Annotated in this window: 82 protein-coding genes and 4 pseudogenes (1 of these 86 only partly in view); 29 read left to right on the forward strand and 57 right to left on the reverse strand. The window is 64.0% G+C overall.

The genetic code is table 11. From position 1 onward, the window contains the following. From RAD15_RS21150 to RAD15_RS21165, 4 genes are all read right to left on the reverse strand, one after another. Positions 1-753, reverse strand: the 5' portion of a protein-coding gene (locus RAD15_RS21150) for an efflux RND transporter periplasmic adaptor subunit (protein ID WP_458180095.1). The gene continues 441 nt to the left of window position 1, outside the view; the window shows 753 of its 1194 coding nt (coding positions 1-753); its start codon is at positions 751-753; the stop codon falls past the left edge of the window. Position 754: 1 nt separating this feature from the next. Continuing rightward, on the reverse strand, positions 755-1456 hold the full coding sequence (locus tag RAD15_RS21155) for a TetR/AcrR family transcriptional regulator (protein ID WP_458180182.1): 702 nt from the start codon (positions 1454-1456) through the stop codon (positions 755-757). A gap of 143 nt (positions 1457-1599) precedes the next feature. Next, positions 1600-2190, reverse strand: coding sequence for a thiamine pyrophosphate-dependent enzyme (locus tag RAD15_RS21160; RefSeq protein WP_458180096.1), 591 nt, complete (start codon positions 2188-2190; stop codon positions 1600-1602). Continuing rightward, complete coding sequence (locus tag RAD15_RS21165) at positions 2187-2729, reverse strand: phosphonopyruvate decarboxylase (RefSeq protein WP_458180097.1); 543 nt, start codon at positions 2727-2729, stop codon at positions 2187-2189. The genes RAD15_RS21160 and RAD15_RS21165 overlap by 4 nt, the downstream gene beginning before the upstream one ends. A gap of 105 nt (positions 2730-2834) precedes the next feature. On the opposite strand from RAD15_RS21165, the gene RAD15_RS21170 reads away from it, so the two are divergent. The 3 genes from RAD15_RS21170 (at position 2835) to RAD15_RS21180 (ending at position 7466) form a co-directional block, all read left to right on the forward strand. Continuing rightward, a complete protein-coding gene (locus RAD15_RS21170) occupies positions 2835-4055 on the forward strand; it encodes a cytochrome P450 (RefSeq protein WP_458180098.1) in 1221 nt (406 codons plus the stop codon). A gap of 230 nt (positions 4056-4285) precedes the next feature. Continuing rightward, positions 4286-5500, forward strand: a complete 1215-nt coding sequence (gene rocD, locus RAD15_RS21175; protein ID WP_458180099.1) for an ornithine--oxo-acid transaminase — start codon at positions 4286-4288, stop codon at positions 5498-5500. Between the two features lie 589 nt (positions 5501-6089). Further along, entirely contained in the window at positions 6090-7466 is a 1377-nt protein-coding gene (locus RAD15_RS21180; protein ID WP_458180100.1) for a Spy/CpxP family protein refolding chaperone, read from the forward strand. A 164-nt stretch (positions 7467-7630) separates the two neighbouring features. Here RAD15_RS21180 and RAD15_RS21185 read toward each other — a convergent pair whose 3' ends face one another. Both RAD15_RS21185 and RAD15_RS21190 read right to left on the reverse strand, forming a co-directional pair. Beyond that, positions 7631-7831: a hypothetical protein gene (locus RAD15_RS21185; protein WP_458180101.1), complete on the reverse strand. Its 201-nt coding sequence runs from the start codon at positions 7829-7831 to the stop codon at positions 7631-7633. A 127-nt stretch (positions 7832-7958) separates the two neighbouring features. Then, complete coding sequence (locus RAD15_RS21190; protein WP_458180102.1) at positions 7959-8174, reverse strand: hypothetical protein; 216 nt, start codon at positions 8172-8174, stop codon at positions 7959-7961. Positions 8175-8401: 227 nt separating this feature from the next. On the opposite strand from RAD15_RS21190, the pseudogene rocD (RAD15_RS21195) reads away from it, so the two are divergent. Next, positions 8402-8569 (forward strand): annotated as a pseudogene (gene rocD / locus RAD15_RS21195) (ornithine--oxo-acid transaminase); the annotation flags it as partial. A 132-nt stretch (positions 8570-8701) separates the two neighbouring features. Here the strand turns inward: rocD (RAD15_RS21195) and RAD15_RS21200 are convergent. The 4 genes from RAD15_RS21200 to RAD15_RS21215 all read right to left on the reverse strand — a co-directional run bounded on the left by RAD15_RS21200 (position 8702) and on the right by RAD15_RS21215 (position 13116). Then, positions 8702-9187: an ABC transporter substrate-binding protein gene (locus tag RAD15_RS21200; RefSeq protein WP_458180103.1), complete on the reverse strand. Its 486-nt coding sequence runs from the start codon at positions 9185-9187 to the stop codon at positions 8702-8704. 1 nt (position 9188) lies between these two features. Further along, positions 9189-10256, reverse strand: coding sequence for an HAD family hydrolase (locus RAD15_RS21205; protein ID WP_458180104.1), 1068 nt, complete (start codon positions 10254-10256; stop codon positions 9189-9191). A 207-nt stretch (positions 10257-10463) separates the two neighbouring features. Further along, complete coding sequence (locus RAD15_RS21210; RefSeq protein ID WP_458180183.1) at positions 10464-12104, reverse strand: arylsulfatase; 1641 nt, start codon at positions 12102-12104, stop codon at positions 10464-10466. Positions 12105-12117: 13 nt separating this feature from the next. Continuing rightward, positions 12118-13116, reverse strand: a complete 999-nt coding sequence (locus RAD15_RS21215) for a formylglycine-generating enzyme family protein (RefSeq protein ID WP_458180105.1) — start codon at positions 13114-13116, stop codon at positions 12118-12120. Positions 13117-13516: 400 nt separating this feature from the next. Between RAD15_RS21215 and RAD15_RS21220 the strand changes: the two genes are divergently transcribed. After that, complete coding sequence (locus tag RAD15_RS21220) at positions 13517-14608, forward strand: SphA family protein (protein WP_458180106.1); 1092 nt, start codon at positions 13517-13519, stop codon at positions 14606-14608. Between the two features lie 75 nt (positions 14609-14683). Continuing rightward, a pseudogene (locus tag RAD15_RS21225) lies at positions 14684-14841 on the forward strand (transposase); the annotation flags it as partial. A 465-nt stretch (positions 14842-15306) separates the two neighbouring features. On the opposite strand, the gene RAD15_RS21230 reads toward RAD15_RS21225, so the two are convergent. From RAD15_RS21230 to RAD15_RS21270, 9 genes are all read right to left on the reverse strand, one after another. Then, positions 15307-16170 carry a sugar phosphate isomerase/epimerase family protein gene (locus tag RAD15_RS21230; protein WP_458180107.1) on the reverse strand — a complete coding sequence of 288 codons (864 nt, stop codon included), beginning with the start codon at positions 16168-16170 and terminating at the stop codon, positions 15307-15309. Beyond that, complete coding sequence (locus RAD15_RS21235) at positions 16170-17360, reverse strand: dihydrodipicolinate synthase family protein (RefSeq protein WP_458180108.1); 1191 nt, start codon at positions 17358-17360, stop codon at positions 16170-16172. Before RAD15_RS21235 ends, RAD15_RS21230 begins: the two co-directional genes overlap by 1 nt. Positions 17361-17370: 10 nt before the next feature. Next, entirely contained in the window at positions 17371-18522 is a 1152-nt protein-coding gene (locus tag RAD15_RS21240) for a Gfo/Idh/MocA family protein (protein ID WP_458180109.1), read from the reverse strand. Further along, positions 18519-19916: a hypothetical protein gene (locus RAD15_RS21245; protein WP_458180110.1), complete on the reverse strand. Its 1398-nt coding sequence runs from the start codon at positions 19914-19916 to the stop codon at positions 18519-18521. The genes RAD15_RS21240 and RAD15_RS21245 overlap by 4 nt, the downstream gene beginning before the upstream one ends. Before the next feature lie 4 nt (positions 19917-19920). Further along, positions 19921-20766: an ABC transporter ATP-binding protein gene (locus tag RAD15_RS21250; protein ID WP_458180111.1), complete on the reverse strand. Its 846-nt coding sequence runs from the start codon at positions 20764-20766 to the stop codon at positions 19921-19923. 172 nt (positions 20767-20938) lie between these two features. Continuing rightward, on the reverse strand, positions 20939-21931 hold the full coding sequence (locus tag RAD15_RS21255; protein WP_458180112.1) for an ABC transporter substrate-binding protein: 993 nt from the start codon (positions 21929-21931) through the stop codon (positions 20939-20941). Between the two features lie 51 nt (positions 21932-21982). Then, positions 21983-22792 (reverse strand): ABC transporter permease, encoded by an 810-nt coding sequence (locus RAD15_RS21260; protein ID WP_458180113.1) that lies wholly within the window; start codon positions 22790-22792, stop codon positions 21983-21985. A 269-nt stretch (positions 22793-23061) separates the two neighbouring features. After that, positions 23062-23769: a TetR family transcriptional regulator gene (locus RAD15_RS21265; protein WP_458180114.1), complete on the reverse strand. Its 708-nt coding sequence runs from the start codon at positions 23767-23769 to the stop codon at positions 23062-23064. A 203-nt stretch (positions 23770-23972) separates the two neighbouring features. Further along, the gene (locus tag RAD15_RS21270; RefSeq protein ID WP_458180115.1) at positions 23973-24821 is read right to left on the reverse strand and encodes a VOC family protein; all 849 of its coding nucleotides are present in this window, start codon (positions 24819-24821) and stop codon (positions 23973-23975) included. 208 nt (positions 24822-25029) lie between these two features. Here RAD15_RS21270 and RAD15_RS21275 point away from each other — a divergent pair, with 208 nt between their 5' ends. Then, complete coding sequence (locus RAD15_RS21275) at positions 25030-25923, forward strand: sugar kinase (protein ID WP_458180116.1); 894 nt, start codon at positions 25030-25032, stop codon at positions 25921-25923. A gap of 6 nt (positions 25924-25929) precedes the next feature. Continuing rightward, positions 25930-26844, forward strand: coding sequence for a ribokinase (locus RAD15_RS21280; RefSeq protein WP_458180117.1), 915 nt, complete (start codon positions 25930-25932; stop codon positions 26842-26844). Here the strand turns inward: RAD15_RS21280 and RAD15_RS21285 are convergent, their stop codons facing one another. Continuing rightward, a complete protein-coding gene (locus tag RAD15_RS21285; RefSeq protein ID WP_458180119.1) occupies positions 26845-28065 on the reverse strand; it encodes an NAD(P)/FAD-dependent oxidoreductase in 1221 nt (406 codons plus the stop codon). A 232-nt stretch (positions 28066-28297) separates the two neighbouring features. On the opposite strand from RAD15_RS21285, the gene RAD15_RS21290 reads away from it, so the two are divergent. Together RAD15_RS21290 and RAD15_RS21295 are read left to right on the forward strand one after the other, a co-directional pair. After that, entirely contained in the window at positions 28298-29092 is a 795-nt protein-coding gene (locus tag RAD15_RS21290; RefSeq protein WP_458180120.1) for an enoyl-CoA hydratase/isomerase family protein, read from the forward strand. Continuing rightward, entirely contained in the window at positions 29089-29697 is a 609-nt protein-coding gene (locus RAD15_RS21295; RefSeq protein ID WP_458180121.1) for a histidine phosphatase family protein, read from the forward strand. The genes RAD15_RS21290 and RAD15_RS21295 overlap by 4 nt, the downstream gene beginning before the upstream one ends. On the opposite strand, the gene RAD15_RS21300 is transcribed toward RAD15_RS21295, so the two are convergent. From RAD15_RS21300 to RAD15_RS21315, 4 genes are all read right to left on the reverse strand, one after another. Next, complete coding sequence (locus RAD15_RS21300) at positions 29657-30997, reverse strand: TRAP transporter large permease (RefSeq protein ID WP_458180122.1); 1341 nt, start codon at positions 30995-30997, stop codon at positions 29657-29659. The genes RAD15_RS21295 and RAD15_RS21300 overlap by 41 nt on opposite strands. Beyond that, a complete protein-coding gene (locus tag RAD15_RS21305) occupies positions 30994-31572 on the reverse strand; it encodes a TRAP transporter small permease (RefSeq protein ID WP_458180123.1) in 579 nt (192 codons plus the stop codon). The genes RAD15_RS21300 and RAD15_RS21305 overlap by 4 nt, the downstream gene beginning before the upstream one ends. A gap of 148 nt (positions 31573-31720) precedes the next feature. After that, entirely contained in the window at positions 31721-32716 is a 996-nt protein-coding gene (locus RAD15_RS21310) for a TRAP transporter substrate-binding protein (protein WP_458180124.1), read from the reverse strand. 56 nt (positions 32717-32772) lie between these two features. Next, on the reverse strand, positions 32773-34491 hold the full coding sequence (locus RAD15_RS21315) for an IlvD/Edd family dehydratase (RefSeq protein WP_458180125.1): 1719 nt from the start codon (positions 34489-34491) through the stop codon (positions 32773-32775). Between the two features lie 175 nt (positions 34492-34666). On the opposite strand from RAD15_RS21315, the gene RAD15_RS21320 reads away from it, so the two are divergent. Together RAD15_RS21320 and RAD15_RS21325 are read left to right on the forward strand one after the other, a co-directional pair. Further along, on the forward strand, positions 34667-35344 hold the full coding sequence (locus tag RAD15_RS21320) for a GntR family transcriptional regulator (RefSeq protein WP_458180127.1): 678 nt from the start codon (positions 34667-34669) through the stop codon (positions 35342-35344). Positions 35345-35564: 220 nt separating this feature from the next. Next, positions 35565-36506 (forward strand): hypothetical protein, encoded by a 942-nt coding sequence (locus tag RAD15_RS21325; protein ID WP_458180128.1) that lies wholly within the window; start codon positions 35565-35567, stop codon positions 36504-36506. A gap of 12 nt (positions 36507-36518) precedes the next feature. Here the strand turns inward: RAD15_RS21325 and RAD15_RS21330 are convergent, their stop codons facing one another. The 4 genes from RAD15_RS21330 to RAD15_RS21345 all read right to left on the reverse strand — a co-directional run bounded on the left by RAD15_RS21330 (position 36519) and on the right by RAD15_RS21345 (position 39331). Then, positions 36519-36944 carry a hypothetical protein gene (locus RAD15_RS21330; RefSeq protein ID WP_458180130.1) on the reverse strand — a complete coding sequence of 142 codons (426 nt, stop codon included), beginning with the start codon at positions 36942-36944 and terminating at the stop codon, positions 36519-36521. Between the two features lie 190 nt (positions 36945-37134). Further along, on the reverse strand, positions 37135-37752 hold the full coding sequence (locus RAD15_RS21335; protein ID WP_458180131.1) for a hypothetical protein: 618 nt from the start codon (positions 37750-37752) through the stop codon (positions 37135-37137). Between the two features lie 205 nt (positions 37753-37957). Then, positions 37958-38254: a hypothetical protein gene (locus tag RAD15_RS21340; protein WP_458180132.1), complete on the reverse strand. Its 297-nt coding sequence runs from the start codon at positions 38252-38254 to the stop codon at positions 37958-37960. 252 nt (positions 38255-38506) lie between these two features. Continuing rightward, positions 38507-39331 (reverse strand): NAD-dependent epimerase/dehydratase family protein, encoded by an 825-nt coding sequence (locus RAD15_RS21345; RefSeq protein WP_458180134.1) that lies wholly within the window; start codon positions 39329-39331, stop codon positions 38507-38509. Positions 39332-39422: 91 nt separating this feature from the next. Here RAD15_RS21345 and RAD15_RS21350 point away from each other — a divergent pair, with 91 nt between their 5' ends. Further along, on the forward strand, positions 39423-40391 hold the full coding sequence (locus tag RAD15_RS21350; RefSeq protein WP_458180135.1) for an SMP-30/gluconolactonase/LRE family protein: 969 nt from the start codon (positions 39423-39425) through the stop codon (positions 40389-40391). Positions 40392-40673: 282 nt separating this feature from the next. Here RAD15_RS21350 and RAD15_RS21355 read toward each other — a convergent pair whose 3' ends face one another. After that, the gene (locus RAD15_RS21355) at positions 40674-42104 is read right to left on the reverse strand and encodes an aldehyde dehydrogenase family protein (protein ID WP_458180136.1); all 1431 of its coding nucleotides are present in this window, start codon (positions 42102-42104) and stop codon (positions 40674-40676) included. A gap of 307 nt (positions 42105-42411) precedes the next feature. After that, positions 42412-44775: a transketolase gene (locus tag RAD15_RS21360; protein ID WP_458180138.1), complete on the reverse strand. Its 2364-nt coding sequence runs from the start codon at positions 44773-44775 to the stop codon at positions 42412-42414. A 134-nt stretch (positions 44776-44909) separates the two neighbouring features. Between RAD15_RS21360 and RAD15_RS21365 the strand changes: the two genes are divergently transcribed. Together RAD15_RS21365 and ppk2 are read left to right on the forward strand one after the other, a co-directional pair. Then, positions 44910-45371: an Lrp/AsnC family transcriptional regulator gene (locus RAD15_RS21365; RefSeq protein ID WP_458180139.1), complete on the forward strand. Its 462-nt coding sequence runs from the start codon at positions 44910-44912 to the stop codon at positions 45369-45371. Between the two features lie 88 nt (positions 45372-45459). Further along, entirely contained in the window at positions 45460-46374 is a 915-nt protein-coding gene (gene ppk2, locus RAD15_RS21370) for a polyphosphate kinase 2 (protein ID WP_458180141.1), read from the forward strand. Between the two features lie 156 nt (positions 46375-46530). Here the strand turns inward: ppk2 and RAD15_RS21375 are convergent, their stop codons facing one another. From RAD15_RS21375 to RAD15_RS21425, 11 genes and pseudogenes are all read right to left on the reverse strand, one after another. Continuing rightward, entirely contained in the window at positions 46531-47238 is a 708-nt protein-coding gene (locus tag RAD15_RS21375) for a zinc-binding dehydrogenase (protein WP_458180142.1), read from the reverse strand. Between the two features lie 148 nt (positions 47239-47386). Then, positions 47387-47611: pseudogene (locus RAD15_RS21380) on the reverse strand (alcohol dehydrogenase catalytic domain-containing protein); the annotation flags it as partial. A 60-nt stretch (positions 47612-47671) separates the two neighbouring features. Next, complete coding sequence (locus RAD15_RS21385; protein WP_458180184.1) at positions 47672-48613, reverse strand: DMT family transporter; 942 nt, start codon at positions 48611-48613, stop codon at positions 47672-47674. A 188-nt stretch (positions 48614-48801) separates the two neighbouring features. Further along, positions 48802-49641 carry an aldo/keto reductase gene (locus RAD15_RS21390; RefSeq protein WP_458180143.1) on the reverse strand — a complete coding sequence of 280 codons (840 nt, stop codon included), beginning with the start codon at positions 49639-49641 and terminating at the stop codon, positions 48802-48804. Positions 49642-49944: 303 nt separating this feature from the next. Then, positions 49945-52650 (reverse strand): nitrate reductase, encoded by a 2706-nt coding sequence (locus tag RAD15_RS21395; protein WP_458180144.1) that lies wholly within the window; start codon positions 52648-52650, stop codon positions 49945-49947. Position 52651: 1 nt separating this feature from the next. Continuing rightward, positions 52652-53869 carry an NAD(P)/FAD-dependent oxidoreductase gene (locus RAD15_RS21400; protein WP_458180145.1) on the reverse strand — a complete coding sequence of 406 codons (1218 nt, stop codon included), beginning with the start codon at positions 53867-53869 and terminating at the stop codon, positions 52652-52654. A 10-nt stretch (positions 53870-53879) separates the two neighbouring features. Next, positions 53880-54308 carry a globin family protein gene (locus tag RAD15_RS21405; RefSeq protein WP_458180146.1) on the reverse strand — a complete coding sequence of 143 codons (429 nt, stop codon included), beginning with the start codon at positions 54306-54308 and terminating at the stop codon, positions 53880-53882. A gap of 122 nt (positions 54309-54430) precedes the next feature. Beyond that, positions 54431-55810: an MFS transporter gene (locus tag RAD15_RS21410; protein WP_458180147.1), complete on the reverse strand. Its 1380-nt coding sequence runs from the start codon at positions 55808-55810 to the stop codon at positions 54431-54433. Between the two features lie 338 nt (positions 55811-56148). Continuing rightward, positions 56149-56943 carry an ABC transporter ATP-binding protein gene (locus RAD15_RS21415; protein ID WP_458180148.1) on the reverse strand — a complete coding sequence of 265 codons (795 nt, stop codon included), beginning with the start codon at positions 56941-56943 and terminating at the stop codon, positions 56149-56151. Between the two features lie 13 nt (positions 56944-56956). Further along, complete coding sequence (gene ntrB, locus RAD15_RS21420; RefSeq protein WP_458180149.1) at positions 56957-57853, reverse strand: nitrate ABC transporter permease; 897 nt, start codon at positions 57851-57853, stop codon at positions 56957-56959. Between the two features lie 63 nt (positions 57854-57916). Further along, positions 57917-59239, reverse strand: coding sequence for a CmpA/NrtA family ABC transporter substrate-binding protein (locus tag RAD15_RS21425; RefSeq protein ID WP_458180150.1), 1323 nt, complete (start codon positions 59237-59239; stop codon positions 57917-57919). A 681-nt stretch (positions 59240-59920) separates the two neighbouring features. On the opposite strand from RAD15_RS21425, the gene RAD15_RS21430 reads away from it, so the two are divergent. Beyond that, complete coding sequence (locus RAD15_RS21430) at positions 59921-60760, forward strand: formate/nitrite transporter family protein (protein ID WP_458180152.1); 840 nt, start codon at positions 59921-59923, stop codon at positions 60758-60760. Positions 60761-60820: 60 nt separating this feature from the next. After that, positions 60821-62557, forward strand: coding sequence for a protein kinase domain-containing protein (locus RAD15_RS21435; RefSeq protein ID WP_458180153.1), 1737 nt, complete (start codon positions 60821-60823; stop codon positions 62555-62557). A 902-nt stretch (positions 62558-63459) separates the two neighbouring features. Here RAD15_RS21435 and RAD15_RS21440 read toward each other — a convergent pair. Further along, entirely contained in the window at positions 63460-64377 is a 918-nt protein-coding gene (locus RAD15_RS21440; protein WP_458180154.1) for a dioxygenase family protein, read from the reverse strand. A 176-nt stretch (positions 64378-64553) separates the two neighbouring features. On the opposite strand from RAD15_RS21440, the gene RAD15_RS21445 reads away from it, so the two are divergent. Next, the gene (locus RAD15_RS21445; protein WP_458180155.1) at positions 64554-65828 is read left to right on the forward strand and encodes a serine hydrolase domain-containing protein; all 1275 of its coding nucleotides are present in this window, start codon (positions 64554-64556) and stop codon (positions 65826-65828) included. 52 nt (positions 65829-65880) lie between these two features. On the opposite strand, the gene RAD15_RS21450 is transcribed toward RAD15_RS21445, so the two are convergent. The 4 genes from RAD15_RS21450 to RAD15_RS21465 all read right to left on the reverse strand — a co-directional run bounded on the left by RAD15_RS21450 (position 65881) and on the right by RAD15_RS21465 (position 69388). Continuing rightward, complete coding sequence (locus RAD15_RS21450) at positions 65881-67200, reverse strand: TRAP transporter large permease (RefSeq protein WP_458180156.1); 1320 nt, start codon at positions 67198-67200, stop codon at positions 65881-65883. After that, positions 67197-67712, reverse strand: coding sequence for a TRAP transporter small permease (locus RAD15_RS21455; protein ID WP_458180157.1), 516 nt, complete (start codon positions 67710-67712; stop codon positions 67197-67199). Before RAD15_RS21455 ends, RAD15_RS21450 begins: the two co-directional genes overlap by 4 nt. 85 nt (positions 67713-67797) lie before the next feature. After that, entirely contained in the window at positions 67798-68796 is a 999-nt protein-coding gene (locus tag RAD15_RS21460; protein WP_458180158.1) for a TRAP transporter substrate-binding protein, read from the reverse strand. Positions 68797-69154: 358 nt separating this feature from the next. Beyond that, the gene (locus RAD15_RS21465; protein ID WP_458180159.1) at positions 69155-69388 is read right to left on the reverse strand and encodes a hypothetical protein; all 234 of its coding nucleotides are present in this window, start codon (positions 69386-69388) and stop codon (positions 69155-69157) included. Between the two features lie 137 nt (positions 69389-69525). Between RAD15_RS21465 and RAD15_RS21470 the strand changes: the two genes are divergently transcribed. Continuing rightward, a complete protein-coding gene (locus tag RAD15_RS21470; RefSeq protein WP_458180160.1) occupies positions 69526-69870 on the forward strand; it encodes a DUF1236 domain-containing protein in 345 nt (114 codons plus the stop codon). A gap of 334 nt (positions 69871-70204) precedes the next feature. Further along, the gene (locus tag RAD15_RS21475) at positions 70205-71662 is read left to right on the forward strand and encodes a sensor histidine kinase (protein WP_458180185.1); all 1458 of its coding nucleotides are present in this window, start codon (positions 70205-70207) and stop codon (positions 71660-71662) included. An 80-nt stretch (positions 71663-71742) separates the two neighbouring features. Here the strand turns inward: RAD15_RS21475 and RAD15_RS21480 are convergent, their stop codons facing one another. From RAD15_RS21480 to RAD15_RS21490, 3 genes are all read right to left on the reverse strand, one after another. Further along, positions 71743-72207, reverse strand: coding sequence for a DoxX family protein (locus RAD15_RS21480; RefSeq protein ID WP_458180161.1), 465 nt, complete (start codon positions 72205-72207; stop codon positions 71743-71745). Between the two features lie 79 nt (positions 72208-72286). Further along, a complete protein-coding gene (locus RAD15_RS21485; RefSeq protein WP_458180162.1) occupies positions 72287-73645 on the reverse strand; it encodes an MFS transporter in 1359 nt (452 codons plus the stop codon). Next, on the reverse strand, positions 73614-74681 hold the full coding sequence (locus RAD15_RS21490; protein ID WP_458180163.1) for an amidohydrolase family protein: 1068 nt from the start codon (positions 74679-74681) through the stop codon (positions 73614-73616). Before RAD15_RS21490 ends, RAD15_RS21485 begins: the two co-directional genes overlap by 32 nt. A 177-nt stretch (positions 74682-74858) precedes the next feature. On the opposite strand from RAD15_RS21490, the gene RAD15_RS21495 reads away from it, so the two are divergent. Together RAD15_RS21495 and RAD15_RS21500 are read left to right on the forward strand one after the other, a co-directional pair. Next, complete coding sequence (locus RAD15_RS21495) at positions 74859-75413, forward strand: MarR family winged helix-turn-helix transcriptional regulator (protein WP_458180164.1); 555 nt, start codon at positions 74859-74861, stop codon at positions 75411-75413. A gap of 19 nt (positions 75414-75432) precedes the next feature. After that, positions 75433-76650: a 3-hydroxybenzoate 6-monooxygenase gene (locus RAD15_RS21500; RefSeq protein ID WP_458180165.1), complete on the forward strand. Its 1218-nt coding sequence runs from the start codon at positions 75433-75435 to the stop codon at positions 76648-76650. 27 nt (positions 76651-76677) lie between these two features. On the opposite strand, the gene RAD15_RS21505 is transcribed toward RAD15_RS21500, so the two are convergent. Next, positions 76678-77409, reverse strand: coding sequence for a cytochrome c biogenesis CcdA family protein (locus RAD15_RS21505; protein ID WP_458180166.1), 732 nt, complete (start codon positions 77407-77409; stop codon positions 76678-76680). 206 nt (positions 77410-77615) lie between these two features. Further along, the gene (locus RAD15_RS21510; protein ID WP_458180167.1) at positions 77616-77882 is read right to left on the reverse strand and encodes a hypothetical protein; all 267 of its coding nucleotides are present in this window, start codon (positions 77880-77882) and stop codon (positions 77616-77618) included. A 483-nt stretch (positions 77883-78365) separates the two neighbouring features. Between RAD15_RS21510 and RAD15_RS21515 the strand changes: the two genes are divergently transcribed. From RAD15_RS21515 to RAD15_RS21535, 5 genes are all read left to right on the forward strand, one after another. Continuing rightward, positions 78366-79415, forward strand: coding sequence for a LysR family transcriptional regulator (locus RAD15_RS21515; RefSeq protein ID WP_458180168.1), 1050 nt, complete (start codon positions 78366-78368; stop codon positions 79413-79415). A gap of 29 nt (positions 79416-79444) precedes the next feature. After that, positions 79445-79816 carry a helix-turn-helix domain-containing protein gene (locus tag RAD15_RS21520; RefSeq protein WP_164938811.1) on the forward strand — a complete coding sequence of 124 codons (372 nt, stop codon included), beginning with the start codon at positions 79445-79447 and terminating at the stop codon, positions 79814-79816. Positions 79817-80256: 440 nt separating this feature from the next. Next, a complete protein-coding gene (locus tag RAD15_RS21525) occupies positions 80257-81609 on the forward strand; it encodes a L,D-transpeptidase family protein (RefSeq protein ID WP_458180169.1) in 1353 nt (450 codons plus the stop codon). Between the two features lie 113 nt (positions 81610-81722). After that, positions 81723-82544, forward strand: coding sequence for an enoyl-CoA hydratase (locus tag RAD15_RS21530; RefSeq protein ID WP_458180170.1), 822 nt, complete (start codon positions 81723-81725; stop codon positions 82542-82544). A 143-nt stretch (positions 82545-82687) separates the two neighbouring features. Beyond that, positions 82688-82978, forward strand: a complete 291-nt coding sequence (locus tag RAD15_RS21535; protein WP_458180171.1) for a hypothetical protein — start codon at positions 82688-82690, stop codon at positions 82976-82978. Between the two features lie 44 nt (positions 82979-83022). On the opposite strand, the gene RAD15_RS21540 is transcribed toward RAD15_RS21535, so the two are convergent. The 3 genes from RAD15_RS21540 to RAD15_RS21550 form a co-directional block, all read right to left on the reverse strand. Beyond that, positions 83023-84102: an isocitrate/isopropylmalate dehydrogenase family protein gene (locus tag RAD15_RS21540; protein WP_458180172.1), complete on the reverse strand. Its 1080-nt coding sequence runs from the start codon at positions 84100-84102 to the stop codon at positions 83023-83025. Positions 84103-84237: 135 nt separating this feature from the next. After that, positions 84238-85305 (reverse strand): alcohol dehydrogenase, encoded by a 1068-nt coding sequence (locus RAD15_RS21545; RefSeq protein WP_458180173.1) that lies wholly within the window; start codon positions 85303-85305, stop codon positions 84238-84240. 162 nt (positions 85306-85467) lie between these two features. Further along, entirely contained in the window at positions 85468-86664 is a 1197-nt protein-coding gene (locus RAD15_RS21550) for a CaiB/BaiF CoA transferase family protein (protein WP_458180174.1), read from the reverse strand. 196 nt (positions 86665-86860) lie between these two features. On the opposite strand from RAD15_RS21550, the gene glgA reads away from it, so the two are divergent. Next, complete coding sequence (gene glgA, locus RAD15_RS21555) at positions 86861-88276, forward strand: glycogen synthase GlgA (protein WP_458180175.1); 1416 nt, start codon at positions 86861-86863, stop codon at positions 88274-88276. A gap of 194 nt (positions 88277-88470) precedes the next feature. Here the strand turns inward: glgA and RAD15_RS21560 are convergent, their stop codons facing one another. Next, on the reverse strand, positions 88471-89421 hold the full coding sequence (locus tag RAD15_RS21560) for an oxygenase MpaB family protein (RefSeq protein WP_458180176.1): 951 nt from the start codon (positions 89419-89421) through the stop codon (positions 88471-88473). Positions 89422-89513: 92 nt separating this feature from the next. Further along, positions 89514-90662: a patatin-like phospholipase family protein gene (locus tag RAD15_RS21565; RefSeq protein WP_458180177.1), complete on the reverse strand. Its 1149-nt coding sequence runs from the start codon at positions 90660-90662 to the stop codon at positions 89514-89516. A 197-nt stretch (positions 90663-90859) separates the two neighbouring features. Here RAD15_RS21565 and RAD15_RS21570 point away from each other — a divergent pair, with 197 nt between their 5' ends. Then, complete coding sequence (locus RAD15_RS21570; protein WP_458180178.1) at positions 90860-91747, forward strand: LysR family transcriptional regulator; 888 nt, start codon at positions 90860-90862, stop codon at positions 91745-91747. Positions 91748-92032: 285 nt separating this feature from the next. Here the strand turns inward: RAD15_RS21570 and RAD15_RS21575 are convergent. After that, a pseudogene (locus RAD15_RS21575) lies at positions 92033-92150 on the reverse strand (IS5/IS1182 family transposase); the annotation flags it as partial.

A 92150-nucleotide genomic window follows, 5' to 3' on the forward strand; every position in this document is an offset into this window, starting at 1 on the left:
ATAGGCGTCGACCTTCAGCCGGACGGTCTGGCCGACCTTGAGGCTGCCGGAATCCTTTTCGGTCACCGTGAAGTTGGCCCACAGCTCCGACAGGTCGGTCAGCGAGACGATCGCGGTGCCGGCCGTCAGATACTGACCGACCTCGACCTTGCGGACGCCGAGATCGCCTGAGAACGGCGCACGCACCAGCTTCTGCGAGATCACCGCCTCGGTCTTGGCGATGCCGGCCAGCGCCTGGTCGTAGGCTGCCTGCGCATTGTCGACGGTCGCCTGCGGACCGAACTGGCGCGAGGCCAACTGCTTGGCGCGGTCGAGCGAGAGCTGCGCGACGGTTGCCTGCGCCTTGTAGTTGGCAAGGTCGCCCTGCTCCGGCGCGTCGAACAATTGCACCAGCGGCGTTCCAGCCTCGACGCGGGTGCCCGGCTCGAACTTGATCTCGGTGACGCGGCCGTTGACGTCGGCGCTGACGTCGACCTGATGCACGGCGACGAGGCTGCCCACTGCCGTTAGCAGGTTCGGCACAACTTCCGACTTCGCCTCGGCGGCGCTGACCGCGGTCGGCGGCGGCTTGTTGTTGGCGAAGAACTGCTTGATCATCTGGCCACGGAAAGAGTTGAACCAGACGAGACCACCGACGAGCGCGGCGAGCAGCGCACCGACGATGATGAACCAGAGCACCGGCCGGACCGGACGCTTGGGAGCCTTGTTGTCGATCGGTTCGCCCGAAATCTTGTGTTCGGCTACGATGTTCATGTCATGCACTTTCTGCAATCGCCGTCCTGCCCGCACCCGCGGCCTGATCGCGGCCCAAATGCGAAGCAATTGCGGCGTCGTTAAGTCCGATACCCCTCAGGAGAAACTCACAGAGCTGCCGCTCCAGATCGTCCGCCTTGCCGTAGGCGAGACAGGGCGTGGCCGGCAGCCTGGTCAGCGCCGCAGTCATCACCGAATGATGCGCGAACCAGAACAGGTTGAGCGGATCGCCGCCGAATGGCCGCGCGTCCCCGGCGGCCACCGCACGCTCGAGCGAGGCAACGAAGACCGCCCCAATCAGCGTCTCGATCTTGGCATATAGCAAACGGGCGAATTCGCCATCATCCAAATGGCTCGTGGCCATCAGTCGCAGGCGCTGCGCTTCTTCCTGATCCGGTCCGTCGGCGATGTGGAGGAAGTGCTGGACCATGCCGCGGATCAGCTCGACCAGGGCAGCCGTCGACGGCTCCCGCTCGAGCAGCTCGATCAGGGCCGGGTCGGCCTCGCATTCGTCGCTGAGGATTTCGGCGTAAAGCGCCGCCTTGGACGGGAAATGCTTGAACAGCAGCGCCTCGGAAATGGCAGCAGCGGCCGCCACGCTCTTCGTCGTGGTGCCGGTATAGCCATGTCGTGCAAAGCAGCGCTTTGCGGCACCGAGGATCAATTGACGCCTCAGGTCGCTCGTCATACGCAATGAGCTCATATTAGTGAGTAAGCACTCACCCACGCAAAAGTCAAGCAATATGTTGCATCGCAACCTGAAGAGGTTGTAAATTCAGTAGAAATTGGCCTCTCCCGCACGGCTCGCGTGCAGGACCTGGCGACGCGGGATTGGGCAGGCCCGGCCTAGATGGGCTGGAAGCCGAGATCGCCGCGGATCCGGTTGACGATATACGTCCCGTCCCGGCTTGGCAGAATCCGCTCCAGATTGGCGCTGTCGATCTTCACATTGACGAATCGTGGCCCCGCCGAGACGTCATCGACGGCTTTGGCGAAGGCCTCGACCTCGGCCATGGTCGAGATCGCCTTGCTATCCCCGATGCCGCAGGCCTTGGCGACGCCGACGAGGTCGGCGGCGGCCGCGGTGTGGCTGGTCTGGCCGCCGGTCTCGCCATAGGCCTCGTTGTCGAGGACGACGATCGAGAGGTTGGCTGGCTTCTGCAGGCCGATGGTGGCAAGGCTGCCCAGGCCCATCAGCATCTCGCCGTCGCCCGTGATGACCAGCACCGGCAGCTTCGGCTGCGCCAGCGCAAGCCCGAGGCCGATCATCGCCGCGCCGCCCATGCCGCCCCAGAGATAGAAATTGCGGGTGTGGTCGCCGGCCGCGCACATGTCGTTGGTGGAGGCTCCAAGGCCGCCGATCGCAACGACATCCTTGCGGTCCGCAAGCAGCGTGGACACCACCTGACGGCGGTCGAGGAGATTGGCCTTGCTCATTTGGTGAAAACCTTGGCGCCGATCAGACGCTGCGACAGAAGGACGGCGGTGGGGGTGAGCGCGTTGTAGGCTTGCGATGCAGCGGCTTCGAGCACGGCAGGAACTTCAGCTGCGCTGGAGGCGCGCAGCACCTGAACGCCGGAGAGTTCGAACACGCCCTGCGTGGTCGATCCCATCGGCACCTGCCACGGATTGAACTCGCCCCACTCGCCGCGCATGGTCACGAGCGTGAGGAACGGGAAACGCAGGATCGGGATCAGCGAGAGCATGTTGATGCAATTGCCGACGCCGCTCGACTGCATCAGCAGCACGCCGCGCTGTCCGCCGGTCCAGGCGCCGGCGAGAAGCGCCACGCCCTCCTCCTCCGTCGTCAGCGGGATGCCACGCATGGTGGAGGAGTCCAGCACGCGCTGGATCAGTTTCGAATGGCCGGCATCAGGCACGTACGGCACCTGCCGGACGTCGAAGCGTTGCAAGGTTGCGAAAATATCGTCGGGCCAAGTCGGGGCCGTGTCAGCAGCGTCAGCGCGGGCGTGCATTTTCCTGTCCGGTCGGCTAGCAAGGTCCGAAGACTGTAGACGCATGCACGCGTCGATCAGAACAACAAAAACGGCATATCGGCTTTAACCGGCGAGTATAACGGGATGAACGCAGATGCGAAGGCGCTGGCGGCCAGCTTCGACCTCGAGAAGCTGACGCCCGAGTTCTACGACAACCCCTACCCGACCTATCGTGCACTGCGGGAGAACGCGCCGGTCAAGCGCCTGCCGAACGGCACCGTGTTCCTGACCCGCTATGACGATCTCGTCACCACCTACAAGAACACGAAGTCGTTCAGCTCCGACAAGAAGCGCGAGTTCGCGCCGAAATACGGTGACACCCCGCTCTACGAGCACCACACCACGAGCCTCGTCTTCAACGATCCGCCGGCGCACACGCGCGTGCGGCGCCTGATCATGGGCGCGCTGTCGCCGCGCGCGATCGCCGGCATGGAGGGCGATCTCGTCAAGCTCATCGACGGCCTGCTCGACGCCATCGCCGCGAAAGGCAACTGCGAGCTGATCGAGGACTTCGCCGCATCCATTCCCATCGAGGTGATCGGCAATCTGCTCGACGTTCCCCATGACGAGCGCACACCGCTGCGCGACTGGTCGCTGGCGATCCTCGGGGCGCTCGAACCTGTCGTGTCGCCTGACGTGGCGACGCGCGGCAACAAGGCGGTAACGGATTTCCTCGCCTATCTCGAAACGCTGGTCGCGCGCAGGCGCGCCAAGCCCGGCAATCCCGAGCGTGACGTGCTGACGCGCCTGATCCAGGGTGAGGAGAGCGGCGAGCGGCTGACCGAGAAGGAACTGCTGCACAATTGCATCTTCTTACTCAACGCCGGCCACGAGACCACCACCAATTTGATCGGTAACGGCCTCGTGGCGCTGGACCGGAATCCGGACCAGAAGCAGCGCCTGATCGACAACCCGGACATGGTCAAGACCGCGGTGGAGGAGATGCTGCGCTACGAGAGCTCGAACCAGCTCGGCAACCGCATGACCACGGAAAAGGTCGAGCTCGGCGGCGTCATGCTCGATGCCGGCACGTCGGTGACGCTGTGCATTGGAGCGGCCAACCGCGACCCCGCGCAGTTTCCCGACCCCGAACGTTTCGACATCGCCCGCACGCCGAACCGGCACCTCGCCTTCGCCACCGGCGCGCATCAATGCGCCGGCATGGCGCTGGCGCGGCTGGAAGGCGCCATTGCAATCTCCCGCTTCCTGGCGCGCTTCCCGGACTATGCCGTCAGCGGCCAGCCGGTGCGGGGCGGACGGGTGCGGTTTCGGGGATTTTTGAGCGTGCCCTGCGCGCTTCGCTGAGGGCCAAAAAACAAAAACGGCGAAAACAACCCCATGCACAGTAGAGGCCGGGTCGACCAACGACACCCCGTGATTCCGCAGAACTATCTGACGTTTCGGGTAAATCGGGCCGCGCCACGCCATTGGCGCATGGGGGCTTCCAAGGTGGCAGACTGATGCCCAAATCAAGCTGACGACCCGCCGGTGCAGTCGATTGGCACCGCCGGCGCGCAGCAATGGAGTGACGACAGATGAGCTCGTCGGTCATTGATTTCGTCGCTACGGAAGCACGCTTTGGGGCTCATAATTACGCGCCGATCGGGGTCGTCCTGTCGCGCGGCGAAGGTGTCTGGGTCTGGGATACCGAAGGCAACCGCTATCTCGATTGCCTCTCGGCCTATTCGGCGGTCAGCCAGGGCCATTGCCACCCCAAGATCCTGGCGGCGATGATCGAACAGGCGCACAGGCTGACGCTCACCTCGCGCGCCTTCCACAACGACCAGCTCGCCTTGTTCTACGAAGAGATCGCGGCTCTGACCGGCTCCCACAAGGTGCTGCCGATGAACAGCGGCGCGGAGGCGGTCGAAAGCGCGATCAAGTCGGTGCGCAAATGGGGCTATGAGGTGAAGGGCGTGCCGGACGGCCAGGCCGAGATCATCGTCTGCGCCAACAATTTCCACGGGCGCACGCTGGGCATCGTCGGCTTTTCAACCGACCCTGACACACGCACACATTTCGGGCCGTTCGCGCCGGGCTTCAAGATCATCCCGTTCGGCGACGCCGCGTCGCTGGAGGAGGCAATCACCCCAAACACGGTCGCCTTTCTGGTCGAGCCGATCCAGGGCGAAGCCGGTGTCATCATTCCTCCAGCCGGCTATTTCACTGAGGTGCGGGAGCTCTGCACCGCCAACAACGTGATGCTGGTGCTCGACGAGATCCAGACCGGGCTCGGCCGCACCGGCAAGCTGCTCGCCGAACAGCACGAGGGAATCGAGGCGGACGTGACGCTGCTCGGCAAGGCCTTGTCCGGCGGCTTCTATCCGGTGTCGGCCGTGCTCTCGAACAACGACGTGCTCGGGACATTGAGGCCCGGCCAGCACGGTTCGACGTTTGGCGGCAATCCGCTTGCCTGCGCGGTGGCGCGCGCGGCGCTGCGCGTGCTGACCGAGGAAGGCATGATCGAGAACGCGGCCAGGCAGGGCGCGCGCTTTCTGGAAGGCTTGAAAGACATTCGTGCCAACACGATCCGCGAGGTGCGCGGACGCGGCTTGATGCTGGCGGTCGAACTGCATCCCGAGGCCGGCCGCGCTCGCCGCTACTGCGAGGCGCTTCAGGCCAAGGGCATCCTCGCCAAGGATACCCATGAGCAAACGATCCGCATCGCCCCGCCGCTGGTGATCACCAGCGACCAGGTCGACTGGGCGCTGGAGCGGCTCGCCAGCACCCTGACGCAGGATTTCTCCTGAGGCTCCCTGCGTCGGAAGATCGCAATGTCGGCCGCGGCCAACAACGAACGATTCCGCCGGCTGTGCGTTGAATGCGGTGGGCGATTACGAGCTGGGAGCGACAATCATGCTTCCGCATGGCGCTTGCCTTACGGCTGTTTTAGTTGGTGTCTCGATGCTGGCGACGAGCGTCGGCGCGCTTGCCCAAGGACCCGGCCAGGGACATGGAAGGGGCGGACCTGCCGGTCCAGCCGCAGCGCCGGCAGCACGGCCGGCAGCACCACCGGCCATGGCCCGTCCGGCGGCGCCGCCAGCCATGGCACGTCCCGCCGCCCCGGCGTTCCATCCCCCGGCCATGCCGCAGCGACCGGCCATGGCGCCGCACCCGGCGCCCCACATAGCCGCACCGCCGCCGCGTCCGGCCCCCCACTTTGCAGCACCACCGCCGCGAGCGGCCCCGCACGTGGCGACGCCGCGGCCTGAATTCCACCGGGCGCCGGCAGCGCCACAACGTCCGGCCATGGCCCCGCGGCCGACGCCGCACATCGCCGCTCCCTCGCGGCCAAGCGGACCGCCGGCCGTGAGCGCGCGGCCGTCGCGACAGGAGCAGATGGAGCAGCGCGCGCAGCAGCATCAGCAGCAGATCCAGCAGCGACAGCAAATCGTGCAGCAGCGGCAGCGCGAGATGCTCACACGCCAGAGCACGGAACGGCAGAGCCGCATCGATCGGATGCAACAGCGCGTGCAGCAATTGCAGTCGCAGAAGCCGGAAGGCGTGCGGGCGCAACGTGCACAGGAGCGGACGCTGCAGACGCAGAACCGCCTGCTCCAGCGCGAGCAGAGCATGCAGCAGCGCGATCAGGCGCGCCTGCAGCGGTTGGGCCCCGAGTCCACCACAGTTGGGCGAGCCGCCACAGCCGGCGCCACTGCCGCCGCCGTGCAGGCGGCCGAGCGCGGGCGCTTCGCGGAGCGCTTCCGCGAGCGGACCACTCCCCAAACCCAGGCGGCGCTCACCACCCGCCAGAGCGGCTGGGCTCCCCGGCAGGCCTGGCGACATCGCCATCCCGCGGTGTTCGTGGCTTGGCTTGGGCCCGTGTTCTGGCCTTACGCCTATTCCGACATTTTTGACTACACGTTCTGGTCCTATGCTTACGAGCCCGGCTATTGGGCGTACGCCTATGACGACTTCGTCGACACCGTGTTCTGGGGTGGTGACAGCCCCTATTCCGCCTATGCCAGCACCAACCCGTATGACTATCCGCAAGCCGGTGGCGGCAGCCGTGCCCGTCCGCGCGCGAGCCCGCAAACGCTACAGCAATTGTGCGGCACACCGGACAAGGGCGTCACCGCATGGCCGCTTGCCGATATCGCGAAGGCGGTACGGCCGACACCGGAGCAACGCGCACTGCTCGACGAATTGAAGACCGCGGCGGCCAACGCTGCCGGCGTGTTCAAGGACTCCTGCGCGGAGACGTATGCACTGACTCCACCTGGCCGCCTGCGCGCGATGATGAACCGCATCAACGCGACGCTGGAAGCCGTCAAGATCGTGCGGCCGGCACTGGAGAATTTTTACAACTCGCTCAGTGACGAGCAGCAGGCCAACTTCAACGCGCTCGGTCCCAATGTCGGCGAGCGCTCGCCGCAGCAGCAAGCCAGCGCCGAGAGCTGTGGCGATCCGAAATCCGGCCTGACCCAGTTGCCGATCCAAAGGATCGAGGCTGTGCTCCACCCCGCCGGCAAGCAGAAGGAGGCGCTCGACCGCCTCAGTGAAGCGACAGCCAAGGGCGTTGAAGGACTGCAGGCGGCTTGCCCGAACGATGTACCGCTGACACCGGTCGGACGGCTGGAGGCGATGCAGCACCGGCTCGAGGCGATGCTGACGGCCGCCAAGCTGGTAGAGCCTGCGTTGGACGAATTCTATGCCACGCTGAGCAGCGAGCAGAAGGCGCGCTTCAACACGCTGCAACAGGTCGCAGGGCAGTGAGGACGGCGTCGCGTTCTCTCGTTGCAATTTGCGCAGCGGTCGAACGAAGCGGGGTGACGTAATCGTCCTGCTTCAAGGCTCGACGCGACCATGTATGTCCCTGCCGCGCACTCTCTGCGAGGGTGCAGCGGCACGGAACGCAAGCGACAGCCTCGTTTCTGACATCACGAGGAAATCGTCTTCTGCCCAGCCTCATTCGTGTTCGTGATCGCGTTGCATTGCTGGAAGTGAGAAGACAACTCGAGATCAGCCAGATGATCCCAGTATTCCGCTTCTGCGAGCAGCTTCCATTTGTTCATGCTGTTGTACGCGGCCTGTTGGCGGCACAGTGAGCCCATCGCACGCAAGCGTTGCACCTTATCCACTGCGGACCTCCCTTCACGCCTGCTTGCTTGCAAGCGCATTTGTGTTGTCACAGCTTCGCAGATCAAATTGACGAGTGATAGCCCGGTGTTTGACGGTGAATTGATGATAGCGCAATCGTCCGACTTTTCAGCGAACAGCCATTTTCAGCAAACAGTCATGCCCGGCAAATTCGATCGCAAAACTCGTTTGGCCCCGACGCATTGAATTGCAGATCATCCCTGGTGGGCTCTCGCCGCAATAAAGCACGCCGATGCCTTCGGCAAAGCTCGCCAGCCTTGTCACGCCGATCACGGCAATGGCCCCGACGGTTGCACGTCGGGGCCATTCAAGATCAACAGGCATGGGTACATCCGCCGTCCCTGCTGATCGTTGATGCCACTGATTACCGCATCCGATCTGGCACAGACTGTGGCGAGGCTGCGGCATCGGGATGATGACATTCTGCCTGAAAGCTGATGGCAGTCCACCTCATCATTGGTGGTACTCCGACCAGTTCGCTGCTTCGCCAGCGTTCTGGTCCGCAATGGCTCATTCGCGGCCGATTGAGCCAGCACCAAATCCGACCAATGACCAGCCGCGCACGGCCCTACTGCGAGGCGCTCCAGGGCAAGGGCACCCTCGCCAAGGACACCCATGAGCACACGATCCGCATCGCCCCGCCACCGGTGATCACCGGCGACCAGGTCGACTGGGCGCTGGATCAGTTCGCCACGACGCTGACACAGGATTTCTCTTGACGCTGCCTGCACCCGAAGATCGCAAGGCCGGCCGCGGCCGACAACGAACCATTAATCAGGCTTGCCCAATAGCGGCGCGCTTTCGGCCCGCGTCTCGAAGTTTTTCATGTTTGTAACCCGCCAATATCGTCATCAGGCATAGTATGAAGAAAATGTAGAACATCTCACGTCCAGTCCGAACACACGCAACTGCTCCGCCGGATAGGCCGTCGCAAATCCACGCTCAAAACTCTTGCCGTAGGAATCGCGCGTGTGAACGAGACGGACTTCTGGCTCCCTCATCACGGCGCGCAGATGTTCCGCGATCGAGCGCGCCTGCACGGAGACCGGCGACAGCGCACGAAAATAATATTCACTGTTGTTAGTCAGATCGTCGGCAGCCGAGCTTCCCGTGAGTGCCGGTATCCGTGCATCCCTATATATCGGCGCCGCCGCGAGCGACGCGGAGCTGAGATAATGTCCGAGCACAGCGACGCACGGGCTGTCGGCAATCGCCTGCGCATTCGCGCGCGCCACAGCTGGATTGCTTGCGTCGTCGAACAGAACGAGCTCAATCAGCCGTCCGTTGACACCCCCCTTGGCATTCACCTCGTCGATTGCAAGCTGCGTCGCGACCACATCAACCCTTCTGGTCGAAGGCGAATATGCGCTTCCAGTCGTTCTTCATGCTGATCACAATCCAGTTTTTCCTTTTCGCTTCCACGTAAAGCGCCTGACTGAACGCGCCCACTTTAGTTTCGGGAAGCCCCTGTGCTGGCCCGTATGCGTATTCGCGTTGCGCGTCGTCGTGCAGAACCAACATCATTAGCCGCGCACCGTCACCGGCTCCGGTGTATTCAAGCATTTCCCGGTCGCCGTCCGAGTTTCCAAATGCGGCGCGAGGCCTCCGGCCGATCATCAAATGGATGCCTTCCGGTTTACCTGCATTGTCGTCATTCAAAAGTAGCTTAGGCTCTTTGGTTAGGAACGGCGTGCCGTCTTTCTGGTATCCGAACTTTGTACCTGCCGCCGTACCCACCACGTGTTCGGGCGGGATGCCGTACACACGTTCGCTATAAACTCGCACAAAATCCTGACCGCCACCGGTCACAATATACGTCTTGAAACCGTTGTTGCGCAGGTACTGCATGACTTCAAGCATTGGTTGATAGATGAGGTCGGTATAGGGTCGCTTCCAGCGTTCGTCCTTCGCGCTTGTCAGCCATTTCTTTACTTGCGCCCCGAAGTCGTCCACCGACATCCCGGTAAGCGTAGCGAAGAGGACTTTTTCAAGGTCATGCAGCGACAGCTTTGCGATTGCCTCGCGATTACCTGAGAGGATCGTCTTAAACGGCTCAACGTCTTTGAGCTTAGGGTCCTCCTCGGCCAAAGCCGGGACGCGGTCCAAACAATAGACAACTTGCGAATAAATTGGGTGTTCGACCCACAACGTCCCGTCTTGGTCGAAGGTGACGATGCGCTGTTCCGGCGGCACAAACTTTGAACTCGCTTGATCGGTAGCGGCGCGGACGAAGTCGAGTATCGCTTGCTTCGCTGGCCCTTCGTTCCACGAGCCCAACGCGCCGTCATTGGTCGGCTGGGTTTGCGCTGTCGCGGAAAGCGGAATGCCGGACAACGCCGGAAGCAACGCAAGACCCGAAATCAGAGCGCGGCGGTTGATGTCGGACGACGAACTGTCGGATTTCATGTCGACCCTCGTGGGATTGCGCAAGGCGTTCAGAATACCAGGCCGTGTACCCATAAACCGAGCGGCGTGATGCGACGAACGCAATGTCCACTTTGCCCCGCGACCAAGTTTGTGCGGCAGCGCAATATGTCGCGATCGACCAGGAGACACTTTTTTGGTGCAGCGTGGGGCGGCCTAGAGGCCGTCCCACGCTGACGATCGTTACTCTTATTTTGCCATCGCCGTCCTGGCCGCTTCAATCTTGGCTTTCACGGCATCGAGGTTGAAGCTCGCGCCCCTCTGCATTGGCGGAAACTCGATCGCGGTCATCGCCAGCTTCTCGACCTCCTGCTGGACGAACACGAAGCGCCAGAATTCATATTTGAACCAGTCGAAGTATTGTTGCGCGCCGTATTTGGTCCCGCTATCGGGCCAGCCCGTTCGCTCGAACGGATCCAGGCGAAGGTTGATCAGGTAGGGCACGTCAACCTTGGCTTTTTCGCCCAGCCAGCCCCCGGGCTGGTCGATGAAACGATACTTGTAGTCGTCGATGCGCACGGCGCCCAGCTCGCTCTCGCCGAAGTACCAGATTTCGTGTCGGTTCGACGGCCCCTTGCCGGTGATCATGTCCATCTGATTATAGCCGTCCAGATGGCACTTGTAGGTGCGGTCCCCGATTTGCTTGCCCTTCTTCAGTTCCTCGGCAATGTTCGGGTTGCCGGCAGCCGCCAGCAAGGTCGGGAACCAGTCCAGCCCGGAGATGATGCCGTTCTCGACCTTGCCGGCCGGCACCTTGCCCGGCCAGCGGATCATCGCCGGCGCGCGGAAGCCGCCTTCCATGACGGTACCTTTGCTCTGCGCGAAAGGCGTCTGTCCGCCATCCGGCCAAGTGAAGACCTCGGTGCCGTTATCAGTGGTGAAGATGACAATGGTGTTGTCATCCACGCCCATGTCCTTGAGCTTTTGCATGACCAAGCCGATATCGTCGTCGAGCTGCGCCATGCCGGCCTCATGAATCGACCAGCCGTTCTTGGAGTTGCGCATCGCCTGGTACTTCGGCGACAGATGCGTGACGATGTGCATGCGGGTTGGATTGAGCCACAAGAAGAACGGCTTGTTATCGGCCTTGGCCTTTTCAACGAAACTCAAGGCAAAGTCTCGGATTTCATCGTCCACGGTTTCCATTCGCTTGGGATAGAGCGTTCCGGCGTCCTCAATCCTCTGCTTGCCGACCTTGCCCCAGCGCGGATCCACGGTGGCATCGTCCACATTGGTCGCCCACGAATGGATCATGTTGCGCGGACCGACTTTGTTCAACAGCTCCTGCGGATAAGCGGGGTGGGCCGGGTCTTCCATCGCATCGAGGTGATACAGGTAGCCGAAGAATTCGTCGAAGCCGTGTACTGTGGGCAGAAACTCGTTTTTGTCGCCAAGGTGGTTCTTGCCGAACTGGCCGGTGGCGTAGCCCATTCCTTTCAGCGCCGTGGCAATGGTCACGGCCTCCGCCGGCAAGCCGGTGGGAGCGCCGGCCTGGCCGACTGTCGTCATGCCGGTCCGGATCGGCAGCTCGCCGGTGATGAAGTTGGCGCGGCCCGCCGTGCAACTTGCCTCGGCGTAATAATCGGTAAACAGCATGCCTTCTGCAGCGATCTTGTCGAGGTTCGGCGTCCGGCCGGCCATCATGCCACGGTGGTAGGCACCGATGTTCCAGATGCCGATGTCGTCGCCCATGATGACGACGATATTGGGGCGCTGGCCGCTCGGTGCCTGCTGCGTCTGGGCCAGTGCCTTTTCAACCGATGCGGCGGCGCCCAATGCGGACGCGGCTGCCAGGCTTGTCGTCGCGAGCAGAATATTGCGACGGCTCATGTCGCGCGCAGTGTTAGCCTTCTCGTCGCTCATCATTTACTCCCTTTCTTATGACGCATCGAAAACCAACGTGGCTCGTGGACGTATCCACCGCTTCCGCATGGCGCGCAGCCGGGCGATAGCGACGGCAGTAGTTCGGCGCGCAGAGATGCGAGCCGCCTTTGAGAACCTTGCGGGGAATTTTGATCCTGGGGAGAGACGGATCATGGCTGTCTTGCTCACGCCCGCCGCGTGCATTGTGCGGAATGCAGCACGCCTTGGCCGCATCGGGCTCATGTCTGGCGGACCACCAATCCGTGGTCCACTCCCAGACGTTACCGATCATGTCATGGAGGCCGTAGCCATTCGGCGGGAACGCCATCACCGGCGAGGTCCGCGCGTAACCATCGCTGCTGAGATTTTCGTACGGAAATGCGCCTTGCCAGGTATTCGCCATTGGCTTGTCGCCGGGCATGAGCTCGTCGCCCCAGGCGAACTCGGCTCCGTCGAGTCCGCCGCGCGCGGCAAACTCCCATTCGGCTTCGGTCGGCAAGTCCTTGCCAGCCCATGTCGCGTAGGCCTCAGCATCGCGATAGGCAATGTGGACCACGGGATGATCCTCGAGGCCGCTGATCGAACTGCGGGGGCCGTATGGCCGGCGCCAGTCGGCGCCAAATTTGAAATTCCACCATTGCGACCAGTCGCGCGAATCGACCGGACGCTTCGGTGGCGTGAAAACCAGCGAGCCTGCCTTGAGCATGTGCGGCAGCGCACCCGGATAGTCCTTTGCGTCAGGCCGCGTCTCCGCTGACGTCACGTAGCCTGTAGCGTTGACGAACTTGCGGAAATCGCGATTGGTGACCGGCGTTCGGTCCATCCAAAAGCCGCTCACCGAGACGCGATGGACGGGTGCCTCTTCGGCGTAGTGCCTGTCGGAGCCCATGCGGAACGTGCCGCCCGGAATCCAGTTCATGCCCCCATGGCTGGGCTCATCCGACAAAGGTGCGCCTGCCGCAACGCCAACGTCGTGCATGGGCTACTCGCAGCGAATGAGTTTCAAAAAATTGCGAGGGGCACTCGCAAAAATCTTTCGGCAGCTTCCTAGCGTCGATTCTGCGGGGACGAGCGCGGCTTAACATCTTAGTCAGTCAACCTGACCAATCGAACATCTAAAGCGGTCGCACGTTCGCAGCGGTACAACCTTCTTTATTGATCTAGATCAATCGAGAGAGTCGCCTCTTCCTTGTCGAGTGGCCCAGATGACTATGCAAAAAGTGCCAGGGTTGTGGCGTCATGGACACAACCTTTCAATAAGCATCCGGCTGAACTCAAGTATGCCGAATTCGCGTAGACGAACGGCGGCGTCAGCGTATTCTTTTTGAGTTTCTACCCCGCCGGAGCAATGGTGGGTCGCAAGAGTCGGGGGATCGGCGATGCGGTACTTTAAACCGGGTTTGAGACCCAGATTTTTTTCGCAGTGGCATCTGAGTGTTGGGGCGATTGCCGCTCTGCTGGTGCTGTCCACCCAGGCGGCTCGCGCCGATGAAAATGGCATCAGCTTCTGGATACCCGGGTTTTTTGGCAGCCTCGCGGCCGTGCCCCAGCAGGCGCCGGGCTGGTCGGTGACCACGGTTTATTATCACACCTCTGTTTCCGCCGGCGGCGACGTGGCGCGGTCGCGCGAAATCACGATTGGTCGCTTTCCCGCGAATCTGACAGCCAACGTCAACGCGAGCGTCAATGCGAATGTGAATCTTGGACTTGTCGCCGGGACTTACACCTTTGCAACGCCCGTACTGGGCGGTCAGGCCTCCGCCAGCCTGTTGGCGACCTACGGCTCCAACTCCACGTCGCTGGCCGGATCGCTCGTCGGGACATTGACGGGACCGGGCGGCGCCACGTTCCCCTTCTCCCGGTTTGACAGCATCGACAGCTCGCTCGTTGCATTCGGCGACCTGATCCCGCAGTTCGCGCTGCGCTGGAATGCCGGTGTCAACAATTACATGACGTACATTACCGCCGATCTTCCGGCCGGCGCTTACCAGTCGAACCGCCTGGCGAATTTGGGGATCGGGCACTGGACAATCGACGCGGGCGGCGGCTACACCTACTTCGATCCAAAGACCGGGCATGAATTTTCGACGGTGCTGGGATTCACCTACAACTTCGTCAACCCCTCGACCCAATATCAAAGCGGCGTTGACATGCACCTCGACTGGGGCGCATCGCAATTCCTGACCAAGCAGTGGCAGGTCGGCCTCGTCGGTTACCTCTATCAGCAGCTCGGCTGCGACAGTGGCTCCGGCGATCGCGTCGGCTGCTTCCGGTCGCGCGTGGCCGGCGTCGGCCCGCAGGTCGGCTACATTTTCCCGGTCGGAGACATGCAGGGATATCTGAACCTGAAGGGCTACGGCGAATTCGCCAATGAAAATCGGCCAGCAGGCTGGAACGTCTGGCTGACGTTCAATCTTCAGCCCGCGGCGCCAACGCCGCCGACATCCACAAGGCCCAGATTCACGAAATAGCAATAGCGGACGCTGCCATCGGTGCCGTGCTGAAGGATAAATCCGGCGCGGCAGTAGCAACGCAATCAGCCACTCCGCAGGCGTGATCGTCGTGTATTCGACGGCATCTTCTGGGTCTTACGATCCGGGCGCCGTGGCGCGATCTACCTGACGCCTTCGGCCCGTATACCACCTGCTACAATCGCTTCGTTCGCTGGCGACGAGCAGGTGTGTGGACCGCGATCATGAACTCGGGCCGCCCGGCAGTGGGAAGCACTAAGTCTCGATCCGTTCAGTTTTGCGGAATGGCTGTAGAGCTTCTCGCGACCTCACTCGAGGCGGCGATAGGTGTCCGGCATGTCATTGAATATGCGACCAGTCCGCCCGCTTCCACAAATTCACGAAGCGGACAAATTGCGAGAATTCGGCTCTTCGCCGCCAATTCGACTATCATCACAAGCACGGCAATGGCCCCGACTGTTGCACGTCGGGGCCATTCAAGATCAACAGGCATGGGTACATCCGCCGTCCCTGCTGATCGTTGATGCCACTGATTACCGCATCCGATCTGGCACAGACTGTGGCGAGGCTGCGGCATCGGGATGTGACATTCTGCCTGAAAGCTGATGGCAGTCCACCTCATCATTGGTGGTACCCCGACCAGATCGCTGCTGCGCCAGCACCCTCGCAAGCCCGTAGTTGCCGCATTCGTGGTAACTCTACACCACCGTCCTGTGCCGTTCGATGCAGGTGCGCAGCACCTCATCCATCGGCTTGCCCCACCAGTCGTTGGAGAATATCTCGATCTCCGAATAGCCGGCAAAGCCCTGCGCTTCGACCGCTTTGCGCACCGATTTGATGTCGATGACACCGTCGCCCATCATGCCGCGGTCGTTGAGGATGTCTTTTGTCGGCACCAGCCAGTCGCAGACATGGAACGCGAGCAGGCGGTCCTCGCCGGCGCGCGCGATCTGGCCCATCAGCTCAGGGTCCCACCAGATGTGATAGACGTCGAGCGCGACGCCGAGCATACCGCCGCGATCAGGGTCGAGCCGGTCGCAGATATCCAGCGCCTGCTTTGTGGTGTTCACACAGGCGCGGTCGGCCGCGTAGGCCGGATGCAAGGGCTCGATGGCCAGCGGCAGGCTTGCCTGTTTGGCATAGTCGAGCATCTCGGCGAGCGCGTCCTCGACCTGACCGCGTGCCGCCACGATGTCCTTCGACGCCTCGCTGCCCGGCCGCGAATATTGCGGCAGGCCGCCGACGACCAGCACGATGCAGGGCGCGCCCAGCGCCTTGGCTTCGTCGACGCAACGCCGGTTGTCGTCGCGCACTTCGGTGCGGCGCGATGCGTCCGACGTGAACATGCCGCCGCGGCAATAGCCTGAGAGATCGAGGCCGGCGTCGCGCACCGCGCGCGCGGCGCGGTCGAGACCGACGGCAGCAACTTGATCGCGCCAGGGATCGATGGCGCGGATGCCATGCCTTGCACAGGCGTCGATGATCTCGACGAGGTCACCTTGCTTGCGGGCTGTCGCCGTGTTCAGCGACAGCCAGCGATGGTCGGACGAGAAATCGCGCATCAGGATTCGATACCGTGGGTGGCGAGCACGGTCTTCATCCGCTGCGTCGCGAGTTCAGGGTTGGCGAGCAGGCCGGCCTTGTCGGCCAGACGGAACAGCTCGGCGAGATGCAGCGTGGAGCGCGTACTCTCCTGTCCCCCGACCATGGTGAAGTGGTCCTGGTGGCCGTTGAGATGGGCCATGAACACGACGCCGGTCTTGTAGAAGCGCGTCGGCGCCTTGAAGATGTGACGCGACAGCGGCACCGTCGGCCCCAGCACGTCGTGGAAGCCGGCTTCGTCGCCGGCCGCCAGCCGAGACAGCGCGTAGGACGCCGCGGGCGCGATGGCATCGAAGATGCCTAGCAGCGCGTGCGAAAAGCCTTGCTCGTCGCCGGCGATCAGCTCCGCGTAATTAAAATCGTCGCCGGTGTACATCTTGATGCGCTTGTCGAGGCGCCGGCGCATGTCGATCTCGCGCTGCTTGTCGAGCAAAGACACCTTCACGCCGTCGACCTTGGCGGCGTTGCCGTTGATGATGGCGACAGCCGTGTCCATCGCCTTGTCGAGATCTTTCGTGCCCCAATAGCCCGCCAGCGCCGGATCGAACATGTCGCCGAGCCAGTGGATGATCACGGGCTCGCGGACCTGCGACAGCACGCGGTCATAGACCTTGGCGTAATCGTCCGCGCTACGGCCGAGTTTTGCGAGCGCCCGCGACGCCATCAGGATGATGCGGCCGCCGACCTTCTCGACCGCCGAGATCTGCTCCTCATAGGCGCGGATCACGTCATCGAGGCTCTTGGCGTCCTCGACCGCAAGGTGATCGGTGCCGGCGCCCGAGAATACCAGCGCATTGCGACGCTTGGCGGCGCCGACCGAGCGCGTGATGAGCTCCAGCGAAGTCGGCCAATCCAGCCCCATGCCGCGCTGCGCGGTGTCCATGGCTTCAGCAACGCCGAGACCGAGGTCCCAGACGTGCTCGCGGAACGCGATGGTCTTGTCCCAGTCGACGGCAACCGAGAGCCAGGGATCGTTGTCCGCGAAGGGATCGACGACCGTGTGCACGGCCGAGAAGGCGATGCGGTTCAAGGGGCCTTCGAGCTTTGCTGGGAACGTTCGCGAGGCCGCGAGCCGGTAGGTCTCGATGGACCGATCGGCCTTCGGCAGCTTCAGCGACAATGACGATATCGGCTGGACGGGCTTGTTCATACGTCCCTCCTCAGGCCTTGATCGGCGCGACGTCGATCCAGCGCCGCTCCTTCCAGCTCTTCAGCGCGCATTCGGCGAGCTGCACGCCCTTGACACCTTCGAGCAGCGTGAACTTGTAGGGCGCATCCTCGTAGACGTGGCGGATGAACATCTCCCACTGCTCTTTGAAGCCGTTGTCGTAGCTGACGTTGTCAGGCAGCTTCTGCCAGTCGCCGTAGAAATCATGCAGCCGCTTCTCGTCGGGATTCCACACCGGCCGGGGCGTGGCCTGCCGCGCCTGGATCATGCAGTCCGAGAGGCCGGCGACGGCCGAGCCGAGCGTGCCGTCGACCTGGAAGGTGACGAGGTCGTCGCGATAGACGCGCGTCACCCAGGACATGTTGATATGGGCGATGGCGCCGCCCTTGAGCTGGAACGTCGCATAAGCCGAGTCGTCGGCGGTCGCCTTGTACTTCTTGCCCTGCTCGTCAAAGCGCTCGGGGATATCGGTGTTGCCGATGCAGCTCACGCTCTCGACCTCACCGAAGAGGTTGTCGAGCACGTAGCGCCAGTGACAGACCATATCCAGAATGATGCCGCCGCCGTCCTCGTCGCGGTAATTCCAGGACGGCCGCTGCGCCTCCTGCCAGCCGCCTTCGAACACCCAATAGCCGAACTCGCCGCGCACCGAGAGGATGCGGCCGAAGAAGCCGGAATCGCGCAGGAAGGCGATCTTCTTCAGGCCGGGCAGAAACAGCTTGTCCTGCACCGTGCCGTGCTTGACGCCCTTGGCGTTGGCGAGCTTCACGACCGCGAGCGCCTCTTCAAAATTCGTCGCGATCGGCTTCTCGCAATAGACGTGCTTGCCGGCATTGATGGCCTGGGTCAGCAGGCCCGGCCGCGCCTGCGTGGTCGCGGCGTCGAAGAACATGGTGTCGTTCTTGTCGGCGAGCGCGGCATCGAGGTCGGTGGTCCAGCGCGTGATGTTGTAGCGCTTGGCGAGCGCCTCGACCTTCTCGGCGCTCCGGCCGACCAGGATCGGGTCGGGCATCACGCGGTCGCCGTTCTTCAAGCGGACGCCGCCCTGCTCGCGGATCGCAACGATCGAGCGGATCAGATGCTGGTTGAGCCCCATGCGGCCGGTGACGCCGTTCATGATGAGGCCGAGGCGTTGGGTGGTCATGCGAGTTGCTCCCAGAGTGATCTTGGCTGTTCGAGCGGGCGGAGTGCCGACCAGTCCGGATGGACCGACGTCGCAAAGCCCACGCTGTGAAGCGATCCCGTCAGGAGATCGCCGTCGTGAATGGAGAGCCGGATGCCCTGCCCGGCATCGGCATAGAGATCGGAATGCGCGGCCGCGAAGGACTGTGCCTCCTCTGCGGGCGCATCGCCAAAACCATCGACATAGTGATGGCCGTTGCGTTCGGCATGAGTGACGCCGATGAAGGCGCCGAGCGCAAGATCCTGCTGCACGGCAAGGCCTGCCTGGCAGGTGAGGTCCTCGCCGGTCACGAAGAACGTCTCCGCGCCGGATGTCCATTTCGCCGCGCGGGTCGCGTTGAGAATCGATTTGTAGAGACCCTTGCAGGATTTGGACGAAATACCGCGATAGCCAAGAGGCCTCATCGCCAGAAATGCGTCGTAGGAATCATCAGCTTCGTCGATGATGAAGTCACGTGCGGCAAGCGAGCCGAGCGCGGCCTGCCGGGTGATGTCGCGCGGCATAGGCTGCTCGATATAGAGCAGCCTGGCCGCGATCGGTTGCAGCGCTTCGTCGCCATCAAGGCGATTGATCAGCGCGCGTAGGGCGGCGAGGTCGGCATATTGTTCATTGGCGTCGAGCGAGACCCGGTAGTCGCGCGCTAGCCCGCTGAGCTCCTTGCCGATGCGCGCGAGCCGCGCCGCGTCCGCTTCCGGATCGCCCGACAGCTTGAGCTTGAAGTACCGCGCGCCGGCGTTCTCGCGCGCATCGGCCACGCCGCCGTCACCCTCCACCTTGTCATCAAGACCGACCGTGTGCCGGATAGCGACGCACGGCAAGGGCGTTCGCCCCTTCAGAAACTCGGCGATGTCGGCTCCAGTCAGATCGAGCGTCATCCGCCCATCGATCCCCGCGATGTTCGCGGCCATTCCATCGAAAAAGCTTGCGCCGACCGCACGCAGCAGCGCGTCGAGGATCGCCTTGTCAATTTCCGCGGGGCCATAAGCTGCGGCGAGCGGCGGAATGTTCTCGTCCGCGCACGCTTTGACCTGGGCGCTGATGCACGAGGCATGCAGTCCAAATGCGGGACGAAAGCCGGCTTGCGCGAGATAGAGACCGCGCGCGATCTCCAGCGAGCGGCGCAGGCCATCGACTGTCTGCGCTGGCGACAGCTCCGGCCGCTTGTCGAACCATTTTGGCACCAGCAACTCGGCGCTGGCGCCGACTGCAACGCCCCTGCCCTCGACCTCGATCTCGACCCGCACGAACAGCTGCGGCGTCGCGTTGATCGTGATTGCGCCAAAGCGGAACGGCCGCGCAAAATGCACGGGACGTTCGAAGAAGGAGATGTCTCGCAGCTTCAGGCGCGGCGCCATGGCTTTAGTCCAGCGAACCTTGCGAGAAGAAATGCTTGCGGATGCGCTGCACGAGCTCCGTGAAGACAGGATCGGCCATCACGTCGAGCGAGCGCGGGCGCGGCAGCGGCACGTCGTAAATTGCGGCGACCGCGCCGGGCCGTTCGGTCATGACCAACACGCGGTCGGCGAGGAACACGGCCTCCGGAATCGAATGCGTGATCAACAGCACCGTCTTCTTCGTCTCGCGCTGGATCCGCATCAATTCCACATTCATGCGCTCGCGCGTCAACGCGTCCAGCGCGCCGAACGGCTCGTCCATCAGCATGATCTTGGGATCGTGCACCAGCGCGCGGCAGATCGAGGCGCGCTGCTGCATGCCGCCGGAGAGCTGCCAGGGCAGCTTCTTCTCGAAGCCTTCGAGCCCGACCAGTTTTAGCAGCGCCTTGGCGCGCGCAAGATATTCCTGCCGCGGCAGCCGCTTCATGTCGATCGGCAACATCACGTTGTTGAGGATGTTGCGCCACGGCAGCAGCAGCGCGTTCTGGAAGACGATGCCGACATTGCCGTGCGGCGCGATCACTTTCTCGCCCTCGACCAGGATCTCGCCCGATGTCGGCGGCAGCAGACCGGAGATCAGCTTGAGCAGCGTGGACTTGCCGCAGCCGCTTGGGCCGACCACGACGAAGAACTCGCCTTCGTTGATGTGGAAGTCGAGCGGCCGCAGCGACGGCACGTCGCCGTCGCGCGTCCGGTAGGTTTTCGACACGCCTGACAGTGTGATGCCCGACGCCTCGCCGGCAGCCCGGTCGCTCACCAGTCTCAGATGCGCGGCGGGCTGCACGTCGATCGGTTTGCTCGCAGGGTTCATCGCAGCCCTCTCCGCCCGTCGTCCCGGCGAAAGCCGGGACCCATACGCCGTGCCGGCGCGTTTGGGCACGCGGGTCGAGACCTTCCGCTACAAGCGTGGCCGGTGGTTATGGGTCCCGGCTCCTCGTGCGCAATTTGCGCACTAGGCCGGGACGACAGCGGAAATTTGTCGCTCACGAGCCGCTCTTCGGCAGGTAGTCGTTGGTGTAGAAGGCCTTCGGGTTGTCCTTGGCCTTGGCATCGAGCCCGCCATATTCGACCAGCAGATTGACGGTCTCGGTCATGTTCTGGTCGGTGACCTGGAACGGCCGCTTGCTCTTGGTCTCCGCGGTCCGGTACAGCGGGATGGTCAGCTCAAAGCCCTGCGTCAGCGTGTCGATCTTGCCGCCCTTGGGATTGGCATCGAGGATCGACTGCGCGGCCGCCTTCGGCTCCTTCTCTGCGGCTTCGACCGCCTTGGTCGTCGCCGACATGAAGCGGCGGACGAGATCGGCGTTGGCCTTCACATAGTCGGAATTGGCAATGATGCCCGAGGAGACCATGTTGATGCCGTAGTCGGCGAACTTGATCGGATAGACGTCCTTGCCGGTGGCGTCCTTGATCTTCATCGACTGGTCCATGACGTAGCCAAGCAAGAGGTCGGCCTGGCCGTTGATGACCGCGTTGAGTTTTGTTTGGCCGTCACCGGCCACGGTCTGGAAGTCGCTTTCCTTCAGGCCGGTCTTCTTCAGGAACAGCGGCCAGATCTGGGTCATGGAATCGGCCGGCGTGATCGCCACCGTCTTGCCCTTGATGTCCTCGGGCTTCTTGATGTTCTTGTCGACGAAGCCCATGGCGGACATCGGTGAGGTCTGGAGCAGCACGCCGGTCGCGACCACGGGCGCGCCCTTGATCGCGGCGCGCATCATGGTGGGCACGTCGACATAGCCGAAATCGGCGGTCTTGGCGGCGACGGCCTGCGTGGTCGCAGCCGAGCCGCGGCCTTCCTGGATCTCGAGCTCGATGCCTTCGGCGGCATAGATGCCCTTGGCCTTGCCGTAATAGAACGGCGCGTGCTCGCCATAGACGTACCAGTTGAGCATCAGCACGACCTTGTCGGCCGCCTGCGCGGGCGCAACTGCAAACGCCATCAGCGCCACGGATGCAGCCCCAATCCATCGCTTCATCGTCACTCTCCCTTGTCGTTATGTTTCGGCCGTTGGTGGCCGTTGCTTAAATTAGGTGGCGAAAATCACGTCCTCGCGCTGGCTGACATGCCAGGGAATGACCAGCTTCTCGATGCGGTCCACGATCCAGAACAGGATGACGCCGAGCAGCGCCAGGATCACCAGTGCCGCAAACATCGTCGGCAGATCGAAGGTGCCGATGGAGCGCTGCATGACGTAGCCGATGCCGGAATTGGACCCCACGAACTCGCCGACGACGGCGCCGACCACGGCGAGCGTCACGGAGACCTTGAGGCCGGAGAAGATCGCCGGCAGCGCATGCGGCAGGTTCACCGCGCAAAACACCTGGAAACGGCTGCCCTGCATGGCGCGGGCGAGATCGACCATGTCAGGGTCCACGGACTTGAAGCCCTGCACGGCCGAAACCACGACGGGAAAGAAGCCGAGCAGGAACGCCGAAATGACTTTCGGAATGATGCCGAAGCCGAACCAGACCACGAACAGCGGCGCGATCGCGATCTTCGGCACGGATTGCGAGAACACCAGCAGCGGATAGACGTAGCTCTCCACCGTCTTCGAGCCCGCGATCAGCATCGCCACGGGGATGCCGAACAGCGCCGACAGCGCGAAGCCGCAGACGGTCGCGTAGGTGGTCGGCCAGGACTGGCGCAGCAGTTCCGGCCATTCGGTGCGCAGCACCGCGACGACGTCGAGGGGCGACGGGATCTGATAGGCGGGAATCCGGAACACCCGGATGGCGAGATCCCAGGCGACGACGATGAAGACGAGGAACAAAAACGGCCGAACCCAAGCCGCATTCAGCAACTTGGAGATCGCGTTTTGTGGCTTCGGCTCGGCCAATTTTCACTCCCGGCATTCTTCTTCGTTGTGGGGAGAAATTAACCCGTTGGATAAATACTGTCCAGAGCTTTCCCTGTGACGTTTTGCGGCGGTTCCGCATTCCGCGTCATCCTGGCGAAAGCCAGGATCCATTACCCCAGGGTAAAGTTTGGCGAAGACTGGCCGTTCGGGATTGGCACCATCCCAACCGATGGATCACGCGGTATGGGTCCTGGCTCCCGTGCGCAATTGCGCACTAGGCCAGGACGACGATGAGGGAACAGCTTGCCCTAAACCGTCTGCGCCACCGCGGCACGCGACTTCGGCGCTTTCGCGATCTCGAACAGCGCGAAGGAGCGTCCCGTCAGCGCCGCCAGCACCAGGCCGACCATGTGGGCCAGCCGCTCGTCCTTGGCCTTCTTGTCCAGCAAATCGCGGCCGAAGATCACGCTGAGCGTTGCCGAGTTCGAGAGATAGAAGAAGCAGAGCCCCGCGATCGAGATGTAGAGCTGTACCGGATCGACCGCGACCTGGAAGTCGCCGCTGTCGACGCCGCGCCGCACCACGGTGCGGATCATCTCGACGAAGGGCGAGTGCATCGACTTGACCTTGGTCGAGCGCTTCAGGTGTTTTGCGCGCGCGAGGTTCTCGGTCTGCAGCAGCGACAGGAATTCGGGATTGCGCAGGAAGTAATTCCAGGTGAACTCGATCAAGCGGCGGATGGCCTCGGGCGGGTCGAGATGCTCGAGATCGAGCCCGCGCTCCTCGCTGCGGATCTTGTCATAGGCGCCTTCGAGCACCGCCAGATAAAGCTCGTCCTTGTTGCCGACGTGGTAGTAGAGCATGCGCTTGTTGGCGCCGGCCTTGGCCGCGATGCGGTCGACGCGCGCGCCGGCGAGACCATGGGCGGAAAACTCCTGCTTGGCGGCTTCGAGAATGCGCAGCCGCATCCCTTCGGGATCGCGCTGCCATTTCAGAGTTCGCTTTGCCTTCGCCAAATTGGTTGCTCGCCGGGTGGTCTCGGTCAGCGTGTAACACGCGGGCGGGCGTTTGAGAACGATCTCGTGCCCTGGACGCAACTTCGTAGGGTGGGCAAAGGCGCGTTTGCGCCGTGCCCACGTCTTCTCATCAAGTAGGCAAGACGTGGGCACGCTTCGCTTTGCCCACCCTACGGGAGTCTTCGAACGGAGAGAGCAGCGCCCTAATCCACCGGCTTCGGCGAGCGCTCCAGCAGCACGGTCTGGATCCCGCAGGTGCCGTTCCGCACCGTCATGATGCGCGTGCCCGGCTTGCGGCCGTTGCGGACCTCAGTGACGTCTAAGCCGCCGGCGATCAGGCGGGCGCGCGTGGCGTCGATGTCGGCGACGCGCCAGCTCAGGCCCCAGAGACGGTCACGCAGGGAATCGCCGCCCGCCACGGGACGGCGCACCACCTCGACGATGAGATCGCCGCAGCGGAAGAACATCAGCTGGCCCCAGTCCTGGTGCGAGCGGTCGAGCGCCAGATCGAGCCCGAGCCGCGCGCCATAGAGCGCGGCGGCGCGCTCGGAATCCTCGGTGGTGATCACGACATGGTCGAGCGCGTCGATCGGCGCGATGTCGGTCGCGGCCGAGAGCGGCCGCTCGTCGGCGAGCTCGAGGAAGAACATGCGCACGCCGCGCGTCAGTTCCGTGGCGGCGCGCGTGCGCTTCCAGTGCAGGACGGCACCTGACGCGTCGTCGCTACTTTCGACCTCGGCGACAGGATCCGGCTTCAAGGCCACCCGCTCCAGCCGCCGGTGCATCCGGCTCATGTCGGCGACACGGAAGCACAGGCTGGCGAGCACGCCTTCCTGGTCGTCGAGCAGCGCGCGCATGCGGTCGGCGGTGACGCTGAAGCCGCTCGGCGCCATCAATTCGATCGTCATGTTCTCGAGCGTGAACAGCACCCGGTCGGCGCCCTCGCCCGAGTTCTGCCAGGCCGGCGCGCGTCCGAGCAGCGTCTGATAGGCCGCCTTGGCCGCGCCGATATCCCTGACCAGAGCGACGACGTGATCGAGGCCGGTGATCATATCTCCCCCTTTGATCGACCTGGAACCGTGGGCCGAAGCACGGCGTTTGTCCGGGCTTGGCATGGGCCTGCCATGGTCGTATTCCGGCACCATGCCGACCTCAAGCGCTTCGGGCGGCGGTTTTGCGAATAATTTCAGCGATCCCTCAGCGGAACCGGTGCTACAGTAAGCGGCCGGCCGGGACCACAAAGCGCATCACGGACAAGCAATGCAGGCTCTCTTCATCGGACAGACCTATATCGACGTCGTCTTCATCACCGACCACATGCCGACCGGCGACGAGAAGCACGTGGCCTCGGACTACGCAGTCTCCTTCGGCGGCAATGCGGTGACGGCGGCATTCTGCTGCGCCAAGCTCGGCATCGTGCCTGACCTGATCGCCACCGCGGCCAATGACTGGCTGGGGCGCATGTTCCAGGACATGTGTGCAAAATACGCGATCTCGTTGCATGGGCGGAAGGTGAACCAGTCCTCGCTGTCCTTTATCATGCCCAAGGACGGCAAGCGTGCCATCGTCCGCTGCCGCGACGACGAGCACATCCATCCCTTTCCGATACTCAATCTCGGCGGCTGCCGCGCGCTGCATGTCGACGGTCACCAGCCGGATGCGGCCATCCACTACGCCAAGGTGTGCCGCGAGGCCGGCATCCTGACCTCGCTCGACGGCGGCGGCCTGCGCACTAACACCCATGAGCTGTTGGAATATATCGACGTCGCCATCGTCGCCGAGCGCCTCTGCGAGCAGATGGACCTGACGCCGGAGAAGATGCTCGACTACCTCAAGAGCCGCGGCTGCAAGATCGGCGGCATCACCATGGGCGAGAAGGGCCTGCTCTGGTTCAACGAAACAGGCACGGTCGAAATCATGCCGGCGATGCCGATCCCGCGCGAGCGCGTGATCGACACCAACGGCGCCGGCGACGTCTTCCACGGCGCCTATGTCTATTCCTACCTTGCCCATCCCGGCAAAAGCTGGCGCGAGCATTTTGATTTTGCCCGCGCCGCCTCGACCTTCAAGATCCAGCGTCTCGGCAACGAGGCCGGCCTGCCGACCCTCGTCGACATCGCCAAGGTCAGGCACGAGTTCGAAGTCAGGGTCTAGACTCAGATGGGGCGCGTCTTCGTCGCCGGCAGCATCAACATGGATGTGGTGGCGACCGCGGATCGCCACCCGCGCGTCGGCGAGACGGTCGCCGGACGCGAGGTGCTGTATTTTCCGGGCGGCAAGGGCGCTAACCAAGCGGTCGCGGCATCACGGCTAGGTGTGAGGACGACGCTGATCGGGCGGCTGGGGAAGGATTCGTTCGGGGCCGATCTCAGGACATTCCTCGGCGCGCAGGGTATCGATCTCGGCTCTGTCCGCGAGGCCGACACGCACACCGGCACCGCGATCATCACGGTCGCGGCCTCCGACAACACCATCGTCGTCATTCCCGGCAGCAATGCGCAGGTCGGCGCGGACGACGTCGCCGCCGTTCCGCTGGCGAAGGGCGACGTCGCGGTCAGCCAGTTCGAGATCCCGCTGCCGACGATTGCCGCGTTCTTTGCGCGGGCGCGCGAGGCCGGGGCGACGACGCTGCTCAACCCGGCCCCGGCGCAAAACATGTCGGGCGAGCTGCTCACGCTCGTCGACATCCTCGTGCTGAACGAGACCGAGCTCGGCTTCCTCGCCGGCGTGGAGCTTACGGATGCCGACGAGACCGCAAAGATCATCGACGTCGCGCGAAAACTTCAGGCGCGCGCGGACCAGACCATCTGCGTCACGCTCGGCAAGCGCGGCGTGCTCGCGCTCGCCGGGCGCGAGGAGATTTCGGTGCCCGGGCGGGTGGTGAAGGCGATCGACTCCACGGGCGCCGGCGATTGTTTTGTGGGTGCGCTCGCGGCGCAACTGGCCGAGGGCTCGCAATTGCGCACGGCCCTCGCCTTCGCCAACGCCGCCGCCTCGATCAGCGTCCAGCGCATGGGCGCCGGGCCGTCGATGCCGACGGCCGGGGAAGTGGCGGCGGTGCTCAGCGCAGGCTGATCACGCCAGCGCGCCCTTGAGGTCAAAGCCCTCGTCCGCGGCCTGTTCCGGCGTGATCGAGCGATCCATCGCCTGCAGACGGCGACCGAACATGTGATCGCCGGCGCGGTTGATGGACTCGATGCCGAGCAGTCTGTCGCCCTTGTAGCAGAATGCCGAAAACGCCTTCTTGGCGGGATCACCGCGCAGCACGACGCGGTCGTAGCCGGTGGTGAGGCCGGATATCTGGAGCTTGTCGTCGCCCTGGTCGCTCCAGAACCAGGGATGGCTGTCGTACGGCTTCCTGTCTCCGGTCAACCGCGCGGCGAGGCAACGGGCGTGATCGGTGGCGTTCTGCACCGATTCCAGCCGCAGCGAGCTGCCGAAGCGCGGACTGGCGAAGAGCGCGCAGTCGCCGATCGCGGAAATGTTGGGATCGGTCGTCGACAGATATTCGTCGACGATGATACCGGCAGCGACCGGCAGCCCGGCCTCGGCCGCCAGCTCGATATTCGGCAGCACGCCGACGCCGACCACGACGAGGTCGGCGGGCAGATGCCGTCCGTCGCTCAAGGATACGCCGGTGACCTTGCCGCCTTCTGCCTCGATCGAGGTCGCCTGCACACCGAGATGGATGCGGATGCCGGCCTCGCGATGGCGTTCCTGAAAATACTCCGAGACCTCCGCCGTCACCGCGCGCGCCATCACGCGCGGGGCGAGCTCGAGCACGTCGACCTCCAGGCCCTTGATCCGTGCGGTGGCAGCGAACTCCAGGCCGATAAAGCCGGCGCCGATCACCACGACCCGCGTCTTCGACGGAATGATCTTTCGCAGCGCCTCGCTCTCGTCGAGGATGCGCAAATATTTCACGTCGGGCAGGTTGGCGTTGGGCAGGTCGAGAAGGCGGTTGCGGGCGCCGGTCGCCAGCACGAGGTGGCCGTAGGCAAGCGTCTCGCCGGAGGCGAGATGCAGCTTGCGGCCGGCGCGGTCGATCGACACCGCACGGCCTGCAATCAGCTCGATGGTCTGGTCCTGGTAGAATTTCTCCGGCCGGAACATCAGGCTCTCCGGTCCGGCCGCCCCCTTGATGTAGCCCTTGGACAGCGGCGGCCGCTGATAGGGCAGATGCGCCTCGTCATTGATCAGGCAAACGCGCCCGGCGAAGCCCGCCTGGCGCAGGGATGCCGCGACCTGGTAGCCGCCATGACCGGCACCGACAATGATCACCGGACCATCGGTCATTGGAACAGCCCACTTCCGGAGACACGAGCGTGACCCATGTCGTCTCCTCTCTCGCTGATTTTGGTTTGCTGGCCTCGCCCGGAGGAGCCGGCGCTCGTGTCCGTCCCTTGGCGAAGGCGGGCCCATTTGAGCCTATCGCTCCGCCCGGCGCAAGGGCGGTACGCGGGGATTGTCTCCCCTCGCCTTCTGCGATTTAGTTGCACGAGCGACCTCCTGCCGGGGATTTTCTCAGATGCCAGCTCCCGTCTCCCAGCCCGATGATCCCGCCCTGCTGCGGATCGACGGCCCGATTGCAACCATCACGCTCAACCGCCCCACAGCATTCAACTCGATCAACCTCGCGATCGCGCAAAAACTCGAACAGCTCGCGGCCTATATCGAAAGTGCCGACGCTATCAGGGTCGTCGTCCTCGAAGGCGAAGGCCGCGCGTTCTCGGCCGGCGGCGATCTGCAGACGATCGGGGCTGCCGCCGAAACAGGCACGGTGACGCCTGTTGTCGGCGAGCTCCTGAAGCACTATCACGCCTTCATTGAGATCATCAGGCGCATGCCAAAGATCTCGCTGTCCAGCGTGCACGGCTCGGCCGCCGGCGCCGGCATGGGCCTCGCCTTCGTCACCGACCTCTGCATCGCCGCCGACGACGCCAAGTTCACGCCGGCCTATGCCAAGATCGGGGTATCGCCGGACGGCGGCTCGACGGTCGGTATCGTCGGCACGGTCGGATCGCGCCGCGCGCTGCAAATTTTTCTCGCCGAGGACAATTTTACCGCACAGCAGGCCCATGAATGGGGCCTCGTCGCGAAGATCGTTCCCGCCGCAGAGCTGAAGGCCGCCACGCGACAACTCGCCGAGCGGCTGGCGCAGAACCCGCCGGCGGCGATCGCCGGCACCAAATCGCTGGTCTACCAGGCCGCGACCACGCCCGTGAAGCAGCAGCTCGATGCCGAGGAGCACAAGATCGTCATGGCGATGAACACGGAAGCGTTCCGCGCCGCCGTGAAGAAGTTCACGAGCAAGTCGAAGTGACAAAGCCCGCACGCACGTTCTACGGCCTGCGTCACGGCGCGACCGACTGGAATCGTGAGGGACGATTCCAGGGCCGGACGGACAACCCTCTGAACGAGGACGGCCTGCGGCAAGCGCACGAGGCCGCACACATGCTGCGCAGCGTCGGCATCAGCCGCATCGTCGCAAGCCCCCTGGTGCGCGCGGCGCGAACGGCCGAGATCATCGCCGCCGCGATCGCGGTGCCGCTCGCGATCGACGACGGCATCATCGAGTTCGATTTCGGCAGCTTCGAGGGCCTTCCCGTCCGCGACCTCATGATCAAGCACGGCGTCACATCAGCGACGGGCCTCGTGTCGATCCTTCCGACCGACGGCGAGAATTGGGACGCCATGGCCGGACGGTCGCTGGCTTGCGTCTCCGCGTGGCTCGCGCGTCATCCCGACGACAACCTCCTGTTCGTCTGCCACGACGCGGTGATGCAGGGCATGGCAAACGCGCTGTGCGGCAGCTACTTCAGGAATAGCCATGGCACGCCGTTCCGTTACCTGCGCGAGCAAGCGCAATGGCGGATCGAGCAAGTCGTCACTGCGGACAGATATAGCCCGTCCCCGCCGGCGACTTGAAGCAGCCGACGGACTCCGGCAGCACGTGCCGCGGCAGCCACAGCACCACGCTCGGGAAATAGATCGCGAACGCGATGGTGGTGAAGAACACGATGTAGATCGGCAGTGCCGCGCGTAGCGCCTTGGCAAAGCTGATGCCGACGAATTTCGAAGCCATCAGCAAGACCAATCCGTAAGGCGGCGTGATCAGGCCGAAGGCGAGCGTTGCGATCAGCACCACGCCCATGTGCACGCCGTTGATGTCGCCGGCTTCGGTCAGTGCGTTGACCAGCGGCATGAAGATGATGATGGTCGGCACCGGCTCGATGAAGTCGCCGACGATGGTGAAGAGCAGCACCATCAATAGCATGATCAAATGCGGGTCGTTGCCGGCGATCGAGGTGATCCACTCGGCGATGTAGGTCGCGCCGCGCAAGTACGCGAGCATCCAGCCGAAGGCGTTGGCGGCGCCGATCGTGATCAGCGGCAGCGAGAAGATCAGGCCGGCGAGGCAGAAATCGTAAGGGATCTTCCTGATGTGGCCGAGGTTGAGCGCGGGGATGACCACGAGAATGATCCAGACCACCGCAACGACACCCGCTTCCGTCGGCGTGAACCAGCCGGTCAGAATGCCGCCAAGCAGGATCACCGGGATCATCAGCGGCAGAGCGGCGTCGCCGGCCGCGAACACCACCTGCCGCAGCGGCGCGCGCGGCTTGCGCAAGCCGGAGGGGCCGAAGAAATAGCAATAGATCATCAGGCCGAGGCCGATCATCAGGCCCGGCACCACGCCCGCCATGAACAGGCCGGCGATCGAGACGTTGCCGACCGCGCCATAGACGACGGCGGTGATGCTCGGCGGCACCAGCGCGGCGATGGTCGAGGCGGAAGCGATGATCGCGGCGATGAAGGCGGGCTCATAGCCTTCGCGCTTCATCGGTCCGCCCAGCGCGCGGCTCATCACGGCGACGTCGGCCGTGGTCGAGCCCGACATCTCCGAGAAGAACATGCTGAACACGACCACGACCTGCGACAGCCCGCCCCTTATGTGTCCAACCAGCGACACCGAGAGGTTGGCTATCCGCACCACCACGTTGGCCGAGCTCATGAGCTCGCCGACCAGCAGGAAGAACGGGATCGCCAGCAGCGCCTCGGAATCGACGCCATCAAAGATCTTCTGGATGATGGCAGCGAGCGAAACATCGGACAGGATCGCGCCGATGAAGACGCCGGCCATCAACGAGAACGGCACGGGCACGCCGAGATAGCCGAACGACAGGAAGCAGACCGACATCAACGCCAGGACAATTGGTGCGCTCACGGCTGCGCCCTCATCTGTGCGTCGGTGACGACGGGCGCGCCATCCTCCTCGGGCGGCTCGGGATGGTCGAAGCCGTTGCGCAGGCCGTTGACGAGCTGCTCGATGGTGAACAGGCCGATCAGCACGCCCGACAGTGGAATGATCGCGTAGAGCGAGGCGATCGGCGTGCCCGACGGCAGGCGAAAGCTGCCGAAACCGCGCAGATAATTCTGGTAGCCGTACCAGATCAGGCAGAAGGCAACGCCGAGCACGACGAGGCGGATGATGATCTCGACGATCATCCGCGAGGTGCCGTGCATCGCCTCGGAGATCGCGGTCAGATAAAGGTGATCATTGCGCCGGGTCGCGGCCGCCGTGCCGATGAAGATCGCGTAGATGAACAGCGTCGAAGTGACTTCCTGGAGCCATAGCCAGGGATGCCCGATGGTGCGGGTGACGATGTCGGCGGTGACCGACAGCGAGAAGCCGAAGCAGAGCAGGCCGCAGAGGATCATCAGGGCAAGCTCGAGCCAATCGAGCGCGCGCCATTTGAGATGGCGCTGGCGTTGAACGAGCAGTTTGTCGGCGATGGCCATTGGAGTCGTCCCGGCGAAGGCCGGGACCCATAACCCCAGGCCGTTGTTATGAAAGCAAGCTGACTGTTGTCGTGCCCCAAGCTCCGCCGCGGCGTATGGGTCCCGGCCTTCGCCGGGACGACTCGGGGAGGGAGTGGTACGCGCGACCCTAGTTGATCGACCGGATCAAATTCTTGATCTTCTCGGCGTGCGGGCCGAGATCCTTGGCGAGCTTGTCGAGATAGGGATCGGCGATCGCCGTGAAGCTCTTCTTGTCGACGTTGTCGACGATCTTCACGCCCATCTTCTTCAGCTTGTCGGCCGCGCTGCGCTCGAGATCGAACGCCTTTGCCGGCTCCTTGGAGCTGATCTCGTTTCCCGCGGCCTGCACCCACTGCTTCTGCTCGGCCGACAGGCTCTGCCAGAGCTTGTCGGAGACGAACACCAGCGCGTTGTTGGCCTCGTGTTCCGTGATATTCAGGACAGGGGCGACCTCGTAGTGCTTGTTGACGAGGTAGACGTTGATGCTGTTCTCGGCGACGTCGACCACGCCGGTTTGCAAGCTTGTGTAGACGCTGCCGAACGGCATGTGCACGGTCTGGGCGCCATAGGCCGGGAACATGGTGTCCTCGGTCGCGGTCGCCTGGACGCGGATCTTCAGGCCCTTGATGTCGCCGACATTGTGGATCTCCTTCTTGGAGTACATGTGGCGCACGCCCTGCGAGCCCGTCGCGATCACATGCAGGCCCTGCGTGGTCTCGTCGATCAGGGTCTTGAGCGCGTCGAACACTTTCGGATCGGCCAGTCCCTTGACCACGTGGTTCTCGTCGCGGAACAGGAAGTGCAGCGACATCACGCCGGCCTGCGGCGAGATCGTCGCGGTGTTGGCCGAGGAGATGATGGCAAACTCGATGTCGCCGGCCTTCACGAGCTGGAGCACCTGCGGCTCCTGCCCGAGCTGCGCGCCGGGATACTGATCGATGATCATGGTGCCCTTGCTCAATTCCTTGAGCTTCTCGGCAAACAGGTCGCCCGCGATGGAATAGCCGGTGTTGCGCGGCTGATCGTAGGCGAAGCGATAATGCTTCACCTCCTGCGCCCCCGCTCCGGTAACGAACAGCATAGCGGCCACAGCCGCCAACCCACGCATGGATCGTGCAATCATCGTTTCCCCCAGTTTTATCGCTCGCCGCTTGTGCGGTCTGAGCGCTCGTTGTTCGGTCAGCCTCTCTCGGTCTTCTTCCCAGTCCTCTGCATAAAGTCGAAGTCGCAGCCCTCGTCGGCCTGCATGATGGTCTCGTTGAACAGCCAGGCGTAACCGCGCCGCGCTTCTTCCGGCGCAGCGGCCGGCTTCAGGGTGGCACGGCGCCGTTCGAGCTCCGCCGGATCGACCAGCAGCTCAATGCTGCGCTTGGCAACATCCAGGCTGATCACGTCGCCGTTCTTCACCAGCGCCAGCGGCCCGCCAACGGCGGATTCGGGCGTGATGTGGAGAACGATGGTACCGAACGCGGTGCCGCTCATGCGCGCGTCCGAGATGCGCACCATGTCCTTGGTGCCGCCGCGCGCGAGCTTCTTCGGGATCGGCAGATAGCCCGCCTCGGGCATGCCGGGCGCGCCCTTGGGGCCGGCATTTCGCAGCACCAGCACGTCGTCGGCGGTGACGTCGAGATCGGGATCGTCGACGCGCAGCGTCATGTCCTCGACAGATTCGAACACGACCGCGCGCCCCGTGTGCTTCAACAGCTGCGGGCTCGCCGCGGACTGCTTGATGACGGCACCGCGCGGCGCGAGATTGCCGTGCAGGACGGCAAGGCCGCCTTCCTTCTTGATCGGATTGTCGCGCGGGCGGATCGCGTCCTGGCCGGGCACGTCCTCCGCATTGGCGACGACGTCGCGCAGCGTCTGCCCACTGATGGTCTTGGCGTCGAGATCGACGAGGTCGCCGAGCTGCGCCAAAAGTTTCGGCACGCCGCCGGCGTGATGGAAATGCTCCATATAGTGCTCGCCCGACGGCTTGAGATCGACCAGCACCGGAACCTCGCGGCCGATCTGGTCGAACACTTCGAGATCAAGCCGGTGTGGCGAGCGATGCGCCATCGCCGTCAGATGGATCAGGCCGTTGGTCGAACCACCGATCGCCTGGAGCACGACCTGCGCGTTCTTGAAAGACGCCGGCGTCAAGAATTCGCTCGGCTTCGGGCCCTTGGTCTTGGCCATCTCGGCGGCGACCCGGCCGCTCGCTTCCGCAAGACGGAAGCGCTCGGCATGCGGCGCCGGGATCGTCGCGCTCATCGGCAGCGACAGGCCCATGGCTTCGATCATGCAGGCCATGGTGGACGCGGTGCCCATCACCATGCAGGTGCCGACCGACGGCGCCAGGCGGCCGTTCACCGCCTCGATCTCGGCATCGTCCATCTCGCCGGCGCGATACTTGCCCCAGAGGCGGCGGCAGTCGGTGCAAGCGCCCAGCACCTCGCCCTTGTGGTGGCCGACCACCATGGGACCGACGGGAATGACCACAGTGGGCAGGTCGGCGCTGATCGCCGCCATCACCTGGGCCGGCAGGGTCTTGTCGCAGCCGCCGATCACGATGACCGAATCCATCGGCTGGGCGCGGATCATCTCCTCGGTGTCCATGGCCATCAGATTGCGCAGGTACATCGAGGTCGGATGCGCAAAGCTCTCGGCGATCGAGATCGTCGGGAACACGAACGGCATCGCGCCCGACAGCATCACGCCGCGCTTGGCGGCTTCGATGATCTGGGGGACGTTGCCGTGGCAGGGATTGTAGTCGCTATAGGTATTGGTGATGCCGACGATCGGCCGCTCCAGCGCGTCGTCGGAATAGCCCATGGCCTTGATGAACGCCTTGCGCAGGAACAGCGAGAAGCCGGCATCGCCATAGCTCGTCAGACCCTTGCGCAAACCACTCGTCATCATGCCACTCCTTCCAGTCTGCCATTGTGGTACAGCCTGCCTCCCGATTGTCAATAAGACAGGCGTCTACCCACCGATTTCTGGACGGTTACACCGCTAAACGACCAGATTATTGACAATCCGCACCTTCCCTGCTCCACAGAGCGAACCGGCCGGGTGCCGGGAGGCCAAGGGCATGTCCGACATTCGCACCGCAGACAGCACGCCGGTCCGGCGCGACGACCCGGACGACGTCGTCGCGCGGCTGGAAGAGGACATCATCTTCGGCCGCCTGCCGCCGGGCGCGCGCCTCACCGAAGACGCGCTGATGTCGCGCTACGGCACCTCCAGGCATTTCGTGCGCCAGGCGCTGGTGGATGCGGAGCGGCGCGGCATCGTTCGCCGCGAGAAGAACGTCGGCGCCACCGTGCGGTTCTATTCGGCCGACGAAGTCCGGCAGATCTACGAGGTCCGGGAGATGCTGACCCGGCAGGCCGCGCTGATGATCCCCCTGCCGGCGCCGCAAGGCCTGATCGACGAACTCTCCGCGTTGCAGCGGCAATATTGCGCGAAAGCCGACGCGCAGGATCTGCGCGGCATCCACGAGGCCAACGATGCCTTCCACCTCGCGCTGTTCTCGGCCTGCGGCAATCCCTATCTGGTGCGCTCGCTCCAGGACTACATGAACCTGACGCTGCCGATGCGCGCGAAGAACCTCGCCGACGCGACCGGGCTCGCACAGTCGCGGCGGCAGCACGAGCTGATGATCGAGCTGTTGAAGGGCCGCGACAGCTGGGCACTGGCGCAGCTGTGTGTGGATCACATGCAGTTCAGCAAAAAGGATTATCTGGGGCGGATTGCGGAGGAGAGCTGAACGCTAGCGCTCTCGCGGACGGATCATCAGCGCAGCAGCTTGCAATACGGATAAACCTCGCGCCGTCAACGGAACCGGCGGAACTCCGATCAGAATGCTAATCCTTTGGTAGAATCGTATCAATCGCTCAACCGATTAACGGGTTGTTAGAGGACACTCTCGCAAATGGATTCAGAACCAAATAACAACCAGGCCGGGTTCCATTGCCCGGAACAATCACATGAATGTACCCGGTGTCCTGATCGCAGTGTCCTTCGGCGGAGCATTTTTCGCCATTGAGTATGGGTTGTACTACCAGCCCGACATCATCAACCCAGACGTCTTGATCAGCGCGTTCTCCACAGAACATAAAAGAGCCCGTGCAGCAGTCCGACATGCGCTGATCAATCCGGACTCGGCAAAATTCGGCACACTAGTTTCAGTCGAGGCCGACGCGGCGAGATATGTCTGCGGCGCTGTCAACGCGAGCGACAAGTCCGGCCAATCCGTCAACGCCGCGTTCGTCTACACCGTGGCTATCGATTTTGCCCGCATCGATGACGACGGACGGATCACGCAATATCAATCGGGATACAGACCTTGCCCCACCGGAGAGGACAAGGTCGCGCAGCAACGGCCGGCCGCGTCGCCCGGGCTGACGTCGGTCGTCAAGGCCGTTCAGAAAGTCGCCCCTGAAGTACGGACGTCGGTTGCGCCCGTGCTGACAACGCCCGCCCCATCGGCGGGCGGATCGTCGTCTGGTGGGACAATGGAGCAGCAGGTCCGCGAACTAGCCGCCCGGACCGTTCCGCCCGACGCTGCCAATCAACGGCAGGCAAATCCGGCCCCCACGCGTGAGCTTGCCAGTGAGCTTGCCAAGGAGAGCGAGTGGCACGCAGATCGGCCACCCGCCGCGTGGCCCATATTCCTTCCGAAGCATGCGCTTGCGAAGCCAACCCGGAAACGAACCCCGTCCGAAGCACTAACGCTCGCGAAAGACGTGGAGGACCGCTGGAAACAGGCGGAATCGTCGGCCGACATCTCGATGCGTCCTTCAGCCGAAGACATCGACGAGGCATGCCGCGCGTTGCTCACGATTGATCCAAAGGACATCGAATATCCCAAGGCGTGGGCAGCTTTCACGCGATTGCAAAAGATAAGTCGCGATATCGCCGCCGGTTGATTTCGAGGCCGTTCAGTACCGCCGCAACAGACCGCGCTCCACGCCGGTCTCTCCATAATCGGCGCAGGCGCGTTTCGGGTTTCGGATCAGGTCCGTCCGGACGCGCCTGAACGTTTTGCGGGCCGCGTCGGACACCTCGGGACGGAATTTGCGGGGATCGTAGCTCTCGCCGTCGCGGGCCTTGATGGCCGCAGCATAGGCATCGATCATGGCCATCGCGGCATCGGGACTGCCGAGAAGCCGGGCGCCGAGCTGAACGCTGCCGCTGCCATCGACCTCGTAACCGTCGCATCGCTGTTCGAGCACCACGGATGCGGTAACGAGCTGGTCGAGGAATGTCGCCTCGGCGTCGCTGAGCGCTGCGGCTCGCGCCGGCGCCGACATGCTTCCCGGCATGATCATCGCGAACACCGCGACGGCCGACAGTTTGATTTTCATGAGCTCTCGCTGCAGCCGTTGGGGCGCGATCAAGGCATCCGTTACCGAACGATCGCAGATCGAAAGCCAGACGATCCCTCGAGCAGCGTTGATCCAGATCAATGGACACGGCCAAAGCGAAAACCCGCGCTGCTGTGCGCGCTCCCTGGCAGCACCGAACCGGCGCAGGCGTTCGTCGGGGTATGCTGGATCAGTGAGAGAAGACGCGCGTGCCGGGAGTCCATGCCCGCTGGTTTCCGATGGGGCTGGCGCCGATTTCCCAGCCCGCGCCACCCCACAGGGCGTCAACCACGCCAAGATCGCCCGTGCCATCGCGGACAAAGAACAGGTTCGGAGCGGAGCTGGTCTGCAGCGCCCCGCTTTCGCCGTTGGCCTGGAGCTTCAGGAGACACCAGATATCGGCCAGCTTGCTCTCGGCGCGAGCGCCCAGCTCATCGACGATCCGCGCGGCATTCGAGGGATTGTTCAAGACATGAGTCTGCAGGGACGTGTCGTCCGTGGTTTCGACCTTGACGGCGAACCGGCGCGCGAAGGTCGCCCCGAGCCACGAAATCTTGACGGGCGCGGTCGGCGCAATGTCTTCTCTGAAATGCTCGCTCGCAACGAAGGATTCGGTTACGGGGATCGCGGCCGTCGACGGGGGATCGAGGGGTTCACCAGGCTTGCGCTTGAGCGAACATTCGATTTTGGTGCGGGGAACGAGCGACGCCGAGCTACCGCCATCGGCCTTGGTCTCGTCGGCATGCGCACTGAAACACGATGCCGCCAGAACAATCACGAGACATGCGTTGGGCGCTAAGCGGCGCATTGTTGGCGTCCTTGAATGACCGATTCAAGAACAAGGTAAACTGTAGATTGCAGCTGTAAATCGAGGATTAGGTTTCTGGTTAAGCTTAAAGCAAGGAACTCATTTGAGAGAAATGCGAGCTATCTGCGGAACCATGTGCGCCCAACTGGCACAGCGCGTGATGCAGCCGGACACTTCAAGCAGGAACCTGACAACCCGGGCCATTCTACTTGCTTGCCAGGCGCGCGATCGCCTGAGCGGCTGGAGGAACCTGCGAGCCCGGTTCGGATATCGGTTGCGGCGTGACCCGGCAGCATCTTGCCTGTGCGCGAAGCGGATCGTTCCACATCCAGCGCACACGCCAGGCCGGATTATGGGCGTAGGCCGGGATGCGCCAGAACCAGATGGTCTCGTAGACACTGTCCCCGAAACGCTCCACATCCGGGCGCGGCGTTGGCCAGGATACCGCCGCGACGAGGACGACCGTCAACACCGCGGCCCCCGACAGAACCATCTTGCGCATCTTGTTTCCACAATCGCTAGAATGAAAAGGCGGTCATTTCCGCGCATCGCAATGCATAGAACAAACGCTCACGTGTTCCGACAATAGAACGCCTATTTCCAAAAACGGAAATCCGGAACTCTACGGTGTGAACTCAGACGTTAGACGCAAGGCGCCGTCCAGAACCTCCGCCGTAATCGCGATCGAAAACCTCTCCCGGCCCCGCAAAGCCGAGCCGGGAGAAGCGCAGCTGCATTGCTCCAGACGTCGACGCTAGCGCTTATTCCAGTCGATGATCCGGCTCGTGTCGCCGTCGAACTCGTTGCTGCAGAATGCGCCGCCCTGGAAATGGTCGCCGATCGGATCGGGCTTCAGCTTGGCCTGCTCGGCCATCGCGTACGCCGCATGATCCTCGGAGCGGCCTGTCGGACGATAGCCGAACTCGTAGGCGCGATGATTGTCCCACCAGGCACGCTCGTTCAGGGACACGCCGTAGAAAATCTCGAAGTGAATATCGGGATGCTCTAGCCCGATCTGGCAGAGCTGCACCAGATCATCCGGCTTCAGCCACATCGCGATCCGGCGGTGGTCCAGCGGCATATCGCCGAAATTGCCGATGCGGATGCAAGTCACCTTCAACCCATGCTTGTCGGCATAGAGCGCGCCGACCGCTTCGCCAAACACCTTGCTGACGCCGTAGCGGCCGTCCGGGCGCGCCGTGACGTCGGTGCCGATCTTGTGGTGGCGCGGATAGAAGCCGACGACGTGATTGGACGAGGCGAATACCACGCGCTTGACGCCCTTGCGGTACGCGGCTTCGAACAGATTGTAGCCGCCGATGATGTTGGCCTGCAGGATGTCGTTCCACGGGCCTTCGACCGAATAGCCGCCGAAATGGATGATGCCGTCGACGCCCTCGCAGAGCGCCTCGACCTGCGCCATGTCGGACAGGTCCGCAGCCTTGAATTGCTCGTTCGCCCCGAGATCGGCGGGCGGACGGATGTCGCTGAGCAGGAGGTCCGGATAGATCGGCGGCAGCAGTTTCCTCAGGCGCGTTCCGATTCCGCCCGAAGCTCCCGTCATCAAGATGCGCGGCATGTCTTTCCTCGTATTTGGCGACCGATTTGCGGTCACAGGTCTCTGGTGATAGCAGACTTGAGCAGAGGGAACGCAACAACGAGAACTGCACATGAACGATGCATCGTCCCACACTCAAGGCTGGCGGCCGGCGACCTATTACCCCGATCCGGCGATAAAAGCACTCGATCCCCGCTTTGAAAAATACTGGTTGAAGCTTTCGGCGGTGGAACGCCTCGCCACCGGCCTGCGCTGGGCCGAGGGACCGGTCTGGTTCGGCGACGGGCGCTACCTCTTGTGCAGCGACATCCCGAACCAGCGCATCATCAAATGGGAGGAAGAGACCGGCGCAGTTTCGGTGTTCCGGAAGCCGTCGAATTTCGCCAACGGCAACACGCGCGACCGCCAGGGCCGGCTCGTCACCTGCGAGCATGGCGGGCGGCGCGTGGTGCGCACCGAATATGACGGCACCCTCACCGTGCTGATGGATTCGTTTGGCGGCAAGCGGCTGAACTCGCCGAACGACGTCGTGGTGAAATCCGACGGCGCGATCTGGTTCACTGATCCGACCTTCGGCCTGCTCGGCAATTACGAGGGCTACAAGGCCGAGCCGGAGATCGAGCCGAACGTCTACCGGCTCGATCCGTCGACCGGCGCGGCGACCATCGTCGCCGAAGGCGTGCTCGGGCCGAACGGATTGTGCTTCTCGCCCGACGAGAAGATTCTCTACGTCGTGGAATCCCGCGGCGTGCCGAACAGAAAAATCCTCGCCTATGACGTCTCGCCCGACGGCACCACGATCTCCAACAAGCGCGTCCACATCGACGCAGGTCCGGGGACGCCGGACGGCATGCGCTGCGACATCGACGGCAATCTCTGGTGCGGCTGGGGCATGGGCGATCCCGAGCTCGACGGCGTCGTGGTGTTCGCGCCCGACGGCGTCATGATCGGCCGCATCGCGCTGCCCGAACGCTGCGCCAATCTCTGCTTCGGCGGCGTCAAGCGCAACCGCCTGTTCATGGCCGCGAGCCAGTCGATCTACGCGCTGTATGTGAACACGCAGGGCGCGTTGGGGGGATAGGCTCGCCGCAGCGGCGGTCTCGTAGGGTGGGCAAAGCGCAAGCGTGCCCACCACTTCTTGTTCGGCTCGTGACGGTGGGCACGTCGCGCGAAGAGCGCGCCTTTGCCCACCCTACGAAGCCCATCTTCCGTCATTGCGAGCGAAGCGAAGCAATCCAGACTGCCTCTGCGGAAAAATTCTGGATTGCTTCGTCGCAAGGGCCCCTCGCAATGACGACGGACCAAAACAAAAACGCCGGAGCGGTTGCCCGCTCCGGCGCTTCGTTTGTTCAGGCGCCAGAACTTACGCCGCGTTGAAGCCGGCGACGGCCTTCACTTCGAGGAAATCCTCGAGGCCATACTTGCCCCACTCGCGGCCGTTGCCCGACTGCTTGTAGCCGCCGAACGGCGCGCTGCGGTCGTTGGGCACGCCCTGGAGGTTGACGTTGCCGGCGCGGATCTGCCGGCCGACGCGCTTGGCGTCCTCGACCGTCGCGCCCGAGACATAGCCGGCGAGGCCATAGGGCGTGTCGTTGGCGATGTGCACAGCCTCAGCCTCGTCCTTGGCGCCGATGATGGTCAGCACCGGTCCAAAAATCTCTTCACGGGCGATCGTCATGTCGGGGGTGACGTCGGCGAAGATGGTCGGACGAACGTAGAAGCCCTTGTTGACACCTTCCGGCAGGCCCGGACCGCCTGCGACGAGCGTTGCGCCCTCGTCGATGCCCTTCTTGATCAGCCCCTGGATCTTGTCCCACTGGCCGCGGTTGACGACCGGGCCGATGGTGGTGCCTTCGCCACGGGGATCACCGGCCTTGGTCTTGTCGGCCACCGCCTTCGCGATCGCGGCGACTTCCTTCATCTTCGAGGCCGGCACGATCATGCGCGAGGGCGCGTTGCAGGACTGGCCGGAGTTGTTGAACATGTGCATCACGCCGCCGGTCACCGCCTTCGTGAGGTCGGCGCCTTCCAGGATGACGTTCGGCGACTTGCCGCCCAGCTCCTGACTGACGCGCTTCACGGTGGGAGCCGCGCGCTTCGCAACGTCGATGCCGGCGCGGGTCGAGCCGGTGAAGGAGATCATGTCGATATCGGGATGCTCGCTCATGGCGGCGCCGACCTCGGGGCCGAGGCCGTTGACGAGGTTGAACACGCCCTTCGGCACGCCGGCTTCATGGAGGATTTCCGCGAAGATCAGCGCCGAGGTCGGGGTGAACTCCGACGGCTTCAGGATCATGGTGCAGCCGGCGGCGAGCGCGGGCGCGACCTTGCAGGCGATCTGGTTGAGCGGCCAGTTCCAGGGCGTGATCATGCCGACCACGCCGACCGGCTCACGCAGCACCATGGCGGTGCCGACCGGCTCCTCGAAATGATAGTTCTTGAGCACGTCGAGCGTGGTCATGAGATGGCCAAGGCCGGCGCCGGCCTGGAGCTTCTCCGCCATCGGCAGCGGCGCACCCATCTCGTCGGAGACGGCAGCACCGATCTCCTTGAGACGGCCCTTGTAGACCTCGATCACTTTGGTGAGCAGCGCGACGCGCTCCTCGCGGCTGGTCTGGGAGAACGTTGCAAAGGCGCGCTTGGCGGCGGCAACGGCCTTGTCGACATCGGCCTTGGAGCCGAGCGCAACCTCGTACATCGCCTCTTCCGTCGCGGGATTGACCACGGCGGTGGACTTCTTGACGGCGGGGTCGACCCAGGCGCCGTCGATGTAGAATTGCAAGCGATTGACCATCGTTAACCTCTTCTTGGGGGCATGGTGGGGGCGTTTCGGCACATACTTGCACGAAAGCGCCGGCAATTGAACCCGCCATATGCGGGGCCAGCGTTGCGGCGGACGCGCGGAATATGGGACGTGCAATGAGCCGAGGCAAGCGCCATGGGTCCCGGCTCAGCGTCGCGACATTTCATGTCGCGCCGCGTCCGGGACACGAGACTAGCGAGACTAGAACGAGTGGAAACACTCTCGTGCCCCGGACGCAGCGCAGCGCTACTTCAGCGGTGCGCTGCTGAGCCGGGGCCCATACGCTAGGTTACCCCGACTACACCGCCATCTTCCGATGCAGCACCGGCGCGCCGGTGGTGAGGCTTTCGGCCGCATCGATGATGGCGTTGGCGTCGATGCCGTAGTGCCGATAAAGGTCCGCGATGCTGCCGGTCTGGCCGAACTGCTCGACGCCGAGCGCCTCGACGCGATGGCCGCGGACGCTGCCGAGCCAGCCGAGCGCGGACGGATGGCCGTCGATCACGGTCACGATGCCGCAGTCGCGCGCCAGCGGCGCCAGCAGCTTCTCGATGTGGCTGAGATGCTGCACGCCGCGCCGATCGCGCCGCAATTTCCGTGCGGCGGTCCAACCCGCGTGCAGGCGGTCCGCCGAGGTGATCGCGAGCAGGCCGATGTCGCGGCGGCTCTCGCCGATGAAGCCGGTCGCCTCGATCGCCTCGGGCGCGACCGCGCCGGTATAGGCGATCACGACCTCGGCATTCGGGCCCGGCTTGCGCAGCCAATAGGCGCCGTCGGTGATGCCCTGCTGCAGCTCCGGCGTCATGATCCGCTGCGCCTGCTCGATGCTGCGCGTGGAGAGGCGCAGGTAAACGGAACCGCCCTCGCCCGGATCGCGCTGCATGTGGTCAAAACCCCAGCCCATGATCACGGCGAGCTCGTCGACGAAAGCCGGCTCGAACGAGGCGAGCCCGTCCTGCGCCATGCCGATCAGGGGCGTTGCGATCGACTGGTGCGCGCCACCTTCGGGCGCGAGCGTGATGCCCGACGGCGTTGCCGCCACCATGAAGCGCGCATCCTGGTAGCAGGCGTAGTTCAGTGCATCGAGGCCGCGCTCGATGAAGGGATCGTAGAGCGTGCCGACCGGCAGCAGCCGCTCGCCGTTGATCTGGTGCGACAGGCCGAGCGCCGAGAGCATGATGAACAGGTTCATCTCGGCAATCCCGAGCTCGAGATGCTGCCCCTTCGGCGAGAAGTCCCAGTTGAACGTGGAGGGAATTTTCTCGCTGCGGAATAAGTCCGCCTTCTCGGCACGCGCGAACAGACCACGGCGGTTGACCCACGGACCGAGATTGGTCGAGACGGTGACGTCGGGCGAGGTCGTGACGATGCGTTTTGCCAGCTCGCTGTCGCCGCGGGCGATCTCGTTCAGCACGAGGCCAAAGCCCTGCTGGGTCGACATCTGCGGCGACGGCTTGAAGGCGAGCTGCTGGGGCACCTCGATAACAGGCGCGGTGAGCCGGCGGCCGTCCTGGTTGAACGGCACGCGCGCGAGGAACGCGTCGAGCTCGGCGGCGGATTGCGCGAGGCCCTCGTACTTGTCCCATTCGTGGCCGGGGCGAATGTTCTGGCTGTCGCGATATTTCTCCATCTGCGCGACCGTCATCAGGCCGGCATGGTTGTCCTTGTGGCCCTGGAACGGCAGGCCGACGCCCTTGATGGTGTAGGCGATGAAGCAGACCGGGCGATCGTGGTCGATGGATTCGAACGCCTCCAGCATGCTCGCCATGTCATGGCCGCCGAGGTTCGACATCAACGCAAGCAATTCCTCGTCGCTGCGCTTGTCGATCAGTTTGGTGATCGGGCCCTGGTCGCCGATCTCGTCGTGCAGATGTTTTCTGAAGGCCGCGCCGCCCTGGAAGCACAGCGCCGCGTAGAGCGCGTTCGGGCAATTGTCGATCCAGGTCTTCAGCGCCTCGCCGCCGGGCTCGGCGAAGGCCTCGCGCATCAGGCGGCCGTATTTCACGATCACCACGTCCCAGCCGAAATTGCGAAACATGGTCTCGAACTTTTCCCAGAGCCCCTCGCGCACGACGGCATCGAGCGACTGCCTGTTATAGTCGACCACCCACCAGGTGTTGCGCAGCCCGTGCTTCCAGCCTTCGGCGAGCGCCTCGAAGATGTTGCCCTCATCCATTTCGGCATCGCCGACCAGCGCGATCATCCGCCCCTCGCGGCGGTCCTTCATCCAGCCATGCGCCTTGACGTAGTCCTGCACCAGCGAGGCGAAAAGCGTCTGCGCGACCCCGAGGCCGACCGAGCCGGTGGAGAAATCGACGTCGTCGACGTCCTTGGTGCGCGAGGGATAGGACTGCGCGCCCTTGAAGCCGCGAAAGTTCTCCAGCTTCTCGCGGCTCTGCCGGCCGAACAGATATTGGATGGCATGGAACACCGGGCTCGCATGCGGCTTCACCGCGACGCGATCCTCGGGCCGGAGCACGCTGAAATACAACGCCGACATGATGGTGGCGAGCGAGGCGGACGAGGCCTGATGACCGCCGACCTTGAGGCCATCAGCGTTCGGGCGAATGTGGTTGGCGTGGTGGATGGTCCACGACGACAGCCACAGCGCCTTGCGGCTCAATGCGGTCAATGTATCGAGGCGGGCGGTATCGACGGGCATGGCAATGCTCCCGGAAACAGGTCGGGCGATGATACGCCTGCGGGGGACGCCAAACTTCTCAATTTTTCGCGCCATACCCCTCAATATTGGGATATTTTACCAATGGATTGCCCCAAGGAACAGGTTTCATCCCAATGCCCGAGCTCGACGCCATCGACCGAAAAATCCTCGCTTTGCTCCAGGGCGACAGCCGCCTGACCATGCAGGAGCTCGCCGACAAGGTCGGGCTCTCGGTCTCGCCGTGCCATCGCCGGGTCAAGCTGCTGGAGGAGCGCGGCGTCATCTCGCGTTATGTCGCGACCGTGGACCAGAAGGCGCTGGGGCTGCATGTCAGCGTCTTCATCTCGATCAAGCTGGCGCGGCAGAAGGAGGAGGACCTCAACCGCTTCGCCCGCGCGATCTCGAAATGGGACGAGGTGCTGGAGTGCTATCTGATGACCGGCAACCGCGACTATCTCCTGCGCGTGGTCGCCGCCGACCTCGCCTCCTACGAAACCTTCCTCAAGACCAAGCTGACCCGGCTCGACGGCATCGCCTCGATCGAGTCGAGCTTTGCGCTGAGCCAGGTGAAATATTCGATCGCGCTACCGGTCTGATGGCCCACCCGGCTACCGCTGTCACATGGGTGCAACAAACCCCGCTGATGGTCGTGGACCACTCGTATCCAAGCCGAGAGAAGGACCCATGACCGACCGCACCCATGAGACCGCCAAGCGCGAGCGCATCATCCAGGAAATGGCCGACGATCTCGACGAGGAACTGGAGATGGAGCTGGACGATGCCCGTCTCGACGAGCTGCTGGACGAGACGGATACGCTGAGCCCGACGGTCGACCGAAAACTCTATTTCCGAGAGCTGCTGCGGCTCCAGGGCGAGCTGGTCAAGCTCCAGGACTGGGTGCAGAGCGAGAAGAAGAAGGTCGTGGTGCTGTTCGAGGGCCGCGACTCCGCCGGCAAGGGCGGCGTGATCAAGCGCATCACCCAGCGCCTCAATCCCCGCATCTGCCGCGTCGCCGCGCTTCCGGCACCCAGCGAGCGCGAGCGCACGCAATGGTATTTCCAGCGCTACGTATCCCACCTGCCGGCCGGCGGCGAGATCGTGCTGTTCGACCGCAGCTGGTACAACCGCGCCGGTGTCGAGCGTGTGATGGGCTTCTGCACCGAGGAGCAGTACCAGGAATTCTTCCAGACGGTGCCGGAGTTCGAGCGGATGCTGATCCGCTCCGGCATCATCCTGGTCAAATACTGGTTCTCGATCACCGACGACGAGCAGCAATTCCGCTTCACCATGCGCATCAAGGATCCGCTGAAGCAGTGGAAGCTGAGCCCGATGGACGTCGAGGCGCGCAGCCGCTGGGAGGCGTACACCAAGGCCAAGGAGACGATGCTGGAGCACACGCATCTGCCTGACACGCCGTGGTGGATCGTCGATGCCGTCGACAAGAAGCGCGCCCGGCTCAACTGCATCGCACATCTGCTCAGCCAGATGCCGTATCAGGAGGTCGCACGCGTGCCGGTCGTGTTGCCGCCGCGCGTGCGCAATCCCGACTATCACCGCGGGCCGGTTCCGCCTGAGATGTACGTGCCTGCGAAATATTGAGAAGGTCTCGTAGGGGGGTAGCTGAGCAGATGCGCGAAGCGCATTTGCTCGGCGTAACCCACCTCTTCTGTCACCGCGGTCAGAGAAGTGGTGGGTTACGCCGTGCGGACTTCGCTTCGCGCAGCCGCAGGGCTAACCCACCCTACGCAGCGAAAGTCACCGCCACGGCTGCACGATGATCTTAGTGTGGGCTTCAGGATTGGCGAGATCGGCGAAGGCCTTTGCGACGCCGTCGATGCCGACCTCGGCAGTGACCATCGCCGCCGCATCCACCTGCCCCTCCGCGATCAGGCGCAGCGAGGCCGCAAACTCGTCCGGGGTGTAGCCGAGCACGTACTGGACGTTGAGCTCCTTCATGATGCCGAGCATGGGCTCGTTTCTGTCGCTCTCCATGCAGACGCCGACCACGACGATCCGGGCATCGCGCGGCGCGCCTTCGAACACCTGCTGCAACAGGCCGGGCACGCCGACACATTCGAAGATGATCGCGGGCTTGAGCGCAGGGAGCATCGCCTGGAACGGCGGCCGGGCGGCCTTCTCCGCCTCCGACATCTGCGCATGCTCGGTCCAGGTCGCATAGGGCTGCGACACCCTGGGATCGACGACGATGTCGGCACCGAGCTTCGCCGCCAGCGCACGCCGCGCCGGCGAATAGTCGGCGGCAATGATCGGATGCAGGCCCTTGATCCGAAGTGCGGCGATCACCGCGAGCCCGACCGGACCGCAGCCGATCACGAGCGGCACCTCGCCGCCGCTGATGTTTGCTTTTGCGACCGCGTGAACGCCGACCGCGAGCGGCTCGGTCAGCGCGGCATGATCCGGCGCCAGACCGTTGGGCACTTCGAGCAGCAGCGGCTCGCTCAAAAGCATCTGCTCCGCATAGCCACCGACGAAGTCGTTGGAATAGCCGATGCCCCTTGATGCCCTCCGGTGTCAGCAACGCGGGCAGCGAGCAGACATGCGTCCCCGGCTTGAGCCTGCGCTCCGTGCCCGGGCCATAGTCAACGATCTCGCAGCAGAACTCGTGGCCGAACACGACGTCGCGCGACAAATCCATCGGCGTGCGTCCGGTCTTCTTCGCCATCTCCGCCATGCGGGGAGCGTGCTGGCGCGCGTGCAGGTCGGAGCCGCAGATGCCGCAGGCAAACGTCTTGACCAGCACCTGGCCGGGACCCGGCTTCGGCTCGGCCATCTGGCCAACGACAATCTCACCGTTCCTGAAAATCGCAGCGCGCATCCGGCTCCTCCCTTGTCGTTGGAACCGTTGATAGCACGAAGCGGGACGCGTGCACTTGCGTCAGGCGTTCGGGGAACGCTCGGCTTGCACCAGGAGCGAGGCACGGCGGACGCGCTCGCGATGGGCGATGTAGAGACCGCTGGCGACGATGAAGGCGGCGCCGACGATGGTCCAGACGCTCGGCACCTCGCCGAAGATGAAGAATCCGAGAATGCTGACCCACAGCAATTGCGAGTAGGAGAACGGCGCCAGCACGGAGGCATCGCCGTAGCGATAGGCGAGCACGACGATCCACTGGCCCGCGGTCGATGCAACGCCGATGAAGATGCCGAGCCCGATCGCGGTCCAGGACGGCGTCACCCAGACGAACGGCACGATTGCGGTGAGGATCGCAAGGCCGGTCAGCGAGGAATAGGCCATGGTGGTGACGACGGCCTCGCGGCCGCTCATCATCCGCGTCAAAATCAGCGTGCCGGCCCAGCAGGCCGCCGAGACCACCGGGAAGAACGCCGCCGGATGAAATGCGCTGGTGCCCGGGCGCAGGATGATCAGCACGCCGATGAGGCCGAGCGCGGTCGCAAACCAGCGGCGCATGCCGACCTTCTCGCCGAGGAAGACGATCGAGAGCGCGGTGACGAACAGCGGCGCGACGAAGCCGGTGGCGGAAGCCTCGGCGATCGGGAGAAAGCCGAGGCCAGTGATGAAGAACAGCGACGAGCCGAGCAGCACCGCGCCGCGCATCACGTGCAATCCGAGACGCTCGGTGCGCATCGCGTAGTACGGCGAGGACCGCAGCATCACCGGCGTGAAAATCAGCGCGAAGGTGAGAAAGCGGATCCAGGTGATCTCGATCGACGGCAGGCTCGTCGACAGATATTTCGCGGCGGTGTCCGAGCACCCGAGAAACACCGTCGAGAGCAGGATCAACGCGATGCCCTTGAAGGGATGATCGACGCGCGCGGGTGCGCGGCGGCCGACATGCTTCCTCTCGGGCACGGGCATGGAAATACTGTCGAGCCTTGCGGCTGCGGCTGGCGGCGGGGTCACGGCTGGAACTCGGGAAAAATGCGAATCGAGTGCGCTCGTAAAAAACGACAAATGCGCCGCTTTCACAACTTCCGAAAACAGGATGCCGATATGCGCTGACGTCCGCGCGCGTCAATACTCCATTAATAATAGACGCTTGTGCACTACAGCATGGGCAGGCTGCGCGGCTTCGGACCGCGCGGAAACGCCGCATCCAGCACCGCAATCTCGTCTTTCGTCAGCACGAGATCGCCCGCGGCCGCATTCTCGCCGGCATGTTCCGCGGACGACGCCTTCGGAATCGCAAACACCGTAGTCGCACGGGTGAGGAAGCCCAGCGCGACCTGACGCGGTGTCGCACGACGCTCTTCGGCAATGCGTGCCAACACGGCGCCGCCCTTGCTGCGCGCATCCGGAAAATCGTCGTGACCGAACGGCGAGTAGGCGACGACGGCAACACCATGCTGCTCGCACCATGGGATCACGGCGTGCTCGATCGCGCGCTCCTTCAGATGATAGAGCACCTGATTGCAGGCGATCTGGCCCTCGCCGGACACATCGAGAATGTCGTCGAGATCATCAGCATCGAAATTGGAAACGCCCCAGGATTTGATCTTGCCTGCCTTCACCAGCTCCTCGAACGCGGCGACGGTGTCTTCCAGCGGATATGAACCGCGCCAGTGCAGGAGATAGCAATCGAGACGATCCGTCTTGAGCCGCTTCAGCGAGCGCTCACAGGCGGCGATGGTTCCACGTCGCGAAGCGTTGCTCGGCAGCACCTTCGAGACGAGGAACACCTCATCGCGCCGGCTCGCAATCGCATCGGCAATGACGAGCTCGGCATCGCCATACATCTCGGCGGTGTCGATGTGAGTCATGCCGAGATCGAGCCCGCGCTGAAGCGCCGCGATCGCGCGTTTGCGGTCGCCGTGGTCGAGATACCAGGTGCCCTGCCCGATCACGGAGACGTTGGCGCCGGTCTTGCCGAGGGGTTTTGATTTCATATTTGGCTGTTGCGGTTGTGGGGCTGACGGAGTGCGCGGCAGCATAGGGCACAATGTCGGCAACGTCGATTGGTGCGGATGGAACAGCACCTCCGCCGTCGTCCCGGCGAAGGCCGGGACCCATACTCCCAGGGAGTCGTTTGGCGAAGACTGGTTGTTCGGGACTGATGTCATCCGCGATCGATAGATTCCGCGGTATGGGTCCCGGCCTTCGCCGGGACGACGTTGAGGAGAGAGTCCGCGATTGCATCGACATCGTCACTGCGAGCGCAGCGAAGCAATGACGGTTGGAGAGAGCCGACCCTAGCTCGCCGCGCCCGCGAGCTTGGCTTGCTTCGCCGGCGCCACCTCGGTCGTCGCGATCAGGCGCTTCAGCTCGGGGATGCAGGAGCCGCAATTGGTGCCGGCCTTGAGCTTGGCACCGATTTCGGCGGCGGTGCGCGCACCCGCAGCGATGGTGTCGCAGATGGTGCCGCGGCCGACGCCGAAGCAGGCGCAGACGACGGGGCCGGTCGAGGCGGCGCCTTCGCTGGACTTGCCGGACAGCAGCATGCGGCGCTGGTCGTCGGTGACGTGGTCGGCGACGAACATGCTCTTCACCACCTCCCAATCACCGGCATCGTGGCCGGGGCCGACGAACAGGCAAGTGTCGATGCGGTCGCCCGCAAACGAAGCTGCGCGGAAAACGCCGCCGCCGAAATCGCGGTACTCGGCGACATCCTCGCCGGCGACGCCCTCGAGCCAGGCCGGCCAGCGCGACAAATCCGCGTTGTCGGCGAAGAGATAGCCGAAGCCGCCGGCGACCGTGACGCGGGTCCACATCAGGTTCGGCGGCAGAGCGAGCTCTTTGCGCGACAGCGCAAAACCGCGGAAGACGTATTCATACGGCGTGATCGCCGCCGGCGTCGCCTTGGACTCCGGCTGCCCCGAGAACGGATCGGTGAACGACTGCACCAGCGCGCCGACGCGGCCGTGCGAGGCATTCATCGCGCTCCAGTGGATCGGCACGAACAGCGTGCCGCGCTGCTGGCCTTCGCTGACGACGACCTTCAGGATGCACTGGCCGTAATCGGTGGTGATGCGGGCAAAGCCGTCGTGAACGATGGCGTATTTGGACGCATCATCCGGATGAATCTCGACGAACGGCTCGGGCAGATGCGAGCCCAGCCGCTGGCTGAGCCCCGTGCGCGTCATGGTGTGCCACTGGTCGCGGATGCGCCCGGTGTTGAGCCGCAACGGGCGCGACGGGCCGGTCTCGCCACGCAGCGCCGGCACCTCCGGCGCGACGAACCGGCCCTTGCCGTCATTGGTGAAGAAGCCGCCGCTCGCAAAAAAGCGATCGCCCGGCACTCCGCTTTCACGCACCGGCCACTGCACCGGCTTCAAGGCATCGAAGCCCTCGTCGGATAGCGAGGTCAGCGCGCCGATGTCGAAGTCACGGCTGCCCTCGTTCTCGAAAGCCGAGAGCGCGGCGTGCTCGCGGAAAATCTCGGCGGCGGACTTGTAGTTGAAGCTGTCGCCGAAGCCGAGGCGCTTTGCGGTCTCGCTGAGGATCCACCAATCGGGGCGCGCCTCGCCCGGCGCCGGCAGGAACGAACGCTGGCGCGAGATGCGACGTTCGGAGTTGGTCACGGTGCCCGATTTCTCGCCCCAGGCGAGCGCGGGCAGCAGCACATGCGGGCCGGCCTCGACCGTGTCGTTGGAGAGCACGTTCTCGGAAACCACGAACAGCTCGAGCTTCTTGAGGGCCTGGCGGACCATGTCGGCGTCGGGCAGCGACACCGCGGGGTTGGTGCCCATCACCCACAGCGCCTTGACCTCGCCGCGGTTGATCGCCTCGAACAGCTGCACCGCCTTCAGGCCCTCATGGGTGGCGATGTGCGGCGCCTTCCAGAACCGCCTGACGCGGTCGATGTCGGGCGGCGTGAAGCCCATGTGTGCGGCGAGCATATTGGCGAGGCCGCCGACCTCGCGGCCGCCCATCGCGTTGGGCTGGCCGGTGAGCGAGAACGGCGAGGCACCGGGTTTGCCGATGCGCCCCGTGGCGAGATGGCAGTTGAGAATCGCGTTGACCTTGTCGGTGCCCTGCGCCGACTGGTTGACGCCCTGGGAATAGAGCGTGACGACTTTCTCGGCGGCGCGGAACATCTTGAAGAAGGTCGCGACATCCTGCTCGGACAGGCCGGTCGCCAGCGCGGTCGCGGTGACGCTGCCGGCGATGCTGCGCGCGCGCGCGAGTGCGTCGTCGAAGCCCGACGTGTTGTTCGCGACGTAGTCCTTGTCCAACGCACCGTTGTCGACGAGGTCGACGAACAGGCCGGAGAACAGCGCGGTGTCGGTGCCGGGCTTGAGGCCGAGGAACAGGTCGACGTCGCTCGCGGTGTCGGTGCGGCGCGGGTCGATCACGATCATGCGCGCGCCGCGCTCCCCACGGTTCTTCAGCATGCGCTGGAACAGCACGGGATGGCACCAGGCCGCGTTCGAGCCGACGAAAACGAGCAGATCTGCCTGGTCGAGATCCTCGTAGCAACCCGGCACGGTGTCGGCGCCGAAGGCGCGGCGGTGGCCGGCGACCGAGGACGACATGCAGAGGCGAGAGTTGGTGTCGACGTTCGCCGTGCCGACAAAGCCCTTCATCAGCTTGTTGGCGACGTAATAATCCTCGGTCAGGAGCTGGCCGGAGAGATAGAACGCGACCGCATCCGCGCCGTCGCGTGCCACGATGTGCTGCATGCGGTGGGCGACGTGATCGAGCGCATCGCTCCAGGCGACGCGCTCCAGCACGCCCTTGCAGCGGATCATCGGATAGAGCAGACGGCTTTCCAGCCCGACGGTCTCGCCGAGCGCAGAGCCCTTGGAGCACAGCCGGCCGAAATTGGCGGGATGGTCGGGATCGCCCGCGATCGCCGCCCCGCCCTTGCCGTCGGGCGTCGCCAGCACGCCGCAGCCGACGCCGCAATAGGGACAGGTCGTCTTGGTGGCGCGGAGCGTGGGATCGATCGCCGTCATGTCAGGCTGCTTTCGAAGGAAGCGCGAGTGCGCGGCCGAACATCATGTCGGTGCGGATCGCGGCGACCTTGTCGCGTTTGCGGATCAGCTCGAGGTACCAGAGCGCATCGACGGTATCGCCGATCAGCACCGCGCCGGTGAGCCGGCCGTCGGCGATCACGAGCTTCTTGTAGGTGCCACGCCTGCGATCGGTGAGGACGAGGCTCTCGCTGCCCTCCCCGCCCATGAAGTCGCCGGCGGAGAACACACTGACGCCCGAGACCTTCAGATTGGTCGAGACCACGCTACCCTGATAGGCGGCCGGACGGCCGGCGAGATGCCGCGCCAACACACGTGCCTGCTCGTAGGCGGGCTCGACCAGCCCATAGCAGGTGCCGCGATGCTCGGCGCATTCGCCGAGCGCGAAGATGTCGGGCGAGGCCGTCTGCATCTCGTCGTTGACGACGATGCCGCGATTGACCGCGATGCCGGCATCTTTGGCAAGCGCCACGTTCGGCTTGATGCCGGCGGCGAAGATCACCGCGTCGGCCTCGATGCGGCTGCCGTCGGCAAGCTCGACGGCCTCGACGTGCCCGTCGCCATGAATGCACTTCGTGCTGGCGTTGAGCACGATGCGGATGCCCTTGCGTTCGACCAGCGTCTTGAGCAAGTCGGCGGCCGGCCCATCGAGCTGGCGCTCCATCAGCCGGTCCATCAGATGCAGCAGCGTCACCGGGGCGCCGGCCTTGGCGAGCCCGTAGGCCGCCTCCAAGCCGAGCAGGCCGCCGCCGACCACGACGACGCGCTTCTTCGCGGCCGCAAGCGTCAGCAACAGGTCGACGTCGCGGGTGTCGCGAAAGGTGTGCACGCCAGCCAGATCGGCGCCCGGCACGTTGAGCCTCAGCGGCGTCGATCCGGTGGCGAGCACGAGCTTGGAATACTCCATGCTCTCCTCGCCCTCGATCTTGAGCTCGCGGCGGCCGGTGTCGATCTCGGTGACGCGATAGCCGTAGCGCACAGTGACGCCGCGATGGCGCCACCAGTCCGCCGGCCGGAGCTCGATCTCGTGCGAGCCGGTCTCGCCGGCCAGCACGGAGGAGAGCAGCACGCGATTGTAAGCGAGCCGCGGCTCTTCGCCGATCACGGCGACCGCATAACGGCCGAGCGCGGTCTTGGCGAGCTCGTCGACCAGACGCGCGGCCGCCATACCGTTACCGACGATGACCAGCGGTTCACTCACGAGGCATCTCCTATTCAGCCGCCTGCGGCTGTGCGCCGTAGGCCTCGGACATCATGTAGCCGGACAGCACGCCGTAAGCGTCGGTCCAGGCCTTTGCGAGTTCGGGGGTCCAGGCCTCGCCGAGACCCTTCTCGAGGGTCCACAGCAGACTCGCGCCGACCACGGGATAGTGCTCGGCCTTGGCGCCATAGGCGACGTGTCGCTTGGCCAGCGCGGAGGCCGCGGGAAGAATCGTCTCCAGGTTCGACAGGCCGCTGACGACGGCGGCGAGCATGCCCATCAGCTTCTTGCGCTGCTCGGTCATGTCTTCAGGAAACATCGCACGCACCGTTGGTGCCACTTCGAACAGACGATCATAGAACAACACGGAGGCTGCTTCCGAAATCGGCGCGACCTTGGCGAAGCTCTGCTGGATGAGGGCGATCTGTTCTGAAGTCATGATGTTCTCCTGTCTGTTTCGGTCTGCCTTTGTCCGCGCCGTTGCGAACAAGGTTCATGGGTCAAACGTCATCAGAGAGTCTTCTCCCCGCGTACGGGGAGAAGCGAGATTCGTACCAAGTATCAGACCCGTGCTTCGGCGAGGCTTCCCGCGCCTTCACCCTGCGGGCTGCGACGCAGGTAGAACCACCAGGTCAAAGCGAGGCAGGAGGCGTAGAAGCCGAGATAGATCGCGAGCGCGAGCTGTGGTCCGCCGGTCATGGCGATCGACTTGCCGAACCCGGTCGGGATCAGATAGCCGCCGACCGCGCCGACGGCGCCGATGAAGCCCACGGCCGCACCGCTTTCGATGCTCGCCGTCTTCAGCGCCATGGCGCGCGCCGCGTCGCCCTTGCCGCGCACCTTGAACAGGTTCTCCTCGCGGAAGATCGAGGGGATCATCCGGTAGGTCGAGCCGTTGCCGATGCCCGTCGTGACGAACAGGATCAGGAACATCGTGAGGAAGCCGATGAAATCCTTCTGCCCCACGAAATAGAGCGCGCCTATCGTGGCCGCCGCCATCGCAATGAAGTTCCAGAAGGTGATGATGGAGCCACCGACCTTGTCGGCGAGCCAGCCGCCGAACGGACGGGCCAGCGAGCCGACCAGCGGGCCGAGGAACGCGATAGCAATCGTGATTTGCGGGAACTGCGTCTTGAGCAGCAGCGGGAACGCGGCGGAATAGCCGATGAAGGAGCCGAACGTACCGATATAGAGATACGCCATGATCCAGGTGTGCTTGCGCTTGACGATCGCGAGCTGGTTCTTCACCGAAGACTTCGCCGTGGTCAGGTTGTTCATGAAGAACACCGCACCGAACACCGCGATCGCGATCGGCAGCACCCACATCAGGCCGGCATTCTGGAGGAAGATGCCGTCGACGGGCGTGGCCTGGAACAGGTTGAAGACGGCGAGCGTCATCAGGATCGGGGTCAGAAGCTGCACGCTGGAGACGCCGATGTTGCCGCCGGCCGCGTTGAGGCCGAGAGCCCATCCCTTCATCTTGTCAGGGAAGAAGAACGAGATGTTGGTCATGCTGGAGGCGAAATTGCCGCCACCGAGACCCGCGGTCGAGGCGACCAGCAGCATCAGCCAGAACGGCGTGTCGGGCTGGCTCACGAAATAGGCAAGCGACAACGTCGGGATGAACAGGATCGCCGCGCTGAAGATCGTCCAGTTGCGGCCGCCGAAGGTGGTCACCGCGAAGGTATAGGGAAAGCGCATCAATGCGCCGATCAGCCCCGGCACCGCGACGAGCTGGAACAGCTGGTCGGTGGTGTAATGGAAGCCCGCCTGCGGCAGCTTGGTGGTGACGATGCTCCAGATCAGCCAGACCGAGAAGCCGATATGCTCGGCCACGATCGACCAGATCAGGTTGCGTCGCGCGATAGTCTTGCCAGTCGCATTCCAGAATGCCTCATCTTCGGGGCGCCAGTCTGAAATCCAAGTAGGATTCTTCGTCATTGAGTATCCCTTCTAGGCTCACCGCTGCGTCGTTGCAGGCTTCGCCTCCACGTGGAGGCGCGCGCCGAGGCCAAGCCCCGGTGGCGAGTTCACGATGCTGATTGATGATGTTGAGGGACGTCGTCGTTGGCGTCGCGCAAAGACGATTCAATTTCCGTGCCAGTTGCGTGCACGCTGGAAATACAGGGATTTCAGGACGTTATTCGCATTGCCCGAAATGATTGCACGGCTTCTTTCGCACGCAAATTTTGCGATTCGCTCAATCCTTGTGCGACGCACAAGGATTGAGCTTGATGTCGATTATTTAGGCGCGGACGTTTCGCGCATTAACCTTTGGTTTACGCGGCCTCTACGAAACGATGACGCTCATAGAGGAATTCGAGCACGCGCTGCCGGCACTTCAAGTATGTGGCGTTGGTCGCGAGCTCGAGCCGCTTGCGCGGCCGCGCCAGCGGCACATCCAGCACCTCGCCGATCCGCGCGCTCGGCCCGTTGGTCATCATCACGATGCGGTCGGACAGCAGCACGGCCTCGTCCACGTCGTGGGTGATCATCAGGATGGTGTTGCCGAGCTTCTGATGCAGCGCCATCACGGAGTCCTGCAAGTGCGCGCGGGTCAGCGCGTCGAGCGCGCCGAACGGTTCGTCGAGCAGCAGTACCTTCGGCTCCATCGCCAGCGCCCGGGCGATGCCGACGCGCTGCTTCATGCCGCCCGAGATTTCGGACGGGCGCTTGTCCCTGGCATGGGCCATCTGCACGAGGTTGAGATTGTGCATGACCCAGGCATCGCGCTCGGCGCGGGACTTGGTCCTGGCAAAGACCTTGTCGACGCCGAGCCTGACGTTCTCGTACACGGTCAGCCACGGCAACAGGCTGTGGTTCTGAAACACCACGGCGCGATCCGGCCCTGGCGAGTTCACCTCGCGGTTCTCCAGCAGCACGCCGCCTGTCGAGGCGCCGGTCAGGCCCGCGATGATGTTGAGCAGGGTCGACTTGCCGCAGCCGGAATGGCCGATGATCGAGACGTATTGGCCCTTCTCGATCGTCAGGTTGATGTCCTTCAACACCTCCGTGGTGGCGGCGCCGCGGGTAAAGATCTTGTCGATGTGGTCGAGCTTCAGATAGGCGGTCATGTGCTCTTCTCCCTCAGTTCAGCGCGGTGCCGCGGGTGACGATCTTGCCGAGGCCCGCGATCAGGCGATCGAGCACGAAGCCGATGATGCCGACATAGAACAGCGCCAGGATGATTTCGCTGATATGCGAGGAGTTCCAGGCATCCCAGATGAAGAAGCCGATGCCGACGCCGCCGATCAGCATTTCCGCTGCAACGATGGCGAGCCACGACAGGCCGATGCCGATGCGAAGCCCTGTGAAGATATAGGGCGCGGCCGCCGGGATCATGATCTTGGCGAAGAACTCCAGCGGATTGAGCTGCACCACCGCGGCGACGTTGCGGTAGTCCTGCGGAATGTTGCGGATGCCGACCGCGGTGTTGATAATGATCGGCCACACCGAGGTGATGAAGATGACGAAGATCGCGGACGGCTGGCCGTCGCGGAACGCGGCGAGCGACAGCGGCAACCAGGCCAGCGGCGGAATGGTGCGCAGCACCTGGAACAGCGGATCGAGCCCGCGCATCGCCCAGACCGACTGCCCGACCAGCACGCCGAGCGCGATACCGGCGATCGCCGAGAGCGAATAGCCGAGCGCGACGCGCTGGAGACTGGCGGAGAGATGCCAGAACAGACCCTTGTCGATGCCGCCATGGTCGAAGAACGGATCGAGGATCAGCTCCTTGGTGTCCTTGAACACCTTTGACGGCGGCGGCAGCGCCGAGCCGGCGCGGCGGCAGACCAGCTCCCACACCAGCGTCAGCAGCGCGATCACGACGACTGGCGGGATGACGCGCACAGCGGTTTCCCTTGCCATCCGTGCATAGGCCTCACTGCGCGGCGGACGCTTCGGCGTCATCGCGACGACCGGCGCGGCGCTCGCGGCAGGCGTCGCGGTCTCGAGCTCAATCTTGGTGGCAGGCATGTTCATCGAAAATCCCTCTTCCGGCTGCAAAGGACGAAGCGGCCGCCCGAAGGCGGCCGCAGGGCTCCATCAGACTTCGACGCGCTTGATCGCGAGCGACTTCAGATAGGCTGCCGGATTTTCGGGATCGAACACCTTGCCGTCGAAGAAGGTCTCCTTGCCGCGCGAGGTCGAGGCCGGGATCTCGGCAGCCGCAACGCCCAGCGTCTTGGCCGCGTCGCGCCACATGTCCTCGCGGTTGACCTTGGCGATCAGCGCCTTGGTGTCGAAATTCGCTTCATACTTGCCCCAGCGGATGTCCTCGGTGAGGAACCAGAGGTCGTGGCTCTGGAACGGATAGGACGCATGATCTCGCCAGTACTTCATGATGTGCGGCGAGTTCTCGACCACCTTGCCGGGGATGCCGTAGTCGAACTTGCCCGAGGTGCGGTCGAGCACGTCTTCGACCGGGCAGTTCATCCACTGCCGCTTGCCCATGATGGCGGCGAGTTCGGCCTTGTTCTCGGCCTTGTCCGACCATTGCTGCGCTTCCATCACGGCCATCAGCAGCGCCTTGGCAGCCTTCGGATATTTGTCGACGAAGGCCGCGCGCATACCGAAGGATTTTTCGGGATGCTTGTTCCAGAGCTCACCGGTGTTGACCGCGGTGTAGCCGATGTTCTGGTGGATCAGTTGCAGGTTCCAGGGCTCGCCGACGCAGAAGCAATCCATCGTGCCGACTTTCATGTTGGCCACCATCTGCGGCGGTGGCACCACGATGGTCTCGATGTCCTTGTCGGGATCGATGCCGCCGGCGGCGAGCCAATAGCGGATCCAGAGATCGTGCGTGCCGCCGGGGAAGGTCATCGCAGCCTTCACTGACTTGCCGGAGGCCTTCTTCTTTTCCAGCGCCGCCTTGAACGGCGCGGCATCGACGCCGAGCTTGAGGTCGGCATATTCGTTGGCGACGGAGATGCACTGGCTGTCGAGATTGAGCCGCGCCAAAATGTACATCGGCGTCGGCTGGTTGTTCTGCGTCACCTTGCCGGCCGAGATCAGGTACGGCATCGGGGTCAGGATATGCGCGCCGTCGATACCGTTACCTTCGGAGCCGAGCACGAGATTGTCGCGCGTGGTGCCCCAGGAGGCCTGCTTCTGCACGTCGGTGTCTGGCATGCCGTATTTGGCGAACAGCCCCTTGTCCTTGGCGACGAACAGCGGGCCGGCATCGGAGAGCGCGATGAAGCCGAGCTTGGCGCCCTTGACCTCGGGACCTGCGTCCTGCGCGAAGGCGCCGGCGGGGAAATTCAGTTTTGCGGCGGCGAGAAGTGCGGCGGTGGAGCCGGTGGCCTTCAACAATTGACGGCGGCTCAGGCCAGTCGTTTCCGAGGGCCGGCGGGTGCGCTTGGTCATAGGCTGTGTCGTCCTTTGCATCGTTGCAGAATTGATGGCGTCAGTGCACACGAGCAGCCCGTCCGTCCGGCGGCGCCGTCTTTGGCGCATGCGAAGGCAACGACGGGGGAGACCCCCGTTCGGTGGCGTCAGCAAATCGGATGAGAAAGTCTCGCGGGACGGCTTCAATGGCGTCGGCATGGAACTATTCAAGCTTCATGCCAAGCGCGATATCGTAAAAAATATCGAAATATGAATAGGTTATAGATATTGCGTCACCCTGCCGCAGGGCCGTTCCGCATGTGAAATTTGCGATCTGCTCAATTCTTGTGCGTCGCACAAGTCTTGTGCAACAGCACAAGCAAGCGGCCTGTTATCGGCGCGGGATAAGATCAGGAAACGATCCATCCTGTTGATATTGCTTCACTCTTCTGGCGCACCCGAACGGCACGCAACTTGCACCTCCCTGATGGTCAACGAAGACTGCGGCTTGCCGCATTGTTGCAGCCTCTGGCGGCTGCATTCGGAAGCTCAACTGCTTCGCGGCCCTCGCCGGCTCAGTCCTCGTGACGCGATTCCCAAGGCTTCCAGACTTTTCCATAGCCCTCGTGCGCGGCAGGCCAGCCCGCACGGCCAATGATGTTCAGCCGCGCTCTCCTCGAGGGTGTGTCGATCTCACTTACGAAGCAAAAGGAACCATTGATGTCGTATCTCGCGCCTTCGGAATTCGTCACCAAGATGGTGGATGCGGGCGAGTCCAAGATCTTCATGTCCACCCGGGATACCATCATCCGCGCCTACATGGCCGGCGCCATCCTGGCACTGGCGGCCTGGTTCGCCGTCACGATCAACGTCAACACCGGCCAGCCGCTGGTCGGCGCGCTGCTGTTTCCGGTCGGTTTCGTCATGCTGTACCTGCTGGGCTTCGATCTGCTCACCGGCGTGTTCGTGCTCTCGCCGCTCGCCCTGATCGACAAGCGTCCGGGCGTCACCTTCAGCGGCGTGCTGCGCAACTGGGGCCTGGTGTTCGTCGGCAATTTCGCCGGCGCCTTCACCGTGGCCTTCATGATGGCCTTCGTCACGACCTTCGGCTTCACGCAGGACCCCGACAAGGTCGGCGCAGCCATCGGCAATATCGGTGAGGGCCGAACGCTGGGCTATGCCGCGCATGGTGCGGCCGGCATGGCGACGCTGTTCATGCGCGGCATGCTCTGCAACTGGATGGTCTCGACCGGCGTCGTCGGCGCCATGATCTCGACCTCGGTTTCCGGCAAGGTCATCGCGATGTGGATGCCGATCCTGGTGTTCTTCTACATGGTGTTCGAGCATTCCGTGGTGAACATGTTCCTGTTCCCGTCGGGCCTGATGCTCCATGCAAAGTTCTCGATCATGGACTATCTGATCTGGAACGAGATCCCGACCGTGCTCGGCAACCTCGTCGGCGGCCTCGCCTTCACCGGCATGACCCTCTACGCCACGCACGTCATGACCCTGCCGAAGCGCCAGGCCGACAAGGCTGCGAAGCCCCGCGTTGCGGCCTGATCGAATCCATCTCGACAGGGGAGCCTTGCCCGATCAGGGTGAGGCTCCCCTTTGCCGGTGATGACGATGACTCGTGGACTCCTGATCTCGGTCGGCCAGCACTCCGACAAGGGGCGCAAGCCCGTCAACCAGGACTTTCACGGTGTCCTGATTCCGGAAGAGCCGCTGCTCAGCCTGAAGGGCATCGCCGCGGTTCTCGCCGACGGCATCTCCAGCAGCACGGTGAGCCAGATCGCCAGCGAGTCGGCGGTCAAGAGCTTCCTGATGGATTATTACTGCACGTCGGAATCCTGGACGGTGAAGACCTCCGCCCGCCGCGTGCTCGACGCGACCAATTCCTGGCTGCACGCGCAGACGCGCAAGAGCCAATATGCCTATGACCGCGACAAGGGCTATGTCTGCACCCTCAGCGCCATGGTCATCAAGGCGACCACCGCTCACATCTTCCATGTCGGCGACTGCCGCGTCTACCGCGTCGCCGGCAAGGCGCTCGAGCAACTGACCGACGATCACCGCATCATCGTGTCGTCGGAGCAGACCTATCTCGGCCGCGCGCTCGGCATCAATCCGCAACTCGAGATCGACTACCAGGCGTTCGAGATCGAGGCCGGCGACACTTTCCTGCTGGCAACCGACGGCGCCTATGAATTCGTCGATGCGCGTTTCATCACGAGTGCCATCAACGAGCATGCGGCCGAGCTCGACGGGGCGGCGAAGGCGATCGTCGAGGAAGCCTACCGGCGCGGCAGCGACGACAACATCACCGTCCAGATCCTGCGCATCGACGCAGTGCCGCAGCGTGAGCCGGCCGGCATCTTCAATCAGACCTCCGAGCTGCCGCTTCCCCCGCTGCCGGAGCCGCGGACGATCTTCGACGGTTACAGGATCGTCCGGGAGATCCACGGCAGCAGCCGCAGCCATATCTACCTTGCCGTCGACGCCGAGACCGAGGAGCCGGTCGCGCTCAAGCTGCCCTCGATCGACCTGCGCGACAACGCCGCCTATCTCAAGCGCTTCCTGATGGAGGAGTGGATCGCGCGCCGGATCGACAGCCCGCACGTGCTGAAACCACTGTCACAGTCGCGGCGGCGCAGCTATCTCTACGTCGCGACCGAATTCGTCGAAGGCCAGACCTTGAGGCAGTGGATGACCGACAATCCACGCCCGGATCTCGAAACAGTCCGCGGACTGGTCGAGCAGATTGCCACGGGCCTGCGCGCCTTCCATCGCATGGAGATGCTGCATCAGGACCTCCGGCCCGACAACATCATGATCGACAAAACCGGCACCGCGAAGATCATCGACTTCGGATCGGTCAGGGTCGCCGGCGTCGCGGAGGCCGCGCCGCAGGACGCGGCCGACGAAATCCTGGGAACGGTCCAGTATACGGCACCGGAATATTTCCTCGGCGAAGGTGGCTCCCCACGCTCCGACATGTTTTCGCTGGCCGTGATTTGCTACCAGATGCTGACCGGAAAGCTTCCCTACGGCACCCAGGTCGCCAGGATCCGGCGCAAGTCGGACGTGCGGCGGCTCAAATATCGCGCCGCAGACGACGACCGCAACGTGCCGGCCTGGGTCGACGGCGCGCTCCGCCGCGCGCTCCATCCCGATCCCTACAAGCGGCACGAGGACCTGTCGGAATTCGTCTTCGAGCTTCGCACGCCCAATCCGGCCTATCTGGACACGCGGATCACACCGCTCCTGGAGCGCAGCCCGCTGATGTTCTGGAAGCTGACCTCGGCGGCGCTCGCCTGCGCCGTCGTCGTGCTGCTGGCGCTGCTGCACGCGCGATAGAGCGTAAGGGCGGAAGCGGCAGCTTCTGACGGTCATGCGGAAATTTTATCGTTCGTCAGAGAATTGACGCCGAGGTTATCGGCGCCGACTTTCCGCCAGCGTAATAGCGCCTGCAGCCACTAGGACAACAACGATGACCGTGGCAAGCGCCTCCGCCGAGGCCAGGGTGTCGTACCAGCTGTTCCAAAGCTCAAGCATGCGCTGGCCTCTATCGAGCGCCGCCCATCAGCGATAAAATACACCTTGTCAAAAGGACGCGCCTTCGCGCGCAAGTACAATGCTGCGTTTCGTCGCGTGCGCTTTGATCGCGCGGCAACGTGACCCATGCCGGCCGCCGGAATATCGAGCGAACGTCGTTGCGGTCGCTGCGTGGTGAGATCGCCCGCGGCGATGTCGAAGATGTTGACTAACTGTGAAGTGGTTTACATCCTAGGGTTCTTGGCTCGCGCTAAAGTGGCGAAGGCTTCTTACTTTGAAGGAGGCATCCAATGCTCGCGGCAATCAAATGGAACTCCCGATATAACGCTCGCGAATGGGTGATGAAGGCTGGGGCGCTCGTCGTCCAACTCCGCGCACCGAATGCAGACCGACAGAACGGTGAAAGTAAGTCAGGGCGGCCACTCTGGAAACACTTCGACGACACCCATCATTGGGACTCAACCGCGGAGGAATGGGTCCCGAATCCCGATCGGTGATCGTGCAACACATTGTGCGTCGCACCGGCCGAATTCCGAGACTTCAAGATCCCTATCGCTGACGGGCCCGTCGAGCGGTGGTCTGACGTCCGTATCACGGACTGACGCAGTCGGCGCTATTGGACTTGATCGTAGGCAACTGCCAGCTCGCAGGACCGGTCCCGGACGTCGTACGCGTCCGGACTGCCGCGGCATCCCAGCTGCCCGTCACGCCCGCTCCACAGCCTTCACACCGAGCGGCTTCGGAGCCATGCCGGCGCCGGGCTTGAGGTGGAATTCGTAAGTCATCAGATGCCATTGCCCGCTCGCCGTGGTGCCGTCGGGCATCGCGGGATCGGTGCGCGGCTCGACCTTGGCGACGAGGTCGTCCTTGACGCCGAACACCACGTCGGAATCCAGATATTTGTCGCCGTCCATGAACACGTGGGTGATCAGCGGCTCGTAGCCCTTGGCGTTGACCAGGAAGTGCACATGCGCGGGCCGCATCGGATGGCGATTGGTCTGCAGGATCATCTCGCCGACCGGGCCGTCGGTCGGGATCGGGTAGCTGCACGGCAGGATGGTGCGGAAGAAGAAGCGGCCGTCGCCATCCGTCATGAAGCGCGCCCGCGCCGAGGCGCCGACCTCGTCGTAATTCGCTTTCTGGGAATCGTAGAAGCCGTCATCATCGGCATGCCAGACGTCGACGGGGACATTCGCGAGCGGCTTGCCCTTGAGATCGGTGACGCGGCTCTGCACGAACATCCGCTCGCCGGTGAGGTTGTTCGGGGAGATGTCGGTGCCGTGCGCGGTCACCTTGTGCTCACCGACATAGAACGGGCCGAGCACCGTCGTCTGGGTGGCACCCTCGCGATCGCGATGATTGACCGCATCGACCAGCATGGAGACCCCGAGCACGTCGGACAGCAAGATGAATTCCTGGCGGGTGTCGGTGCATTTTTGGCCGGTACGGGTCAGGAAGTCGATGGCGTATTCCCATTCCTCGAAGGTGACGCCAGTCTTGCTCACGTATTCGTGCAGGGACTTCACCAATTCCTGGACCAGGAATTTTGCACGCGGATTCGGCGTCTCGTCGAAGCTTCGGACGACGGCTTCGGTGAGGTCGGTCTCGTTGAACTGGGTCATGGTGCGTTTGCCCTCGCATTTTTCTCGTTGGCCCCCATTGGCAGTCCTTGGGGTTCCCTGGAGGCGTTCCAGGGCGGAGCCTACACCAGTCGGCGGCCTCGCGTTAAGCGCGACCGGGTTGGATTGAGGCCGCCATTTCGGCTATCAACGCCTGACAAAATCGCCCGGAGGAACTGATGCTCGCCCCTACCCCCGCTTCGCCCGAATCCGTGGGCATGTCCAAGGCCGCGCTCGACCGCATCGATGCGCATCTGAAGAACCGGTACATCGATGCCGGCCGCTTCCCGGGCACGCATCTGCTGGTCTACCGCCGCGGCAAGGTCGCGCACAGCTCGGTTCAGGGCTTTGCCGATGTCGAGCGCAAGGCGCCGGTCAAGGACGACACCATCTACCGCATCTATTCCATGACCAAGCCGCTCACCAGCATCGCCTTCATGATGCTGGTCGAGGAAGGCCTCGTCGCGATCGACGAGCCCGTGGCCAAATACATTCCGGAATGGAAGGACCTCGGCGTGTTCGTCGCCGGCACCTCGCCGGCCTTCCTGACCCGGCCACCGTCCCGGCCGATGCTGATCGTCGACCTGCTGCGGCACACCGCCGGTCTCACCTACGGCTTCCAGCAGCGCTCCAACGTCGATGCCGCCTATCGCAGCGAGAAGATCGGCGAGGTGGAGAAATCCGGCACGCTCCAGACCATGATCGAGGCACTGGCGAAGATTCCGCTGGAGTTCTCGCCCGGCGAGTCCTGGAACTACTCGGTCGCGACCGACGTGCTCGGCTACCTCATCGGCAAGATCTCCGGGATTCCCTTCGAGCAGTTTCTACGGACACGCATTCTCGACCCGCTCGGCATGATCGACACCGATTTTCACGTGCCGGCCGCCAAGGCGCACCGCTTCGCGGCGTGTTACTCGGCCGATCCCGGTGGCGGCATGACCTTCCATGCCGGTCAGCGCCGCGAGGGCCTGACGCTTCAGGACGACCCTGCGACCAGTTCATTCCTGTCGCCGCCTTCCTTCATCTCCGGCGGCGGCGGCCTCTGCTCGACGACCGCCGATTATCTCACCTTCTGCCGGGCTCTGCTCAATGGCGGCGAGCTTGGTGGTGTCAGGCTGATCGGGCCGAAGACGCTGGCGCTGATGACGAGCAACCACATTCCCGGCGGTCGGGCGCTGCCGGAAGTGTCACGGTCGCTGTTCTCCGAAGCGACCTATAACGGCATCGGCTTCGGTCTCGGCTTCGCCGTGACCATGCGCCCGGCGGAGACGCTGATTGCCGGCAGCCCCGGTGAATATAATTGGGGCGGCGCGGCCACGACCTCGTTCTGGATCGATCCGGCCGAGGAGCTGATCACGATCTTCATGACGCAGGTTCTGCCGTCGAGCGCCTATCCGCTCCGCCGCGAGCTGCGCAGCATGGTCTACGCCGCGATCACCGAGAGCAATCTGTAACCCATTGAACTGATCCCGCGGCCGACGGCCGCGGGGGCGCACGATCGGACGCTCATTTGAGCATCTCCGGCACGATCAGGCGCGGCAGGAACAGTGACACGCTCGGCCAGACGATGACCGCTGCCAGCACGAGGAGCATCGGAACCAGCATGATCACCGTGTCCTTCAGCGCATAGCGCAGCCGCACGCCGGCGACCGAGCAGGCGATCATCAGACATAGTCCGTAAGGCGGCGTCACCAGTCCGAAGGCCAGCGATACGATGGATATGATCGCGAACTGGACCGGATGAAGATCGACGGACTTGGCCAGCGGCTCCAGCACGGTGCCGACGATGATGATGGCCGGAATGGCGTCGAGGAAGCAGCCCACCACCAGAAAGCAGAAGCAGATGAAGAAGCCGGCCGTGACGCTGCCCATGCCCCAGGTCGAGACGTTGGCCAAAAGCTCCTGCGGAATCCTGTAATAGGCAAGCAGCCAGCCGAACGCACTTGCGGTACCGACACAAAACAACGCGACGCCGGCAAGGCGGCCGGTGTCGAGCAGGGTCTTGTACAATTCGCGTGGACCCATCTCGCGGTAGAAGAACGCCGAGAGCGCCACGGAATAGAGCACCGCGACGCAGGCGGACTCGGTCGCGGTGAACCACCCGAGCAGGATGCCGCCGACGATGATGAACGGCGTCATCAGGGCCGGTATCGACCGCCAGATGGCGCATCGCATCTCGACCCACGTCGATTTCGGATAGGTCGGGTAGCCGCGCCGCACCGCGTAGATGTGCACCGTCGCCATCTGCGCGCCCGCGATCAGCAGGCCCGGCACGATGCCGGCCAGATACATCGCCGCAATCGAGGTCGAGATCAGCCCGCCCCACACGATCATGAGGATCGACGGCGGGATGATCACCGCCAGAACCGCCGACACCGCCGTGATGGCGATGGAAAACGAGAGATCGTAGCCCTCCTTGGTCTGCGCATCGATGAAGATTTTTGATTGGCTCGCCGCGTCGGCGGTCGACGAGCCCGAGATGCCGGCAAAGAACACCGACAGCACGACGTTGATCTGTGCCAGCGATCCCGGCCAGTGCCCGACCATCGAGCGCGACAACCCCACCAGGCGATCAGTGATGCCGCCGATGCTCATCAGATTCGCCGTCAGCAGGAAGAACGGCACCGCCAGCAGAATGAACGAATTGTACGCATTGAAGGTTTCCTGCGCGAGCGTCATCAGCGACAGACGCGGCTCGATCAGCAGGATCGGCACGCAGGCAAGGCCGAGCGCGAAGGCGACCGGCACGCGCACGATGAGCAGGCCGATGAAAACCCCGAACAGCACCATCGCGGCCTGTCCGGCAGAGAGTACATTGCCGCTCATCGCCGTGCCTCGACCAGAACGCGCATTTCATCGATGATCTGTTCGCCCGCAAAGACGATCCACGTCGCGCCGGTCACGGGCCAGGCGACGTGGATCAACCAAAGCGGCAGATCGGCTAGCTCCGAAGTTCTGTTCCAGGCAAAGTGGGTGAACTCGAGGCCGGCCGACACGAACACCAGCGCCAGCACCAGCACGCCGAGCCGCGCGAGGATCCGCACCGCAGCCTCCGACCGCCGCGACAGGTCCGGCCACACGTCGACTTCGAAATGCTGCGCTTCCCGCACACCGACCATCGCGCCGATCATGATCGTCCAGACGAACAGGAAGCGCGCCATCTCCTCCGTCCAGATGTAGGACGGAATGAAGGGCGTGTAGCGCGAGATGATCTGCAGCGTCACGGGGATGACGAGAATGCCGACGCAGGCCGCGAGCAGGATCTCCAGCAATTTCGCATAGGCCGCCGTGACGCGGCGCCACAGCGACGGTGTGGACGGGACGGGCGTTTCGGACATTGGGGCTCCGTGCGGGCAGCTCATCCGCCACGGCCGGGCAAGAAGCGGGGCTTGCCCGGACATGCCGTCGGCGGATGCAACGAGCTCAGGCGACGTTGATCTTCTCGAAAATGCCCTCCGCGCCGATCTCCTTGGCGTAGGTGGCCATCACGGGGTCGGCGAGCTTCTTCATGGCGTCCCGCTCCTCGAAGGGAACGCGCTTGAGCTTGCCGGCCTTCTCGAGCGTGTCGAGCTTGATGACCTCTTCGCTCGACTCCAGCTGACGGCCGTAGTCGCCGGCCTCCTTGCCGGCCTTCATGATCGCGTCCTGCAAATCCTTCGGCAAGGTCTTCAGCGTCTTCACCGAGAAGCAGATCGGCCGGATCGATACGGCGTGCTGGGTCAGGTTGAGATGCGGGGCCACTTCGTAGAACTTCATCGCCTCCACGCCGGCCGCCTCGTTTTCGCCGGCCGATATCACACCGTTCTGGATCGCATTGTAGATTTCGTTGTAGGCGATCACGGTCGGGCTCATGCCGACCGCTGCAAAGGTCTTCGACCAGATCGGCGCGCCCTGCACGCGAACCTTGAGGCCTTTGAGGTCGGCGAGATTCTTGAGCGGCTTGTTGGCGAAGATGTTACGGATGCCGCCGCCGGAATAGCCGATCAGAACGACCTCCGCCTTGGCCGCGACCTCATCGGCGATCGGCGCCAGGATATTGGCTTCGACGACCTTGTTCATGTGCTCGATGCCCTTGAACACGAACGGCGCATCGATGAACGGAGCCGCCTTGGCGAAGGTCGACATGTGGGCCGGCGAGACGATGCCGTAATCGACCGCCTTGCCCTGCGACATGTACTCGAAATACTGCTTCTCGAGGCCGAGCGAGGAGTTCCTATGCAGCGTGAAATTGACGGGCTTGCCGTAATACTTCTTCACCAGCTCCTCGAACCGGATCAGTGCCCGGTTGAAGGCATGGTCGTCGTTGAATTGCACCGCGCCGTTCAGCGTGATCGGCGCTTGCGCCCTGAGGATCGACGGCATGCCGATCGTAGCCGCCGCAGTGGTTGCACCGATACCAGCGAGAAATGATCTTCGCTTCATCGTCTCCCCTCCCTTTGATGCCCCGGCCCTGTCGCCGGGCCGTGAGCGCAGCCGGCATGCGGCCTGCGAGAGGGAAGCGTATGAAAAACTTCGGCGGGACGGAAGTCATTTCGCGTTCGCCGGAGGTACTCTTCGTCGCAGGACTGCTCCAGCGCGACCTGCTGCACTGCAACTTCCCGCCGCATGGGCGGGCCTCCCCTAGGAAACGGGAAGACGTGCCGACCTGTGCGCTGCACGCAGAGACCGGCTCGTCTTCCACGACAGATCTAGTGCATGTGACCAATCAGATAGATGCCGCCGCCGACCAGAATGATCGCTGGCACGGCCCAGAGAATAAGTACCGGCATCACTGTCCTCCTCAATTGGACGTGCAGACCTTCACGGTCCTCATGCCGCTCTCGGCTTCGGTGCGCGACTTGTAGATCGTGCCCGACGGGCTGACGACGGTCATGGACGTGTCCATCGGCTTCTTGTCGACGACGGTGCACTTCTTCGTCTTGACGTCCTGCACGACGTAGAACTCGTCGGCCGCGAACGCCGGCAGGGACAATGCAGCAAGCATCAGCGCTGCGGTCGCTATTCTCAGCTTCATTTTCTTCTCCTCCAATCGCCGGGCTTTCCGACCCGGTCGACTTGCAAACGGGATAAAATGGCACTTTGTTCCTAGGCATTGGAACGCCGTTCGCGGTGAGATGTTGTTGCGGCGCTTATTCCCGTGAGGAGGACGAGATGAAGAAGTTGTTCCTGCTATCCGCCGCGGCGGTGTTGATTTCGACCGGTGCATTCGCGCAATCCACCGTGGTGACCACCACCGGAACCGGTCACGCTGCGGCAGTTCAGATCGAGCCGGAATATCGCACGAAGATCAAATCCTACGTCACCGAGCACCGCGTTCGCCCGGTCACGACGAAGGAAAAGATCATCGTCGGCGCCACCGTGCCGAGCGACGTCGAACTGGAGGCCGTGCCGTCGGATTGGGGCCCCTCCCTCACGAAGTATCGCTACGTCTATTCCGGCGAACGCGTGATGCTGGTGGATCCCGGCTCGCGCACTGTCGTTCAGGAAATCGATTGATCAAGGCCGGAGGGCGACCGCCTCACAGGCGGCCGCCCTCCCCGAGTTGACCGCATGACATCGCATCGAGAGGCTCGGATCGCCGGGCTGAGTCTGCGCCATGTGTCTGCGACCGACCGCAATCGGCATTGAGCTGAAGCGCAGGCGTCCCGGACTGCACTGCAAAATCCGGGCGCTCGACCGCTCGCGGACGCGAAAATCGTGGCGCCGCGCAAGTCCCGCCCGTATGGTCTCGCCAAAATCATAATCCGGCGCCGCTGCGCCGGAACCGGGACGCCCGCGTTTGTCAAAGCTCACCTTGCCGGTCCGGCTCGCTCTTCTGGTCACGGGAACGATGTTGCCGCTGATCGTCTTTGCGGTCGGCATTGCCGTCTACAATTACAGGCAGGACCGAAGCGACGCGACCCTCCGCGTGCTGGAGAACGTGCGCAGCATGCGCCTCGTGCTGGATTCCGAGGTGCAGCGCATGACCGGCGGCCTGCAGGTCCTTGCGCTGACCAATTCGCTGCGCAACGACGACTTCCAGACCTTCCGCCGCATCGCGCTCGGTTTCGTCGAGCAATACGGCAAGGGCGGCCTCGTGCTGATCTCCGACCGCAAGGGCCGGCTATTGTTTTCCTCCGCAACGGAGGACACCGCAAGCCCGCCGCCACGCGGCCATCTCGAGATCATCGAAAAGGTGTTCGCGACAAGGTCGCCGCAATATTCCGACCTGTTCACCGGCGCGATCAACGGGCGACAGGTGCTCACCGTCGAGGTCCCGGTGTTCCGCGACGGCGAGGTGATCTACGACCTCTGCTTCAGCCCGCCGATCAGGATATTCCAGGATCTGGTGGAGAAGCAGCGGCCCGATCAGCTCTGGACGGTATCGCTGCTCGACACCAGGGGCATCGTATTCGCGCGCGTGCCGAACCCCGGCGAAAACTTCGGCAAGCGCGCTTCACCCTCGCTCTATGCCGAGATGTTTCGCAGCAGCGAGGCATCGCTTCCGACGGTGTCGCTCGACGGCGTCGCCCTGGCCGCAGCGTACACGAGGTCGCACCTCACGGGCTGGACGGTCGCCGCCGGTGTCGCCGAGAGCTCGCTGATCGCGCCGCTCTGGCGCAACATCGCGATCACCAGCCTGATCGGCGGCATCCTGCTGCTGACCGGCCTGACCTTCGCGGTCAGGATGGCGACCACGATCGCGCGCGGCGAGATGCTGCACGATCTCCTGATCGAGGAGCTCAACCATCGCGTCAAGAACACGCTGGCCTTGATGCAGGCGATCGCGGTGCAGACCTTCCGCAGCGCCAGCCGGGACGAGCGGGCGAAGTTCGAGGGCCGGCTCGGCGCGCTGGCCGAAGCGCACAACCTGCTGAGCCAGGAGAAATGGGCGGGCTCCGAGCTCCGGGACGTGATCGCCCGCGCGACTCGGCCGTTCCTGCTGAGCAATCCCGACCGCATCCGCATGGCCGGTCCCGCGGTGCCGCTGTCGCCGCGGCTTGCCGTGGTGCTCTCGATGATCGTGCACGAGATCGCCACCAACGCCGCGAAATACGGCGCGCTGTCCAACGAGACCGGACGGGTGACGCTCGACTGGGAGGTCATCGCCGATACGCCGAAGCCGCGGCTGCGGCTGATCTGGACCGAGATCGGCGGGCCGCCGGTGACGGCGCCGGTGCAGCGCGGCTTCGGCTCGCGCCTGATCGAGCGCAGCGCGCGCGACCAGCTCGGCGGCGAGGCCACCGTCGACTTCCTGCCACGCGGCGTGGTCTGCACGGTGACGTGCATGCTCGACGAGGCGCGGTGAAGGAGAAGGATTGGCCGTGAAGATCACCAATGGCGCGGACATCCTCGAGGCAAGGCTCTCGCAGCCGGCCTAGCAGACGATCACGAAAGCCCGGGAGCGCCCCTGGGACCGGCCTTCATCGCGGCCTGCACGGCATACGCGCCGGGTCCATAGAATGCGATGAGAGCAAGCGCGCCGAGCAGGCCGAGATTCTTCAGGAAGTTGATGGTCTGCATCACGACCGCAGCCTCCGGCACGGCCCAGAAATTGTGGAACATCAGCGTCGCGGCAATCGTGAACGGAAGCAGGACCATCGCCGCCTGACGTGCGAACAGCCCAAACAGAAGGGCCATGCCGCCTCCGAGTTCGACCGCAATCGCGCCCGCGGCGAGAACGGCGCCGAGCCCATCCGCTCCTCCCGGAAGCCTGCCGGCGGTCACGGCAAATGCCAGCACCTTTCCGACGCCGCTGTAGAGAAACAGCGGCGCGATCGCGACGCGCGCGAACAGGAGCACCCAGGCATCGAACTGGCCTGCGGTCTCGGCGGAACGGGTGGATATCGGCATTCGGGATCTCCTTCTAGTTTTCGTCGGTGAAAGCGGAGGGATGATCGACATCGCCCCATGGATGGATCGACGCACCCCGTCACTCCGCGGCCGCGACATCGGCCGTCGGCTGGCGCGTGGCAGCGGCAAGACCAAGCGATCCAATCGCCAGCGCGCCGACGATCGACGCTCCGCCGATCGCCCAGAACACGGCATCCGGACCGCCGGTGGCTTGCTGCAGGAGACCGATGACATAGGGTCCGAGGATCGCTCCGACCCGGCCGATGCCGAGCTCCATCCCGACGCCGCTGGCACGGAAACAGGTCTCGTACGAGCCGGCGGTGAAATTGTTGAGGACGTGCTGCGCGCCGATGATGCAGAAGCCGGCGATTGCGACGATGGCGAGATTGACGCCGTGACCGCTGAGGAAGACGAGCGCCAGCACGGCGATCCCGCCGCTCAGCCACCATGTCGCCAGATAGCGCGGTGTCAGCGCAAAATTGCGGTCGGCCAGCATGGCCAGCGTGAGACCGCCGATGAAGGACATCGCCTGCATCAGGGCCCCGAAGCCGAACGAGGCGGCAAAGGTCTCGCCGCGCTTCAGCATCACCGTCGGAATCCAGCCGGTGAGACCGAAGATCGCGAACAGGCTCAGGAACGCCGTGACCCAGATGGTCAGCGAGACGCCGCGATAGCGCGGACCGAGCAAGGCACCGATCGTGCTCTGCGGCGTCCCGCCGCGGGCCGTGGCAAATGTCGCATTCTGGTAGACCGACGCCCGCTCCGGCCGCAACCGCGCAAGCAGCGCGCGCAGCTCCGGGACCCGCGACCGGGTGGCCAGGAATTGCGGGCTTTCGGGCAGAATGGCGTGGGCCACGAAGGTCAGCGGGATCGACAACGCGCCGACGTAATAGAGGATCTGCCAGCCATGTTGCGGCGTCAGGAAAACGCCGACGAGGCCGGCGCAAACGCCGCCGAGCGACCAGCCCAGCGTTACGCCCCAGAGCGAGAACGTGTTGCTGACACGCCTGGGCGCAAGCTCGTTGATGAAGGTCGTTCCCAACGGCAGCAGCACGCCGAGGCCGAGCCCGGTGACGAATCGAAGGGCGCAGTAGCTCCAGAAATCGTTCGCCAGCACGGCGGTCAGCAACGTGAAGACGTTGACGATCCACAAGCCCGCAAGCAGCGTGCCGCGCCGGCCGAAGCGATCCGCCACGCCGCCATGGCCGATGGCGCCGAACAGGAATCCGACGAGACCCGAACTCACCAAAAGCCCCGCCTGGCTTGGTGCGAGCGCCCAGGGCTGGACCACGTAATGGATGACATAGGCCGGATTGAAGGTGTCATAGCCGTCGAACAGCGTGATGAGCGTGATGAGAATGCCGAGCAGCTTGTGGAACGGACCGATCGAAGCGCCGGACAGTTCCTCACGCACGTCGATTTCGGACGAGATGCTCACGAGTTTCCTCCATGGAAATTGATGACGTCTTCTGCTCTGCGGCAGATTGAATTGATGCCTCGCCGAGCCCGAACAGGGCGCGCGCGTTGTCGCGGCCGATCTTGATGCGGTCGCCTTCGGAGATCGCAGCCGTGTCGAACCAGTCGGCGGCGTGGTCGATGTTCTCGAACGGCCAGTCGGCGGAGAAGAGGATGCGGTCGGCGCCGATCTCGAGCATCGCGTCGATCAGCGTCTGGGTGCGGAAATTGCCCGACGTGGTGATGTAGAAATTTTCCCTGAAGTAGTCGGCGATCTTGCGCCGCGCCGGATAGACATTCTGCGCCCGCATCCACTTGTTGTGATTGTCGACGCGCCACATCGAATAGGGCAGCCCCTCCCCCATGTGGCCGAGGATGATCTGGAGCCGCGGGTGCGCGTCGAACAGGCCCGAGCCCATCAGCCGCAACGCATGCACCGCGGTCTCCTGCCCGAACGCCCAGGTCGGGCCGAGCAGCCAGCGATGCCCCTCGTAGATCGCCGCGTCCTTCGGCAGCGGATTGCGCGGATGCAGATAGAAGGGAACGCCGAGACGCTCGACCTCCGACCAGAACGGCCAGAACTCCTTGCGATCGTAATAGATGGCCTGATCGACACCGGCGAGTTCGCTGAAGCCGTTGACGAGCGCGCCGCGAAAGCGAAGCGCGCTGACGCAACGATCGAGTTCACGCGCCGCCGCCTCGGGATCCTGCATCGGCAGCGCCGCGAGGCCGCGAAAGCGGTCAGGCCGTCTGGCGACCTGCTCGGCGAGAAAGTCGTTGGCGCGGCGCGACAAGTCCAGCGCCCGGTTGCGATCGGGAATGGCCTGCACGGCCGGCGCGTTCAGCGACAGCAGCATCATCTCGATGCCGTGGGCGTCCATCTCGGCGAGCCGGCGATCATGGATGTCGAGCAGCCGCGCCTTCAGCTCGACCCAGTCCTCGGTCGGCGCGAAGCCCGCGCTGTCCTGGACGGTCTCGTCCATCGCGAAGTGCTCCTCGAGCGCAATCTTTCCCTGCATGGCGTCGTTCCTTCGGCTCCGCTTTCGGCGTTGACAAAGCAAAGCGCCTGATCCAGATACTTGTCAATGAGAACGTTGTATTTGCAAATGATTGATATGCAAATATTGCACATGCGAAGGTTGGCGCTTATTCCGGGCGGAGCTCTCCCGCCAGAACCCAAGCCCGGACCTAAACTCATGTACCGATTTTCAAATTCGCTTCCCTATCTGCTCGCCCGGCTCGGCGTGCGCATGGGTGACCTCTTCGCGCGCGTGATCCGTCACGAGAAGTTGACGCTTCCGATGTACCGCGTGCTGGCCGCTCTATCCGAGCAGGGTCACCCGCTGCGTCTCGGCGAAATCGCCGAGCTGACATCGGCCGACGTATCCACCTTGTCGCGCATCGTCGCGGAGATGAGCCGCGCGGGCCTCTTGACGCGCGACCGTCCCGAGAACGACCAGCGCAGCCTCCAGGTCGTCCTGACGCCCAGGGGCACCGAGCTGGCGGGAAGGCTGATGCCGCTCGCGGCCTATTATGAAGAGGTCGTCACCGGCAGCATGTCCGCCAAGGAAGCGGCGGAGCTCAAGCGCGTGCTGGTCGAGCTCTACAAGAACATCGACCGGCTCGAGCAGGAAGTCGAAGCCGGATCGATCAAGATCCCGCCGCCGGCGCGGTCGAAGGAAATCCGCGACGAGCGGCCCGAGGCGAAAGCGAGGGCGAGCCAGCCGCGCAGCAAGACATCAAGAAAATAGGGAAAACGAAGGAGAGGCCATGCGACAGGATCCCATCATCATTGCAGGCGGCGGCATCGGCGGGCTCGCAGCCGCGATCGCGCTGGCGCAGAAGGGTTTCCAGGTCACGGTCCTCGAGCGCGCGTCGCGCTATCAGGAGATCGGCGCCGGCATTCAGCTCGGCCCCAACGCATTTCACGCCTTCGATCGTCTCGGGCTCGGCGATGCCGCGCGCGCGATTGCCGTCTTCATCGACAAGCTCCGCCTGATGGACGCGATCTCGGCGGAGGAGATCACCCATGTCGATCTCACCAGCTATTTCCGCCAACGCTTCGGCAATCCCTACGCAGTGGTCCATCGTGGCGACCTGCACGGCATCTTCGTCCGCGCCTGCGAGGCGCATCCCAATGTCACACTGCGAACCGACTGCGACGTGGTCGCTTATGAGCAGACCGGCACACAGGCCTCGGCAACGCTCAAGTCCGGCGAGCGCGTCACCGGATGCCTGCTGATCGGCGCGGACGGGCTTCGTTCCCGCATTCGCCAGCAGATGATCGGCGACGGCGCGCCGCGGATTGCCGGCCACACCACCTATCGCTCGGTCATCCCGACCGAACAGATGCCCGAGGATCTGCGCTGGAACGCGGCGATGCTATGGGCCGGCGCGAAGTGCCACCTCGTGCACTACCCGCTTTCGGGCTGGAAGGTGTTCAACCTCGCGATCACCTGTCACAACGACCCGACGGAGGCTTTCGCCGCAAGGCCCGTGACCCACGAGGAGGTCCTTGCAGGTTTTCGCGACGTGCATCCGCGCGCGAAGGCGATCATTCATCACGGACGGGACTGGAAGGCGTGGGTGACCTGCGATCGCGATCCCACCGATCGCTGGATCGACGGCCGCGTCGTTCTGCTGGGCGATGCCGCGCATCCGATGCTGCAATATTTCGCGCAAGGCGCCTGCATGGCGCTGGAGGACGCGGTTTGTCTCGCTGATGAGCTCGACGAGACGCAGGGCGACATCGCACATGCGCTCGATCGCTACAGGAATGCCCGGCTGCTGCGCACCGCACGCGTCCAGCTCCAGGCCCGGGAGCTCGGCACTCACGTCTATCACCCAGCCGGCGTCCACGCGCTGCTGCGCAATCAGCTGATGCGCGAGACCAGCCTGGAGCGCTTCTGCGAAAATCTGGCCTGGCTCTATGAGGACCCGTTCTCCGAGCGGCCGTCAGATGCGGCACGACGAGTTGCGCGGTCCTGAGCCGATCTTACCCGGGCGGGCTTGGCTCTACCCGAACGTCTGCAGCGCCGGGAACGTCTCGAGCAGCCAGATGCTCACATTGGAGACCGCGCCGGTGAGGAAGCCGATGCCGGTGATCACCATCAACACGCCCATGGCGCGCTCGACGTTGACGAGGTGGCCCTTCATGCGCGCGAACAGCGCGGAGAACTGCTCGATCATCAGGGCCGCGATCAAAAAGGGAATGCCGAGTCCGGCCGAATAGACCGCGAGCAGGCCCGCGCCCTTCGTCACCGTGGCTTCGGCCGCGGCGATCGAGAGGATCGCGGCGAGGATCGGGCCGATGCAGGGCGTCCAGCCGAAGGCGAAGGCGAGGCCCATGATATAGGCGCCCCAGAGCCCGACGGGCCTGGGGATCGGCAGCCGTCCCTCGCGCATCAACAGGCCGATGCGCGTCAGGCCCAGGAAGTGCAGGCCCATGACGATGATGACGAGGCCGGCGAGGATCGAGAGCTCGGCCGACCAGGCGCGGATCAATCCCCCGATCAGCGAGGCGCTGGCGCCGAGCGCAACGAACACCGTGGAGAAACCGAGCACGAACAGAAGCGCCGACATCATGATCGCGCGCTTGGAGGCCGCGGACGGCTCGTCGCTCTCGACGTGCTCGATCGTGGCGCCCGTCAGATAGATCAGATAGGGCGGGACCAGAGGCAGGACGCAAGGCGAGAGGAAGCTGACGAGGCCGGCAATCAGCGCCGCCGGGATCGAAACATTTTGCATGACGCAGTCTGAGCCATCTCAGGCACTGGGACGGCGCGCGGGGAATGCGCGCGGCCAGGAGCCGAACCGGCTTTGGTGTAGCCGATGCCGGAGAATGCGCAACAGAGGCGCATGAAACCAGGGCTCCTCCCGATGCCGTCCGTGATCACAGATGCGGCATCGGGACGCGCACAAACCTCGCCAAAAAGCGAGACTCGGCGGCGCGGCTACTTCACCACGCGGAGCAGCGGACGCCGGGGCTGGTCCTGCGTCTGCTTGGAGGGGGGCGGCGGTTCGCTTGCAGCGCTCCGCAGCATTTCGTCGCACAGTGCCTTCAGCTCAGCACTGTCAATTCCTTTGAGTTTCATCCGCACGTCGAGGATGACGATGGACAGCAGCTCGGCCGACTCACGGCTGTTGGTCTCATTGAGAACCCTGCGGCACTCCTCGAGCGTTTCCAGCACCGACTGCAACTGTTCGTCTGAATGCGACACGGCGTTCTTTCCGTTATTTCGGCCTGCGAGACGTGCTTGTAACGACCCCCTCGGCCCCCATGGAGTATCGAGGATAGCACGAGGCCGCTGCGCCTCTGAACATGATTTCAGTGTGTTTCCGTCTTGAAACCGCGGTTCCGCCAGACATCGCCCCGCGGCGCCATTGGCCATGAGCAGAGCAGTCCGGGGCAAAACGTTTTGCGCGCTGTAATTGATCCATTCGAGAAGGCGGCGTCGATGCTCGCGCAAGGACATCCATTCCGGACAGCGCCGACAATCCCGCAGCCATTTCACGGCTCGTAACGGAACTCACGCCACACCCCTCATACGAGCGATAATTCGCCCGATTTTCCCAGCCCTTGGCAGCATTCAGATACCATCTGCGAGGCAGTAAGGATGACGTTCAAAACTCATCACCCCGCAACCCGCCGTGGTTGTGGTTTGCGCCAGATTCTGCCAGTTTAGCGATCTGAAGGGACTTGTATGCACTCCTTGGCGGAAAGGGGCGTTCCATTGGAAGAACGCCCAAAGACAAATATCAGCGGCCTCTCGGATTGGGATACGGCCCGCATATTTCTCGAAGTCGTCCGATGCGGCAGTTTCCGCTCGGCGGCTGAACGCCTCTCCTTGTCGATTAATGCAGTCCGCCGCCGGATCGATGATTTCGAGCGCCAGACCGGCACCACGCTGTTCACCCGCGACGTCCATGGCACTCATCTCACCGATGAGGGCGCACTCGTGGTCTCCGCCGTCGAGCGGATGGAGGCGGCCACCTTCGACGTGCTGCGCGCCAGTGATTCGATGGCCAACGCGCTGTCCGGTGAGGTCCGGGTCGCCGTGACCGAGGGCCTCGGGACGTTCTGGCTCGCCCCGCGGCTGGTCGAATTCCAGCAGGCCTATCCGAAGATCCTGGTCGATCTGCATTGCGCGATGCGCTCGGCCGACGTCTCCCGCCACGAGGCCGACGTCGCCATCCATCTGTCCCGTCCCTCGGCGCTCGACATCAAGCTGGTGCGGCTCGGCCGCATGCATCTGATGTTCTGGGCCTCGGAGAAATACATCGCCAAACACGGCGCGCCGCGCTCGGCTGCGGAATTGATCAAGCACCGCCTGGTGCTGCAATTCGCCGACCAGCTCGCCGCCAAGGAATCCTTCGAGAGCTTCTTCCCGGGCGTTTCGGAACGTGACCTTCTGGTCATGAAGACCAACGTCTCGAGCGCCAACTACTGGGCGGTCGCGAATGGCGCCGGCATAGGCGTATTCCCGAGCTACGCCATTGCGCTTGGCGGGAAGTTGATTCCACTGGAGGTCGAGCTGAACAGACCGCTGGATATCTGGTTGTCCTACCACCCTGGTAGCGGCCGGATTCCGCGCGTGCGGCACATGATTGACTGGCTGATCGACGCTTTCAATCCAGCGCGATTCCCGTGGTTTAAGGAGGAGTTCGTGCATCCGCGCGAATTCAAGGACGTGTATATGGGCGAACCCCTGACCCAGCTCTTCGGGGGATTTTCAACCGAAGAACAACGGTGAGAACGAGTATGAAAACAGCGGCGAAAAGAATGAAGCAGCGCAGTGCCGGCAAGCCGGACATTGAGCTTGGCAAGCGAATCCGTCTGCGGCGCGTCGAGATGAAAATCTCGCAGGCCGAGCTCGGCGAGAAGCTTGGCGTCAGCTTCCAGCAGGTTCAGAAGTACGAGAAGGGCGTCAATCGCGTCGGCGCGGCTCGGCTTCAGCAGATCGCCTCCGCCCTCGACGTGCCCGTGACCTTCTTCTACGACGGCGACAACAAGGCGCGCGAGGTCGAGAGCCTGCTGTTCCTCGATTCGGCCTTCAGCCTCCGGCTGCTGCGCGCCTACAGCAAGATCAAGGACCAGACGGTGCAGCGTCAGCTCGTCTCGCTGATGGAATCGATCGCGGCGAACGAAGACTGAGCCGATCGACGTTCTGGCCTCAATGGCCGATGTTCAATCCGTCGCGTCGCGGGGGCGCGGCTGGATTGAACGAGAGCCGATTGGCTGTATCTGAGCCCGCGCGCGTGCGCGTGGCCTTTCTCGGGGCGGTATGACCGCCCCTTTTTCTTGTCGGCTTCTCGTCCAATTTCTTGCCGTTTCTTGCAGTTCTTGGCTGCTTGGCCGCCATTCGTCGCGGATTTGGCGAACCCATCCCGCCCCTGCCGCGACCCATTCGAGAGAGAACCGCGACGTGCGGGGCTCCCGATTGCGCGGTGCTTAAGGGGACCGCAACCCCGATGCCCTAGCCTCTCGCCGATTTCACGAATCGGCACGCGGCACGGCGGCCCGGGGATTGCCAATGCGAGCGCCCGTCCGGGCCTCGTTCTCATGGGAAGTTGGGACTGGGGAAGATGGGACACATGTCGAAACGCCATGCGATGATCATTGCCGTCGGCGTGCTCGCGAGCGCCTCCGCGTTTGCGCAGAACGAGACCACGGGACAGGCCGGACCGAAGCCGGCGACGGCAGGCACGGTGCCCGCGACCGCCAATCCAGCCCATGCGGCTGCGCCGAAGACTGCAGCGCCGGCGGCCGCCTCGACGGCGGAGAGCCGTTCGGCCGCGGCGCTCGCGCTGACGCACGAGCCGACCTATGACGAAGGCTCGGCCCAGCGCATCAAGGATGCGGCGCTGAGCTATTCGGACCTTGCGGTGCGCGGCGGCTGGCCGACCATTCCCGCGGACGCCAAATTCGCGCCCGGCGTCCAGGGCGCGAGCGACGATTTGCTGCGCAAGCGGCTGATCCTCTCCGGTGACCTTGCCGCGGACAAGGCGAGCGGCGCGTTCGACCAGGATGTTGCGGACGCGGTGAAGCGCTTCCAGGTCCGTCATGGCCTGGCGCCGACCGGCACCATGACGCCGCGCACGATCGCTGCGATGAACGTATCGGTGCAGAAGCGCATCCGGCAGCTGGAGGCATCGCTCCAGCGGCTCGAGAACATGAATTTCGGCTTCGGCCAGCGCTATGTCGTGGTCAACATCCCCGCCGCGTTCGCCGAGGCGGTCGAGAACGACGTCGTGGTGCGGCGCTATCGCGTCATCGTCGGCAAGACCGAGAAGCCCTCGCCGACGCTGACGGCCCAGATCACCAGCGTCGTCCTCAATCCGACCTGGACGGTGCCCTCTTCGATCGCCAAGACCGAGATCTCCGCACATATGCGCAAGGATCCGACCTATCTGTCGCGCATGCACATGGAGGTGCTCGACGCCCACGACAATCCGATCGATCCGCATTCGGTCGACTGGTCGGGCACGCACACACCGAACTTCACCGTGCGCCAGCACAACGGCACGTTCAACGCGCTCGGCGCGGTCAAGATCGACATGCCGAATTCCTATTCGGTCTACATGCACGACACCAACCAGCGCAATCTGTTCAGCGACGACTACCGCTTCGATTCCCACGGCTGCTCGCGCGTCGACAATGTGCGCGATCTCGCGGCGTGGCTGCTCAAGGACCAGCCGAAATGGAGCCGCGCCGCGATCGACGCGGAGATTGCGGGCGGCGAGCACCTCGACGTCGCCATGGCAAGGAAGGTGCCGGTGGCCTGGATCTATCTCACCGCGTGGATGACCAAGGACCAGACCGTCCAGTTCCGCAACGACGTCTATCACCAGGACGAGCAGCTGCTGGAGGCGACCGCCGAAGAAGCGGCGTTCTTCAGCAACGCCGGGAGCCATCCGCTGACCGCGCACATGCACGCAACACAGTAGGCGCGCCATGCAATCGCGCCACAGGCGGATGCAAAGCCGCCTCTCCTGCCGCGGTTGACCCGGGCCACATGCCGGCCGCACATTGCGCCTCGCCAACGACCAGCGAGCGCGCGATGCCCGACATTTTCAGCACGACCGAAACATCCTACGCCGACGGCAAGATCCTCAAGCATGCCGCTGACGGCGTCGGCGTGATCACCTTCAACAATCCCGACAAGCGCAATGCGATGTCGCTGGAGATGTGGGAGGGGTTTGGCGAGGCGCTGACGGCTTTGCGCGACGACGATGCGGTGCGCGTCGTCATCCTGCGCGGCGCCGGCGGCAAGGCGTTCGTCTCAGGTGCCGACATCAGCCAGTTCGAAAAGACGCGGCACAACGCGGCCGCGTCCGAGGAATATGCCAGGCGCAGCGCCGCCCAGCGCGCGCTGCTCGCCGACTATCCCAAGCCGACCATCGCGTGCATCGAGGGCTTCTGCCTCGGCGGCGGCATGCAGGTCGCGATGCTCGCCGACATCCGCCTCGCCGCGCATGGCAGCCAGTTCGGCATTCCCGCGGCAAGGCTCGGCATCGCCTATGGCTTTGACGGGTTGCGGCACCTGGTGTCGCTGGTCGGCCCGTCCTGGGCGCGGCTCCTGATGTACACGGGCATGCGCATCGATTCCGCCGAGGCGCTGCGCATTGGCCTCGTCGAGCGCGTATTCCCCGTCGACCAGCTCTGGGGCGAGACCATGGGAATCGCGCAGACCATCTCCGAGAACGCCCCGCTCGCGATCAAGGCCGCCAAGATCACCATCGCCCAGGTCTTGAAGGATGAAAGCCGGCGCGACATGGACGCGATCAAGGCGATCGGCAGTGCCTGCATGGACTCTGCGGATTTTCGCGAGGGCCGGCAGGCCTTCATGGAGAAGCGCAGGCCGCAGTTCCTGGGGAAGTGACGCTTCCGTCGTTGCGAGTGCAGCCGGAACTTTCAGCCAAGCTGAACCATCATTCACGAAGATTAAATTCCTGCCCGCCTGCGACGCCGTAGCAACCAATTGATCTCCCGGCGGTTCTTCCGCCATCAACGAGGGAGAAGGCGATGAAAGCAAAATTTGCTGTTCTTGGTCTGGCTGCCATGGGCGGTGTGGCGCTCGCGTCGGGGCCTGCGCTCGCGGCAATGCCGAACGGCATCCCGCAGGCGAACCAGATTGCAGGCGGTCCGGCCGCTGACGTCGACAAGGTCCGCATGGTCTGCAACGCGTGGGGCCGCTGCTGGTGGCGCCCGAACTATTATGGCGCCTATGGCTATTACGGTGGCCCGCGCCGGTACTACGGTTACGGCTCGCGCCCGTGGGGCTGGGGTCACCACCACCACTGGCGCCGCTGGTGAACGACGAAGGGGCCGCGAGGCCCCTTTTTCATTTGGCGTTTTGACTACAGCGCCGCGAGCACCGCTTTCGTGATGTCTGCCGTACCGTTGCTGCCGCCGAACTCCATCGGCTTGATGCCGCCGGCATAGATCTGGTCCACCGCACGCTCGATCGTCTCGCCGGCTTCCGCCGCGCTCTCGACGCCGTGCTTGTCGGCGAGCCAGTCGAGCATCATCGCCGCCGACAGGATCATGCCGGTGGGATTGGCCTTGCCCTGCCCCATGATGTCGGGCGCGGTGCCATGGCAGGGCTGGAACACCGCGTATTTGTCGCCGATGTCGGCCGACGGCGCCATGCCGAGACCGCCGATCAAGCTAGCGGTGATGTCGGAGACGATGTCGCCGAACATGTTCTCCATCACCATCACGTCGAAATCCCAGGGCCGCTTCACCAGCATCGCCGAGCAGGCATCGACGTAGAGCCGGTCGGTCTTCACGTTCGGATGCTTCTTCTCGATCTCGTCGAAGATGCCGCGGAAGAACGCAAACGCCTTGAACACGTTTGCCTTGTCGACGCAGGTCAGCATCCCCGGCTTGCCGCGCGCCTTGCGCCGCTCGGCGAGGCGAAACGAGAACTCGAACAGGCGCTCGGACGTCCGGCGCGTGATCACCAAGGTCTCGCGCGCATCGTCATGGGTGACCACACCCTTGCCCATCGAGGCGAACAGGCCTTCGGTGGATTCCCTGATCACGACCATGTCGATGCCGCGCTGGTCGGCGCCGACGATCGGGCTCGGCACGCCCGGAATCAGCCGCGCCGGGCGCACGCCGGCATAGAGATCGAAGATGAAGCGCAGCTCGATCTGCGGCGCGATCTCGGTGTTATCAGGATAGCGCACCGAAGGCAGGCCGCAGGCACCCAGCAGGATCGCGTCCGCCTCCTCGCACAGCTTGATCGTGCTGTCAGGCATCGACTTGCCGGTCGCGAGATAATTGTTGGCGCCGGCCGGTGCCTCGGTGAAGCGGAAGCTCAAGCCGGATTTCCGCTCGATCTTGCGCAGCACCTCGACGGCCGGCGCCATGACTTCAGGGCCGATGCCGTCACCGGCGAGCACGGCAATGTGGAAGGCGTTATTTGCGGACATTGGGGATTCCTGCGCAGAGAAATGAAGTGGTCGTCATTGCGAGGAGCTCTTGCAACGAAGCAATCCAGAAATGCATCCGCGGAGGCAGTCTGGATTGCTTCGCTCCGCTCGCAATGACGGAGGATGGAGCGGTGACTACGGCGTCAGCACCGTGCGTCCGACCACCGTACCCTGCTGCAATTGCACCAGCGCGTCGTTGGCCTTGTTGAGCGGCGCCTTCGTCACGGGGATCGGGGCCACGTTCTTCGCGCGCACGAGATCGAGCAGTTCCTGCGTCTCGCGCAAATTGCCGACATAGCTGCCCTGGATCGTCACCGCCTTGATCGGGATCAGCGGCAATGCCCAGGTCGCGCCGCCGCCGAACAGGCCGACGATGACGAGCTTGCCGCCCTTGGTCAGGCAGTCGAAGCCGAGCTGCGTCGTCGCGGCATTGCCGACGAGGTCGATCACGGCGCGGATCGGTCCGCCCGCTTTCTTCGCAAGCTGCTCCAGCGCATCAGGCGCCTTCGGATCGACGGTCGCAAGCGCGCCGGCCTTCTCCGCTGCCTCGCGCTTCCTGGCGTCGATGTCGACCACGATCGCGCCCTTGCCGCCCATCGCTTTCAATAGCGACAGCGCCATCAGGCCGAGGCCACCAGCGCCGAACATCACGATCGGCGTGTCGAAATGCTGCTCGACCTTCTTCAGCGCGCTGTAGGTGGTGACGCCCGAGCAGGCATAAGGTGCGGCCGACGCCGGATCGAGGCCCCTGAGGTTGAGGAGATAGCGCGGATGCGGCACCAGCATGTGATCGGCATAGCCGCCGTCGCAATAGACGCCGAGCGAACGCGGCGTCAGGCACATGTTCTCGTCGCCGCCGAGGCACGTCGCGCACTTGCCGCAGCCGATCCAGGGATAGACGAGGCCGACATCGCCGAGCTTGAGGTCGCCCTGATCGGTCGGCTTCACATCCGGCCCGAACGCGAGGACTTCGCCGACGGTCTCGTGGCCCATCGTCAGCGGCAGATTGATGCCGCGGTCCTTCAGCGACAGCGGCTTGCGGCCGTGGCCGAGATCATAGCCGCCTTCCCAGATGTGGAGGTCGCTGTGGCAGACGCCGGCGGCCTTCACCTTGATCAGCACCTGCGTGCCCGACGGCTGCGGCGTGGCCTCGTCGAACTCCTGCAGCGGCGCCTTGAAATCAGCGACCTTGAAACTCTTCATCGGCGTCCTCCCGCATGCTTCTTGTTGTCGCGCCACCATGCCATGGCCGGGGGAGCGAGACAAACTCGCTCCTGTCTAGTTGACGCCGGCGGATGGTGACAAGCGGGCCACGCGCAAGGCCGCATTGCCGGCAGCACCGGGCCCTGCTTCAGCCTTGCACCTTCAGCCTTGCACGGCGGTTTTGCCGGACGGAATTGGCGCGCCGCCGGCGAGGCCGATCTCCTCCCGCAATTTGCCCGTGTGCTCGCCGAGCACGGCCATCGTCTTGCCGGGCGTCGTGTCGGCGCCGGACATCCGGAACGGCAGATTGAGGACCTGGAACGAGCCGCCCTCGTCCTGGACAGCGGAGAGCGCCTGCCGGTGCGCGAGCTGCGGATCGGCCAGCGCCTCGGACACGGTGCGGTAGGCCGAGGCCGGCACGCCGGCAGCGCCGAGCGCTGCGAGACACGCATCGGTCGTGAGTTGCCGCGACCAGGCTTCGACGCCGTCCATCACCGCCGCCCAGTTCTCGCGGCGCGGGGCATAGGTGGCGAAGCGTGCATCGGTGATCCATTCCGCGCGGCCGATCACCCCCATCAGGGCCTGAAACGTCTTCTCGCTGGCGACAGTAATCATGACATAGCCATTTCCTGTCTCGGTCGGCCCGAACATCGGGCGCGGCGGCGGCTTCACCGCAAATTGCGAGCTCTGCAATTCGGTCAGCGTCAGCGACAGCATCGACTCCAGCATCGAGACGTCGATGTGCTGGCCGAGACCGGTCACGCTGCGCTGATACAGTGCCGACGCAATCGCGCCAAAGCCGTAGGTGCCGGTGACGACGTCGGCATGGTAGATGCCGCAATAGTCGGGGCGATGGCGGCCGGGCTGGTAGGCGAGATGCGCCATGTCGTAGCCGGAGGCCGCGTGGATCACCGGCGCATAGGCCGGCAATTCGGCAGAGGGGCCGGTCTGGCCGTAGCCCGAGATCGAGCAGTAGATCAGCTTCGGATTGAGCGGACGCAGGCTGTCGTAGTCGAGCCGCAGCCTGTGCATCACGCCGGGGCGAAAGTTCTCGACCAGGATGTCGGCGGTCGCGGCCAGCCGGCGGACCGCCTCCTTGCCGTCCTCGGACTTGAGGTCGAGCACGACGCTCTTCTTGCCGACATTGAGCTGGCCGAACGCCGTGCTGCACCCGTTGCGCAGCGGCGGCCGGGTCCGCATCGTCTCTCCGCCGTCGGTCTCGATCTTGATGACCTCGGCGCCCATGTCGGCTAGCATGCGCGCACAGTGCGGACCGGCGATCGTGGTCGAAAAATCCAGGACCCGCAGGCCGGCGAAGGCCTTTGTCGTCGTCCCCTCATGCTTATCTGCTAGCTGCATGCGTGCCGCGTCTCCCTGTGGCTCCCTTAGGAACCGTCGATTTCCTCTTTTGTTGATGCGGCGACCCTAGAGGGCGGCGGCTGAGTAGGAAAGTCTTTACCGAACGAACGCGCCGCATGGGCGGGCTTGGGAATTCCGGGACAACTGGACCCGTTCTTGCATAGCAGCAAACGGGATCGGAAGAGGGCAGCCGTTCTTGAGGGTCTTGTTCGTCACGACAGAGATGGACGACTTCGTCCGCGTGGGCGGACTCGGAGCCGTTTCCGCTGCCTTGCCCCGTGCTCTCCGTCCCTTCGCCGATATCCGGATCATGCTGCCCGGCTATCGCGACATCATCGAGCAACTCACGCATATCCAGATCGTTGGCCGCTGTCCGCCGTTCGCGGAGCTGCCGGCCTGCTCGCTCGGCCGGGCCGCCACCAAGGACGGCCTGCCGGTCTACGTGCTGTTGTGCTCGCAGCTCTACGACCGGCCCGGCAACCCTTATGGCGACGAGTCCGGGCGCGACTGGCCGGACAACGACATCCGGTTTGCGCGCTTCGCCTCGGCCGCCGCTGAGCTGGCCATGGGCAAGCTGGACAAGAATTGGGCAGCAGACCTGGTCCATGCCAATGACTGGCAGGCCTCGCTCGTGCCGGCCTATCTCGCCTGGCGCGGCGCCAAGCTGCCGTCGATCCTAACGATCCACAACCTCGCCTATCAGGGCCTCTTCCCGAAGGACTCGCTGCGGCGGATCGGCGCACCGGAGAGCTCCTTCCATATCGACGGCGTCGAATTCTACGACCAGCTCTCCTTCCTCAAGGCGGGCCTCGTCTACGCCTCGCATCTCACAACCGTCAGCGGCACTTACGCGCGGGAGATCACGACGGAGGAATTCGGCTGCGGCCTGGAAGGCCTGCTCCGCCTGCGCTCGGATGCCGCCGAGCTCAGCGGCATCCTCAACGGCATCGACGAGAGCTGGGACCCGCGCTCCTGCGCCCAGCTCGCCCAGCAATTCGGTGCCGGCGACTGGGTCGGCAAGAAGGCCAATGCGGATTACGTGCGCAAGCAGTTCGGGCTCGCAGTCTCGCGCGGGCCCATGTTCGGCATCGTCGCCCGCCTCGTGCACCAGAAGGGCATCGACCTCGTGCTGGCGGCAGCCGACGAGATCGTCGATGCCGGCGGACAGATCGTGGTCACCGGTTCCGGCGAGCCGGCGCTCGAGCAGGCGCTGATCGACGCACATCGCCGCCGCCCCGACGCGATCGGGGTGGTGATCGGCTTCAACGAGGCGCAGGCGCGGCGCATCTTTGCCGGCAGCGATTTCACCCTGATGCCGTCGCGGTTCGAGCCGTGCGGGCTCAGCCAAATGTATGCCCAACGCTTCGGCTCGCTGCCGATCGGCCACCAGACCGGCGGCCTCGCCGAGACCATCACCGACGGCGAGACCGGCTTCCTGTTCTCAAGACCCTCGCACGAATCCTTCCTCGGCGGCGTGCGCCGGGCGTTCTCGACCTTCATGGCGCAGGACCAGCTCGATGCCATGCGCCGCAGCGCGATGGGGCGATCGTTCTCCTGGAGCATCTCGGCCGGCACGTACAGCGCGCTATATCGAAAGCTGGCGTCGGTGTGAGGCTGAGGCGTTTCCACTCTCCTCTCGTGCCCCGGACGCAGCCCAGCGTCTCCCTGGCGATGCGAAGCATCGTCCAGTGACGGTGCGCTGCTGGGCTGGGGCCCATCTCAGTGGAGTCCGTGGCCTCCTGGGTCCCGGCTCTGCGCTGCAACGCTCATGCGTTGCAGCTTGTCCGGGACACGAGATTTTAGCCCTCACCCCTTCCCGCGCACGTCCATCTGCGACCGCCCGATCCAGGCTCGGTTGAGGCAGCGGGTCATCCAGTCGGGCTGGAGCTCGCCGCGCAACCGGGCCTGCGCTTCCTGGTACGGGCCGACATAGCGCAGCCGATCGGGCAGTTTCGGATAGACGCGCCTGATCCATCGCAGTGCATTGTCGGCGGATCGGATCTCGCGCGCGTCGAGCTCAAAACCAAAACCGGCACGCAAGCGCTCCGGCAGCATCCTGGCCGTGAGCGCGCGATACCAGCGCGGCGGACGCAACCACGGACGCGCGCCGGTGAAGATCTGTGTTGCGATCTCGCGCGCCGCGGTGCTGACCGTGAGCGTGTCCGATTGCGTCATCGCCGCGGTGTAAGCGGCAAAGCCGGCCCACTCCGCCGGCAGGTCATCCGCCGTCAGTCCAAACAGCGCGCCGAACGTCCGGCTCTCGGCCCAGTAGCGCTCGCGGTCCTCCACCGAGAGCGGCGGCAGGACGAGGTCGTGCGACATCAGCGCGGTCTCGACCAACGTCGCGTGAACCCAGCGCAGCGACGGAATGTCGTTGGCGCAGTAGCGCGAACCGGCCGCGAACGGGCCGACCGTCTCGGGCATCTCGCCGACGATCATGCTGTGGCGCCGGTACAGTTGCCGCGACGACAGCAAGGCACGATCGAGCGAGCCGAATACCATGGCGAAGACGATATCGAAGGTGCGGTGAAAGCGGCCGATCGGATCGGCCAAGGTTTTGGAATGCTCGGCGATGGCGGCCGCGACCCAGGGATGCGCGAGCTGAAGGAGCAGCGCGCGACCGGCCCCGAGGAAGATGACGGCCTCTCTGTCGATCCGCCAGGTCACCGTGTCAGGACCGAACACGCCGTCAACCGGTCCTGCCGTATTGGCGCGGACCTGATCGAGCGCCGCCTCCAGATCTTTCTCGACGACCAACTGCAAGCCTCGCGACCAAGACGCCCCGACCATAACCCGAACCGGGTACTCGTGACATCGTCACCGCGCAAAACAAATCGCGGACAAGGCCCTCACTCTGCCGCAATCGGCATCTCATCCACGTTGTCGTGCAGCACTACACCGGCGAGCGGATCGAATTCGCCGACCCACGGTTTTCGCGCGAGTGCGGACTTCGTGTGGGCGTAGCCCGCATGCCAGCGCCGCGTGATGCCTGACGGACTGAAATCAATATCCTTGGTATGGGTCTCGCGCTCGAGCTGCGGCGCCAGCAGCCGCACCACATGCATGCGGGTCGAACAGCCGTAGCTCATCAGCTCTCTCACGGCGGGATCGCCGAGCTCGCTCTCCGGAAGCCGCGCCGCGAGCTGGTTGATGACATGGCGCAGGCGATGGGCCTGCTGCTGGCGCACGATCTGGCTCGCGATGCGGCTGGAATATTGCACGTCCTTGTGCCGGTTCAGCACCTCCGCCATCGTGGTCGGCTCCGGCCCGACGGGATTCCACAGATGCACGGAGAAGATCAGCGAGTCCCTGCGTGGATTGTCGTCGAACACCGCTTCGGTCGGCGTGTTCGACAGGATGCCGCCGTCCCAATAGAGCTCGCCGTCGATGCGCACCGCCGGGAAAGCCGGCGGCAGCGCGCCCGAAGCCATCACATGCTTCACCGTCAGCTCGCCGTCGCGGCTGTCGAAATAGCGCATTTCGCTGGTCCCGACATGAGCCGCACCGACCGTCAGGCGCGGCGCGCGGCGATTGGCCAGATCGAAATCGACCAGCTCGTTCAGCGTCTTTTCAAGCGGCGCGGTCGAATAGAAGCCGGCGTGATCGGCACCCAGCGGATAGGAATCGCCGGCATGCGCCAGCGGATTGGGGCGGAAGAAACCTGGAATGCCGTGGGTTACGGTCGACCAATAGGCCAGCTTCTCGTTGAAGTCGGGAAACGCGGCGCGCCAGTCCCACGCCGGCTTCTGCTCCATCCGCTTCCAGAACTCCCTCAAGCGCGCGAGCCGGTGCTCCCTTGCGTTGCCCGCAATGAGGCTCGCATTGATCGCGCCGATCGAGGTGCCGATGATCCAGTCCGGCTCGATGCCGGCTTCGTGGAGCGCTTGGTAGACGCCGGCCTGGTACGAGCCGAGCGCGCCGCCGCCCTGGAGCACGAGAACGACCTGCCCCGGCAGGTCCATGCTCTTGCGCTGCAAATTGTCCTGCATGCCGTTCATGTCTCGCTCCTGTCGAGCCTATGGTTATCATTCGTCAGACGTAAGGCCATTGTTACGTCCTGCCGTTCTCGGCGATTGTCGGGCCTTTTGGAAATGCCGGCTGGCTTCCATAACCATACGCATGCGCTATTGAGCCCGGGATGTCATTTCCTGTCCGGATCGGCTAGTTTCCGGTCGATCCTGCTGGGAGCCGATCCATGGAAATGCACCAGGTCCGCTATTTCCTCGCGGTGGCGCAGCTCTTGAATTTTACGCGCGCCGCCGAGGAATGCAACGTGACGCAGCCCTCGCTGACGCGCGCGATCAAGCAGCTCGAAGCCGAGCTCGGCGGCGATCTGTTCCGCCGCGAGCGGCCCGCGGCGCAGTTGACCGAGCTCGGCCAGCGCATGCACCCGCTCTTGAAGCAGTGCTATGACGCCGCCACCGGCGCGCGCTCGCTCGCCACCTCGTTCCGAAGCGGGGAGATCGGCGCGCTGCGCATCGCGCTGACGCATTCGATCGACCTGGCGCTGCTCATTCCGCACCTCAACGAGATCAAGCGGCAGTTCAACCGGATCGAATTCCGCTTCCTGCGCGGCACGAGCCGTGAGGTCGGCGACTTCCTGAAGAAGGGCGAGGCCGAGCTCGGGATCGCCGCCGAGATCGACGAGGCCTGGGAGCGGCTCGACGTCTGGCCGCTGTTCACGGAAGCCTTCGAGCTCGTCGTCGCCGAGGGCCATCGGCTGGCCGGCCGCAGCTCGATCGAACTGGACGATCTGCGGCCCGAGCAACTGCTGAACCGAACCTTCTGCGAACATTCCGGCCGCATCTGCGAAAGCCTGCGCGAGCATGGGATCGACGTCGAACACGGCCACGACATCTCGAGCGAGCGCGACCTGATCGAGCTCGTCGAGGCCGACATCGGCGTCGCCATGATGCCGCACACCTCGCCCGTGTCAGAGAGACTGACGCGCGCCGCGGTCGCCGGGCTGGACGCCCGCCGCACGGTCAGCCTCTACGGGGTGGCCGGCCGGCAGCGAACGGCCGTCGCCAATGCCGTGATGCGCATGCTGCGCGGTGCGGACTGGCGGGAGATTGCGGGGTAACAGGTGGAGCGCTCTCGCACCAGGCGAGATGCTCATTGCAGTGCCCTCGCCCCTTGTGGGAGAGGGCGGCGAGGCTGGCAGACACAGACTCGCTTGGGTGAGGGGTATGTCGCCGCGAGCGTCAGTGCACGCGGATAGATACCCCTCATCCGGCGCTTCGCGCCACCTTCTCCCACAAGGGGCCTGTTGCGCTACTGCCTTTTGAGGCAGGAGACGTAAAGAGAGAGGGCACTGTTGGCGCCAATTGTCAGGGCGAGACTGTAGTTGGTGCCCTCGCCGGGCGTCTCACGCGGCGATTGCGGCCCACCGCCTCATATTGAACGCGATGGAGGCAAGCAGGACTTGCCCGCTTGCCTTGGCGAGGCCGACGTAGCGGATGCAGGTGAGCCGCATCCGGCGTTTG

This window comes from Bradyrhizobium sp. 14AA, from assembly GCF_054185205.1.

Excerpts from the sequence above, each read along its gene's own strand:
- RAD15_RS21565 (WP_458180177.1), bottom strand. The coding sequence starts at position 90,662 with ATGAACGGCATGCAGGACAATTTGCAGCGCAAGAGCATGGACCTGCCG.
- RAD15_RS21520 (WP_164938811.1), top strand. The coding sequence starts at position 79,445 with ATGAAGCAGCGCAGTGCCGGCAAGCCGGACATTGAGCTTGGCAAGCGA.
- RAD15_RS21230 (WP_458180107.1), bottom strand. The coding sequence starts at position 16,170 with ATGCGCGATTTCTCGTCCGACCATCGCTGGCTGTCGCTGAACACGGCG.
- RAD15_RS21415 (WP_458180148.1), bottom strand. The coding sequence starts at position 56,943 with ATGACCGCCTATCTGAAGCTCGACCACATCGACAAGATCTTTACCCGC.
- RAD15_RS21305 (WP_458180123.1), bottom strand. The coding sequence starts at position 31,572 with ATGGCCATCGCCGACAAACTGCTCGTTCAACGCCAGCGCCATCTCAAA.
- RAD15_RS21280 (WP_458180117.1), top strand. The coding sequence starts at position 25,930 with ATGGGGCGCGTCTTCGTCGCCGGCAGCATCAACATGGATGTGGTGGCG.
- RAD15_RS21410 (WP_458180147.1), bottom strand. The coding sequence starts at position 55,810 with ATGACGAAGAATCCTACTTGGATTTCAGACTGGCGCCCCGAAGATGAG.
- RAD15_RS21435 (WP_458180153.1), top strand. The coding sequence starts at position 60,821 with ATGACGATGACTCGTGGACTCCTGATCTCGGTCGGCCAGCACTCCGAC.
- ppk2 (WP_458180141.1), top strand. The coding sequence starts at position 45,460 with ATGACCGACCGCACCCATGAGACCGCCAAGCGCGAGCGCATCATCCAG.
- RAD15_RS21545 (WP_458180173.1), bottom strand. The coding sequence starts at position 85,305 with ATGAAGAGTTTCAAGGTCGCTGATTTCAAGGCGCCGCTGCAGGAGTTC.
- RAD15_RS21430 (WP_458180152.1), top strand. The coding sequence starts at position 59,921 with ATGTCGTATCTCGCGCCTTCGGAATTCGTCACCAAGATGGTGGATGCG.
- RAD15_RS21275 (WP_458180116.1), top strand. The coding sequence starts at position 25,030 with ATGCAGGCTCTCTTCATCGGACAGACCTATATCGACGTCGTCTTCATC.
- RAD15_RS21390 (WP_458180143.1), bottom strand. The coding sequence starts at position 49,641 with ATGAAATCAAAACCCCTCGGCAAGACCGGCGCCAACGTCTCCGTGATC.
- RAD15_RS21235 (WP_458180108.1), bottom strand. The coding sequence starts at position 17,360 with ATGAACAAGCCCGTCCAGCCGATATCGTCATTGTCGCTGAAGCTGCCG.
- RAD15_RS21245 (WP_458180110.1), bottom strand. The coding sequence starts at position 19,916 with ATGGCGCCGCGCCTGAAGCTGCGAGACATCTCCTTCTTCGAACGTCCC.
- RAD15_RS21440 (WP_458180154.1), bottom strand. The coding sequence starts at position 64,377 with ATGACCCAGTTCAACGAGACCGACCTCACCGAAGCCGTCGTCCGAAGC.
- RAD15_RS21325 (WP_458180128.1), top strand. The coding sequence starts at position 35,565 with ATGAATGTACCCGGTGTCCTGATCGCAGTGTCCTTCGGCGGAGCATTT.
- RAD15_RS21350 (WP_458180135.1), top strand. The coding sequence starts at position 39,423 with ATGAACGATGCATCGTCCCACACTCAAGGCTGGCGGCCGGCGACCTAT.
- RAD15_RS21505 (WP_458180166.1), bottom strand. The coding sequence starts at position 77,409 with ATGCAAAATGTTTCGATCCCGGCGGCGCTGATTGCCGGCCTCGTCAGC.
- RAD15_RS21425 (WP_458180150.1), bottom strand. The coding sequence starts at position 59,239 with ATGACCAAGCGCACCCGCCGGCCCTCGGAAACGACTGGCCTGAGCCGC.
- RAD15_RS21210 (WP_458180183.1), bottom strand. The coding sequence starts at position 12,104 with ATGAGCCGTCGCAATATTCTGCTCGCGACGACAAGCCTGGCAGCCGCG.
- RAD15_RS21385 (WP_458180184.1), bottom strand. The coding sequence starts at position 48,613 with ATGCCCGTGCCCGAGAGGAAGCATGTCGGCCGCCGCGCACCCGCGCGC.
- RAD15_RS21455 (WP_458180157.1), bottom strand. The coding sequence starts at position 67,712 with ATGTCCGAAACGCCCGTCCCGTCCACACCGTCGCTGTGGCGCCGCGTC.
- RAD15_RS21220 (WP_458180106.1), top strand. The coding sequence starts at position 13,517 with ATGCGGTACTTTAAACCGGGTTTGAGACCCAGATTTTTTTCGCAGTGG.
- RAD15_RS21550 (WP_458180174.1), bottom strand. The coding sequence starts at position 86,664 with ATGCAGCTAGCAGATAAGCATGAGGGGACGACGACAAAGGCCTTCGCC.
- RAD15_RS21190 (WP_458180102.1), bottom strand. The coding sequence starts at position 8,174 with ATGCCTGTTGATCTTGAATGGCCCCGACGTGCAACCGTCGGGGCCATT.
- rocD (WP_458180099.1), top strand. The coding sequence starts at position 4,286 with ATGAGCTCGTCGGTCATTGATTTCGTCGCTACGGAAGCACGCTTTGGG.
- RAD15_RS21355 (WP_458180136.1), bottom strand. The coding sequence starts at position 42,104 with ATGGTCAATCGCTTGCAATTCTACATCGACGGCGCCTGGGTCGACCCC.
- RAD15_RS21530 (WP_458180170.1), top strand. The coding sequence starts at position 81,723 with ATGCCCGACATTTTCAGCACGACCGAAACATCCTACGCCGACGGCAAG.
- RAD15_RS21340 (WP_458180132.1), bottom strand. The coding sequence starts at position 38,254 with ATGCGCAAGATGGTTCTGTCGGGGGCCGCGGTGTTGACGGTCGTCCTC.
- RAD15_RS21540 (WP_458180172.1), bottom strand. The coding sequence starts at position 84,102 with ATGTCCGCAAATAACGCCTTCCACATTGCCGTGCTCGCCGGTGACGGC.
- RAD15_RS21170 (WP_458180098.1), top strand. The coding sequence starts at position 2,835 with ATGAACGCAGATGCGAAGGCGCTGGCGGCCAGCTTCGACCTCGAGAAG.
- RAD15_RS21345 (WP_458180134.1), bottom strand. The coding sequence starts at position 39,331 with ATGCCGCGCATCTTGATGACGGGAGCTTCGGGCGGAATCGGAACGCGC.
- RAD15_RS21525 (WP_458180169.1), top strand. The coding sequence starts at position 80,257 with ATGTCGAAACGCCATGCGATGATCATTGCCGTCGGCGTGCTCGCGAGC.
- RAD15_RS21160 (WP_458180096.1), bottom strand. The coding sequence starts at position 2,190 with ATGAGCAAGGCCAATCTCCTCGACCGCCGTCAGGTGGTGTCCACGCTG.
- RAD15_RS21165 (WP_458180097.1), bottom strand. The coding sequence starts at position 2,729 with ATGCACGCCCGCGCTGACGCTGCTGACACGGCCCCGACTTGGCCCGAC.
- RAD15_RS21240 (WP_458180109.1), bottom strand. The coding sequence starts at position 18,522 with ATGACCACCCAACGCCTCGGCCTCATCATGAACGGCGTCACCGGCCGC.
- RAD15_RS21315 (WP_458180125.1), bottom strand. The coding sequence starts at position 34,491 with ATGACGAGTGGTTTGCGCAAGGGTCTGACGAGCTATGGCGATGCCGGC.
- RAD15_RS21465 (WP_458180159.1), bottom strand. The coding sequence starts at position 69,388 with ATGAAGCTGAGAATAGCGACCGCAGCGCTGATGCTTGCTGCATTGTCC.
- RAD15_RS21495 (WP_458180164.1), top strand. The coding sequence starts at position 74,859 with ATGTACCGATTTTCAAATTCGCTTCCCTATCTGCTCGCCCGGCTCGGC.
- RAD15_RS21500 (WP_458180165.1), top strand. The coding sequence starts at position 75,433 with ATGCGACAGGATCCCATCATCATTGCAGGCGGCGGCATCGGCGGGCTC.
- RAD15_RS21335 (WP_458180131.1), bottom strand. The coding sequence starts at position 37,752 with ATGCGCCGCTTAGCGCCCAACGCATGTCTCGTGATTGTTCTGGCGGCA.
- RAD15_RS21535 (WP_458180171.1), top strand. The coding sequence starts at position 82,688 with ATGAAAGCAAAATTTGCTGTTCTTGGTCTGGCTGCCATGGGCGGTGTG.
- RAD15_RS21515 (WP_458180168.1), top strand. The coding sequence starts at position 78,366 with ATGCACTCCTTGGCGGAAAGGGGCGTTCCATTGGAAGAACGCCCAAAG.
- RAD15_RS21310 (WP_458180124.1), bottom strand. The coding sequence starts at position 32,716 with ATGATTGCACGATCCATGCGTGGGTTGGCGGCTGTGGCCGCTATGCTG.
- RAD15_RS21395 (WP_458180144.1), bottom strand. The coding sequence starts at position 52,650 with ATGACGGCGATCGATCCCACGCTCCGCGCCACCAAGACGACCTGTCCC.
- RAD15_RS21330 (WP_458180130.1), bottom strand. The coding sequence starts at position 36,944 with ATGAAAATCAAACTGTCGGCCGTCGCGGTGTTCGCGATGATCATGCCG.
- RAD15_RS21445 (WP_458180155.1), top strand. The coding sequence starts at position 64,554 with ATGCTCGCCCCTACCCCCGCTTCGCCCGAATCCGTGGGCATGTCCAAG.
- RAD15_RS21285 (WP_458180119.1), bottom strand. The coding sequence starts at position 28,065 with ATGACCGATGGTCCGGTGATCATTGTCGGTGCCGGTCATGGCGGCTAC.
- RAD15_RS21570 (WP_458180178.1), top strand. The coding sequence starts at position 90,860 with ATGGAAATGCACCAGGTCCGCTATTTCCTCGCGGTGGCGCAGCTCTTG.
- RAD15_RS21250 (WP_458180111.1), bottom strand. The coding sequence starts at position 20,766 with ATGAACCCTGCGAGCAAACCGATCGACGTGCAGCCCGCCGCGCATCTG.
- RAD15_RS21405 (WP_458180146.1), bottom strand. The coding sequence starts at position 54,308 with ATGACTTCAGAACAGATCGCCCTCATCCAGCAGAGCTTCGCCAAGGTC.
- RAD15_RS21490 (WP_458180163.1), bottom strand. The coding sequence starts at position 74,681 with ATGCAGGGAAAGATTGCGCTCGAGGAGCACTTCGCGATGGACGAGACC.
- RAD15_RS21215 (WP_458180105.1), bottom strand. The coding sequence starts at position 13,116 with ATGCACGACGTTGGCGTTGCGGCAGGCGCACCTTTGTCGGATGAGCCC.
- RAD15_RS21320 (WP_458180127.1), top strand. The coding sequence starts at position 34,667 with ATGTCCGACATTCGCACCGCAGACAGCACGCCGGTCCGGCGCGACGAC.
- RAD15_RS21255 (WP_458180112.1), bottom strand. The coding sequence starts at position 21,931 with ATGAAGCGATGGATTGGGGCTGCATCCGTGGCGCTGATGGCGTTTGCA.
- RAD15_RS21475 (WP_458180185.1), top strand. The coding sequence starts at position 70,205 with ATGTTGCCGCTGATCGTCTTTGCGGTCGGCATTGCCGTCTACAATTAC.
- RAD15_RS21470 (WP_458180160.1), top strand. The coding sequence starts at position 69,526 with ATGAAGAAGTTGTTCCTGCTATCCGCCGCGGCGGTGTTGATTTCGACC.
- RAD15_RS21290 (WP_458180120.1), top strand. The coding sequence starts at position 28,298 with ATGCCAGCTCCCGTCTCCCAGCCCGATGATCCCGCCCTGCTGCGGATC.
- RAD15_RS21365 (WP_458180139.1), top strand. The coding sequence starts at position 44,910 with ATGCCCGAGCTCGACGCCATCGACCGAAAAATCCTCGCTTTGCTCCAG.
- ntrB (WP_458180149.1), bottom strand. The coding sequence starts at position 57,853 with ATGAACATGCCTGCCACCAAGATTGAGCTCGAGACCGCGACGCCTGCC.
- RAD15_RS21460 (WP_458180158.1), bottom strand. The coding sequence starts at position 68,796 with ATGAAGCGAAGATCATTTCTCGCTGGTATCGGTGCAACCACTGCGGCG.
- RAD15_RS21270 (WP_458180115.1), bottom strand. The coding sequence starts at position 24,821 with ATGATCACCGGCCTCGATCACGTCGTCGCTCTGGTCAGGGATATCGGC.
- RAD15_RS21450 (WP_458180156.1), bottom strand. The coding sequence starts at position 67,200 with ATGAGCGGCAATGTACTCTCTGCCGGACAGGCCGCGATGGTGCTGTTC.
- RAD15_RS21360 (WP_458180138.1), bottom strand. The coding sequence starts at position 44,775 with ATGCCCGTCGATACCGCCCGCCTCGATACATTGACCGCATTGAGCCGC.
- RAD15_RS21205 (WP_458180104.1), bottom strand. The coding sequence starts at position 10,256 with ATGAAATCCGACAGTTCGTCGTCCGACATCAACCGCCGCGCTCTGATT.
- RAD15_RS21155 (WP_458180182.1), bottom strand. The coding sequence starts at position 1,456 with ATGAGCTCATTGCGTATGACGAGCGACCTGAGGCGTCAATTGATCCTC.
- RAD15_RS21180 (WP_458180100.1), top strand. The coding sequence starts at position 6,090 with ATGGAGCAGCGCGCGCAGCAGCATCAGCAGCAGATCCAGCAGCGACAG.
- RAD15_RS21480 (WP_458180161.1), bottom strand. The coding sequence starts at position 72,207 with ATGCCGATATCCACCCGTTCCGCCGAGACCGCAGGCCAGTTCGATGCC.